Raw genomic sequence first — 114549 nt, forward strand, 5'->3', positions numbered from 1 at the left:
CCGGGTCGTCGTGCACGACAGCGACCAGGGCCACACGGTCACCGCGGAGCTGTACGCGGACACCCATCTGGGAGGCCACCCATGCTGAAGCCGCCCCAGTGGGGCTACTGGTGCGAGTGCTGGACCGAGGACCTGACCGAGGAGCGAGGGCCGGCGCTACTGGCATCGTTCGACGCGTACTCGGCACCCCAGGCGGACCGTTGGCTAGCGGTCGCACTCCGCACGATCTCACCAGCCCTGGACGCGGACGCCTCCGACGAGGCGTGGGAGTGGCTGTACGAGGGCCGCATCGAGACCCGGCGAGCCCTGCTGCGCGCCGAGCCGTGCACGGTGTCAGTGACCCACGCCAGGACCCGCATCACGTGGACGATCCGACCGGTGCTCTTCCTGCCCCTCGCGCAGCGTCAAGCGGCCGAACTCCCAGCGTGCGCGTACGACTTCAAGCCCCGCCCGCCAGAGTGAGTTACAACTTTCTCTACTGGTTCAAGGCGGCTCGCTCCGCTCACCGCGCGCGGCCCGGCCCCCGGCCGGGCCTGCGCTCCTGTCTCCGCCCCGCTCCAGCCCGGCCAGCGCCCGGGCCGCGCACTGAGCAGTCAGCCGCCTGATGTTAGAGAAGGGGTACGTCGTGGCTGGGGCGGTCGGCTCCGCGGCTTTAGGCAGCCACTTTGGCGCGAGCCTCGCAGATCATGGCCCCAACGTCGTGCTTTACCGGGCAGGTCCACAGACTGCCCGACGCGCCGGAAGCTTACGGGGCCATGATCACTCGCGCCAAAGCAGCTCCAGCCCAAAGCCGCTCCACCGACCCATGGGGCATCGTTCACGTAGCAACTTGGCTACAAGAACCGGAAGACGTCTCTTGCAAGTATCGCCCCAGGGTATGCCGGTGACATGAAGAAGCGCATGGGTGCGGCTGTTTCTGTGTCTCTCGGCTTTGCCCTCTTCTCTGTCCTGATTTGGAAGGGGCCGTGGTGGGCAGACGCGGGACACCTTGGACCAGGACTAACGCCAGGAACGGGAGCCGTTGTGACGGGCTTCCGCACTGCGGTAGTAGCGGTGGGGGCCGGAGCGGTAGCAGCCGTTGGCCTGTTTTACACAGATCGGAACTACCGTCATACGCTGAGATTGTTTGAGCATTCGCGAGAGATGGACCGACAACAAGCCGAGCTTACGCGAGAAGGGCAAATCTCTGACAGGTATTCCACTGCGATCTCTCTCCTTTCCTCAGAGGAAACAACAAAGCGACTCGGGGGAATTTTTGCGCTTGAGCGAATAATGCACGACTCGCCTCGGGACCACCTAATGGTGGTGGAGGTGTTAGCGGCATTCATTCGAGAGAATGCTCCAGAACCCGATCCCGCCAATCCCCTCTACTTGGAGGACGGACGCAAGTACCGTCCGCCAGAGTGCGTGCAAGCAGCCCTGACGGTCTTGGGGAGAAGACCTCAGAGGCCGGAACCCTTCCAGATTGATCTAAAGCGCACCGACTTGCGGGGAGCAGATCTTGCAGGAGCCCGTCTAGACGGCGCGTGCCTCGTCAAAGCCTCGCTGCGGACAGCTGACCTCAAAGGAGCGAGCCTTGTCGGAGCCGAGCTTCGTCGGGCGCGGCTGGAAGGCGCGGATCTGACAGGTGCGGATCTCACCGAGGCGGACGTAGGTCGAGCACACTTTCGTTCAGCTCACCTAACGAACGCCACGCTCAGCACCACGCGCGGCCTTACCGTGGATCAGTTGCTACAGGTCTACAAACTACCCGGCGTCCGACTTCCGGATGAATTGGCTTCCGATGCCCGCATCGTGGCCAAGATGACCAAGTAAGACCTTGCTACCACACCGAGCCAGAAGGGCTCCGTGCAAGCAGCCGCGACACGCCGCCGTCCACTTCAACGGCGGTACGGATCGCTCACCGCCAGGAGGAGGCCACAAGGGGGCCATGAGGCATGGGCCACCGCCCCTTCCGGACCGCTACGTCTACCGGCTACCAGTGCGCCACGGTTCCACGGTCGATCAGCGGAGGAGTCCACCGCCGGGGAGAAGCGCCAAAACGTTCTCCAGGACGGCTCTCCCAAGCGTCCTCGCTCGTACGCTGGGCGGTTCCGTCACCTCCGCCACGTCGACCAACGGGAAGCTGGTGCATTGAGTGGGCCGGCGATCACCGTCGACCAGAACCGTGATTGTCACAGTCTGCCCTTTGCGCAGCAGGGTCGGCTTAAGCTCAATGCCGCCGACCAGAGGTCCAGTGGGCATCGCGCCGTTGTCGACATAAGTGTTGATCAACTGACTCAAATCCGCAGCCGGCGTGGAACCGTATTCCAAGGTTACGAGAACGGGAGCCCCAAACGAGAACCGCAACGGGGCACCCTCGTGAAACATGGCTGCCGTGATGTCGTGCTTGCCAAGATTGGCGATTACGAGGTCGATGATGCGGGGCTTCTCCAACTGCGTGTTGCCGAGCCGCACCGTGAGCGGGCCGTTTTCTCCCGCATAACGGGACTCAGCGAACAACGGGGTATTGGACTGCTCCCACCAGCCGACCTTGCGCTTGGGGTTACTGGCCCTGAGCGTGGCCCACGCACTCAGCCAACCGAGCAGTACAGCAACGATGGCAGAGACGATGATCGCCCACACATCTACGTTCTGCCACCAACGGCCCGCGAGTATCTCCATGCCCCGAAAATACCTGAACCGTGTGGCTTGCAAGTCCTGTACAGCAGCCTCTGCTTGACCAGGTCGAAGTGCCGTCAGCCAGGAAGCCACCCGCGCTCAGCCGCATAGTCCGCACCAGAGCACGTAGGAACCACCGCAGCGGAGCGCAGCTAGAGTGGCCACGGACGCCTCGTCGGTGCTGACCAGCAGCCCTTCGAGTAGTTCCCGCTCCGTGCCTCCACCCCCACCGGAATCCTGCTGTACAGCAGCCGGATACAGCAACACCGCAGCCGGCTCCATCTCGCAGCGTCTCCCAGAGGCCGATGCACGACCGGTATGACCGTCCTCAACTGTTCTCTAGAGTTACGGATCAGAAGGTGCTGCCATGGTGTGCGCACCAGCCGCACCACAGGCGCACCAGATCGAGCGGGGAACAGCGGGGAATCACGGTAAAAGTGGCTAGGTCTGACGATGCCGCACCGGCCGTCCGCCCAGGTCAGCGCCCGCACCGATCTCGAATGATCGCAGCTTCCCGAGCTGAGAGCTCAGGCGCCGCCGTCGCGCGCCTGCCTCCATGGCTTGCTCTGGTCGACGGCTTTCGCAGCGTGGCTAAGGCCGGTGGAAGTACAACGGGCACACGCGTGCGTGGTCGGCCGACGAGCCTCGCCGTCGTGGCTGACTGTCGTCGGTTGAGGTTTAGACGGGCCGCGTCGAGGCGCCGGCCGCCGACTGAGCGCGCCAAAGCTGGGCTGTCCCTGGGCTGCCCGAGGTCGCTGGACACTGACCGACGACGACCACCAGGTGAGCTGGGCCACTGCCTCTGACCGGCAAATGCCCAGCTCACCAAGGTCCTCGACAAGACCCAGGGGATGAAGGAACAGGGCTTAGCTCACCCATTTAGGCTCCACCCACCTCGTCCATGAGCAATACTCCTTGTGCCGTCAAACGCTAGGGGGAGCCGTGGCAATCAACGTAGTGGCACGAAAGCTGCTTTGGGGTAGAGCAGGCGACCAGTGCGCTATGCCCGACTGTTTCCAGTCGCTCACGATCGATCTCGCCCACGAGGAGTCGGAGATTTTGGCTGCCGCTGGAGCCGTCATTGGCGAAGAGGCTCACATCAGATCGAGTCAGCCGGATGGGCCCCGCCATGACCCCACATATCCCACCGAGAAGCTGGATACATACGAGAACCTGCTACTACTTTGCCCAACTCATCATGCCATAGTCGACAAAAATGGCGGCTCCGAATTTTCCGTCGGTAACCTCGAAACCATTAAACGGCAACATGAGGCGCGTATAACTCAAAGCATCGGACCGAACGCAATGCAGCGCAGAGTGATCGAGGAACGCATGACCGCAAGGGTCTTGCTATGGGAGCAGAAAGTTGACCTCGACAATTGGGCCGCAACGTCAGGACAGCTTAATATGCCCGTCCCGGTTCTCACGCACGAACGGTACAACCTCCTTCACTCTGCATCAATCTGGCTCTTCGAAAAGAAATGGCCGCGAGCATTCCCTAAGACTGTCGGAGCATTCCACAATCTCGACACGGCATTTGGTGACCTCACATCACACGTGTCACAGACCATGGCACCTCGCACTGAAGACCTCTGGGAGTTTGATCGAATCTACAAGCACCTCCATCGATGGGATCCTGCTGAATATGATCGACTCTTCAGAATCACACAGGAAGAAAAGTTCACGCTGTACGGCCTAGTGATTGAAACAACCAAGGCGCTGAACTACTTGATTGACTGCATCATCGAGGAGCTGGACCCTTTCTACAGATTTGATACCGGAGTCGTCCTGATGAGGCAGGGTGACGGGCTGATGCAAGCAGACCTACATCGCATCGAATACAGTGAGGGGGATGTCGAGTCCGGGCGCCTATTTCCAGGAATTGACGCCATTCGCAGACAAGTGACTGAGATGATCAAGGACAATGTTCATAATTACGAAGCCAAAGTCATGTTCCATCTAAACTCTGATGCGCCCGCCAAACAAGAGGTTGATGAGCCGTAGAGATCGTTTTGCATACGCACGCCTGGTCGGCCGACGTACCCACCGTCATGGCTGGCTGTCGTACGGCTGAGGTTCGTGCCACAACCGTGCCAGATGCGGCGGTCAGCCACGGGCAACCCTGGTGCCTCGCGGTCGAGTAGCCGCTCGCTTGCTCGGCTAGCGAAGCCGCAGCTCAGGCGGGAGATCACCCAGCCTCTCTCCTAAAGCGGGTGTGGCCTGGTTCTGATCGTGTGGTCGCGTGCCGGCGGCAACGAGCGAGGCCACTCCAACGACCCGACCTGTCAGTACGCTGGAGGATCAATGGAGTGCCGGTGAGCTAGGCACCCCCGCGCAGGGGGAGCAGCGAGTGTCAAGCTGGGGGGACAACGCCGACGCACAACGGCGGACAAGCGTGGGCGCCTGCGGACCATCGCAACAGCTGAGTGACAGTTCCACCCTTGGCCGAGTGCCGACCCGAGTTGCTTCGGGACGAAGAGGAGCCAAACACTTGCCAGGTTGCGTGGGGAACACCGGGTCTGACTCTTTTCCTTATTAATCGGTGGGAACCCACAGATCGATGGCAGAATGTGGCAGGTGCTCACAAGTCTTCTACCGGGCTTCCGCCACCTCCGCACACCGCTTGCGACTGGCTACGTTTGGTGCGTCGCCGCCTGGTTCGCCTTGCATAGCGAAATACCCCCCGCGCAGGCCGCAACAGGCCCCGTCAAGACAACCTACGATCTGGCGGAGCACTTGGGGAGACCTGCCACTCTGGCAGCGGTGTCCTTCGCAGCGTTCTTGTGGGGAAGTCTTGTACAGGTTCACCCTTCCTCAATCACGAGTCTCGTCAGAAAGTACGAAAGGAGGTTCGATCGTCGTATCACAAGAGGTCCGCTGAATAGGTCAACCGAAGATGCCCTAGAAGACTGGATTCGAGATTTCGAACAGGCTAACGTCTCTACTGAAATGGCTCGCTTCCTGGAGGAAGACAAAGGAGATCGAATTGGAGCCTACTTCAACGTAATCTCAGAGCTCAAGCAGCTGGCCGTACGCCTACAGGTCGCAAATATGGATTTGTTTACCGAGTATGACCGGCGGGCATCAGAGGCAGATTTTCGGATCAACGTAGGCCTGGCCGTTGGGGCCCTCTCTTCTTCTCTGGCATACGATTCAGGGAATTGGTGGACATTGGCAGGCCTGGGCGTCACCTTTATCATGCTGTTGAACGGCATGGCATGTGAGCGCGATAGCAATGATGTATTGATTCAGTCGCTCGTCGCGAATGTCATCGAGTCGACCAGCTTGACCCGTTATAAGGAGTCCATTCAAGTTCTTGACAGCGTCGCTGCCTCGTTGAGCGGGAGATCGCCAGAATCGGATTCCATACGAACAGAGCACGCAACAAATCAGCCTGGCGATCCGCAGACAGAGTTGTGACTGCCCCATAAGGTCTAGGTCGACACCTGTCGCCCTACCCTAAGCGCGCGTGAGTTGCGCGCCCTCGTGTGTGCCCTCGGCAAGAAGATCCTGGCAAGGGCCAAGGTAATCCCGAGTGACAGTCGACCTATGAGGGTGGACATGGAGGGTCGGTCCCCGGCACCTTCTCCGCTGTGGTGCGCTCCAAGTCACCACGAGACCATCGTGCTGGCGGACGCACGCGGTTGCGCCGGTCTGACATCCACGAGTGACATCAACGGCTCCGAACGTCAGCACTTCTAGGTGGTGTTGCATGGCCAACATGGCCGGGCAACACCGCAGCCGCACTGGGGAGTGATCGAACTCCTAAAGCGGGTGTCGCAGGTTCGAATCCTGCCGGGGGCACCAGTTCAGAGGGCCCTCACCTCCCAACGTTGGGAGGTGAGGGCCCCTCTGACATTTACAGCTGCCATCAACGGGCAAGGTCACTGACGACCGGGGCGCCTCCTGAGCAGCCGGTCCATGTGGCTCATGGCCCCCCGCCGGGTGTCCTGCACGACGTGCGTGTACACGTCCATGGTGATGCTGATCTGCAAGTGGCCCAAGATCCCATCACCAGGCGGGGCGCGACTCCGGCCACCGCCGTGAGGAGAGTCGCGGTGCCGTGCCTGGCGTCGTGCAGCCGGATCACGCGGAGGCCGGCGGACTGGGCGACGCGGGTGGAGGAGCGGTAGACGTTGCGCGGCTCGACGGGTCGCCTGGTCCGGGTGGCGAAGACGCAGCCGGACTCGTGCGGTTGCCTGCCGCATCCGGTGCCAGCGCAGGCGCGTCAACGAGGGCCCGCACCACAACCGCACCAGGTCGAGCGGGGAGCAGCGGGGAAGCACGGTGAAAGCCGTAGAGCCGGCGGGCCCCCGGTTCGACCTGTTCGCCCAGGTCAGTGCCTCCGCCAGTCCTCAATGATCTCAGCTTCCCAAGCTGAGAGCGCGAGTTCGAGAGCGACCTGGGACTTTGTTGTTGGGCTGGGCCGAGTCAGCGGGCTCCAAGATCCCATCAAACCAGTGCCCGGAGCGGCGGCCCCTAAGCCCGTGGCTTCACACACCGCGCTCGGCCGGCACACGAAACACCGGGCCTCGGGCACCCAGCAGCCCGGGCACGGTCTGCCACAGGTCCGCCCCGTTCACCCGCTCCCATTTCGCGGTCGCCCGGGACTGCGCCCACTGGGCCACCGCCACCGGAACCAGCAGGAGCGGCGGCGTCAGCTGATGCGAGGCCAGGCCGATGAGCATCATCCAGCAGACCGCTCCACCCACGAATCCGGCCGTGCGCCGCAACGACAGCCGCTGCGCCGCGTTCTGGCCGGTGTGCGGTTGTTCTTCGGCGCTGTCGATCCGCACGGCATGCTCGTACGTGCGGCGAAGCCGGGCGCGGAGACGGAAGCGCAGCGGCAGTAGCACCAGGGACACAAGAGCCACCGCGACTGCTCCCACCAGGAGGGTGTCCAGCCGGTGAGCCGTACCGATCAAGACCAGGAGCAGCCCTTCGGACAGTACCGCGCCGCCGACCATCATCAATGCGCACGTCTGCTGGAAGTGCACCACCCTTATCAGCCCGGGTCCGGCGTCTGCGGTCATCGTCCCAGCTCTCTACCCGTACACCCGCACGGGCAGGGAAGATCCAACGCCGTATGGAGTACGGCGTCAACAATCCGCGCGCCAGGACATCACCAAGACTGTCGGGCCCAGCTCCTAGGCGCAGGGCAATGACGGCAACGCTGACGGCGACGGCCGCCGGCAGGCGTCGATGAAGGCCGTGGTGCCCCGAAGCAGTGAGCAGGGCCCGCCGCTACTGGTTCGAGGCGGCTCGCTCCGCTCACCGCGCGCGGCACGCACTGCGGCCAGGGTTATCCGCTGCGGGTGCGGCCTCCCGCAGAGGTCTTCTCGGAGGGGTCCGCTCGACGAGGGCCTTTTCCAGGACTCGGCGCGGTCGGGAACCGCGGCACCCGGCCGGACACCTGTAGGGCCGGCCGGGAGTCAATGCGGGCTCCCCCGGCTGGTCCCGGCCGACGTCATACCGGGCCGAGTTGGCAGTCGATGCGTGTGATCAGCTCGGTGCGGCGGTCGCGCAGCTCGGTCGGGGCGCAGGTGACGGCGATGCGGTGGGCTTCGACCAAGGGGCCGAGCTCGGGTGGGGGTTCGACCACGCCGGAGAAGAGGGGCGCCAGCCACGCGGCTGTCGGCGCCTGCGCCTCCACTCCGCCCGGCGAGGCGGCCGGGGCGGGCGGGAGGTGGCCGGCCTGTCCGTGGAACATGCGGGCGGTGAGGATGGCCGCCTCCCAAACGCGCATGCTCTCCAGGCGTACGTGCGAGGCCAGTTCATCGCGCAGCGCGCACAGGTCGCTCCATGCCCGCTCATGCTCGCGCAGGGCGTCGCCGACTCGCCGTACCAGCCAGGCATACGTCAGCCTGGCCCGCAGCAGGCCACGGCGGGCCTCGGCTGCGCTGTCCGCGTAGGGGTTGTGAGCGACGACCTTCATCGCCACCGCGGTGATCGCGAGCACCAGCATCAGTACGGCGACCCAGCCGGGCGCGTAGCGGGCGCCCTCCACCTCCTCCGTTCCCGTGTCCCGGGCCCTCAGTGCCGCCCACACGGTGACCGTGGACAACACGGCGGCCAGGTAGAGGACGGGCAGGGCGAGCGAACCGAGCAAGGACAGTCCCGGGCGGCGGTCGCGGAGAGCGTGCAGCCACTCGCGTACGCGGTGCAGCGGCGCCGCGATCGCGTGGCCGGACAGCATCAAGGCCAGGGCCAGGACGACACCGGGCAGGAAGGAGACGGTCTGCTCAGCCAGTGAGACCGTCTCCTCGCTGGTGGTGAGGTACTGGAAGACCCGGGTGAAGTACCACGCGTCGAACAGGGCCATGGCGGCGACGACCGGCCAGCGGAGGACCCGTATCCACATCTCTCGGCGGCGCCGGTCGTGGGCGCCGTCCTCCGCGTGACGGGATTCGACTGCCTGGTGGGCCACCCGGCTCGTCCGGAGAGAGGCCGCGGCCTCGAAACGAGCCAGCGACTGGACCGCCTCCTCGGTCCGTGCGTGGGCGTCGATCGTACGGCCCCGGGCAGCGGCGAGCTGTTCGCGATTGCGGCCGACGATCTCGGCGACCTCGCGGGCCGCGCGCAGCAGCATCCGCATCTCACCGTTGTCCAGGTGTTCCGGGTCCCGTTCGGGACCGCGTTCCGCGCTTTTCACCAGGTGTCGGATGTCGCATCCGCAGCCGTGGTGGCAGGGGATGCCTCGATGGGTCTGGGACATGGACGACGTCCTTTCTGCGATCTGCTTCTGGGGCGGCTGCGGGCGGAGCCGGGTCGGTCAGCGGCGCACGGTCACGGTGATTTCCACTCGGCGGTTGCACGCCATGGCCGCGTAGTCCGGTACGCCGTGGTGGTACTCAGGGGTGCAGCTGGGCCTGTCGTCGGAGTAGCCGCGGACGGATGCCACCGTGATCCCGCGCTCGGCGAGGGCGGACCGGACGGCCCGCGCGCGGGCCAGTGAGAGCTGCCTGCCGTGCTGTTCGCTGCCGCGCGAGTCGGTGTGGCCGGAGACGGCGACCGAGAGGGGATGGAGGTCGTTGATTCGCCGGGCCGCGTCGTCCAGTGCGCTCTGTGCCGACCGGGACAGCTCCGCGCTGTCGGTCGCGAACAGTACGGAGCCGGGCAGGATGATCGTGGTGGTCCGCCCGGACCGCTGCTCCGCGACGGCCGGGAAGGTCACCTCCGGTTCCGTGCCGCCGGCCCCGGTGTTCCTTCCCGCTTGGCGGATCCGGGCGGTGGCGGCCACCTCGCACGAGGAGGCGCCGGTCGCGTCGCACATTCTGGTCCAGAAGGTGGTCAGCCAGGAGGTCTGCGGAGAGGACGGCACAGCGCCCCGGGCAGCGTGGCCTATCCCTACGAGGGTCACCTCCGCGCCCGTCAGGTCGGGCAGTTCGCCTGCCGTGCGGCAGCGCTCCACCGCCGCCTTGATCTCCGCCGTGCCGTCGAACCCGGCGGAGCGCAGGTCGGCGCAGCCGGTGTTCGTCAGCCCGTCGGTCGCCACGACGATCCGGCGGCGGCCACCCTTCGAGCCGAGTTGGTCGTCGGCCGCGGCCAGCGCGCCGAGCACATCGGTCCGACCGGTGCTCGGCGCTTCGGCGGCCAGCTGCCGCAGCCGTTGCCTCAGACAGGCGCGCCGGCCGTCGCGCCGGTCCTTTTTCCGCGTGTCAGTGCCCTTCACGGGCGTGACGTACGCACGGTTCACCGCCCAGCTGACGGTGGCCCTGGTGCCGTCGAAGCCTGCGGCGGACAGGGTGCCGCCCTCCAACTCCGAGGGCGCGAGTTCCCGGGCGTCCAGCACCGTGGTCGCCCAGTCCGGCACCCGGTCCCCCGGCGGGGTGGTCCGGTCCGGCCGGACGGACGCGCTGCGGTCCACGAGCACGATGGTCCGCTCATGGGTGTCGTTCGCGCCGTCGGAGCTTCGGTCCAGCCAGGCGCAGGGCCGGGCTTGGGGCGTGTCGAACGCACCGCAACCGCTGCCCGCCAGGACGGCGGTCAGCGCCAGTGCGGCGGCGAGGAGCCGGCTGGGGCGTGCTGGGGTCAAGAGGCTCACTAGGGTCTCCAATGCAGGGAAATACACATTTGTGACTGTTCTCCGGCGGAAACAGGGGAGTTACTGGAATTCCTCGACCATTCGGTGCCAGGAGGTCCTCCGTGCCCAGTTCCAATTCGTCTGTCGGAAACGCCACTGCGGGAGAGGAGGAAGGGGGTGGTCTCCGGTCGGGGCTGACCGTTTACACGTCACTCCAGGCGTCGGCCCAGTTCGCCGACACCAAGGCCGGCATCCTCGGTGCCGTCCAAGCAGGGCTGATGGCCACGGCCGTACCGCAGGGCGGCGTGCTGCGTGAGGCCTGGGAGCGGGGCGGGCCCGGCGCCTGGGCCACGCTCGTCCTGCTGCTGCTCCATGTGGCGACGTTCCTGCCCGCCGTGTACTACGTGGTTCAGGCCCTCCGCCCCCGCCTGGGGCCGCCGCCCACCCCCAACAGGTTCAGCCTGCCGTTGCTGGCCGTCGCCGACGGCACCGCTCCGCCGGCGGACGAGGCCGGCGAACGCAAGGAGATCTGGCAGTTGATCCCGGTGCTCGCCCAGGTGGTGATGGCCAAGCACCGGCACATCGCCCGGGGTGTCGTCTGGACGGGGCTGATGGCGGTGACGGCCGGGCTGTCCTTCCTGACCGGTCCGCTGCTGGCCTGATCCCCGGGCGCCGTCGTCTCAGTCCCGGGCCTGCCGGGCCCGGGGCAGCGGCTCAGCCGGCTCTTGACCCGGTTCCAGCTCACCCGGCAGTGGCAGGCCGAACAGTCGCATGGCATGTCCGAGTTGACGCTCGTTGGTGGCGACGAACTCGAAGAGGTCCTGCGCCTGGTAGGCCTTCGACTGCTTCTCCAGGAGCTTGACGAATCCGTCGACCTGGCTCTGTCGCTGCCGGAACATGTCACCGACCTCGGTGGCCGCCTTGTCCGGCTGTTCGGCCAACAGCACCGCCCATGGCGTCAGCCAGGCGAGTGCGTCGTCGTTCTGGCGCGCCCCGGCCAACCCGCCGGCGAGAAACTCCCGCCACTTCTCGGCGACCTCGCTCAGCAGCCGGACCTGGAGCGCGGACTTCGCGTACCGGTGCTCGATGTCCTGGAGTTCCAGGGCCGCCTTGCGCTGCTGTTCCAGTACCTCCGGCGCGGGCTGGAGGTAGGCGACGGTACGGCAGCTCACCAGCCCGTTCTCGAAGCATTCCCCTTCCTGCAGGTGGTCGTTGACGGCACGCTCGGCCTCCTCGGCACGGAACGGCTCGTAGCGGCGGGCTATGTCGCGGATCCGTTCGGTGAGCCGCTGGGGCATGACCGCCTGGTAGCCGTCGAGGGCACGGCCGAGCGTCTGCGGGTCGAGGCGTCCCTCGGCACACCAGTCGCAGCGGATCTCGACTTGGAAGCCGAACCCGTCTCCCTTGGCGGGGGTTTCGAACCTGACGATCGAATCGCGATGCACCGATACGGTCTCCGGCACCTCGACCATCACGGCTTCGACGGCCGTCTGTCGCTCCGGCCGGCCGCCGAACAGACCTCGCAGCCAGGCGAACGGGCCACGACGCGACGTACTGGTCACATCGACCACCTCTCCTCCAGAAGGGACTTGATATGCGAAGCCGTTTCACCGTCGGGGAGTTGATGACCCCACAGCCGGAGGTGGAACAGCAGCCGCTCACGCAGCCGGTCACCCTCGGCGTCCGGCTCGGGCAACTCGGCGAAAAACTCGGCCACCAGCTCGTCGAGGCCCGGCTCGTCCCCGGCCCGTTCCACCCACAGCCGCATGCAGGTCCAGCCGCACTGGCGGTGGGTACGGCTGCTGCTGAGCAGGGTCCGCCGGCTCAGCAGCAGCAGGTGTTCACGGGGACCCGACTCCTTGAGAAAGGCGGTGATCGCTCGCTCGCCGCGGAATCTGCTGAGCCCCTGGAGACACTTCGCGGCGTCGTCGCGCAGCCAGTGCCGTGAGGAGGCCGACCACTGGGCCAGCCGTTCCAGCACCTGGGCTCGTGATCCGGCCGCGTAGATCTCCCGTACCGCGGCCCACACGCTCCTCGTCCCCGCCCCGGCGATCCGCTCCAGACTGTTGAGCGCCTCCGCGGGGAACTTCGCACCGATCCGAGTGCCGTACGCGGCCTGGGCGCATGCCTGGAAGTCACGGCGCTGGGACCAGCGCGACAGCAGGCGCTGGACCCGGGGGGCGAGCAACGGATCGGTCACTGCCCGTTCCAGCGCCCAGGCCGCCGCGAACCGCCGCCGGTCGGAGTGTTCCCCTCGTGCGGATGCCCAGCGTACGAGCAGCTCCTCGTGTACGTAGGCCCAGTCGAAGGTCGCCAGCAGACCGACCGTCTGAGCGGCGGACACCCGGATGTCCTCCTCGCCCCGGACGACGAGGCTGTCCAGCCACTCCAGCAGGGGGCCGCGGGCCCCGCTGTGGTCATGCCACAGCACTTCAAGGACCGCCTCACCGAGACCGGGCTGGCTGACCCGCACCAGACACTCCGGGTGCCGCGGCCCGACCGGTTGCCCGGTCCGGTCGGCGAACTCCACGTCCGAATGGTCGAGCCAGTCCCGCACGCTCTCCTCGAACAGCGGCATCTCCGGGACCGAGGAAGGCGAGCGCACCCCGTGCAGCAGTTCCGCGAGCCGGTGGGACTCCCGGCTGACCCGGCTCAGCGTCGTCCCGTCGAGCACCACACAAGCCAACAGGAACGCGTGCGACCACAGAGAGGGCTGCTGCCTTCCGGCGGCGTCGGCCGCGTTCTTCCGCGGCGGTCTGAGGAGCCTGACCGCCTTGGCCCGCAGCTCGGCTCCCAGTCCCTGCACGATCCGGTCGACGTCGTCGCCGTCGCGGACCTGCCGCGCCAGCTGACCGGCCAGGCTGGCGATCTCGGCCATGGACCTGCGCCCGCGCAGGTCTTCCCGCAGGCCCTCGTGCTCCAGGAGTTTGCGGCAGTCCAGCGGGCGGTCGGCGAGCAGCACCTTCAGATGTCGCTCCAGCACCTGGAACGGCATCCCGTCCGCCACCTCGTGCTCGACCACGTGCCCGGTCAGACCTCCGACCGGCACGTGATCGTCGACGATGATCACCAGTGGGGAACGGCCGTACGTCGCCGCCCGCAGCCGTATGAGCAGTTGCGGGCGCAGTTCGTTCGCCCATTCCGTGCCGTCGCCCTCGATGACGTGGCCCCGGCTCGGCCGAAGGCCCGTTTCGTCCGTCACCAGCCGACGGACGCCCGCCTCCGAGTCCAGGACGACGACGCCGGTGTCCATCGCCTGCCGCACGGCGAGCAGCGCCATGGTGTAACGCCCCGAGCCGGGGGCTCCACGCAGCACCGCGACCCCGTGCCGGGTCAGGTGGTCGACCAGGGCGGTGTGCGTGGCCGGTGCCACGTAAAGCTCGCGCAGCAGGTCCAGGTCGTCCTCCGGGACCCGGCCGTCGACAGGATCGACGGCCGGGGTGCCGAAGTAGTTCTTGTAGATCGTCCCGGCCGCGTCTCCGCTGCCGAAGCCGACGGCTCTCGCCTTGACTCCCCCGTCGACGACGGTCTGCGCCAGGCCCCGTTCCCGCAACTGCCGGATGTGATCGTCCTGCTCGTCGGTCGTCTCCGTGCCGGCGGGTATGGACGCGGCCTCGTCCTCATCGGCGGACGGCTCAGCCGGAAGCGGGTCCAGGGGATCATTCACGGGTGCGGTCTTGTCGTCCATGTCTCACGCGCCGTCACCGGTAGTACTTCTTGTGCATGGTCTTGGCCGCGTCACCGCTGCCGAAGTGGAAGACACCGCCCTTGTTCTTCTTCACCACGTTGGTGGGCGCGGGGGCCGCGGTCTCCTCCGGCTCCGGGTCGGCCACCAGCGGTTCCAGCTCCTCCCGGCCGTGCTCCGGCACGTGGATCCAGCCGTAGTCGCTGAACTCCTTCTGGCGCACGTGCACCCTGACGTACCGGCTCGGATCCAGGCCCTGGCCCTCGCCCCGGAGCCGGACCACGTCCTGGTAGATCCGATCGGAGACGATCAACGCGAGGTCGGTCGAGTCGAGAGCCTCCAGTACCCGCTTCAGTTGGGGTGCGTTGAGATAGCGGGCCACGGAGACAGGGGCGGGCCCGCTGTAGCCGAGAGCGGCCGTGCGGGCCACGCCGAAGTCGATGGCGAGCCGGAGCCGCATCCGCTCCTCTTCGGCGCGGTTGGCGTTGCGCTCGCCGAGGCGGACGGCCAAGTTCCGTACGAAGCCACCCAGTACCACCGGTTCCTCGGTTCCGAGTGGCAGGACGGCGAATTCCTGATCGCCTTGCGGCTGACGCTCCCAGGTCGTGCGGTCCAGGCCGCTGAGCACCGCCGCCTCTTCCAGCACCCGCACCAGGTCGGCTTGGAAGGCCTCCTGGCTCGGGGTGTCGAGGCGGCTGTACTTTTCCACGTCGGCGGCCATGCACAGATGCCGCGTGATGATCTCCCGCGCATGTGATTGCGATGTCATGAACTCGGTCACCCGTCTGTCTTGGTCGAACGAGGTCGGGCGTCAACTGTGCGCCCGGAGGCGGGGAACACCGAGTGGGTCGTAGAAATACGGTTTTCGGCAGGCGGTGCGGGCGGCACCCCTGTTACGGAACGACTGCGGGCAGGCGGGCGATCTCCCGCAGCCCTTTCAGGTCGAGGACGGTGGTACGGCGGTACCCCGTGGTGATGAGTTCGTCCCTGCGCAGTTCGGCGAGCGCCTTGTGGATGGTGACCTCCGCCGAACCGCTGAGCGCGGCCAGTTCCGGCTGGGTCAGGTCGACCCCTATGACCAGCCCACGCGGCACCGGATGCCCGTACGAGGTCGCCAGCTCGGCGAGCACGCGGGCAAGCCGCACCTTGACCGGATAGCCCCCGAACTCCACTCGCCGTTGGTTCGACCAGCGCAGCCGCTGCACGACGATCCTGTTGACCGCGCGCGCCGCCTCGGGGTGGCTTTCGAGGAAGGACCGGAGGTCGGACTCGCGGACGATGCTGGCGACGATCTCTCCGCAGGCGGTGACCGTGGCCGACCTCGGCGCACCGTCGTCCATGGCGGCCATCTCGCCGACTATGTCCCCTCCGACCCGGATGGCGAGCAACGCCTCGTGGCCGTTGTCCAGGCGAGCGGTGACCTTGACGAATCCGGAGCGCAAGAGCACCACATGATTGGAAGAGTCGCCCTCACGTATCAGGATGTCTTCGGGTAGATAACGGCAGCGGGTACCGATCCCCAGCAGCTTGGTGCGGACGGGTTCCGACAGGCCACCGAGGAAGCTGCGGGCGGGCCACCCCTCCAGGCCCTGGGATGGGGACTGCGGCGACAAGGGCGCTCCTCTCCTTCTCGGCACCTCTTTGATCTGTTTCCGATCCGTGCGAATCAGCCGTTCCAGAGAAGCAGTTGTCAAGGATCCAGGGCAGAGTGCGCGGAGGTCCACTTGATGCGCTGGGCGCGCGCCAGGGGCGCACACCGTCGCTGAGCGCCCGTGCAGCAGCCTCGGTTATGGGCAGCGCTGATCAGCCGTAGTAGCCGCTGATCGCCTCCCCTCTCAGCGGCACACCCAGGTGTTGTCGCGGGACTACGCAGTGAGGGCAGCCTGTCCGCGCCCCGGCGTCAGGACGGTGACCCTTCCCCCGCAGGCTCGGCGGCGCGGCGGGACGGGGTTCGGTGGGCGGCCGCGGCCAGGGCCAGCGTCACGCAGAGCGAGGCCGTCGCCATCACGGTCATCGCCGTCGCCGGCGACGTGAACTGGGCCACCGCGCCCGCCAGCGCCGCGCTCACGCCCTGGAAGGTCAGCATGCCGGCCGAGTGCAGTCCCAGCGCCTGGCCGGCCAGGTCGCCGGGGGTCAGGCTCATCAGCCGCTCCTGCTGGACCAGGCTCGCGCCGAAACCGGCGGAGGCCACGGTCACGCAGGCCACCGCCACCGGCACCGGCGGGTGCGCGGAGAAGACCAGGTACGGCGCCGCCAGCAGGATCAGGAGCGGGGTGGCCAGCCGACGCCGGGTCGCGGGCCGCAGCAGACGGCCCACCGTCGCGTCCCCGGCGAGCATGCCGAGCGCGGCACACGCGAACAGGGTGCCGGCCGCGTGTGGGTCGTACGACACGTAGAGGGACTCGCAGCCGACGACCAGGCCGTTGGGCAGCCACAGGCCCAGGTAGGTGAGGCGGCGCGGGCGGGACGACCACAGCTCGGCGTTGGCGCGCCAGGTCGCCGACGGCGAGGGGCGGCCCGTGGTCCGGGGCGGGCGGGCGGTCAGGCCGAGGCGCAGGACGAGCGCGGCCGTCAGGTACAGGGCCACGGCCAGCAGCAGACAGGCCCGCGGGGAGAGGGCGGCGAGCAGGGCGCCGCCCGTGGCGAAACCGGCGATCTGCATGAGCCCGCTCATCATGTTGAACAGCGAACGCCCGGGCAGATAGCCGTCCTCGGCGAGGATCTCGTTCAGCAGGCCCCAGCGGACCCCGCCGCCGAGGGAGGCGACCAGACCCAGGACCAGGACGACGGTGAACAGCGCGCCGAGCGGCAGACCGGGCAGCGCCTGTACCGCCGTGCCCGCGGCGAAGGCCAGCGAGATGGCGGCGAGGGTCGTACGCGGGGGCAGCCGGTCGGCGCCGGAGAGCAGCAGGGTCGCGCCGAGCACCTGGGCGAGGGACGGGCCGAACATGCTCAGCGCCGACAGCAGGGGCGAGCCGGTCGTCCGGTACACGAGCGTGCCGAGGGCGAGGCCGCCGGCGGTCCCGGCGGCGGTCTGGGCGGCGGCGCCGAGGAAGAGAGGGGTGAACTCGGGGGTGCGGAACAAGGATCGGTAGCTGGGCATGTTCCGGAGTCTCGGGCGGGCCGCGGCGGAGTCGTTATTGTTTCGCCGTCGTGCGAAAGGTCCGTGCGAGGAGGCGCTCGTGGGTTGGTGGCAGCTCAACGCCGACACCCTGGCACGCAGCCGCTTCGTCATCTCGCCGCTCGCCGAGACGTTCGCCGGGCTGAAGCTGCTGCACGCCGGGCAGGGGGCGCATCCCGGTGAGCACTCCTGGCTGGGCACCCACCTGCCCGCCTACCGGGACAGGCTCGCGGCCGACCCGGTGACGGCCCACCTGGTGCGGGCGGGGCTGGGGCGGGAGTGGATCGCCGACTTCCTCACGCCCACGCCCCGCGACGGCGAGAGCTTCCGGGACGGGATCGCCCGGGTCCGCGCCACCCGGCCGGCGGACGCCCGCGCGCACCTGCGGCTCTCGCTCGCCGGGCCGCTGCCCGCCGGGCTGGACCGGGACGACCTGCCCGAGCGGGCGGCCTCACTGCTGGAGTGGGTGTGGGAGGAGACGGTACGACCGTACTGGGGGCGGCGCCGGCGGGTGCTGGAGGCGGACGTGGTGGCACGGACCGCGCAGGCGGGCCGGGGCGGCTGGGCCGGCGTGCTGGACTCCCTGCGGCCGGGCGGCACACGGTGGCTCGGGGACAACCGGTTCCAGATCAATCTCCACGAGTACCCGCCGCGCGAGATCTCCGGCGCCGAGCTGCTGTTCGTGCCGGTGACGGCGCAGCGCACGGGCTGGGTCGCCTGGGAGGACGACGAGCGGTACGCCGTGGTCTACCCCTGTGCCGGTGTCCTGGCCGGGGACGCCGACCGGGTGGTGCCCGCCGGGCTGAGCGCGCTGCTCGGGGCGGGCCGGGCCGCGGTGCTGGTGCTCCTCGGCTCCCCTCTGAGCACCACCCAGCTGACCGCCGTGACCGGGCAGGGGCTGGGCTCGGTGGGCCGGCACCTGAAGGTGCTCCGGGAGGCGGGGCTGGTGACGCGGCGCCGGGCCGGGCGGTCGGTGCTGTACGTACGGACGGCGGCGGGCGACGTCCTGGCCGAGGCGGGGGACGATGACACGGGGGCCGGTGACGTCCTGGGCGAGGCCGGGCAGGGAGACGGGTCCCGGCGGGGCTAGCATCCGGGCATGACGACTACTGAGCACAACGGCTCCCCGCTGGACGTCGAGATCGGGGCCCTCCAGGGCGGCTCCGCCGATCTGTCACGGTTCGCGGGCAAGGCCGTCCTCATCGTGAACGTGGCCTCCAAGTGCGGGCTGACCCCGCAGTACACCGGGCTGGAGAAGCTCCAGGAGCGGTACGCCGGGCAGGGCTTCACCGTGCTGGGCGTGCCCTGCAACCAGTTCCTCGGGCAGGAGCCCGGCACCGCCGAGGAGATCGCGGAGTTCTGCTCGGCGACCTACGGCGTGACCTTCCCGCTGACGGAGAAGGTGGAGGTGAACGGTGCGGGCCGGCATCCGCTGTACGAGCGGCTGGTGGGCTTCGCCGACGCGGAGGGGCACAGCGGGGACATCCGCTGGAACTTCGAGAAGTTCCTGATCGGCCGGGACGGTCGGGTCGTCGCGCGGTTCTCGCCGCAGACGGAGCCGGAGTCGGCCGAGGTCGTCTCGGCGATCGAGGCCCAGCTCGGCTGAGCACGGCCCGGGCCTCCCGGGCGGCCCGGTGGAACGCGGTGAGCCCTCTCGGCAAGGACGGCGACTGGTCGAGAGGGCTCTCCTGGTGGTGCGTGTGCAGTTGTCGTCCGGACCAGGGTCAGGGAGAACCCCTCACGCCTTGACCGAGGACACGAAGGCGTTCCAGGCGTCGGCGGGGAAGGCCAGGATCGGCCCCTCGGGCGTCTTGGAGTCGCGTACGGCGAGTTCGGCGGCGGTGGGCGACTTGACCTCGACGCAGGCGCCGTTGCCCGCGGAATAGGAGGACTTCATCCACGTCTCCGAAGCGCCCTGAATCAGTGCCATGTCCACTCCTGTTGCGAGTTGCGGTGGTGCGGTTCACGCCAACCATGTCGTCTGACTGGCGTGATCGACGCTACCGGGCAACTGCGCACCGCGGAGGAGCCGTTCACTCGACCGGATGGCATATTCCAGGTGAGCCTTCCATGGGAGCGGACCGGCGGTGTACGATCCCGCGCCCGAGTGGTCCCGCGTCAGTCGGCGTACTCTTTCGCCACGTCCGCGATGAATTTCCGGGACGCCTCCACATTGAGGGACTGTGCCCGCAGATGCTCGTACATCACGGCGTACTTCTGCACGTCCTGCGCCTTCTCCAGGTACAGGTCGCTGGTCACGCCCTCCAGGTACACCACGCTGGAGTCGGCCGCGTCGGCGAACTCCAGGATCGCGTACTGGCCGTTGAGCCCCGGGTGCGCGCCCACGTCGAACGGCAGCACCTGCACGGTGACGTGCGGCAGCTGCGACATCTCGATCAGGTGCTCCAGCTGTTCCCGCATCACCAGGCGGCTGCCCACGACCCGTTTCAGCGCGGCCTCGTCCAGCACCACCCACAGCCGGAGGGGGTTGGCCTGGTCGGTGATACGTTCCTGTCGGCGCATCCGCACCTGGACACGCTTCTCGATCTCCGCGGTCGACGTCTCCGGCAACGCGCCCTGCACCAGCGCCTCGGCGTAGGCCCGGGTCTGCAACAGCCCGGTCACCAGCTGGGGTTCGTAGACCCGCAGCGACTCGGCGTCCGTCTCCAGACCGATGTACACGCTGTACGGGATGTCACCGAAGGTGTGCCACCAGCCCTGCTGCCTGGAGTCCCGGGCCATCTCCATCAGCGAGTCGACGATCCGCTGGTCCTCGACCTCGTACACCCCGCACAGATCGCGCACGTCGCGCTGGCTGATGCTCCTCCGGCCGTTCTCCAGCCGGCTGATCTTCGACTGCGACACCAGCAGCCGCTCCGCCACCTCTTCGGCCGTCATGCCCTTGAGCTCACGGAGCCTGCGCAGCTCCTGGCCCAGCCGGCGCCGCCTGACGGTGGGATTGACATTGGACGCCACGGGACGCGCACCTCCGGCTGCCTGCCTGTTGCTTCACACTTTGCGTATCTGCTGTTGAGCAGACTGCCACCAAGGCGCTTTCCACCGCTGGGAAACCCTGGATATGCGGCCGGGGACGCGGTCGAGCGGGGCGGCGAGACCAGAGATCTCACCGCCCCGCTCGGACCTGCGGCTCCCGAACCGGGTCTGTGGGGACCGGGGTTACGGCTCAGTGGGCCACGGCGCGCGCCATGGACCCGCGACGCGGCTGCATCGGCACCCCGCGCGCGGGTTCCGGCGCGGGCCTGGCGCCGGGCGCGGGCTGCCGGCCGGCCGGGGCCTGACCGCGGCGCGGCTGTGCGACCGCGCCGTTCTGCACGTCCATGACGGCGTGGGCGACGAGCCCGCCCATGGGGTCGTGCCGGATCAGGTCCCGCAACCGGGACCGGGACGAGCGGCCCTCGTTCCCCGGGTACAGGTGCTTGCCGAGCCCGACGGCGTGCGCCAGGGCGGCGAGCGCCGCGGTCCGCGGGTCCGGCGGCACGCCGGTGCGGATCGCGGAATCCAGCCGGGAACGGATCTCCCGGCTGATGGCGGTGTCCGTCGCCTGGTAACGCGTCGTCGGCAGCACCCCGCACATCTGGCCGGGCACGGCGGCGACCATGCCGCACCGCTCCAGATGCGAGAGGTAGATCTGCCTGAGCCCCAGCCGGGGCCCTCCGATCCAGTGGACGGCACGCACGGGAGCGCCACGCCTTCGCAGCAACTCCAACGCGCAGTCCAGAGTCGGATCTCCTGTCGGCCGTGGCACCACCACGGCGATACGATCCCCGTCTGGGGCTATCCGTCCGGCCAGCGCCAGCTCCACTAGCTGTGCACCGGCCAGACCGAGGTCGAGCGACTGCGGCTGCGCAGTGGTACCCGTGGCCGGGTCCAGTGCGAGCAACAGAAGCTCCTCCGGAAGTGTTCTGCGGCTCCTGCCCATCCATGCCTCCCCGCGTGGATGAATGACAGGGTGACCCCTCTCACATTGGTCTGTCGAGAGCGCGTGACCGGTTCGTGAGGGAACCGGTAGGTATGTCGTTCTCGTCTACCGCAGGGGCCAAGCCCTCACACAGGACACTGGTACATGGTTCGGACAGGGCGCGCGCCTAGGCGTGCGGCGCATGGAGGAGGCATCGGTGGCGGGCGAGTCCCCCGACAGGTCGAAGCAGCGCGAGTCGTCGGCGGAACCGACGTCGGGGAGCGCGGGTTCGGTTCCCGAGGCGCGTGATCCGCGTCTCGCGGTGTCCCGCGAACGGAAGTCCTCGGGCGGCGACACGGCGACGAAGGTCCTGACGGTACGGCCCGAAACCCCGGCCGCGCGGGAGGAGTCGGCCGACCCCGAGGACACCGCCCTCCAGGCGGCGGTGTCGGCCTGGGTACGGGAGCCGAGCCCGGAGACACCCGCGAACGCCGACGACACCGCCGAGAAGGCCCCGAAGACGGAGGCCGACGCCTCGTCCCGCACGGAGGCCGAGCCCGAGGAGCCGTCCGACGCGGACAGGGACGCGGACGGGGACGGGGACGGGGACAGGGAGACCGAGGCGGAGGATGCCGACGCCGCGAAGGCCGAGGCTGACACTCCGTCCGAGACCCGCACGAAGGCGGAGACGAAGGACACCACCGACGCCGAGCCGGCGGAGGACCAGGAGGCCGACGCGAAGGCCGACGCCGAGCCGGCGGAGGACGAGGACGCCGACGCGGAGGCCGACGCCGACGCGGAGGACAAGGCGAGCGGCGAAGGCGAAGCCCCGGCGGCTGCGGACGGGGACGGGAACGAGCCGGAAGCCGCCGATGGCGAGGACGCCCCACAGGGGCCACCCGCAGCCGACGACGAGACCCGCACGGGTGGTGCGGGTGGGAACGAGGACGGCGAAGGCGAAGCCGAGGCGGACCCGCGCCCGCAGCCGCCGCAGGCACCCCGTGCGGACGGGGACGAGGACGCCGAAGGCGAAGCCGAGCCGGCGGACGCTGACGGGCCCCGCAGGGACCCCGCTGACAAGGACACCGGCGTCGACCAGCCCACCACCGTCTTCAAGGCCGTCCGCCCCAAGACACCCCCCGTCGACCAGCCGACGACCATGCTCAAGCTCGGCGGCAAGCCGCAGGGCAAGCCGGAAGCCAAGCCCGAGGACAAGCCGGAAGCCAAGCCCAAGACCCCCGAGTCCGATCCCGAACGCACCAGCAAGTTCGTCGCGCTGAAGGACGACCTGCGCAAGCCGGCCGCCCAGGCCAAGGCGCCGGACGCCACCACACCCGTCCCCCAGGTCGGCCCCGAGCGCACCACCCAGCAGCCGCTGCCGCCCAAGCCCCCGCTGGACCTGCTGGCGGAGCTGACGAACACGCCGCCGCCCCCGGAGACCCCGGTCCGCACGCTGGTGCGCCGGATCAAGATCTGGACTCCCCTGGTCCTGCTCCTGGCGATCATCTTTGCGGTCGTACAGGCCGTGCGCCCGCTGCCGGCGCCCACCCTCGCGCTCACCGGCAAGGACAGCTACACCTTCGCCGGCGACCGTACGCAGCTGCCCTGGCCCGGCGAGGGCCAGGGCTGGATGGACGTGGACGGCGTCGGCACGATGGGGCACTTCGGCAAGCAGACCCCCGTGGCCATCGGCTCGGTCGCCAAGACCATGACGGCGTACATCATCCTCAAGGACCACCCGCTGAAGCCGGGCCAGGAGGGCCCGAAGATCAAGGTCGACCCGACGGCGGAGAAGGAGGGCGGCTACAACAAGGCCGGCGAGTCGACGCTCGACACCGTCAAGGCCGGTGAAAGCCTCACCGAGAAGCAGGCCCTGTCGGCCGTCCTGATCCCCTCCGCCAACAACATCGCCCGGCTGCTCGCGCGCTGGGACGCGGGCTCGGAGGCGGCGTTCGTGAAGAAGATGAACGCCACCGCCAGGGAACTGGGGATGACCCGTACGACGTACACCGACCCCTCGGGGCTGAAGGAGACCACCGTCTCCACGGCCGAGGACCAGGTGAAGCTGGGCCGCGCGTTCGTGAAGGTCCCGGCCCTGGTCGCGATCAGCAGCGCGGCCAGCTGGACGGACCCCTCCGGGAAGTTCTGGCCCAACTACAACGAGCTGCCGTACCGCATCGGCGCGATCGGCATCAAGACCGGCAGCACCACCGCGGCCGGCGGCAACCTGCTGTTCGCCTCCCGCAAGCAGGTCGGCGGGCAGACGGTGACGCTCGTCGGGGCGATCCTCGGCCAGCACAAGCGGGAGATCCTCCAGACGGTCAACACGGTCAGCAAGACGGCGCTGCTCGCCGCCCAGTCCGCGCTGACCTCGGCGAAGATCGTGAAGAAGGGGGACGTCGTCGGGTACGTGGACGACCGGCTCGGCGGCCGTACCCCGGTGGTGGTGACCAAGGACGTCACAGCGGCCGGCTGGGCCGGGATGAAGGTGAAGCTGTCCTTCGCGTCCGGCACCGTGCCGCACACCGCGAAGGCCGGCACCCGGGTCGGGACGCTCACCGTGGGTGACGGTTCGGCCGGTGCGGTGAAGGTCCCGGTGGCCCTGCGGGAGGACCTGGCCGAGCCCGGTATGGGCGCCAGACTGACCCGGCTGGGCTGACCGGCGGACGGGCCGTACGGCCACCGGCCCGTCCCGCGCCCGGCCCCGCTCACCCCGTCCCCGTCCCCCCGCGCACCCCGTCATGGAGCCCCCACCCGGGAGCCCTGTGGCGGGGTGCGTGCTAGCGTCACGAAACGGGGCAGGTCGCCGGTCCCGGGACAGGGCCGCGAACTGGACGGAACGCGGCCGGGTACTCCGAGGGAAGCGGCCGGGAACGGAAGACGGGACACGGGGAGTGCCTTCAGGTGGCCACAGCGGAGCCGACACACGCCGACGACGCGGATCCGGGCCCGGGATCCGGCCCGCGAATACGTCCGTCCGCGACTGAACCGGACCGGCGCGCAGCCGAACCCGGCGCCGGGGTGCGCCCCGGCGCGCGCGCCCGTCTGCTCGCGGCCCTGGAACCGCTGCGGCAGCGGCTGCTCCGGCACCCCGTGCTGTCGATGACGGCGCTCTCGGGTGTGCTGCACATCATCTGGTTCTTCACGTTCGCGAACAGCGGTGGCGATCTCGCGGCGCAGGACGCGTGGGCGGAGTTCGTCGGCCGGCACCCGGACTCGGCGTACAACCTCGCCTGGTACGGCGGTATGCACCCGGTGTCGTACAGCGTGGTGTCGCCGTATCTGATGTCGGTCCTCGGTGTGCGGACGACGATGATGATCGCCGGGACCGTCTCGGCCGGTCTGCTGACGTTGGTGCTGATCCGCAGCCGGGCGGTGAGGAACCCGCTGTGGGCCTCGCTCGCCGGGGTCTTCGCGTTCCTGTGCAACGCGATCTCCGGCCGGGTCACCTTCGGGCTCGGCACGGCGTTCGCGCTGGGCTCGGTCGCGGCGGTGTTCTGCTGGCCGTACCGGTGGCGGTTCAAACGCTGGGCGAAGGCCCTGGTCGCCGCCCCGCTGGCGGCGCTCGCCACGATGGCCTCGCCGGTCGCGGGGCTGTTCGTGGGCCTGGTCGCGGTCGCCCTGTTCCTGCAGAAGCGGCGGCCGGGCGCGTGGGCGCTGGGGCTCGCGCCGGCGGCGGTGGTCGCGGTGTCGGCCTGGCTGTTCCCGTTCTCCGGCACCCAGCCCATGGGGTTCGGCTCGGTGATCATGCCGCTGTCGTACGGCCTGCTGTGCCTGTTCCTGGTGCCGAAGGAGTGGGTGACGGTCCGGCTGACGGCCGCCGTCTACAGCGTCGCCGTCGTCCTGGTGTGGCTGATCAGTTCGCAGATCGGGTCCAACATCTCACGGCTGCCGATGCTGTTCGCGGGCGCGACCCTGATCGCGGCCCTGCCGTACACCGTGCCGAAGTCCCGCAAGTGGTACGTGACCGTGCTGGCCTTCCTCGGCTTCGCCGGCTGGATCGGCTTCAAGTCGGTGGACGACATCCTCCACACCACCCCGGCCGCCTCCTGGGCGCGGGAACTCGCCCCGCTGGTCAACGAGCTGCAGAAGGCCGGCGCCGAGAAGGGCCGGGTCGAGGTGGTCCCGGCCCGCTCGCACCGCGAGGCCTCCGCGCTCGCGCCGTACGTCAACCTGGCCCGCGGCTGGAACCGGCAGGCCGACATGGAGCGCAACCCGCTCTTCTACGACGACACGCTCAACTCGGCGAACTACCACGAGTGGCTCCAGCGGTGGGCCGTGCACTACGTGGTGCTGCCCAAGGACAACCCGGACGGTGACGGGGGCGAGCGCGAGCGGCAGTTGCTGCGGCGCGGGATGCCGTACCTGAAGCAGGTCTGGGGCGACGCGAACTGGCAGCTGTTCAAGGTGACCGATCCGGCGCCGCTCGCCGAGCCGAACGCGGTGGTGGACCGGGCCGAGCAGGGCGAGATGACGCTGCGGGTGAGCAAGGCCGGGCGGATCCTGATCCGGATCCCGTACTCGCCGTGGCTGAGCATCGTCGACGAGCACGGCAAGAGCCAGCCCTACGAGAAGGCCAAGGCGTGCCTGATGGCCACGCCGGAGGACGTCGACGGGGACAAGTGGACCACGCTGGTCGCGCCGAAGCCGGGCACGTACCGGCTGGCCGCGCCGTACCAGCTGCCGCGTGGTACGCCGTGCCCCGACGCGCTGCGGAAGCCCTGACGGCCGGCGGAGCCGGCCGGCGTACGCGCCCGAGCCCGGCACCGCCGGACTGAACGGCGCCGCCGGCTCCGCCCCGCCCGGTCCCGCCGCGGCCACCGGCCTCGCTCGGGGCCGCGGCGCGCGGGGCGATGCCCGACTGTGGCGGATGCGGCGGTGTTCCCTGTCCCGGCCCCGGCGCGGGCGATCACGGGACAGTCGTCGCTGGTCAACCCCGGCGGTCCGATGAGGACGGCCCAACTTCCGACGGCACAAGGCTGTTCATACTGATGAACACAGATCAGCAAGCCGAACAATTTTACTCCGACTTGACCTTACGCTTGCTTGTCGTGTTCATGTGAGCGGACCCACGATCGGGCACATGAACAGTCTCGACTGGGCCGTGCTCATCGGCTACTTCGGTGTGATGGTCGCGATCGGCGTCTGGTCGCACAAGCGCGTGGACAACGTTTCCGACTTCTTCACGGCCGGCGGCAAGATGCCCTGGTGGCTCTCCGGCATCTCGCACCACATGTCGGGCTACAGCGCCGTGATGTTCACCGGATACGCGGGCATCGCCTACACCTACGGCGTCACCTCCTTCATCACCTGGTCCTTCCCCATCGCGCTCGGCATCGCCATCGGGTCGAAGCTGTTCGCGCCCCGCATCAACCGACTGCGTTCCCGGCTCCACGTGGCCTCCCCGCTGGAGTACCTGAAGAACCGCTACAACCTGCACACGCAACAGGCACTCGCCTGGTCCGGCATGCTGCTGAAGATCGTGGACGTGGGCGCCAAGTGGGCGGCCATCGCCACCCTGCTGTCCGTCTTCACCGGCGTCTCGCTGAACCAGGGCATCCTCATCACCGGTGCGATCACCGCGGTGTACTGCACGATCGGCGGCCTGTGGGCGGACGCGCTGACCGAACTCGGCCAGTTCGTCATCCAGTTGCTCGCAGGCATCGCGATGTTCGTGGCGGTCGTGCTGAAGCTGAACGACAAGCACATCGGCTTCTTCGGCGCCTGGGACGAGCCGGCCCTGCACGGCCACGGCAAGCCCCTGGTCGGCCCCTACGGCACGGTGTTCCTCCTGGCGTTCCTCTTCATCAAGCTCTTCGAGTACAACGGCGGCATGCTCAACCAGGCCCAGCGCTACATGGCCACCGGCAGCGCCTACGAGGCCGAGCGCTCGGCCCGGTTGTCGGCGGTGCTGTGGCTGGTCTGGCCGGTGGTGCTGTTCTTCCCGATGTGGATGTCCCCGCTGCTGGTCCACGCGCAGAAGCCGGACGGCTCCGACTCCTACGCCCTGATGACCGAACAGCTCCTGCCGCACGGCCTGCTGGGCCTCGTCATCGTCGGCTTCTTCTCGCACACCATGGCGATGTGCTCCTCCGACGCCAACGCCATCTCCGCCGTGTTCACCCGGGACGTGGCGCCGGTGCTGTCGGCCAGGGCACGGGGCTGGGGCGAGCGGTCGGGACTGATCGCGGCCCGTGTCACGACGGTCGTCTTCCTCGGCCTGTCCATGGCGGTCGCGACCCAGGTCAACTCCCCCACCTTCAAGGACATCATCACCGTCGTCATCAAGTGGGTGGCCGGTCTGATGGGCCCGATCGCGATCCCGATGATGCTCGGCCTGCTCCGCGCGTTCCGCCGCTCCGGCCCGACGGCGGCGCTCACCAGCTGGGCGGCGGGCCTGCTGGCCTTCTGGCTGGTCAACTACCCCATCAACTGGAACGTCGACGGCGGCGTCCCGCTCCAGTACCAGGTCTCGATCCCGCTCGCGGTCTCCCTGGTCCTCTACATCCTCATCGGCTACCTCAAGCCGGAGGACACCCCGGCCCGGCTGGCCGTCATCGAGAAGGTCAACACGGACGGCGACGCGGTGGCGGCGGTACCGGTACCGGCGACGGCGGGCGACGACGTGGTCGGGGCGCCGTAGGGCCCGCTGCCCGAAACCGCGCTCACGCCCGCGGGTACCGGGCCAGCCACCCCGGTGACGAACCGGCCGGGCCGTGCAACGCCGGGCCCTGGGTCATCTCCATCGCGAAGTCGTCGGCCAGTTCCAGGATCGTGGGACGGCCCTCCAGCTCGGCCAGCCAGGCCGGCGGGAGGGCCGTCTCGCCGTGCAGGGCGCCGAGGAGGCCGCCGGTGAGGGCGCCCGCGGCGGCGGAGGGCCCGCTCTGGTTCACCGCAAGGCACAGCCCGTGCCGTACGTCCTCCCCCACCAGCGCGCAGTACACGGAGGCGGCCAGCAACCCGTCCGCCGTGCCGTCGCCGGCCAGTTCCTCCACCCGCGCCGGGGTCGGCATGCCCTGCCGTACCGCCCCGAGGGCGTGCTGGAGGGCGTCGGAGACCGGCTGGTGGCCGGGGCGGACGGCGAGCAGGGCGAGCGCCCGCTGCACGGCGCCGTCCAGGCTGTCGCCGCGGGCGAGCGCGTGCACGATCACGGCGTACGCGCCCGCCGACAGGTAGGCGATGGGGTGGCCGTGGGTCTGGGCCGCGCACTCCACGGCCAGCTGGACGACCAGTTGGGGTTCCCAGCCGACGAGCAGGCCGAAGGGCGCCGAGCGGGCGACCGCCTCCGGCCCCAGCTCCCCCGGGTTCTTCGGGGACTCCAGCGTGCCCATGGTGTCGTCGCCGAAGCCGATCAGCAGCGCGCGGGTGGGGTCCCGGCGGGCGTACAGCCACTCCTCGCGGGCCAGCCAGCCGTCGTCCTTGCGGCGCTCGTCGGGCCCCCAGTCCCGCTGGGTGGCCGCCCAGCGCAGATAGGCCCGGTGCAGATCGGTCGGCGGGTGCCAGGCGCCGGTGTCGCGGCGCACCTGGGCGCGTATCAGCCCGTCCACGGTGAACAGGGTGAGCTGGGTGTGGTGGGTGACCGTGCCGCGCCGGCCGTGCCCGAAGGCCAGGTCGAGCAGCCCCTCACCGCCGTACGCCGCCCGGATCTCGGCGAGGGACAGGGGATCGGCGGGCCCGCCCAGCGCGTCGCCCACCGCGGCACCGAGCAGCGTGCCCCGGACCCGGCTGCGGAAGTCCTGCTGTTCGGCACGCCCCCAGACGGCACCGGCTGTCGCCCCCACCAGACCTCCCCTGGCACCGTCCGCCTGTACGACGCCCAGCACTGTAATCGACCGGGGACGGTCCGTTGAGTGCCGCCCGGCCGGATTCTGGCGCAATGCGTACGGCGGACCGGGGCGGCCACCGGGAAGAATCCAGCCATGACCACCACCCCCACCCACCACACCGGCCTCAGACTCGCCGCCGGTGTGCTCACCGGCATACTCGCCCTCTACACCGCCCTGGTCGCCCTCGGGAACATCACCGACTTCGGGACCAACCAGCAGTTCGTGCGGCACGTACTGGCGATGGACACGACGTTCAGGGACGACGATCTGATGTGGCGGGCCGTCACCAGTACGGCACTTCAGGACACCGCGTACGTCCTCGTCATCGTGTGGGAGACCGTGGCGGCCCTGCTGCTGGTCTGGGGGACGTACCTGTGGGCGCGGCAAAGGGACGCCGTCGCCCGGCGCTGGTCCACCTACGGTCTGCTGATGCTCCTGCTGCTCTTCGGCGCCGGGTTCATCGCGATCGGCGGTGAGTGGTTCGCGATGTGGCAGTCGAAGACGTGGAACGGCCTGGACGCGGCGACGCGCGTGTTCCTGCTCGCCGGCGTCGCGCTGATCGTCAACCAGCTGCCCTCGGGCGGCCGGGACGCTACTTGACCACCGTGACCCGGGTGCCCTGGTCGCCGAAGGCCCACAGGGCGGCTCCGTCTTCCTTGTGCATGCGGATGCCGCCCAGTTTCTGGCCGTTCGCGGGCGGGGGCGAGGAGCCGTCGAGGGCGTTGGAGAAGGCTATGTTCACGCCGGAGACCTTGGTGAAGTACATGATGTGCTCGATCTGCACGCCGTCCGAGCCCTGGATGGACTGGGTGCGCTTGATGATCGAGTAGCGGCCGGGCTGCGGGCTCACCGTGCCCGGCCACACCGTGAACGTGCGGGACGCCTTGCCGGTCGCGTCGACCAGCCAGATGCGCTTCTCACCGAGCGAGTACACGATCCGGCGGCCCTCGCCGGACTCGTCCGGCAGGGCCGGGGCGGACGGCGTCCGCGGTGTCAGCGTCGCATGCGGGCTCGCCGTCGCCGACGCGCTGGGCCTGGTCACGGCGGCCGTGGGATGCGGCCCGTGGTCCGCCTGCACGGCGAGGGCGACGACGGCCGCGGTCGCCCCCGCCGTCAGACCGGTGACCCAGGCCCACGAGGGCAGTCGGGCAGCCACGGGACGCATCTCCTCCGCTACGGGTCCCCCTTCTCAGCACAGGGGTCGGATCATCGTACTCAGTCCGCGGAGGGGGATCGGCCGGGAGGCCGCTCAGTCCAGGACCGGGAGCAGCTCCGGCAGGTGGCCGTCGGACGCCTCGGCCGCCCGCCGGCGTTCCTCGGGCACCTCGCCGTAGAGGGTGGTGCGCGGCTTCGCGGGGCGGCCGGCCGCCTCCGCCACCGCGACCAGGTCGCGGACGGACTTGTACGAGCCGTACGAGGAGCCCGCCATGCGGGAGATCGTCTCCTCCATCAGCGTCCCGCCGAGGTCGTTCGCGCCGGAGCGGAGCATCTCCGCCGCCCCCTCGATGCCCAGTTTGACCCAGCTTGTCTGGATGTTGGGGATCCAGGGGTGCAGCAGGAGACGGGCCATCGCCGTCACCGCCCGGTTGTCCCGCAGCGTCGGGCCGGGGCGGGCGATGCCGGCCAGGTACACCGGCGCGTTGGTGTGGATGAACGGGAGCGTGACGAACTCCGTGAAGCCGCCGGTCTCGCGCTGGATCCCGGCCAGCGTGCGCAGGTGGCCGAGCCAGTGCCGGGGCTGGTCCACGTGCCCGTACATCATCGTGGACGACGAGCGGATGCCCAGCTCGTGCGCGGTGCGGACCACCTCGATCCAGGTGGCCGTGGGCAGCTTGCCCTTGGTCAGCACCCAGCGGACCTCGTCGTCCAGGATCTCCGCCGCCGTGCCCGGGATGGAGTCCAGACCCGCCTCCTTGGCGGCGGAGAGCCACTCGCGGATGGACAGGCCCGTCCGGGTCGCGCCGTTGACCACCTCCATCGGGGAGAAGGCGTGCACGTGCATGCCCGGGACGCGCTCCTTCACCGCCTTCGCGATGTCGAAGTACGCGGTGCCCGGCAGGTCCGGGTGGATGCCGCCCTGCATGCACACCTCGACCGCGCCCACCTCCCACGCCTGCTGGGCGCGGTCGGCGACCTGCTCCAGCGACAGCGTGTACGCGTCCGCGTCGGTGCGGCGCTGCGCGAAGGCGCAGAACCGGCAGCCGGTGTAGCAGACGTTGGTGAAGTTGATGTTCCGGGTGACGATGTAGGTGACGTCGTCGCCGACCGCCGACCTGCGCACGTCGTCCGCGACCCGGCACAGCGCGTCCAGTGCCGGTCCGTCCGCGTGCAGCAGGGCGAGGGCCTCGGCGTCGGTCAGCCGGGTGGGGTCGTCGGCCGCCGTGCGCAGCGCCTCGCGCACGTCGGCGTCGATGCGTTCGGGTGCCATGCCGGGGGCGGCCGCCTCCCGCAGGGCCTCCCAGTCGCCGTACACCTCGTCGAAGTCGGCACGCCGGTCGCCGGTACGCCCCTCGGTGTCGATGGAGGAGTGCAGGTCGGTGCGGCCGGTGGCGGTGAACACCTCCTCCGGCTCCTGCCAGGGCCGGCCCGTGACCGGCGCGTCCGGCAGGGCGAGGCCCGTGACCGGGTCGGCGAGGGCGGACACGTGCGGGCGCAGCCGCGGGTCCAGCCAGGGTTCGCCGCGGCGGACGAACTCCGGGTAGACGCAGAGGCGTTCGCGCAGTTCAAAGCCGGCCGCGCGGGAGCGCTCGGTGAGTTCCTCGATCTGCGGCCAGGGGCGTTCGGGGTTGACGTGGTCGATGGTCAGCGGGGAGACCCCGCCCCAGTCGTCGATACCGGCGCCGATCAGCCGCTCGTACTCGGCGTCGACCAGGTTCGGCGGGGCCTGGAGGCAGGCGGAGGGGCCCATGATGTGCCGGGCGACGGCCACCGTGGCGAGAAGGTCGTCCAGTTCGGCGTCCGGCATGCCGCGCATGGCCGTGTCCGGCTTGGCGCGGAAGTTCTGGATGATGAGTTCCTGGATGCCGTGGTAGGCCCGGGAGACCTTCCGGAGCGCGAACAGGGACTCCGCGCGCTCCTCGTAGGTCTCGCCGATGCCGATGAGCAGGCCGGAGGTGAAGGGGACGGAGGAGCGGCCGGCGTCCTCCAGCACGCGGAGGCGGACGGCCGGTTCCTTGTCCGGGGAGCCGTGGTGCGGGCCGCCCGGCTCGGACCACAGGCGGGTCGCGGTGGTCTCCAGCATCATGCCCATGCTGGGCGCGACGGGCTTCAGCCGCTGGAAGTCGGTCCACGTCAGCACGCCCGGGTTGAGGTGGGGAAGCAGTCCCGTCTCCTCCAGGATGCGGATGGAGACGGCGCGGACGTAGGCGATGGTGTCGTCGTAGCCGTGCGCGTCGAGCCACTCGCGCGCTTCCGGCCAGCGGTCCTCCGGCTTGTCGCCGAGGGTGATCAGGGCTTCCTTGCAGCCGAGGGCGGCACCCTTGCGGGCGATGTCCAGCACCTCGTCGGGGGACATGAACATGCCGTGCCCGGCGCGGCGCAGCTTGCCGGGTACGGTGACGAACGTGCAGTAGTGGCACTTGTCCCGGCACAGCCGGGTGAGGGGGATGAAGACGCTCTTCGAGTACGTGATGACGCCGGGCCTGCCCGCCGCCTCCAGGCCCGCGTCCCGCACCCGGGCGGCGGAGGCGGTGAGGGCGGTCAGGTCCTCACCCCGCGCCTGGAGCAGCACCGCCGCCTCGGCGACGTCGAGGGCGACGCCGTCCCGGGCGCGTTTGAGGGCGCGACGCATGGAGTTCTCGGTGGGGCCGGTTCCGGAGGTCGCGGAAGTCGTCATCCCTTGAGCATACGTTCGCGTTTGATCACTGTTGCGGGACACTGTCCGGCAGCAGCGAGCCGTACGCGTCCAGCGCCCGCAGCACCTCCGCCTCCCGGGCCGGCGGCAGCTGCACCACGACCTCCTCGATGCCCAGTTCGGCGTAGTGGGCGAGTTTGCCGGGGGTGGGCCGGACGGCGTACGGGACGACCTGGAGGGCGTCCGGGTCGCGGCCCGCGTCCGCCCACACCGAGCGCAGCACGGGCAGCGACTCGGAGAGCCCGCGCCCGCCGATCGGCAGCCAGCCGTCGGCGTACTCGGCGATGTGCGCGAACAGCCTGGGCCCGGCGGACCCGCCGACGAGCGTGCGGGGGCCGACGACCGGGCCGCGCGGCTTCCGCACGGGCTTGGGGTGGGCGAAGCTGGCCCGTACCGCGCCGAACTCCCCCTCGTACGCGGTCGGCTCCTCGCTCCACAGGGCGCGCATCAGCGCCATCCGGTCCCGGACGAGTTCCCGGCGGGTCCGCCAGGTCACGCCGTGGTCGGCAGCCTCCTCCACGTTCCAGCCGTAGCCGAGGCCGAGGGTGAAACGGCCGCCGGACAGGTGGTCGAGCGAGGCGATCTGCTTGGCGAGGTCGATGGGGTCGTGCTGGGCGACGAGCGTGATGCCGGTACCGAGCGCCAGCCGCCGGGTCACGGCCGCGGCCTGGGCCAGGGCGACGAAGGGGTCGAGGGTGCGGCCGTACTCGCGCGGGAGGTCGCCGCCGGCCGGGTAGGGGGTGGTGCGGTCGACCGGGATGTGGGTGTGTTCCGGGAGGTAGAGGCCGGAGAACCGGCGCGCTTCCAGCTCCTGCGCCAGCCGGACGGGGGTGATGGTCTCGTCGGTGAGGAAGATCGTGACGGAGATGCGCATGAGGCATCGTACCGACCGGTCGGTCGCCCGTCAGGAGGTGCGCGCGGACCGTTCGCGGTCACCGAGGTCCGATCGTGGGTACCGTGGGCTCCGTGACGACCTTGCGCGGCACGTTGGCAGCGGGTTCGCCGGACTATGTGTACCTGCCGTTCGAAGTGCCGCCCGGCATGCGCGAGGTGAAGGTCTCCTACACCTACGACAGACCCCGCGTCCCGCCCGGCACCCCCGGCAACGCCCTCGACATCGGGCTGTTCGACCCAGGCGGTACCGAGCTGGGCGGGCGGGGGTTCCGGGGGTGGTCGGGGGGTGCGCGGAGCGAGTTCTCCGTACGGGCCGACGGGGCCACGCCGGGGTATCTTCCGGGGCCGCTGACGCCCGGCACCTGGCACATCGCGCTCGGACCGTACACCGTGGCGCCGCAGGGACTGTCGTACGAGGTGACCGTCACGCTGACGGAAGGGGCGGCCGGGGAGGCGCCCGAGGCGGTGTACCCGCCGGACCGGGCCCGGGGGCGGGGGCGGGACTGGTACCGGGGCGACTGCCACCTGCACTCCTGGCACTCCGACGGGCGCCGCACCCCGGACGGGATCGCGGACCTGGCCCGCGCGGCCGGGCTGGACTTCGTCAACAGCTCCGACCACAACACGCACGCCTCGCACGCTCACTGGGCCGACGCGGCCGGCGACGACCTCCTGGTGCTGCTCGGCGAGGAGGTCACTACCAGGAACGGGCACGTGCTGGCGATCGGCACCGAGCCGGGCACCTTCGTCGACTGGCGCTACCGGGCCGGGGACGGCCACTGGGCGCGGTTCGCGCGGGAGATCCGGCGGGCCGGCGGTCTGGTCGTCCCGGCCCATCCGTACGCCGGCTGCGTGGGCTGCGCCTGGAAGTTCGGGTTCGCGCACGCGGACGCCGTGGAGGTGTGGAACGGGCCCTGGACACCCGACGACGAGTCGGCGCTGGCGGCCTGGGACGCGGCGCTGGTCGCGTCGGCGCGGGGCGGCCGGGCGTGGCTGCCGGCGATGGGAAACAGCGACGCCCACCGCGCCCCGGACGTCGTCGGGCTGCCCCAGACGGTCGTCCTCGCCGACGGCCTGACCCGGGAGGCGATCCAGGAGGGGCTGCGTGCGGGGCGGTCGTACGTGGCCGAGTCGCGGCACGTCTCGCTGGCGTTCTCCGCGACGGCCGAGGGGGGCGAACGGGCCGGGATCGGGGAGCGGCTGGCGGTCGGGCACGACACCCCGGTGACCGTGCGGCTGGAGGTGTCCGGGGCGCCGCGCTGCTCGATGCGGTTCGTCACCGACCAGGGCGTGCTGTGCACCGGCGGACCGCTGCCGGTGTCCGGCACGGGCACCCTGGAGTGGCGCACGACGCCGGACCGCGCGGCCTACGTGCGGGCCGAGCTACGCCACGAGACGGCGTTCGGCCCGGTACCGGGAGCGATGGCCGCGCTCACCAACCCGGTGTTCCTGGGGCACTGAGGAGGCACGTCCGCCCCCTGTTGCGTTCCGGCGCACCCCGGTGGAGCCTGGCATCCTCGTGCCGGGAGCAAGCAGGGGAGCCGGAACCGTGTCAGGCCGCGCAGACCGCAAGCACCGCGTCGTCACCCGCCTCCAGCGGTACGTCGCCAACCCGCTCAACCGGCGCCTGCCGTTCCAGACCCTGCTGGAGACCACCGGCCGGACGTCCGGCCTGCCCCGGCGCACCCCGGTCGGCGGGCGCCGGGCCGGCGACTCCTTCTGGCTGGTCTCCGAGTTCGGCCTGAAGTCGCAGTACGTGCGCAACATCCAGGCCGACCCCCGGGTCCGGGTCCGCATCGCCGGCCGCTGGCACCACGGCACCGCCCACCTGCTCCCCGACGACGACCCGGTGGCCCGGCTGCGCACCCTGCCCCGTCTCAACAGCACGGCGGTACGGGCGTTCGGCACGGACCTGCTGACCGTACGGGTGGACCTGACCGACTGAGCCCTGCCGCCGGCCGGATGTCCGTACATCACGGCATATGTGACGCTCCCTCAGCTCCCGACGCCCGGAGGCCGTCGTGCGGAGAGGTTGTGAGGGCTTCGTGCACCCGGATACGGCCCGCTGTGATCGGCGTCTCCCACGGCTGACGCAACCGCCCGGAACAAGGCAAACTGACGGGGTTGTTCGTGATGCCGAGGGGGACGAACGCATGGACGGTGGGCCGCGAGTACCCGAGCAGCGGCGTGCCGGCTCCGCGCCCGTCGCGGAGCCCGGCCCGCTGCGCTTCGGCGTGCTCGGTCCGGTGCGGGCCTGGCACGGCGAGGAGGCGCTCAGCACGGGCTCCCCCCAGCAGCGCGCCCTGCTGGCCGCCCTGCTGCTGCGCGAGGGCCGTACGGCCACGGCGGCGGAGCTGATCGACGCGCTGTGGGGGCCCGAGCCGCCGTCCCAGGCGCTGGCGGCGGTCCGTACGTACGCCTCCCGGCTGCGCAAGGTGCTGAGCCCCGGCGTCCTGATCAGCGAATCGGGCGGTTACGCGATCCGGGGCCTGCGCGAGGGCGCCCTGGACCTCGCGGTCGCGCAGGACCTGGCGGCGGAGGCGGAGAAGGCGCGGGGGACGGGCGACCTCGGCCGGGCCCGGTCACTGCTGAACCAGGCCCTGTCGCTCTGGGACGGCGAAGTCCTGGCCGGCGTCCCCGGCCCGTACGCCGAGGCCCAGCGGGCCCGCCTGGAGGAGTGGCGGCTCGGCCTGCTGGAGACCCGGCTGGACCTGGACCTGGACCAGGGCTGCCATGCGGAGGCGGTCTCGGAACTGACGGCCCTGACGGCCGCGCACCCGCTGCGTGAACGCCTGCGCGAACTGCTGATGCTCGCGCTGTACCGCAGCGGCCGCCAGGCGGAGGCCCTCGCGGTGTACGCCGACACCCGCCGCCTGCTGTCGGAGGAGCTGGGGGTCGACCCCCGGCCTGGCCTGAGCGAACTCCAGCAGCGCATCCTCCAGGCGGACCCGGCCCTCGCGGAGCCGTCCGCCCCCGTGACCGAGCCGACGGCGACCCTGGTCCGCCCGGCCCAGCTCCCCGCTTCCGTCCCCGACTTCACCGGCCGCTCGTCCTTCGTCTCGGATCTGACGGACGTCCTGTCCTCGGCGTCGGAGGCGGAGGGCCGGGTGATGGCGGTCTCGGCCCTGGCCGGCATCGGCGGCGTGGGCAAGACGACCCTCGCGGTCCACGTCGCCCACCGGGCGCGCCCGGCCTTCCCCGACGGCCAGCTGTACGTCGACCTCCAGGGCGCGGGCCCCCGCGCGGCGGAACCGGAGACGGTCCTGGGCTCCTTCCTGCGGGCCCTGGGCACGCCGGACACCGCGATCCCCGACTCCCTGGAGGAACGCTCGGCGCTGTACCGCTCGGTCCTGGACGGCCGCCGGGTCCTGGTGCTGCTGGACAACGCCAAGGACGCGGCGCAGGTGCGGCCGCTGCTGCCGGGGACGGAGGGCTGCGCGGCCCTGGTCACCTCCCGCGTCCGCATGCTCGACCTCGCCGGCGCCCACCTGGTCGACCTGGACGTCATGTCCCCCGACGAGGCGCTGGCCCTCTTCACGAAGATCGTGGGCGAGGAGCGGGTGGCGGCGGAGCGCGAGGCCGCGCTGGACGTGGTCGCGGCCTGCGGCTTCCTCCCGCTGGCGATCCGCATCGCGGCCTCCCGCCTGGCGGCCCGCCGCACCTGGACGGTCTCCGTCCTGGCGGCCAAGCTGGCGGACGAACGCCGCCGCCTGGACGAGCTCCAGGCCGGGGACCTCGCGGTGAAGGCCACCTTCGAACTCGGCTACGGCCAGCTGGAACCGCCCCAGGCCCGGGCCTTCCGGCTCCTGGGCCTGGCCGACGGCCCGGACATCTCGCTCGCCGCTGCCGCCGCGGTCCTGGACCTGCCCCCGGAGGACACCGAGGACTTGCTGGAGTCCCTGGTGGACACGTCGCTGCTGGAGTCGGCGGCGCCCGGCCGCTACCGCTTCCACGACCTGGTCCGCCTGTACGCGCGAGCCTGCGCGGAGAGGGACGAGTTGCCGCCGCGGGAGCGGGAGGCGGCGATGTCGCGGGTGCTGGACTTTTATCTGGCCACGGCGGCTCGGGTGTACGCCATAGAGCGGCCGGGTGACCGGACGGTTGACCATTTGACGCCGACGTCCTACAAGGGCCTCTTCTTCACCGCACGGTCCGAGGCGCTCGACTGGCTCTTCGCAGAGGCACAGTGCCTGTTGGCCTGTGCCAGTCAGCAAACCACCGGAAGCGGGCTCAGCCGAGCCGTCGACCTCTTGTGGGCCGCCAAGGACCTGGCGGAATCGGGAGCGAACGCCAAGCAGTACGAAACAGCAGCGAGGGCTCTGCGGGACGCCGCACAGAAGGACGCCGACGTCCGAGCCGAAAGCCGGGCCAGAACCGCCCTCTCCAACGTCCACCTGGCAGCCGGACGGTACTCCGAGGCTGACGAGGAAGCTCGGCGCGCCGTTGCCCTCGCCTCCGCGGCGGGAGATGCCGCTCCCATCAGCTGGGCCTCCACCGACCGGGGGATCATCGCTCTCAGCCAGGGCCGATACGAAGAAGCGGAAGAATTCCTCACCACCGCCAAGAACGGTTACCGAGCCGACGGCAACCGGCCCGGTGAGGCCAACTCGCTGTGCAATCTGTCCCGGCTCTACGAGCGTATGAACCGCACCTCCGAAGCTGTGAGTCTGGCCCAGCAGGGCGTCGACATCTTCCAGCAACTCGGTATGACCCTGCGCCTTGCCAACGGCCGCTACGCCTTGGGGGTCGCGCTGGTACGAGCCGGGCGATATGCCGAAGGCCTGAGCCAACTCTCCGAAGCCCTGACCATGTTCGGCACCAACCGACAGCGGCTGTGGGAGGGGACGACACACTTCCGTATCGCCCAACTCCACTTGACAACCGAACGCCCGGCGCAGGCCGCGCAGCACGCCGAGCAGGCCCTGGCCATCGGCTTCATCGGCGGCGACCTGATCCGCGGAAGCGTACTCAGCACGCTCGGCAAGAGCCTTCACGCTCTGGGCCAGTCGGACAGGGCACGAACCTGTTGGCAGGAGGCCCTCCTCCTGCTGGAACAATCGGGAGCACCCGAAGCCGCCGAGGTGCGAGCACTGCTGGCACCGCTGGAGGCGTCCTGAGCCGGCCGTCGTCGACGTTCATCAAACGTTTATGACCACCTGGCACTGTCGAAGCAACGGCCCGTCGCGTCGGGGGACGTCCGGGTCGCACCGAGCCCACGGGGGGGCTCCGGCCATGTGCCTCTGTCCGGCGATACTCGGGGGAGATCACCGGACAGAGGCGCCTGACTCACTTGATCACCACTCCCAGGGGGAGCCTGAACATGAGCAACACCGAGAAGCAGACGACGGACGTCACCACGATGGAGAACCACGCTCCCGTTCCGCCGGCCCTCCAAGAGAACCCGGCACAGAGCACCCAGAAGTCCGAGCCGTCGACCGACGAGCAGATCACCACCCTGGAGAACCACGCGCCCGTCCCGCCGGCCCTGGACCTGGGCAACAAGTAAGCCACCACCCCGACGGGGATCGGCCGCGGCGGCGCGGAGGGGAGCCGCCGCGGCCGAGGTGTGTGGGAGGGCAAGATCCAGCCAGATGCCGTGACACGGCAGCACGTCTCCAGGGCCGGGCGAATGCTCGGTCCCTCGTCGTGTGCGCCGCCGGGCGGGCCGGTCAGGCCCCCTCCGCCAGTTCGCACCACACGGTCTTCTCCACCCCCTGCTCGACACCCCACCGGAGGGTCACCGCGTCGATCAGGGCGAGACCGCGGCCCGCCTCGTCGTCGTCTCCGGCAGGCAGGAGCACCGGCACGGCTTTCGGCTCCGGGTCGGTGACCTCGATGCGGATGCGTCCATCGCCCGTCCGGGCCACCCGTACGCGGACACAGGCCCCCTCCCCCACATGCCGGATGACGTTCCCGACGAGTTCGGTGACGCAGAGCTGGACGTCGGCGCAGGGCGCGTCCAGGTAGCGGCGAACGGTACGGCGCAGCCCTTGTAGTGCCTTCGGTACGGCGACCACCTCGACGTCCAGCGGCGGCCGGTCCGGCGCGCGTTCCTCACCCCGCAGCGCCCTGGCCAGTTCGCGTGCCGTCGCCGCGTTGCAGTTGCCGAGCGCGACCAGGCCGGCCGGGGGCTGGTACGTGCCCGCGAAGCTCGGCAGGTCCACCCGCAGCGAGGGCAGGGTGATGCCGCGTGCGGACAGCGCCTCGCGCAGGTCGTCCACGCAGAGGGTGGTGTCGTAGACGGAGTTGACGCGCGGGACGGAGGGGGGATTCGAGGGCGACACGGTTGCGCGGACCTTCCTGTGCGGACTGTGATGAACCAGTCACAGAGTGATGCCCACGCCGGTACCTTTTGAAGAGGTTTCGGCTGCGCAAGCACATCTGGCAAACGGCGGTGACGAGTTATGCCCCCACGCAAAGACCCGGACGCCTCGGCGAACGTCCCCTCCTTCTACGGCGCCGAGTTGCGTTATCAGCGTGAGCTGGCGGGGCTCACCTTGGAGCAGTTGGCGGAGGGAAGCTTCCGGGGCGTGCCGTTCCTGAGCCAGATCGAGCGGGGGGAGCGGCGGATGCCGGTGGATCTGGCCCGGCACGTCGACAAGGTGCTGGGGACGGACGGGTTTTTCGAGCGGCGGTGTGAAGACGCGCGCCGGGCACGGCAGTCGGGGCACGCGGAGTACTTCGCGGATGTGGCGGAGATGGAGCGGCACGCGGAGACGATCGAGGACTGGGCTCCGATGCTCGTACCGGGCCTGCTGCAGACGCAGGCCTACGCGGAGGCCGTCGTCCACACGTCGCTGCCCTGGCTGCCGCCCGCGACCGTCGACAAGCAGGTCCGGGCCCGGCTGGAGCGCGCGAAGATCTGGGACCGGGAGGAGCGGCCCTCGTTCTGGGCGGTGCTGCACGAGTCCCTCGTCCGCAAGCCCCTGCTGCCCCCGACGGAGATGGCGGAGCAGTTGGAGCACATCGCTCAGGTGATCCGCTCCACGCAGGGCGTTCTGCAGATCCTCCCGGAAACGGCGCACGCCCACCCGTTCATGATGGGCATGATGAGGGTGATGACCTTTCCGGACGCCCCGCCGGTGGCCTACACCGAAGGGCTCCACAACGGCCAACTCATCGACTATCCGGCGCTCGTGAAGGGCTACCGCAGGTCGTACGATCTGCTCAGGGCCGCGGCACTACCGCCAGAGGCGTCCCTGGCCATGGTCGAACGAGCGGCGGAGGACTATCGAGATGGCAAGCACCGGGACTGACCTGAGCACCGCCGTGTGGCGCAAGAGCAGCTACAGCAACGGCAGCGGCGGCGAGTGCGTCGAAGTGGCCGACGCACACCCCGGCCTCGTGCCCGTCCGCGACTCCAAGAGGCCCGAGGACGGACCCGTGCTCCTCTTCCGTCCCCTCGCCTGGAGTGCCTTCCTGGACTCCCTGAAGGGCTGAACCCGCTCGGTTATCCACAGGGCAAGCGGCAGGTCACGGTTTCTGCGATCTTGCCCGTGTGGAGCGGATCGACTTGAGGGCGCTGGCGGACAGAGGCGTCCTCCTCACCTCCCGTGCCGTGAAGGCCGGTTGGCCCAGGCGTAGCCTGTCGCGCGCGCTACGGGCGGAGGGCTGGACGCAGCTCCGGCACGGTGCCTGGGCCGAGCCGGGATGCGAGCCGGACCTGTTCACCCACCTCCGGGCCGTCCAGCTCGGCGTACCGAGGTTAGTCGTGAGCCACGGTTCCGCGGCTGCCCTCTGGAGGATCGAGTTGCTCGGCGGTGACCGCAGGGCGCCGCTGGACTTCATCGATCCGCAGCTCGGCGTGCACCGCCTGGGCAAAGGCGTGCGTGTGCACCGGATGCCACTCGGCGGAGGCGACGTGGTGGAAAGGCGGGGGCTACGGCTCACCACCCCGACCCGCACCTGTGCCGATCTCCTTCGCCGCGGCCCACGTGACTCTGCGATCGTCGCCGTGGACTCGGCCCTGGCGTACCGCAGGGTCGGGCGAGTCCGACGCGCTCCCCTGGTTCGCCAGGTGAAGATCGCCCGCGCGCTGGGGAGGGGCTCGCGGGGGTCGGTCCGGGCCCTGGACTGGCTCCGGCTGACCGATCCGCTCGCCGGCTCTCCCGCCGAGACGGTCGCCCGCCTGCGCATGTACGACGCAGGGCTGCACCCCGAGAGCCAGGCCGAGCTGCGCACCCCGGACGGCAGTCGCCGCGTCGTCGACTTCCTCTTCCGGGCGGCGGGGCTCGCCGTGGAGATCGAAGGGTACGCCTACCACGGCACCCGTGAAGCCCACCGCAGGGACATCGACCGGTTCAACCAGCTCCTGCGCTGCCCCGAGATCCGCAGCCTCCTCCGCTTCAGCGCCGAGGACGTTTTCCGGCGGCCTGCGTACATGGTCACGGAGATCAGGGCCACGCTGGTTTCCCTGACCGGCGATTCCACGTGACCGTTGGGCCGCTCGCTTCCCGGCCAGTGTCGGGCTTCCGCGGTCCGCGTCAAGGGCGCGTTCCGCGTCGCCTTCGGCGATGGGCCTCCGGCCCACCCTTGACCCGGCCCGCTCCAGCCCGGGGAAGAAGCGAGCGAGCGGCCCGGAGAGGCGGTGGCCCCGGCCGGTACCGGGCCCTCGGGTCGGCTGGGTCCGCATCGTCGGCAAGGGTGCGCGAACGCGCCTCGCCTGCACGCCAGGTGGGCTAAGCGGCGAACGGTGAGTGGGTGGGGCGCGGCAGCGCCTCTCATGCACGCCGGGTGAGATCGGCGACTGCGGCTCATGCCGGGAACCCGGGGAGTCCCGGGTTCCCCGGCGGCCTCACCTCGCCCCTCCAGGCGGTGATTGGTGCAATCGGGCCAAGCGGCGGGGTAGGTCTGGTGGCGGGAGGTCCGCTAGAGGTGGCCCGAATCCGCCAATCACCGATTTCCTGTGACCCGAGGGGCTCATGGGACGCCAGCCCGTCCCTCGCTCCCCCACCGCCGGGACGGTGGCCGCCGAAGCGGCCCGGCGTGCAGGCGAGGCGCCGACGCGTACCCCTGGCGCCGGGTGAGTGCCCGGCTGGGTTGCGGGCCCGGTACCGGTAGGCGCCCACTTTCCCCCGGCCGCCCGCTCGCTTCTCCCCCGTGCTGGAGTGAGCCGAGTCAAGGGTGGCCCGGAGGGCCATCGCCGAAGGCGACGCGCAGCGCCCTTTACTCGGGTCGCGGAAGCACGACACTGGCAAGGAAGCGGGCGGCCGGGTTCAGCCCACAGCGACCCTTTCAGCACCGGCCCGGGTCACCCCCTTCCGTACCTTTCCGCTCGTTGCGTGGGAGAGCCGGCACGAACTCCACCGACCTCGGGCGTCGACCGGGACGCCGTCATCGCGGGGTATCCGGCCGAGGCGGTGCAGGGGTCCGTGCGGGCGCTGTGGGCGGCCCGGGAGGCCTCGCTCGCCCAGGTGTTCGCGCAGGCGCCGCACCTGATCGCGCTGGGCAACCTGCCGGCCGGGCGGCAGGCGGAGCTGTTCGCCGCCCGCCGCCGGGAGTTCCGGGTGCGCTGACGGTCAGGACGCCAGGAGCGCCGTCCTGTCCACCTCGCAGTGGTCGAGCAGGTCCAGGTGGGCGTTCTGCCCGAACGGGAGCCGGACCGTCCTGGTGCCGTGGGCGGGTACGGAGACCTTCGTGCGGGCCGAGTCGATGGCGGGCGGGGTCTGAGGCAGGAAGAGCACCTCGACCCTGAAGGTCGCCTTGCGGCCGTTCGGGTTGGTGACCTCGACCGTCGCGTACGGCTTACCCGCCCTCGCGCAGGCGACCAGCCTGGCCGTCCCGTCCTTCAGCGGGGTGCTGCTGCCGTTGCCGGACGGCGTGGAGGTGGGGCGGTGGGTGCGCCGGTAGGAGCCGCCGCCCGTGCTGCCGTAGCCGTCGTCGTCCGAGCCGTAGGAGGAGCCGCCCGAGGAGCCGTACGAGCCGCCGCCCGAGGTGGAGGACGAACTGTCGTGGTCCTGGTGCGAGCTGCTGCACCCGCCCCCGCCGCCTCCGTGCCCCCGGCTGCCGTGGTGCCGGCCGGACGAGAAACCGGTCAGGCTGAGCACCACCAGGGTCAGTACGGCCGTGAACCTCAGTGCGCGCGTCCGTGAAGGCATGTACATGCCAGCAGACTAACCGCCGGGCGCGCATGGCGGCCGCCGGGCGCCGGAGGTAGCGTCGGCGTGGACGGCCGCCGTCCGGAGCCCTTCCGTGCAGAGCCGGTACGACGGCCGTCGCGCGGCTCACGCGGTCCGCGCGGTGCCCGTGCCCTTCTCCGCGTCCAGCGCGTACACGCACCGGTCCTTGCTGCACGCGTACACCACGCCGTCCTTGACCACCGGGGAGCCGGTGATCTCGCCGCCGGTCGCGAGCTTCCAGCGCAGGCGTCCGTCGTCGGCCTTCAGGGTGTAGAGAAGGTGGTCGGTGGAGCCGAAATGGATGCGGCCCTCCGCCACCGCGGGCGCGCCCACGACGTCGCCGCCCGCCTGGAAGCGCCACTTGGGGGTGCCGGTGACCGCGTCCAGGGTGTACAGGCCCTTGCCGCTGCCGACGTGCACGTGCCCGGCGGCCACCAGGACCGGCTCGACGGAGGAGCGGGCCTCGGTGGCGATGCGCCAGCGGTCGCGGCCGTCGGCGGCGTCGAGGGCGTAGACCGTGCCGAGGTAGTCGGCGAGGTAGATGCCGCCGCCGGTGACGGCCGGGCCCGGGGCGAAGGCCGGCGGGCTCAGGAAGACCGCCGGGGCCTCGAAGTGCCAGCGGACCCGGCCGCTCACCGCCTCGACGGCGAGCACGCGGGTGCCGGCGGAGACGTAGACGCAGCCGTCGGGGGCGGGGGTCAGGCGGACCGGGACGCCGCCGCAGGAGGCCGCGTCACCGATCGGGTACGACCAGCGCTCCTCGCCGGTGCGGGCCTCCAGGGCGCGCAGCCGGGCGTCCTGCCAGACGTAGACCGTGCCGTCGTGCACGACCGCGCCCGCCTCCGGGGACTCGAAGTCGGTCTGGCAGCCGGTGATCTCCCACAGCTTCTGTCCGCTAGCCGCCTCCCACGCCTGGACACCGCCGCCGCGGGTGCCGGTGACGACGGTGCCGCGGTCGGCCTTGAGGGAGTACACCCAAGCGTCCGTGGACAGCCGCCACAGGTCGGTGCCCTCGCGGGCGTCCAAGGCGAACAGGGTGGGGCCGTCGGAGGCGTGGATACGGCCGTCCGCGACCGCCATAGACCAGGCGACGTCCCGGGTCTTGAAGCGGCGGCGGCCGGTGGCCACGTCCAGGGCGTGCACCTCGAAGGAGGTGACGTAGACGAGGTCTCCGTCGACGGAGGGGGTGCCCCACACGTCGTTGGACATGCGGAACCGCCAGGGGCGCCAGCCCGCCGCCGTCTCCGGGGGCTGCGGCGGCACGGGCGGTACGGCGGGGTCGGCGCCGGCCACGCCGGGGCGGGGCCGCGACCAGCTGGCCACCAGGCCGGCCTCGGGCGGCGGCGCCTTGACGGCGGCGGCGCGGGCGTCGGCGACCCGCGGGCCGGGGCCGATGGGCACCTGGGCGCCGGCCAGCCGGACCGGGCCGGTGTCGGGGGCGCCGGCCGGGACGGAGACCGCGGCGCTCACGGGCGCCGGGACCGGCGGGTCGTACGGCGGGGGCGGGGGCACGGCCTGCCGGCCGCCGCTGCGCGGGCCGCCGGTCGGGGCCGGGGCGGGCTTGGCGGCGGGGCGTCCGCCGCGGCGGGCCTCGATGAGGGCGACCGCCTTCTCCGGCAGCCAGGCGGAGGCGGTGCCGCTGTCGTCGGACCCGGAGCCGAAGAGGTGCGGGGCGAGCTGGGCCTGGAGATCGGCCGGGGTGGGGCGGGCGGTGGCCTCCATCTGCATGCAGACCTCGATCAGCGGACGCAGCTCGTCCGGCAGGCCGGTGAGGTCCGGGCCCTCGCGGAGCAGCATGAACACGGTCTCGACCGGGTTGGCGCCGTGGAAGGGCGGGTGACCGGTGGCCGCGAAGACCAGCATGGAGCCGAGGGAGAAGACGTCGCTGGCGCCGGTGACGCTGCGGGAGTCCTTGGCCTGCTCCGGGGACATGTAGGCGGGGGTGCCGACGGCGACGTTCGTCATCGTCAGACGGGTGTTCGAGACGCCGGAGGCGATACCGAAGTCGATCACCCGGGGACCGTCCTCGACCACGAGCACGTTGGACGGCTTGAGGTCGCGGTGGACCAGCCCGGCGCCGTGGATGGACTGGAGGGCCTCCGCCACCCCGGCCGCGAGCCAGCGCACGGCCTGGGCCGGGAGCGGCCCGCACTCGTTCACTATCTCCTCGAGCGAGGGCGCGGGGACGTAGGCGGTGGCCAGCCAGGGCACCGCGGCACGGGGGTCGGCGTCGACCACGGCGGCGGTGTAGAAACCGGAGACCGCGCGGGCCGCCTCCACCTCGCGGGTGAAGCGGACGCGGAAGAGCTGGTCCTCGGCCAGCTCGGTGCGCACCGTCTTGATCGCCACGCGCCGGCCGGACGCCGAGCGCGCGAGATAGACCAGCCCCATGCCGCCGGCGCCCAGCCGGCCCAGCACCTCGAACGGCCCGATCCGCCGCGGATCGTGCTGCGTCAGCTGATCCACCACTGCCTGCCACCTCCCCGTACGAGCCGCGCCACTCTCCATATGCACGCGGCCGAAGTGCAGCGTCTCACCACCGCACCGCCATGGCGGCACGCACCCTGATTCTTCCTGGCCGGGCGGCTGGTTGCGAACCCGGCGACAATCAGGGTGTCTCACGCTGAAGCATCCCAAAGCGGATGCGTCAGCGCTGGAGCAGTGCGAACGACGCCCCTTGATTGTCGGTGACGACGGCCACCACTCCGTACGACGTCCCGAAGGGCGGCGCCTGCACCCGTCCGCCGAGCCGGTGCACCGCCCCGAGGGCGTCCGCCAGCTCCGCGACCCGGAAGTGGACGAGGAAGTGCGGGGGCATCTCGGCCGGGAAGACGTCGGTGACCTCCGCGCGGCCGAAGTCGGGCTCGGCGTCGGTGCCGAACAGGGCGTCGTGGAAGAGACCGCCGTAGAAGGTGTTGGCCGCGGCGGTGTCCCGGGTGTACAGCTCGGCCCAGACGAAGGTGTTCGGCTCGCGCCGCCGCCCGAAGCCGCGATGGGTGCCGGGCTGCCACAGGCCGAAGACCGCGCCCTCGGGGTCGGCGGCCAGGGCGGCGACGCCCAGGTCGCCCACCGGGAACGGGGCCATGACCACCTGCCCGCCGGCCGCCGTGATCCGCCGGCCGAGGGCCCCGGCGTCCGAGGTGGCGAAGGAGACGGTCCAGACCGTGGGCATGCGGCCGTCCGTCTTGGGGGCCAGCGAGGCGACGGGGTCGCCGTCCAGCAGGGCCCACACGGAGGAGCCGTGCGCCTCCTCGAAGGTCCACCCGAAAAGATCACCGTAGAACCGCTTGCCCGCCTCGACGTCGGGCAGCTGGGCGTCGACCCAGCAGGGGACGCCCTCCCCGTAGGTGTCTTCGTTCGCGGATGCCCTGTTTTCGGCCATGTCGTCAAAGTAACCGGGCCGCGCGCACCGCGCAGACCAGGCACACCATCCCCATTTCCCCCCTGCACCCCATTTGCAGTCGGCCGAATCGCGCTCCCATCACCCCTCGGTAAGCTGACGACATGACAGGACAAGTGCGTACCGTCGACGGCCGCGTGGCCGGCCGGCGTGGGCAGGCGACCCGGCAGAAGCTGCTCGACTGCCTCAGCGAGATGCTCAGCTCCTCCCCGTACCGGGACGTCAAGGTCATCGATGTCGCCCGGAAGGCGGGCACTTCGCCCGCGACCTTCTACCAGTACTTCCCGGACGTCGAAGGTGCCGTCCTGGAGATCGCCGAGCAGATGGCGGCCGAGGGCGCGGGACTGACCGAACTGCTCGAGGGGCGCACCTGGACCGGCAAGTCGGGCTGGCTGACGGCGCAGGAACTCGTGGACGGGTTCCTGGAGTTCTGGCGCAAGCACGACGCGATCCTGCGGGTGGTCGACCTCGGTGCGGCCGAGGGGGACAAACGGTTCTACAAGATCCGCATGAAGATCCTGAACTCGGTCAACAACTCCCTCGCGGACTCCATCGCGGAGCTCCAGTCCAAGGGCCGGGTCGACAAGGACGTGAACCCGGCCGCGGTGGCCGGTTCGCTGGTCGCGATGCTCGCGGCGGTGGCGTCCCACCAGAAGGGCTTCTCCTCCTGGGGCGTGAAGCCGGCCGAACTCAAGCCCAACGTCGCGCTGCTGGTGCACCTGGGCGTGACGGGCAGGAAGCCTTCCAAATAACTCTCGCACCCGTTGTCGGGGTCCAAGTCCTGTCTGGCAGGCGGTGGTTCACACGGTGAACCACCGCCTGCCGTCTATGCCGGCAACGGCCGGTCCCGCACCACGTGCTTCATCACGAGCGTCGACGTCAGCCGCTGCACCCCCGGCAGCGTCGCCAGCCGCTCGTCGTACAGCCGCTGGAAGGCGGCGAGGTCGGCGGTGGCCACCCGGAGCAGGTAGTCCGGTTCGCCGAACAGCCGCTGGGCGTCCAGCACATGCTCCAGCTCACCGACCGCCCGCTCGAACTCGGCGACCGTGTCCCGGTCCTCCTGGCGCATGGAGACGAAGACCAGCGCCTCGAAGTTCAGGCCGAGCGAGGCCGGGTCCACCATCGCCCGGTATCCCTGGATGGCACCGGACCGCTCCAGCTCGCGCAGCCGCCGGTGGCAGGGCGAGACGCTGAGCCGCACCCGGGCCGCCAGCTCGGTCACGGTCAGCCGCCCGTCCTGTTGCAGCTCGGCAAGTATTTTCCGGTCCACGTCGTCCATGAAGAAGATATTTGCGCAGAGTGCGCGATCATGGGCAAACTTCGGGAACACTTTCGGGACTTTCGCGCCTAATGTCCCCGGTATGGACTCAGGGCTGCTCTTCTCCTTCCTCGTCGTGGACCTGCTGCTGGTGTGCGTACCGGGCGCCGACTGGGCGTACGTCATCGCGACCGCCCTGCGCGGCGGCCCGGTGACGCGCGCGGTGGCGGGCCTGGTCTGCGGTTACGCCCTGCACACCGCCCTGGCGGCGGCGGGCCTGGCGGTGCTGGTGGCGGGCTCGCCACGGCTGCTGACGGCCCTGACGGTGGCCGGCGCGGGCTACCTGCTGTGGCTGGGGTGGGGCGTCCTGCGCCGCCCGTCGGTGCCGGACGCCGACACCACGGCGACGCCCGACGGCCGCCTCTTCCTGCGCGGCGCGACGATCAGCGGCCTGAACCCCAAGGGCCTGCTGCTCTACCTCTCCGTGCTCCCCCAGTTCCTCGCCCTCCGGGGCGCCCACCTCCCCGTGCCCGCGCAGACGGCGGTCCTCGGCCTCCTCCACATGGCCTGCTGCGCGGCCGTCTACCTCGCCGTCGGCGCCCTCGCCCGCACCCTCCTCAGGGCCCGCCCGGCGGCGGCCCGGGCCGTGACGCGCACGTCCGGCGCGGCGATGCTGGGCATCGGCGCGCTGCTGCTGGTGGAACGGCTGGCGACGCTCTAGTCGTGCTGTCCCGGGACGGGGGGGGACACGCGTGCCGGCTGCCCGAACAGGTGAGGCCCTTCGGCAGGTGCGGCGCCGGGACGGCGGCCTGCCCCGGCCGGGCGCGGCCTACGGGGCCGGGGGTGCCGGTCCCCGGGGACCGTGGTGCCGGGACGGGAGTGGGGCCACCGGCCCGCGCCGTCCGGGGCCGCGGGCCGGCCCGGGTGATACTCGCCCCATGGCACAGCACGATCTACACGAGCTGCTCCGGTCGCTGCGGGTCTGGGACGCCCAGGTGACCGAGCTGCGGCCCTTCGACCCGGACACCGCCCCGCCCACCCCGCTGACCCTGTTCACGAACTGGTTCGCGGAGGCCGTCGCGGCGGGGCAGCCGGAGCCGCACACCATGTCGCTGGCGACCGTGGACGAGGAGGGCAGGCCGGACGTGCGGATCGTGATGCTGCACGGCGCCGACGCGGACGGCTGGTCCTTCGCCACCCATGCCACGAGCCGCAAGGGCCGCGCGCTGAGCGCCCGGCCGTACGCCGCCCTCGCCTTCTACTGGCCGGCGCTCGGCCGCCAGGTGCGGGTGCGCGGGCCGGTGACGCCGGCGCCGGCCGAGGAGGGCCAGGCCGATCTGCACGCGCGGTCCACCGGCGCGCTGGCCGCCGCACTGACCGGCCGGCAGAGCGAGGAGCTGTCCTCCGTGGAGGAGCTGCGGCGGGCCTCGGACGCGGCCTGGCAGCGGGCCCGGGAGAACCCCGCCGAGCCGTCGCCGACCTGGACCCTGTACCGGCTGCGCCCGGAGACGGTGGAGTTCTTCCAGGGGGACGCGGAACGGCGGCACGTGCGCCTGGAGTACCGCAGCACCGGGTTCGGCTGGAGCAGGGCGCTGCTGTGGCCGTAGGGGCGGCCGAGCCGGCGAGGCAGTGGAGAAGGCCGTCCCCAGGGAGCTGCCGTCCCGGTCCGCCGCGTACCGGGCGTCCCCGCGCCCGGGGGCCCGAACGAACCCGATGTGCTCGAAGCGCCGGTGGATCCGGCGGCCGGCCTCGACGACCACCTCTCCTGCCGGGACACCCGTGATCAATCCGCAACCAATTCCGGTCTTGACCGAGACCCATCAACCGGGTGTGTGATTACGCTCCCGCTCATGGCCGTCTCCCGTCCCTCCCCCGTCCCCCCGTCGCCGACCCCCGCCGACCGCCCGGTCTATGTGATCGGCGCCGGTCCCGGGGGTCTCGCCGCCGCGTACGCGCTGCGGGCACGGGGCGTGCGGGCCGTGGTCCTGGAGAAGTCCGACCGCGTGGGCGCCTCCTGGCGCCGGCACTACGACCGGCTGCACCTGCACACCACCCGGCGGCTGTCCTCGCTGCCCGGTCTCGTCATCCCCCGCAGGTTCGGCCGCTGGGTCGCCCGGGACGACGTGGTCCGCTACCTGGAGAAGTACGCCGAGCACCACCGGCTGGAGATCGTCACCGGTGTGGAGGTGCACCGCGTCGAACGGAGCGGGGACGGCACCGGATGGCTGCTGCACGCCTCCGGCGGCCGGGAGCTGACCGGCAGCGCGGTGGTCGTCGCCACCGGCTTCAACCACACCCCGCGCATCCCCGACTGGCCGGGCCGTGAGTCGTACGGCGGCGAGTTCCTGCACGCGGGCGAGTACCGCGACGCCGGGCCGTACCGGGGCCGTGACGTGCTCGTCGTCGGCATCGGCAACACGGGCGCGGAGATCGCCGTGGACCTGGTGGAGGGCGGGGCCGCGCGGGTACGGCTGGCGGTGCGCACGGCGCCGCACATCCTGCGCCGGTCGACGCTCGGCTGGGCCTCCCAGTACTCGGGCGTGCTGGTCCGGCGGCTGCCGGTGTGGCTCGTGGACCGGCTCGCCCGGCCGGTGGGGCGGCTCAGCACCCCGGACCTGTCCGCGCACGGGCTGCCGCGCCCGGACACCGGCCTGTACAGCAGGGTGAAGCAGGGCGCGATCCCGGTCCAGGACGTCGGCCTGATCGACGCCGTGCGCACGGGCAAGGTGGAGATCGTGGCGGCCGTGGAGGCGTTCGAGGACGGCAAGGTGATCCTGGCCGACGGCAGCCGGATCTCGCCCGACGCGGTGATCGCGGCGACCGGGTACGCGCGGGCGCTGGAGGGGCTGGTGGGGCACCTCGGGGTACTGGACGGGCGCGGCAGACCGGTGGTGCACGGCGGCCGTACGCCCGCGCAGGCGCCCGGCCTGTACTTCACCGGGTTCACCAACCCCCTCAGCGGGATGCTCCGTGAACTGGCGATCGACGCGGGGCGGATCGCGAAGGCGATCGCGAAGGGGCCGGCCCGGGTCCGGCGAACGTCGCGGTAGCGGGCTTTTTCTGACGGCAACTCAGTTCGGCGGACGGCGGCCGGGCCCGGCCGTCGGCGGCTCAGGACAGGGCGAGCGTGCGGGCCGCCGGTGTGGTGCGCCGGATGACCAGCGCCATCAGGGCCGCCGCCGCGCACAGCGTGCCGGAGGCGTACCAGACGACGTCGTAGGAGCCGAAGACGTCCCGGGCGACTCCGCCGAGGTAGGCGACGACGGCCGCGCCGACCTGGTGGGAGGCGAGCACCCAGCCGAAGACGATGGCGCTGTCCTCGCCGAACTGCTCGCGGCACAGGGCCAGGGTGGGCGGGACGGTGGCGACCCAGTCGAGGCCGTAGAAGACGATGAAGAAGAGCATCGGCGGGTGGACGGCCGGGCCCAGCAGCATCGGCAGGAAGAGCAGGGACAGGCCGCGCAGGGCGTAGTAGACGGCGAGCAGGCGGCGCGGTTCGAAGCGGTCGGTGAACCAGCCGGAGGCGATGGTGCCGACGACGTCGAACACACCGATCACCGCGAGCAGCGAGGCCGCCGTCGTCACGGGCATGCCGTGGTCGTGCTCGGCGGGCACGAAGTGCGTCTGGACCAGGCCGTTGGTGGAGGCGCCGCAGATCGCGAAGGTGCCGGCGAGCAGCCAGAAGGTGCCCGTGCGGACGGAGGAGGACAGCACGCCGATCGTGCGGCGGGCGGCGCCGGTGACGGGTGCCGGCTTGGGCACGAACTCCCGTGCCCCGTACGGCGCCACGCCCGCGTCGGCCGGGTGGTCGCGCAGCAGGAGCCAGACGAAGGGGACGACGGCGGACGCGGCCAGGGCGACCGTGACCGCGGCGGGCCGCCAGTCGTGGCGCTCGACTATCCAGGACAGCAGCGGCAGGAAGACCAGCTGGCCGGAGGCCGAGGCGGCGGTGAGGATGCCGGTGACCAGACCGCGCCGCTCGGTGAACCAGCGGTTGGTGACCGTCGCCGCGAAGGCCAGCGCCATGGAGCCGGTGCCGAGCCCCACCAGCAGGCCCCAGCACAGCAGCAGTTGCCAGGCCGCCGTCATCCACACGGTCAGGCCGGAGCCGAGGGCGATCACGGTCAGCGCCGCGGCCACCACCCGGCGGATGCCGAAACGGTCCATCAGCGCGGCGGCGAAGGGCGCGGTGAGGCCGTAGAGCGCGAGGTTGACGGAGACTGCGGCGCCGATCGTGCCGCGCGACCAGCCGAACTCCTGGTGCAGCGGGTCGATGAGCAGGCCGGGCAGGGATCGGAAGGCCGCCGCACCGGTGATCGTGACGAACGTGACGGCGGCGACGAACCAGGCACGGTGCACGCGGCCGCGCCGGACCGGCGGGACCTGGACGGGAGCGGCGGCTGGGGTTGTCTGAGTCACGTCCCCCACCCTCCCGTGCGCGCGCCCGTCCATCGAGTGGCCCGATGGACAGCCTTCGCTATCATCGGGCCATGACGAGCGCAGTCGCAGAGGACTTCCGGCCGCACCGGGTCGCCGTCCTCGCCCTGGACGGCCTGCTGCCCTTCGAACTGGGCATCCCGCACCGGATCTTCGGCCGCCCCCGGGACGCCCGGGGCCGGCACCTGTACGAGGTCGTGACCTGCTCCGCCCGGCCGCCCGGCCCGGTCGAGACGGACGCCGACTTCGCCGTGCAGGTCGCGCACGGCCCGGAGGCGCTGGCGACGGCCGACACGGTGATCGTCCCGGCGTCGTACGAACTCGGCCCGCTCTACGACGAGGGACGGCTCACCGGCGAACTGGCCGCCGCCCTCGCCCGCATCCGCCCCGGCACCCGGCTGGCCTCCATCTGCACCGGCGTCTACGTCCTCGCCGCCGCCGGTTACCTCGACGGACGTCCGGCGACCACGCACTGGGCCGACGCCGAACGCTTCCAGCGCATGTTCCCGAAGGTCAAGGTGGACGCGGACGTGCTGTTCGTGGACGACGGGGACGTGCTGACCTCCGCCGGGGTCGCCGCCGGGATCGACCTGTGCCTGCACATGGTCCGCCGGGACTTCGGCACGGCCGTCGCCAACGACGTGGCCCGCCGCACGGTCGTACCGCCCCACCGCGACGGCGGCCAGGCCCAGTACATCCACCGCCCGCTCCCCGACCCGCAGGTCGCCACGACGACCGCGGCCCGCGCCTGGGCCCTGGGCCGGCTGCACGAGCCGATCCAGCTGCGGGACCTGGCCGAGCAGGAGGCCATGTCGGTACGCACCTTCACCCGCCGCTTCCGCGAGGAGGTCGGCATCAGCCCCGGCCAGTGGCTCACCCAGCAGCGCGTGGAGCGCGCCCGGCACCTGCTGGAGTCCACGGATCTGCCGATGGACCAGGTGGCCCGGGAGTCGGGGTTCAACACGGCCCAGTCGATGCGCCAGCACCTACAGGCCACCCTCGGGGTCACGCCCACCGCCTACCGGCGCGCCTTCCGCACCGGCGGCGCCGAGCGGCAGGGGGCCGCCGGCACCCGGCGCTGACCGGCCGGCCCGTCTCTCCCCCCACCAGCCGACCGCCGTCAGCAGCAGGGTGAGGACCACCCCGGCCAGGATCGCCGTGGAGGGCGCGGTGTGCGGCAACAGGGCGCCCGCGAGCGAGCCCGTCGCCGCGTAACCGGCGCCCACGGCCGCGTACATGACCGAGTACCCGGCGGCCAGGACCTCCGGCGGGAGCACCTCGCGCAGGGACAGGTTCCGGGTGAGCATCGCGCCGGACTGGAACAGCCCGGCCACGGCCAGCGCCACCGCGATGCCCGGGGTGCCGGGTATCAGGGCGACCATGGCGACCGCGGCCGACATCCCGGTCATCAGGACCGCGCTGCGGGTGCGCAGCAGTCCCGGCCAGGACCGCAGGCCGTACAGGAAGGCGCCGACGGCTGAGGCCACCGCCATCACCGTGAGCAGCGGGCCCGCCCAGCCGACGCCGATGCCGCGCTGTTCGAGCAGGGCGGGCAGGACGAGTTCGGCGAGGGCCAGCAGGGACAGACTGGCCGCGCCCGTGACGTACACCGGCCAGGCGCGGGCCAGCAGGCGCGGCTTCGACGCGCCCGCGCCCTCCCGGGCGCCCCGTTCGGCGGGGCCGTCGGGTCCGTCCGCCGCCCAGCCGGCCGGGAGCGACCACAGGCCCGCCGCGGACGACGCCATCAGGGCGGCGGCGAGCAGCGGCGGGAGGCGGGGGTCGGCACCGAGGGCGAGCCCCGTGACGGTGGCCGGGGAGACGGCCCAGATGCCGAACGTGAGCACGGACTCGGCGGACAGCGCCTGGGCCGCCGCGTGCGCCGGCACCAGGGAGGTCAGCAGGGTGCGCAGGCCGCCGGGCGCGGCGGCGGGCCCGGCCCCGGCGAGGAAGGCGAAGGCCATGAGTATCGCGGCGGGCGCGCCGGGGAACGCGCCGAGGCCCGCGAATCCGGCGGCACCCGCGAGGAGCCCGGCGGCCAGGTGCGGGCGGGCCCGCCGGGGGTCCAGGCGCATGCCGAGCACGGGGGCGCCGGTGATCTCGCCGATGACGTAGGCGGCGGCGAGGGCCGCGCCCAGGGAGTAGCCGCCCGGACGCTCGCGGACCAGGAAGACCAGGGCCAGTGGGGCCATGGCCACCGGCATGCGGGCGCCGACGGCCACCAGGGCCCAGGTCAGGACCCGCCGGGAGACGACATCGCGGTAGCTCATGTCTCGACGGTAGGGGCGGCCGCCGACAACCGCCGCCCCCTTTTCCCGAGCCTGTGGACAACTTCGGCCGACCTCCCCTGACAGGGGCTCAGTGAAACCGGACCGTCAGCACCGCTCGGCGTGGGCACGATGCGCCGCCGGGACTCGAGGCGCCGTACCGGCGGCCGGGGGCCGGGGGCCGGCGGCCGGGGGCCGGGGGCCGGGGGGCCGGCAGTTCGGCGGGATCGACAAGGTGCGGCATGTCCGCCCCTCGTCCGCTTCATCCGCCGGCGCCGCCGCCCGGATCGACCGTGCCGTGCCGTGCCGGTGGGGCGGCGGCCGGTGTGTCGGGACCGGAACCGGAATCCCGAAGAGTTGTCCACAGCCTGTGGAGAAACCGGCCGGCGCGCGTTCGGTGCGACCGCGGTCGGCGGCGCGTGCCTTCCCCCCACCGTCACGCACACGCGCCGCCGTCCGATGCGACCCGCACTCGGCGAGGACCGCGCCTCGGGCCCTCGCCGTCCCCTCGCGGCGGATCGACGCACCCCAGCCTGATCAGGCACCCGGGGAACGTCAACGCCGGTACGGGGCCGTGTTGCGGCAGCCCGCTCACAGCACCCGCGCACGGGTGCACCGCCCCGGCGCACCGCCGCTCCGGGCCCGTTACACCGCCTCGAAGGCGAGATCCTCGTACGCGGACAGTCCGCCCCCGCACGCCACCGCGGCGCTCTGCCGCGACTGGGAACAGCGGTCCAGTTCGCACCAGACGCTCTTGCCGGCGTCCTCGGGGCTCCAGCCCCAGCGGTCGGCAAGACAGTCCACGAGGGCCAGGCCCCGGCCGCCGGTGGCGTCGTCGTCGGCGCAGCGGGGCACGGGCGCGCGCGAACTGCGGTCGGTCACCTCGACCCGCACCGGGGCCGACGCGCCCTTCTCGTCCGCCGCACCCGGCAGGCAGAGCCGCAGCACGGCCGGCCGGCCGGTGTGCACCACGGCGTTGGTCACCAGCTCGGAGACGAGCAGGATCAGGGTCTCGGCCAGCGGCTCGTCGGCCGTTATCCCCGATCCCGCGAGCCGCGAGCGGGCCCACCTCCTCGCCCGCCCCACCTCCGCGGGGTCGGGCCGGATCTCCAGCTGCACTTGAAGCACCTGCACCGCTCACACCATCCGAACCGGCGGATCCATGACCCCACGCCGACCACGCTCCGCGGTCCCAGCCGCGGCGGCGATCACGAGGGCCACGATCCTAGCCATTTTCTGCATGGCCAGAACAACGGCCAGAGCAAGGGTCACGGACCGTGACTCCCTTGCGAGACAGCATGGTTGACGTACAGTCACCCCAACAAGCGCTTCGGGCATATTCCCGCGCGAAGGAGTACGCCTGGGGCATACTGTGCGACGCTCGTGCCGGGGAGTCGAACAGACGGGGGCGACGGGCCTGACCGCCCCGTGAGCTGCGGCGCACACCGCGCGACCCGGCATCGCCCCAGGGGCACCGCCGGCCCGGCTCGTCCGCGCAGCCACTCGCATCCCACACAAGGTACCCGAGCGGACACCCGACTCCGGGCCGTGACGAGTCGCGTGAAGGACACAACCCGATATCGACGCTCCGTGACGCCGACAGGCCACGATCCGCGACATCGTTGGCCATGGCTTTCCGGGTGCGGCGGCCCGCAACGCCGCCGGCGGCTCAGGGGTCCGGCGCTGCGGCGAGCAGCTCCTCGCACCGGGCGCTCCCCCCGGCGCGCCGCGCCCGCACCCAGGCCCGTTCCAGGCGCAGGCGCGCGTCGGTCTCCGAGGTGAACACCGTGCCGTCGTGCGCCCGGAGGCAGTCGGCGGTCCCGCGTACGGCGGCCTCGTCGGCGGGCAGCCGGGCGGCGGCGATGCCGGCGGGACCGGCCGTGACGGCGGCGCCGCAGACGGCGCCGCGTGCGGTCTCGGCCCGCACCAGCCGGTCCGCGCACAGGTATTGGGGGGCCCTGGAAGGCACCGGCGGACCGTCCGCATGGTTCTCGCGTCCGGGCGTGTCGCACGGCCGGCTCGCACACCGACGCTCACCGCAAGGCTGCGCGGCGGCCGAACGGCGGCCGGGCACCCCCGGACCGGCGCCGGCGGAGGCCGTGTCCTTCCCGCGCGCGGGAGGGCGGTCCGGTCGACCGCGCCCGGACCGTGCCGTGGGTCCCCGCTACTCGGGGACCGTGAAGTAGCGTGCGAACGCCGGGACGACCTCCGCCTCGCCGATCCTGCCGTCGCCGGCGGCGTCGAGAGCGGCGGCGGCCTGGCGGGCGGCCTCCTGCGGGACGCGGAACACGCGCAGCACGCGCGCGGCGTCGGCCGCGCCGATCCGGCCGTCGCCGTCCGTGTCGGCCACCGCGAGGGCCGCGTGCAGGAAGGGGCGGGCGATCTCGGCGAAGCGGTCGGGGTTGTCGCGCAGCCGCTTGACCGCGCCGCCCACGAACTCCTCACGGCTGACGCGCTGGTCGCCGTCGCGGTCGGCGATGCCGGCCATGCCCTGCCAGAACGCCTCCGCGCCGGCGTACAGCGCCTGCCCCTTGTCGGAGCGGGCGGGTACGGCGAACTCGGCGAGCAGCGCCTTGGCCGCCGCGTTGAAGTCCTCCCGGTCGATGTAGCCGTTGCCGTCCTGGTCGAAGGTGGCGAACCGGGCGGCGATCCTGCGCTCGTACTCGGTGCTGACCATGTCTGTTCGGGCCGCCTTAGGTGGGGGTCGTACGGGTGGTCCTGCCCGTGGGCGGGGGTGACCTGGCAGGGAGCGTACGACGCGGACGGCCGGCGGACGGCGGGAAACCGGCGGTTGTGCCAAGACCGGGGGAATTCCGCGACAACGGTGTGGCCCTGTCGCGATGCCGTGACGGCCGTTCAGGCGGAGAGCGGCCCGGCCTCGTCCGTGGTCGCGGAGTCGACGTCGGCGTGGACGTCGAAGAGGCGGCGCACGCCGAGCGCGCCGAGCACACGGTTGACGTGCGAGCCGTCCTCGGCCCCCCGGTCCGGCAGGATCAGCCGCAGCCGGCCCTGGCAGGAGCGGATCAGCCGGCGGGCGGCGACGAGGACGCCGACCCCGCTGGAGTCGCAGAAGAACACGTCGGAGAGGTCCACGACGAGGCTGTGGTGTCCGTCGGCGACGATGTCGTGCACCCGCTGGCGCAGCACCGGCGAGGTCATCAGGTCCAGTTCCCCGGACACCCGGAGGACGGCCCACTCGCCCTGTTCGACGCCGGTCACGCTGAATGCCACGGCCCTGCCCTCCGCTCGCCGGATCCCCCGGAACCGCCCGGAAACGGAAGCAGTTCCTACGTTTCTTGTCGCGCAGCTGCCCAGCGGCCGTTCCCTGAAACGTGATGCGGCAAACGGCAGTCGATCGGCTAGGGACTTGTTTCGGTCACTATCGATCCTGTTCGATCAAAGGCGCACGCATCTTGTGTGAAGGATGTGTGAAGGGGGCACTATCACCTGCGGCCCTCCCAGGGGCGCACATTGACACAAAGGGGCGTGCGCCGTCAGGCGTGCCGACTACATTCGAGAGGGCAGGACCGACAGGCTGGACGGGCCGGACAGGGCGAGGGGAGGGGACCGCATGGCCAGGAAGGACGTACCGCCCCGCTGGGACCGCAAGATGCAGCAGCGGCTCGCGCGCGGTGAGGCGGCCGCCCTCGGCGAGGTGTACGACCGCTTCGCCTCCCTCGTGCACAGCCTCGCCCACCGCGTCCTCTCCGACGAGCAGGACGCCGACGCCGTCACCCGCGAGGTCTTCGCCCACGTCTGGGAACACCCCGAGACCTACGACCCCCAGCAGGGCCCCCTGCGCTCCTGGATCGCCGCCGTCACCCAGCGGGTCGCCGTGCAGCGGCTGCGCGACCGGGAGGAGCCGGAGCAGCCCCGGCGCGAGGAACTGGAGAGCGAGGTCCGCCGCGCCTCGGTCGCCGCCCGCGCCGACTACATCGCGCACTCCATGCCGGCCCCGCTGCGCGCCGCCCTCGACCTGGCCTACTTCCAGCGCCGCGACTACCGCCAGACCGCGGCCGACCTCGGCGTCACCGAGGACGAGGCCCGGCGCCGGCTCCGCCTCGGCCTCCAGCTCCTGTCCACCGCCCACGACACCGGCACACCGCCGGGATACCGGGGTGCGGTGTGACGGGGACGGGCGGCTCCGGGGCGCACGACGGGTACGGCGAGTACGGCGAGCATGCGGGCCGCGGGGGAGAAGAGGCAGCCCACGGCGGTGACGCACGCGGGCAACGGCCGCGGGGGGAGGGCGACTTGGGCGGGCACGACTTCGGGGACGACGGGCGTGGTACCGGAACCGAGGGTTCCCGTACCGGGAGTTCCGGCGGGCGCGGCGGCTCGGGGGACGTGCCGCGCGGTGCCGGCGGGTCCGGGCCCGCCCGGGCGCCCCGGATACCCACGCCCCGCGCGTCCGTGGAGGACAGCGGGCTCCCGCTGCCCGACCTCGCCGATCCGAAAGACCGCGAACCCGTGCCGCTCGACCTGTCGCACGACGTCCTGAAGTCGCTGCTCGGCGCCTGGGCGCTGGCCGCCTGCTCGGCCGCGGAGACGGCGGCCGTCGAGGAGCACCTGGGCGGCTGCGGTCCCTGCGCCGACGAGGCCCGCCGGCTGCGCGAGGCCGTCGGCCTGCTGCACCAGCCGGAGAGCCTGGACCTGAACCCGGCGCTGCGCACCCGCGTCCTGGCCGCCTGCCTGAACCGCCGACCGCCGCGCATCCCGGTGCCCGACTGGGCGGCGGCGTACGACGCCGAGACCGCGCGGCTGGACGCGCTGCTCCAGGACTTCGGGGACGCCGAGTGGCACGCGCCGGTGCGACTGCGCTGGTTCGAGGCCGACGCACCGACGAGCCGTCGTACGACCGTCGCCGGGGTGATCGCGCACCTGCTGTCGGTGGACGGGCTGATCGCGACGGCGCTCGGCCTGGAGGACCCGCTGGCCGAGGTCGCCGACGCCGGCAAGGACGCCGTGGGCCCGGCGGGCCGTACGGAGGCGTTCTGGCGGGCCTCGCACTTCCCGCCGACGCGCTCCGTGCGGGGGCCGTGGCGGGAGCAGAGCCACAGCCTGGTGCGGACCGTGTCGTTCACCGGCGGCCACGCGGGCGGGCTCACGGTGCCGTACGGCGACTTCGCGCTGCCGTTGCACGACGCGATGCTGGACCGCGCCTTCGAGTGCTGGGTGCACGCCGAGGACATCGCCGAGGCGGTGGACTATCCGTACGCGCCACCCGCGCCGCGCCACCTCAACCGGATGATCGACCTCGCGGCCCGTCTGCTGCCGACGGTGCTCGCGGCGCGCCGCCGGGCGGGACTGTCCGCGCCGGGCCGCCGGACCCCGCACCTGGTCCCGGCCGGCGCGCCCGGCCGCAGCCTGCGCCTGGAAATCGAGGGTGCGGCCGGCGGCGAGTGGCTGATCCCCCTCGACTCACCGGCGGCGGTGGGCTCCGCCGACTTCGAGGTGGCCCACGTGGCGCTGGACGGCGTCGAGTTCTGCAAGCTGGCGGCGGGGCACGTGCCTCCGGCGGAAGCCGCGGCCGGTCAGGTCGGCGACCGGGAGGCGATCAAGGACGTCCTGTTCGCGGTCGCGTCGCTGAGCCGGATGTAGGGGCCGGGACCGGGCGCGGCTGCGGCTGCGCGGCTGCGGCTAGGCGAACACCACCGTCCGGCGCCCGTTGAGCAGGATCCTCCGCTCCGCGTGCCACTTCACGGCCCGCGCCAGCGCCTGGCACTCCACGTCCCGGCCGATGGCGACCAGCTGGTCCGGCGTCACGCCGTGACCGACCCGCTCGACCTCCTGCTCGATGATCGGCCCCTCGTCCAGGTCCGCGGTGACGTAGTGCGCCGTCGCGCCGATCAGCTTCACACCCCGCGCGTGCGCCTGGTGGTACGGCTTCGCGCCCTTGAAGCTCGGCAGGAAGGAGTGGTGGATGTTGATGATCCGGCCGCTGAGCTGCTTGCACAGGTCGTCGGAGAGGACCTGCATGTAGCGGGCGAGGACGACCAGCTCGACCTTCTCCTCGCGGACGATCTCCAGCAGCCTGGCCTCGGCATCCGACTTGGTGTCCTTGGTCACCGGGATGTGGTGGAAGGGGATGTTGTAGGACCCCACCAGCTCTTCGAAGTCGGTGTGATTGGACACCACCCCCACGATCTCCACCGGCAGCGCGCCGATCCGGGCCCGGAACAGCAGGTCGTTCAGGCAGTGCCCGAACTTGCTGACCATCAGCAGGATGCGCATCTTCTGGTCGGCCCGGTGGATCTGCCAGTCCATGTGGAAGGAGTCACCGATCGCGGCGAAGCTCGCCCGCAGCTTGTCCACCGTCACCGGAGCCTCGGCCGAGAAGTGGACCCGCATGAAGAACAGTCCCGTGTCGTGGTCGCCGAACTGCTGGCTGTCCTCGATGTTGCAGCCGGTCATGAACAGGTAACTGGACACGGCGTGCACGATGCCCTTTTTGTCCGGGCAGGAGAGCGTGAGGACGTACTGGTCGGCCGGCGCGGCGGCGGAAGGGGTGGACTGATCGGTCATGCACCACAGGGTCCCACACCGGCCGTCCGCCAGGGGGCGGCCGTCCGCCACGCGGACCCCGTCAGGACCTCGTCAGGATCCGCAGCACGTCCAGGCTCTTCGGCGGTGTGTCCGGGTCCTCCCCGTCGCTCACCGACATCCGCACGTGCGCGTCCCGGGCCGCCCGCACCGCGTCCGGCCAGCCGGAGTGCTCCACATAGGCGGCGACCGGCGCGTCCGGGCCGACCTGGTGCATGATCCGCAGCACCCGCAGCACGGCGGTGTCGACGAGCGCCGCCTCCTGCGAGTCCCGGAATATGGTGCCGACGTACTTCTCGGCCGACCAGCTGTCCAGCCAGGTGTCCTCCACCAGCCGGTACACGGCGTCCGTGACGTCACCGTAGCCGTCCACGCCGGCCAGCCAGACGTCCCGCTGGAACACCGGGTCGGAGAGCATGTGCAGCGCCGAACGGACATTGCTGCGCCAGCGCCACCACGGCATGTCGTTCAAGGGCATGCCGCCCATGGTGGAGGAGCGACGGCCGCGACGGGAAGAGTTCTCCGAACCTTGCACGGTCATCGATCGTACGTTCCCCGCCGCGCAGGCCCGACCGGCCCCCGTAATTCACCTCCCTGTCACCCTTCGTTGACCAAGGGTCACTCCCGGGTTAGTACTGTGAGGGAATCGTGCGGGTGCATGACCGGCAGGCGACGCACGCGCAGTACTCCCCCCGTCCTTCCCCGCCCCGTCAGAGCCACCGCCCTCGCGGCGGGCGCGGTGGCCCTCTGTGCGTCGCTCACCGCCGCGTGCGGGGTCATCCCCGGTGCCACGGGGGGCTCCGGGGACGACCCCGTGAAGGTGATGACCTGGGCGCCGCAGGACACCGACGCGACCAACAAGCCCGGCATGCCCGCGATGGCCCGCGCCTACGCCAAGTGGATCAACTCCCACGGTGGCATCAACGGCCGCAGGCTCGAGGTGCTGACCTGCAACGACCACAACGACGGCGTGGGCGCCGCGAAGTGCGCCCGGCGCGCGGCGACCGAGGACGTGGTCGCGGTCGTCGGCTCCTACAGCCAGTTCGGCGACTCCTACCTCGCCCCGCTGGAGGGCGCAGGCATCCCCTACATCGGCGGCTACGGCGTCACCAACGACGAGTTCACCGGCGGCATGTCCTACCCGGTCAACGGCGGCCAGCCCGCCCTCCTGGCCGGGCTCGGCAGGGCGCTCGCGGAGAGCTGCGGCAACGTCGCCCTGGTCCGCCCGGACAGCATCGCCGGCGACCAGCTGCCCGCGATGCTCGACGCCGGCCTCAAGGCGGGCGGCCACGCGGAGGCCGGCGACCAGCTCGCCGCCGACGACGCCACCGAGTACGGCGGCCAGGCCGAGCAGGCGCTGCGCTACGCGACCAAGGGCGCCACGAGGAAGGGCTGTGTGGTGCCCGCGCTCGGGGACCGCACGGACACCTTCATGGACTCCTTCCGGCGGGCCCGCGAGAACTTCCCGGCCGTGCGCACGGCGACCGTGCTGGGCAGCGTCGACCAGACCGTGATCAACGCGAGCGGCGGGGCGTCGGGCCCGTACGAGGGGGCGTACATCACCGGCTGGTACCCGGTCGCCTCCGACCCCCGCTGGGACCCGATGAAGAAGGTGATCAACGAGGAGGCCTTCGGCGACAACCGCATCGACCCCGCGGACGCCGGTGTGCAGACCACGTGGATCGCCTACACCGTCCTCAAGGCCGTCCTGGAGAGGATCGGCGACGGCGAGGTGAGCGCCGACACCGTGCGGCGCACCCTCAACGACGGCCTGCGGGTCTCCACCGGCGGCCTCACCCCGACCCTGCACTGGCCCTACGAGAGCAAGCTGGCCGCGGTCGGCTTCCCGCGGCTGGTCAACGCCGACGTCACCCTCCAGGTCGTGCAGGGCGGCAAGCTGGTCGCGGCCCGCAAGGGCATCGGCGGCGCCCACGGGGTCGCCGACATGACCGCGACCCTGGAGCACGCCGACGTGCCGTGACGGCCCGCGGTCACAGCTGGGTCGGCTGGCGCTGGGTCAGGCCGTACTTGCCCGCGATCGCGTTCCACAGCGCCGCCGCCTTCGTCTTCTGCGCGCTGGCGGTACCGCTCTCCCGGTTGCCGGCCTGCGTCTCGCCGGTGGTGCGCGCGTGTCCCTTGCGGCAGACCTTGTGCCCCTTGGCCTGCTCCGCCCAGGCCGCGTAGTGGTTGTCGGCAGCGGCGGACGCCTGCCACGCCTTCGTCAGCGCGGCCGTCAGATCGGCGTTGCCGGGCAGCTTGTCCACGGACAGCCTGCCGAGCCGCGTGACCAGTTGGCCACGCTGCCGGGCCGCGTCCCGCAGGCTGGAGGCGGCCTGGTCGAGGTTGTCGCACTGCTTGACGTCCGCCACCGCCTGGATCACCGAGGCCCGGCTGCTGCCGCTGTCCGCGAGCAGCTTGTCCAGCTCGACGGCCTGCTGCCGGGCGGGGTCGGCGGCGGGCGAGGCGGAGTCCTGGGCGGCCGGGGAGGTGGCGGCGACCGTCTTGCCGTCCCCGCCCTGGTCCTTGTCGTCACCCCCGCCGCTGAGCAGCGCGCCGGCGCCGACGCCGAGCACGACGATGCCGACGCCGACCGCGGCGATCAGCGGCACCCGCGACCGGCCCCGGCGCCGCCCGCCGTCGTCGTGACCCGCGTCGTACGACGGCTGCGCCGGGCGGTACGACGACTGCGCCGGGCCGGGATAGGCGTCCGGCTGCTGCACCCGGGGCAGCTGCTGGGTGGACCCGGCCGGGCTGTCGCCGCCCCCGGGGCCGCGGAAGAGGTTGTCGAACTCGGCGGGCGGCTGCCGGTCCGCCCCCTGCGCCTGAGCCTGGGCGGCGTACGGCGGGATGTACTGCGTGGCCTCCGCGTCCGAGGGCGCGGGTGCCGCCTGCCGGGGCGCCTGGCCGGGGTAGCGGGTGTCCTCACCGGCCGACTCCGGCGGCAGCGCGCCGGGCGTGACCGGCGGCATGTACTGGGTGGCCGCCTCGTGAACGCCGCCCCCGGCGGGGACCGGCGGTATGTACTGGGTGGCGCCGTCCGCCTGCACGGGCGGTATGTACTGGGTGGCGCCCTCGTCGCCGGGCGCGGCGGGGCCGGCGGGCACCGGCGGCAGGTACTGGGTCGCGCCGTCCGCGCTCGGGGGCAGCGGGGCACCCGCGGCCGGGTACGCGGACGGCTGCGGCGCCGCGGGGGCCTGTCCCGGCACGGACTGCGCCGGGTACGGCTGCTGCTGCGCGTGCTGCTGGTACGGGTCGGGCGCGCCGTAGGCGGGCTGCTGGGGCGCGCCGTAGGCACCGGTGCCGGACTGACCGCCGCCGTACCCGGGCTCCTGACCGCCGTAGGAAGCCGTCGGGCCGCCGTAGCCCGGGGCCTGGCCGCCGTACGACGGGGCCGGGGCGCCCTCCGGGGGCAGCGGGCCGGGGTTCGCGGCCGCCGGGGGCCGCCGGCCGGCGTCGGCGGGGGTGTCCCACTGCGAGGCCGCCGGGGGCCAGCCCTGGTCCGACTGGGGCGTCTGCTGCCCGGGGCCCCAGGAACCGTTCCAGGCCTGTCCGCCGGCCGGGTGGGCGGGGGCGGGGGCGGGCGTCCCGGTCATCCCCGGCAGCAGGGGCTCTCCTCCGTCGGAGGGCAGCACGATGCCTTCGCGCGCGGTCCGCGCCGCGGGCTCCTCGCCCTGTCCACTCTGCGTCACCGGGACTCCTACTAATGGGGGACCTTGTGAATCGTCGGCTCACGCTACCGGCTCCCCCGAGCCCCGTGCCACGCAGCGCCGTTCGCGACCTCCTCCCTGTGACGGCGGTAACACCACCGCACCGCGATGCGCCGTTCACGGCACCCGGCGCACACCCGGGTGCCGTTTCCCGCTCGTTCACGCGCCGGCGGGTCCGGTGTTCACGCGGCCTGCTGGAGGTCGAGGCGCGCCCCGAACTCCCGTACCACCGCCTCCTCCCGGAAGGGCTCCAGCCGCTGCTGGAGGTCGTCCAGGTACTCGGCGCCCCGGTTGGAGCGGAGCGTCTCCAGCAGCTCCACCGCCTTCATGCCCGTGGCGCAGGCCTGCTCGATCTCGCGCTGCTGCACCTGGGCCGTGGCGAGCAGCACATAGCCGATGGCGCGCCGGCGGGCCCGGGACTCCGGGTGCCCGGCCAGCGACTGCTCGGCGTACCGCGCGGCCTGGTCGGCCTGCCCGAGGTCGCGGTGGCAGTGAGCCAACTCGTCGGCCAGGTAGGCCTCGTCGAAGTGCGCGATCCACACCGGGTCGTCCCCGGCGGCGCCGTCCGCCCCCTCCATCGCCGTGACCGCCCGCCCGCCGGCCGCCTGTGCCGCGCGCGCGTCTCCCAGCAGGGCGTGCCCGCGCGCCTCGGCGGCGTGGAACATCGCCTCCACACGCGGGGTGACCTGCCCGCGCGTCCCCTCCTGCGCCGCCCGCGCCAACTGGGCGATCTCCCGCGGGTTCCCGAGCTGCGCGGCGAGGTGGCTCATGGACGCGGCGAGCACGTAGCCGCCGTACCCGCGGTCCCCGGCGGCCTGCGCGAGCCGCAGCGCCTGGATGTAGTACCGCTGGGCGAGGCCCGGTTGCCCGGTGTCGACGGCCATGTACCCGGCCAGCTCCGTCAACCGGGCCACGGCGGCGAAGAGTTCCCGGCCGACCGCCTCCCGGTAGGAGCCCGCGAGCAGCCCGGAGACGACGCTGTTGAGGTAGTGCACGACGACCGGGCGCACGTGTCCGCTGCCGTACTGGTGGTCGAGGTCCACCAGCGCCCGGGTCATGGACCGTACGGCCGCCACGTCGGACTGGCCCACGCGCGGGCCCGCCTGCCGGGCCACCTGCGGGTCCGGCGCCGAGATCAGCCAGTCGCGGCTCGGCTCGACCAGCGCGGAGGCGGCGACGGAGGAGCCGGACAGGAAGTCCCGGCGCCCCACGTCGCTGCGCCACAGCTCGCAGACCTGCTCGATGGCCCCCAGTACCGTCGGCGAGAACTGGAGACCGACCCCCGAGGCGAGGTTCTTGCCGTTGGCCATGCCGATCTCGTCGATCGTGACCGTACGGCCGAGCTTGCGCCCGAGCGCCTCGGCGATGATCGCCGGCGCCCTGCCGCGCGGCTGCTGGCCGCGCAGCCAGCGGGCCACGGACGTCTTGTCGTAGCGCAGGTCGAGGCCGTGCTCGGCGCCGCACATGTTGACCCGCCGGGCCAGCCCGGCGTTCGAGCACCCCGCTTCCTGGATGAGTGCCTGCAGCCGTTCGTTCGGCTGCCTGGCCACGAGAGGCCTTGCGGCCATGTGCTACCCCCTGTGTCGCGATCCCCTGGAGCGTGTTGCGATCCTCCGGAGCACAAAGTTCCGGCCGGAAGATCACTGCCCAGCTGACATACCGTCAATGCGTGACATGTGCGGTTTGCCGGGGTAAAAGCGGTTGCCCCCCTCCCTGGCTACCCATCTCACGCCCCGCCCCCTCCCGCGCGCCCCCGGCCATGCACCCATGCGCCCCGACTGCCGGACCGGTGCTCCTCCCCCGCGCGCGTCACGGCCGTAACTCCAGGTGGGCGCGGGAGTTGAGTGGAACGTGGAAAAGACGATCGCGGGCGCCCAAGACACTCAGACGGCCGGTCACATCCCGAAGCAGCGAGGGGAATCGCTGCTGGAGACCGCCGTACGCTACGCCGAGGAGCGGCACTGGGACGTGTTCCCGGGCACCTGGCTGGAAGCCGTCGACGGCCGGCAGCGCTGCTCGTGCGGCGACGCCTCCTGCCCTGCGCCGGGTGCGCACCCCGCGCGCCCCGACTGGGCGACCCAGGCGTCCGGCAGTGCGACCGTCGTGCACCGGATGTGGCAGCAGCAGCCGGCCGCGGCGATCCTGCTGCCGACGGGACGGACCTTCGACGCGCTGTCCGTCCCGGAGAGCGCGGGATTCCTGGCGCTCGCCCGTATGGAGCGCATGGAGCTGACGCTCGGTCCGGTCACGCTGACTCCGGACCGGCGCATGCAGTTCTTCGTCCTGCCCGGTGCGACCGCGAAGGTGCCGGAGCTGGTACGGAAGCTCGGCTGGGCGCCGGCGTCACTGGACCTGGTGAGCCTGGGCGAGGGCGCGTACGTGGTGGCGCCGCCCACGCGGTTCGGGTCCCGGGGGGCCGTGCAGTGGGCCTGCCGGCCGACGCCGGCGAACCGTTGGCTGCCGGACGCGGAGGAGTTGGTCTCGCCGTTGGCCTACGCGTGCGGGAGGGATCGTTAGGCGGATCGCCCACTCGTCTGCCGGGTCGTTCTCTCGCCGGCGAGTGCGGGTGAGTGGTGCGTACTCGCGCAGTTCCCCGCGCCCCTGAAGGGGCGCGGGGAACTGCGCGATCGGCCGGTGACGGCCCGCAGCCGCCGGTGAGAGAACGACCCGGCAGACGCTCAGCCGCTCAGCCGTTCAGCCCCGGGCAAGCCGTCGAGGAACGGCGAGACGGCCGCCCGCCAAGCCACCGGCTGGTCGTAGTGGGCCAGGTGTCCCGCGTCCGGGACCTCCGCGTACTGCCCGCGCGGCAGCACCCGCACCATCTCCTGGGCCTCCGCCCGCCCCAGCTCGCCGTCCACGCCGCGCACCACCAGCGTCGGGCACCGCACCTGGGCCAGCTCCTCCCAGTGGGCGTCGTGGACCCACGTCTCGCGGGAGCTGAGCATCTGTTCGGGGTCGAAGACGGGCCGCCAGCCGTCCTCGCACTCGTGCATCACCTCGGCGTAGAAGGAGCCGCGGGCGGGGTTCGGGCGCTCCACCCAGGGGTCGTCCTCGCCGAACCACTTGCGGACGTCGGCCAGGCTGGCGAAGGGGACGGGCCAGGACCGGAACCAGTCGGCCCACTCGCGCTGCGAGGCCCCGCCGAGGGCGGAGGCGCGCATGTCGCAGATGATCAGGCCGCGCACCAGATCGGGGCGCTTCGCGGCGAGCTGCCAGGCGGTCAGCGCGCCCATGGCGTGGCCGATGAGCAGGACGGGGGCGAGACCGAGCTGCTCCACGGCGGCCTCCGCGTCCTCGACGTAGGCCTCGCGGGTGTACGCGGCGCGCGGGGGCTTCTCACTCTGGCCGTGGCCTCGCTGGTCGAGCGCCACGGCGCGGTGGCGGCCGGCGAGCCAGCGGGCGGTGGGCGCCCAGTGGGAGGCGCGGCCCATCAGACCGTGGAGTAAGAGGACGCCCGGAACGCCCGGGTTCGCCTCGCCCTCGGCATCCTGATCCGCCGCCGGTTTCGGAGGGTCGGCGAACTCCCAGGCGGCCAGGCGCACCCCGCCCGCTCCCGTCACATCGATACGCCGTGCCATCTGACCTGGCCCCCCAGCTCCGCCGTCCTCGTCGTCCAGCTGTTTCAGGCTATCGAATACCTATTCGAAAATTGCTTCTCCGCGGACAACACCCCTCATTTGAGTGACACCCCTCAGGGAATGATCGCCTCAGCCGAGGGGATGTTCTCTGGCGGGAGGCGGACCGCTCGGGGAAAAGCCGGTCCGAGGGGATGACCCTGAGAGCTCGGGGCTCCGGGTCAGCACAGGGGAGGACAGGCCCCGGCGCGCAAGCGCCGGGGCCCTCTCCGTCTCAGCGCTTGGCGACGAACACGTGGGAGGCGGTGTCCGCCTCCAGTTCGGCCGCCTCGCCGCCGCTGCCCACCAGCACGCCGCCGGGCGACTCCGTCACGCTCACCACCGAACCGGGCTGCACACCCGCGCGCCGCAGCGTGTACATCAGCTGCGCGTCCGTCTGGATCGGCTCACCGATACGACGGACCACGACCGTCTTGCCGTCCGAGCCCGGGTCCAGATCGGCCAGCGACACCATGCTCTCGTCCAGGAACGGGTCCGCGCCGTCCTTCTCGCCCAGCTCCTCCAGGCCCGGGATGGGGTTGCCGTACGGCGACTCGGTGGGGTGCCGCAGCAGCTCCAGCACACGGCGCTCGACGGCCTCGCTCATCACGTGCTCCCAGCGGCACGCCTCCGCGTGCACCTGCTCCCACTCCAGGCCGATCACGTCGACGAGCAGGCACTCGGCCAGACGGTGCTTGCGCATCACGCGGGTCGCCAGCCGGCGGCCCTCGTCCGTCAGCTCCAGATGCCGGTCGCTGGCCACGGAGACCAGGCCGTCGCGCTCCATCCGCGCGACCGTCTGGCTCACCGTCGGTCCACTCTGGTCCAGCCGCTCCGCGATGCGGGCGCGCATGGGCACGACGCCTTCCTCTTCGAGTTCGAGGATGGTGCGGAGATACATCTCCGTGGTGTCGATCAGTCCGGACATACGTGCCCCTCGATTACCTCTGCCGGCAGCCGGCCGCGTGCGCTGGCCCTGGCACCAATTCTGCCGGATCCCACTGACAAGCGGGCGGCACCGGGAAAACGGGGCCGGGTCGCGGGTGCCGGGGCGGTCCCGGGGGCGGACGCGGGTGGAGTCCGCGCCGCCTTCACGGTGGTCCGCCCGGCCGTATTGACACCGCACTGGTCCAGACCGCACGGTGATCCGCGACACAGACGCTGCGAAGGGGCACCGCATGAGCGACGGCACGCCTGCCGACCTGTTCTTCGACGCCGCCATCGGCCTGCTGCACCGGGTCCGCGACGAGGAGGCCGGGGCGATCACCGCGGCCGGCACCCTGCTCGCCGACACCGTCGCGGCTGGTGGCCGCCTGTTCGCCTTCGGCGCCGGGCACTCCTCCCTGGCCGCCCAGGACGTCGTCTACCGCGCGGGCGGCCTGGCCCTGATGAACCTGCTCGCCGTCCCCGGCGTCGTCGGCGTCGACGTCACCCCGGCCACCCTCGGCTCCGCCCTCGAACGCGTCGACGGCCTCGCGAGCGCCGTCCTCGGGACCTCGCCGCTGCGCGCCGGTGACGCCCTTGTGATCGTCTCCCTGTCCGGCCGCAACGCGCTGCCCGTGGAGATGGCCCTCACCGCCCGCTCCCTCGGCGTGAGGGTCATCGGCGTCACCTCGGTGGCGTACGCCTCGCAGACGACGTCCCGGCACTCCTCCGGCACCTTCCTCAAGGACCACTGCGACGTCGTCCTCGACTCGAAGATCGCCGTCGGGGACGCGGAACTCACCCTGGACACCATCCCGGCCCCCTTCGCCCCCGCGTCCACGGTCGTCACCAGCGCCCTGATGCAGGCCGTCATGGCGACCGCCGCCGCCACCCTCGCCGACCGTGGCGTCGAACCCCCGCTGCTGCGCTCCGGCAACGTCGACGGCGGACACGACTGGAACGCCCGGGTGATGACGGAGTACGGCGACCGGATCTTCTACCGGCACTGACAGCGCCCCGCGGCCGTCAGCCGGTGCGTTCCTCCGGCCGGCCGCGCAGTGTGTCCGCCAGGTCCAGTGCCGTCGCGATCCGCACGGCCACGTCCTCCGCGTACGCCGTGTCGGAGCGCTCGAAGCGGCTGCGGCCGGACCCGCGCAGGAACGTCACGACGCCCAGCGTCCGGCCCCGGCTGCGCAGCACCGCGCACAGGGCGTGCACCGCGTCGCCGGGCCACTGGCGCTGCGACGCCCACTCCCGCGCCCGCTGCGCGGAGACCGGTCCGGCGTCCGCGCGCACGGTGCCGCCCCGCTCCACACACCTCAGCGCCGGGTGGCCCTCCGGGTAGCGCAGCGGAAGCCCGGCCGCGCCCGTGAACAGACTCGGGCCCGGCGCCCCGGCGGGCGTGGCCGCGAGCCGTACCAGCCGTACCGGACCCGGGCCGCCGGCGTCCTGCGCGCGCGGGTCCGCCACCCGGTCGACGAGGGCATGGTCGGCGAAGCCGGCGAGGGCGAAGTCCAGGTGGACGGTGGCCGCCTCCGCCGGGTCCTCGCACTCGGCCGCGGCCCGCGCCGCCCGGTGCAGCTGATTCGTCCGGAACCGCAGCAGGGCCGCCTCCTGCTCCCCCTGCTTGGCCTCGGTGACGTCCTCGAACAGCCACCCCACGCCGAGCGGCACCGGCTCCTCGGCGAGCGGCGAGGACAGCCGCAGGAACCCGCTGCGCCAGCAGCGCCGCTTCTCGCCCTCCGGGGCGCGGACGGTCACCCACATCTCGGCCGGGGCCGGCGGCGCGCCCTCGGCGAGGACGTGGGTCAGCGCGGCCTCCAGCTCCTCCACGCCCTGGGCGAGCAGCTCGCCCAGCGGACGTCCCAGCACGGACGTGCGCCCCACTCCCAGCGCCCGCGCCGCGTGCGCGTTCACCAAGGCGGGCCGCAGGTCGGCGTCGACCAGGACGACCCCCCAGGACGCGTCCTCGAACAGCGCCTCGCTCAGCGCGATCGACCGCTCCAGGTCGATCTGGGCGTGCACCTCGCTGAACGCGCAGTACACCCCCGCGGGGGTGCCGTCGGGTCCGCGCACGGCGGCCGACTGCGTGCGCACGAGCACCCGTCCGCCGCCCTTGGTGACCAGGGCGAACTCGTGCACCTGGCGGCCCGGCGCCCGCATCGCCGACATCAGCCGGGCCTGCACCTCCTCGGCGTCGGCGCTGCGCACGGCCCAGCCGGCGAAGCCGCGCCGTCCGACGGCCTCGCCGGCCGTCCAGCCGAGGATCCGCTCGGCCTCCCGGTTCCAGTGGGTCACGACCCCGTCGGCGTCGAAGGCGCACAGCGCCGCGTCCATGCCGTCGAGCAGCGCGGCGAGCAGGTCGGAGCCGCCGGACTCACCGGGCTCGTCCGGCCCCAGCTCGTCAGTGGTCCCACTCCGCCGCGAAGCACTCACCTGGACCCCCTGGAGACCGCGTCCGCACACGCACGCTCGGTTCGCTCACTTCCCCTCATTCAACTGGAACGTGACACACCCCACACCCTGTTCCCGCAAGATTGCGGGGATCAATGCCGAGGGCCGCCCGGTGAGAGCCGCAGGTCCACCCACTCGTCGCGCTCGCCGTCGAGCACATACCGGTCGATCTCCGCATACCCGTGCCGCTCGGCGAACCGCAGCCCGTCCTCGTTGACCGCCAGCACGCACGTCTCGACGCTCTCCGCCCCCAGCAGGCGCGCGTGGGCCAGCGCCTCGTCGTGGATCGCCGTGCCGAAGCCCCGCCGCCGGAACCCGGGCAGCACGCGCGCGATGACGGTCGCCACCTTCCGCTCCCCCGCCGGCGGACGCACGGTCGAACACCCGACGAGCACCTCGCCGAGATACGCGTTCGCCAGCCGGTACCGCCCCTGCCGCTCGCGCGCCTCCTGCGCGGACATCGCGGCGGGCGGCACGACCGCGTTGTGGACGTGCCGCCACTGTTCGAGCATCCCGTCGCCGTCGACGCCCGCTATTCGAAGATCCGTCACGCGAGCACCTATACCAGCCGCCGCGCCGGCCGGCGGGCGGCGCGGGAAAAAAACAGTTGAGCCCGTCGCGGCGGTTTCCTAGGGTGTCGGTTACACGAGAAGGGAGGTGGTTCGGCAGATGTATGAGAACCGGACGCGTGAGGTGGCTGCGGGCTAGCGGCCCGTCCCCACACCATGTGCGGTGCCGGACCAGCACGCGAACAGTGCGTGCAGCCGGCCCAATCCCAAGCAGTCACCCGACCCGCGGGCTGCCGGTACGTCCGGCCGGCTCCTCCTTGAGGAACCCAGCCCGCGGGTCGTCTGCGTTCCCGCCCGTGTCCGCCGGGCCCCCGGCTCAGGGGCTGAGGCGTTCGACCTTCCAGGTGCCGTCCGGCCGGGCGACGTAGCGCAGGCGGTCGTGGAGGCGGTTCTCGCGGCCCTGCCAGAACTCGATCGTCTCCGGGGTGACGCGGAAACCGCCCCAGTGCGGGGGGACCGGGACCTGTTCGTCCTCCGGGTAGCGGGCCTCCAGCGCGGCGTAGGCCGTGTCCAGCTCCGTGCGCGAGCCGATCACCGAGGACTGGGCGCTGGCCCAGGCGCCGAGCTGGGAGCCGTGCGGGCGGGTGCGGAAGTAGGCGGCGGTCTCGTCGCGGCCGGTGCGCCGGGCGGTGCCGGTGACGATGACCTGGCGGGCCAGCGGGTGCCAGGGGAAGAGCAGCGCGACGTGCGGGTTCTGCGTCAGGTCACGGCCCTTGCGGGAGTCGTAGTTGGTGAAGAAGACGAAGCCGTCGGTGTCGTACTGCTTCATCAGCACCGTGCGTGAGCTGGGGCGGCCCTCGGCGTCGGCCGTGGAGACGACCATCGCGTTGGGCTCGTACAGCGTGCCGTGCAGGGCCGCGCGGGCGGCGTCCTCGAACCACCGGGTGAACTGGTCCATCGGGTGGGTGGCGAGGTCCTGTTCGGCGAGGCCGTCGGCCCGGTACTGCTTGCGCATGGCGGCGGGATCGAGGACGGGATCCAGGAGCGGGTCACGGTCGGTCACGCGGTCATCCTGCCGTATCGAACGGGTATGGCACTCAGTGTCGCGTGGTCTCCCCATCTATGGCACCGGGGGTTATCGTGCTGCTCCCTTTGCGGTTGGGTTGACCACGGGTGACCGCCGGCAGATCGGGGCATCACCGGGGTGACCGCCGCCCGCACATCACGAGGAGCCGCCTGATGTCCGACTTCGTACCCGGGCTCGAAGGAGTCGTCGCGTTCGAGACGGAGATCGCCGAACCGGACAAGGAGGGCGGCGCCCTGCGCTACCGGGGCGTCGACATCGAGGACCTGGTCGGCCACGTCTCCTTCGGCAACGTGTGGGGGCTGCTGGTCGACGGCGCCTTCAACCCCGGTCTGCCGCCCGCCGAGCCGTTCCCGATCCCCGTGCACTCCGGCGACATCCGCGTGGACGTCCAGTCGGCGCTCGCCATGCTCGCCCCCGTGTGGGGGCTGCGGCCCCTGCTCGACATCGACGAGGGGCAGGCCCGGGAGGACCTGGCGCGGGCCGCGGTCATGGCCCTGTCGTACGTCGCCCAGTCCGCGCGCGGCCAGGGGCTGCCGATGGTGCCGCAGCGGGAGATCGACAAGGCGAACTCGGTCGTGGAGCGGTTCATGATCCGGTGGCGGGGCGAGCCGGACCCCAAGCACGTGGCGGCCGTGGACGCCTACTGGACCTCCGCCGCCGAGCACGGCATGAACGCGTCCACCTTCACCGCCCGGGTCATCGCCTCCACCGGCGCGGACGTCGCCGCGGCGCTGTCCGGGGCGGTGGGCGCCATGTCCGGGCCGCTGCACGGCGGCGCGCCCTCGCGCGTGCTCGGGATGATCGAGGAGATCGAGCGCACGGGGGACGCGGAGGCGTACGTCAAGCAGGCGCTCGACCGGGGCGAGCGCCTGATGGGGTTCGGGCACCGGGTGTACCGGGCCGAGGACCCCCGGGCCCGGGTGCTGCGGCGTACGGCGAGGGAACTGGGGGCGCCGCGGTTCGAGATCGCCGAGGCGCTGGAGAAGGCCGCGCTGGAGGAGCTGCACAACCGGCGGCCGGACCGGGTGCTCGCCACCAACGTGGAGTTCTGGGCTGCGATCATGCTGGACTTCGCCGAGGTTCCGGCGCACATGTTCACGTCGATGTTCACGTGCGCCCGTACGGCCGGGTGGTCGGCGCACATCCTCGAGCAGAAGCGGACGGGGCGGCTCGTGCGGCCTTCTGCCCGGTACGTGGGGCCGGGGCCGCGTCGGCCCCAGGACATCGAGGGGTACGCGGACATCGCCCACTGAGAGGGGTGGCCGGGGCGCGTGGGCACAGCCCCGCGCCCCAGGGGGTCGATCACGCCGGGGTCAACAGGTTGCCGTGGTGTCGCCGCGCCACCAGCGGGTGGGCCCTCAGCTTGCCCTTGAGTTCGTTGTAGCCGTACTCGGCGTACAGCGGGTTCGCCGGATCCGTCGTGACGCCGGGGGCCTTCGCCGCGTGCGGGAAGGGGAGCGGCTCGATCCGCGCGTCCAGGCGGGGGTTGTAGAAGAACGGGACCGAGAACCGCTCGGTGGCGCCGGGCGGGCTGACGACCCGGTGGTTGGTGGCCAGCAGGTAGCCGTTGGTGGCGACCTCCAGGAGTTCGCCGAGGTTGACCACGAACGCGCCCTCGATGGGCGGGACGTCGTGGAAGCGGCCGTCCTCGCGCTGCACCTGGAGACCGCCGACCGCGTCCTGGAGGAGCAGGGTCAGGAAACCGTAGTCCTTGTGGGCGCCGACGCCCTGGCCGGTGCCGTCGTCCGCGCTGCCGGGGTAGCGGACGAGCTTGAGGTGCGGGTGGGCGTGGTCGCCGAAGACCGGGTCGTAGAAGCCGGCCGGGGCGCCGATGGCGGTCAGCAGTTCCCGCAGGAGCCGGTGGGCGACCCCGCTCAGCTTGTCGATCCAGGCGAGGGCGGCCGTGCGGAGTCCCGGCAGGGCGTCCGGCCACTGGTTGGGACCCTGGAGCCACCAGTACGGCGGCTCGCCGGGGCCGGGGACACGGGCGGGGCGTTCGGCGCCGATGTCGAGCTGGTCGCGCCAGTCGCGGGCGCCGCCGGTGCGCTCGTCGCCGGTGCGGGTGTAGCCCCGGAAGTGCGGGGAGCCGACGTTGTCCAGGGCGAGCCGGTCGGCCTCGGGGAGGGCGAAGAAGGCGCGCATGGCGGTGAGCAGCGCGTCGGTCTCCGCGCGGGTCACTCCGTGGCCGACGAGCTGGAAGAAGCCGACGTCGTGGGCGGCGCTGTGCAGCTGGGCGTGGAGCAGGGCGCGGGCCTGCGGGTCGCCGTCGGCGGCCGACAGGTCGATGATCGGAAGCTGGTCGTACGACGTCACTGTGTGCGTGGTCATGATGCGTCCGCGGGGTGTACGGGGCACGGGTGACCGCCGAGGGATGGTGGCGGCCCCCGGGGTGCCGGAAAAAGGGAGGAAGAGAAGAAGGGGGCTGGTCAGGCGGACAGGCGCCGACAGCCCATGCTCGTGACGCGCACGTAGTCCACGTGGCGGCGGCGAACGAGCATCGGAAGCATGGGCCAAGGGTAACGCGCCCCCCTGGCGGCGCCGTCGGCATGATCCCGGGCCGGGCCTCGGCCCAGCCCGGCCTCAGCCCAGTGCCTCCTCCAGCAGCGCCGCCCACTGGGCGACGACCCGTTCGCGGCGGGCGGTGTCGTCGGTCAGGAGGTTGGCGAGGCCCAGGCCCCGGGCCATGTCCAGCAGGCCTTGGACGGTCTCGCGGACGCCGGGGCGGGACTCGTCGGCACGCAGGAGGTCGACGGCGATGCGGTGGGTCTCGCGGCCGACGCGGGCCTCCAGCTCGGTCACGCGCGGACGCAGCGGTTCCTCGTCGGAGGCGGCGACCCACAGGTGCAGGGCGGCCCGGAACAGGGGGCCGGTGTAGAGGTCGACCAGGGCGGACACGACGGCACGTCGGTCGGCGGCGCCGTCCGGGAACAGGGCCCGCAGGGCGAGGGAGCGTTCCTCGGAGACGTACTCGACGGCGGCGGTGAAGAGGTCTTCCCTGGTCGGGAAGTGGTGCTGGGCGGCGCCCCGGGAGACACCGGCCCGCTCGGCCACGACGGCGACCGTGGAGCCCGCCCAGCCGCGCTCGGCGAGGCAGGCCACGGCGGCTTCCAGGAGCCGCTGCCGGGTGGCGCGGCTGCGGTCCTGCTTGGGCACGCGCTCCCGTTCCGTCGTCCTCACACCACCCATGCCGCATCACGTCTTTCCAGGAAGGCCGTCATCCCCTCCCGGGCCTGGGAGGAGGAGAACAGCCGGGCCGAGAGCGCGGTCAGCTCGGCCGCGTCCCGGTCGAATGTCTCCAGCACCCTAGCCGTGAGCAGCCGTTTCGTCTCGGCCAGGGCCTGCGGACAGGAGCGGCGCAGGCCGTCCAGGACGGGGGCAAGGGCGTCGTCGACGTCGTCCGCCGCCACCGTCAGCAGGCCCAGGCGCACGGCCTCGGCCGGGCCGAGGCGTTCGCCGGTGAGGTAGTAGCGGGCCAGGGCGCGGGGGTCGGTGCGCGGGATCACCGGCAGGGAGATCACGGCGGGGGCCACGCCGATGCGCACCTCGGTGAAGGCGAAGGTGGCGCCGGCGGAGGCGACGGCGATGTCGCAGGCGGCGAGCAGGCCGAGGCCGCCTGCGCGGACATGGCCGGTGACCCGGGCGACGACGGGTTTGGGCAGTTCCACGATCTGCCGGAGCAGGGCCACCAGGGCGTCGGGGTCGGGCGGGTCGCGCAGGTCGGCGCCGGCGCAGAACGTCGTACCGGTGTGGGTGAGGACCACGGCCCGTACGTCCGGGTCCTCGCCGCAGTCGGTCAGGGCCTCGGCGAGTTCCGTGACGAGTGCGGCGGACAGGGCGTTGCGGGTGCCCGTGGAGTCCAGGCTGAGGGTGTCGACGGCACGCGCGCGCGTGCGGCCGATCCGTGCGGTCGGGTGCGTCACGTGTGCTCCCTGAGCTGTCGGCGCAGGATCTTGCCGGAGGCGGCGCGGGGGACGGTGTCGATGAAGGTGATCCGGCGGACGCGTTTGTACGGGGCGACGCGTTCGGCGACGTACCGCAGGACGTCGTCGTCGGTCAGGCCGTCGGCGGTGGGGGCGCGGACGACGAAGGCGTGCGGGACCTCGTTGCCGTCGGCGTCGTACGTGCCGATGACGGCCGCGTCGGCGATCTCCGGGTGGGTGAGCAGGAGCGCCTCCAGTTCGGCGGGGGCCACCTGGAAGCCCTTGTACTTGATCAGTTCCTTCACCCGGTCGACCACGAACAGCCAGCCGCCGGCGTCGACGTGGCCGACGTCCCCGGTGTGCAGCCAGCCGTCATCGTCGATCAGCGCGGCGGTGGCGTCGGGGCGGCCGAGGTAGCCCTTCATCACCTGGGGGCCCCGGATCAGGATCTCGCCGGACTCGCCGGTGCCCAGGTCCCTGCCGGGGTCGTCCAGGGAGACGATCCGCATCTCGGTGCCGGCGATGAGCCTGCCGACCGTGCCGGCGGGGGCCTCGCGCAGCCGGTCCAGGGGGACGACATGGGTGCCGGGGGACAGTTCCGTCATGCCGTACGCCTGGCCGATCGGGGGCAGGCCGAGGCGCTCGGCGCACGCGACGGCGAGCCGGGCGTCCAGCGGGGCGGCGGCGCTGATCACGTACCGCAGCGAGGAGAGGTCGTAGCGGCTGACCGCCGGGTGCTTGGCGAGGGCGAGGACGATCGGCGGGGCCACGTACAGGCCGGTGATGCGGTGCTTCTCGATCGCGGCGAGGAACGTCTCCAGCTCGAAGCGCGGCAGCACGACGACCGTGGCGCCCTTGCGCAGGGGCGCGTTCATCAGGGCGGTGAGGCCGTAGATGTGGAAGAACGGCAGGACGGCGAGGATGCGGTCGCCGGGTCCGGCCGGGACGGCGGGCTCCAGCTGGGCGAGGTTGGTGGCGATCTGCCGGTGGGTGAGCATGACCCCCTTGGGGGTGCCGGTGGTGCCGGAGGAGTACGGCAGCGCGGCGATGTCCTCGGCCGGGTCGATCCCGGTCTCCGGCTCGGGGGCGGTGGTCGCGAGCAGGTCGGCCAGCGAGCGGTGGCCGGGCGCGCTGTCGCAGACGAGGATCTCCCGTATGCCGCCCGCGAGTTCGGCGGCCCGGCGGGCGGTCTCCAGCAGCGGGGAGACGGTGACGATCCAGCGGGCCGCGCTGTCGCCGAGCTGCCGGGCGAACTCCTCGGCGGTGGCCAGCGGGTGCACGGTGGTGACGGCGGCGCCCGCGCGTGTCGCGGCGTAGAAGGCGGTCGGGAACGCGATCGTGTTGGGGCTGTGCAGGGCGAGGACGTCGCCCTTGCGGACACCCGTCTCGGCGAGGGCGGCGGCCAGGCGCCGGTGGAACCGGTCCACCTGCTCGTACGTGAGGGTGGTGCCGTCCGTGCCGTCGATGAGGGCCGGCTGGTCGCCGAAGTCGGCGGCCCGGCCCAGGACGGCGTCGTGGATGGGGAGTTCTACGGGCGGAACGTCTGCGTACTCGCTGCGGAACACGGTTCCTCCTCGCACAGGGCGCCTAGGGTCTTCCGTCTGGATCAGGCCGGATCAGGCCGGATCAGGGAGCGGTGCCGGGGCTCGCGAGCCCGGGGTGATCCGAACGGAAGGTCCTAGTACGACTTGGGCAGGCCCAGGGTCTGGTGGGAGACGTAGTTGAGAATCATCTCCCGGCTCACCGGGGCGATACGAGACACGCGCGCGGCCGTTATCAGCGAGGCGAGCCCGAACTCGCGCGTGAGCCCGTTGCCGCCGAGGGTGTGCACGGCCTGGTCCACGGCCCGCACGCAGGCCTCGCCCGCCGCGTACTTGGCCATGTTCGCGGCCTCGCCCGCGCCGATGTCGTCACCGGCGTCGTAGAGACGGGCCGCCTTCTGCATCATCAGCCGGGCCAGCTCCAGGTCGATGTGCGCCTGCGCCAGGGGGTGCGCGATGGCCTGGTGGGCGCCGATGGGGGTTTTCCACACCGTGCGGTCGCGGGCGTACGCGACGGCCTTGGCGAGCGCGTACCGGCCCATACCGATGGCGAACGCGGCGGTCATGATCCGCTCGGGGTTGAGCCCCGCGAAGAGCTGGAGGAGCCCCGCGTCCTCTCCCTCGCCGACGAGCGCCCCGGCGGGCAGCCGTACGTCGTCCAGGACCAGCTCGAACTGCTTCTCGGCGGCGTTGAGTTCCATGTCGATCGGGCGTTTGCGGAAGCCCTCCGCGTCCGTCGGGACGATGAACAGGCAGGGCTTGAGGCGTCCGGTGCGGGCGTCCTCGGTACGGCCGACGATCAGCACGGCGTCGGCCATGTCGACCCCGGAGATGAACACCTTGCGGCCGGTGAGCAGCCAGTCGGCGCCGTCCCTGCGGGCCGTGGTGGTGATGCGGTGGCTGTTGGAGCCGGCGTCGGGCTCGGTGATGCCGAAGGCCATGAGGCGGCTCCCCTCGGCGAGTCCGGGGAGCCAGGCCCGCTTCTGCTCCTCCGTGCCGAAGCGGGCGATCACCGTGCCGCAGATCGCCGGTGAGACGACCAGCATCAGCAGGGGGGAGCCCGCGGCGCCCAGCTCTTCGAGCACGATGGAGAGTTCCGCTATGCCGGCGCCCCCGCCGCCGTACTCCTGCGGGAGGTTGACGCCGAGGTAGCCGAGCTTCCCCGCCTCGCTCCACAGCTCGGTGGGCGGCTTGCCCTCGGCGACGGTGCGGGTGAGGTAGTCGCGGCCGTAGCGCTTGCCGAGCGCGGCCACCGCCGCGCGCAGGGCCTTGTGTTCTTCGGATTCGACGAGGGTGGTCATGCGGTTCCTCCGCGTGCGGGTCGTGGGTGGCTGGTCGCGCGGTCCCCCGCGCCCCTCAGGTCGGCTGCACCACCGCCAGCACCGTGCCGGGCTCCACCTGCTGCCCGGGCCTGGCGTTCAGCGTGCTGAGCGTGCCCGCCGCCGGGGCCGAGATCTGGTGCTGCATCTTCATCGCCTCCAACCAGATGAGGCCCTGGCCCGCCTGAACCGTTGCCCCTTCGGTCAGGCCCTCGGCGATCCTGACCACCGTGCCCGGCATCGGGGCCACCAGGGACCCCGGCGCGAGCTGGGTCGTCGGGTCGGGGAAGCGGGGCAGGGCGGTGAGGCGGACGGTGTTGACGTGGACCTGGTCGCCGTACCGGGACACCTCGAACCTGCGGCGAACGCCGTCCGCTTCGAGCACCACCAGGCCCGCGTCGGCGTGCACGACCCGGACCCCGTCGGCGGCCAGGCCCTCCCGGGTGTGCCGGTACCGGACCTCGTGCTCCTCGCCGTCCGTCTCGTACCGCTTCACCTGCGGCTGCGAGGGGACGTTGCGCCAGCCGCCGAAGCGCGAGCGGCCGTGGGCGTCGGCGAGGGCGGCGGCCAGGGGGGCGTGGGGGTCGCGGGCGGGTTCGGTGAGGGCGCCGAGGTGGCGGTCGTAGAAGCCGGTGTCCATGCGCCCGCTCGTGAACTCCGGGTGGCGCAGGGAGCGTACGAGCAGGTCGCGGTTGGTGACCGGGCCGTGGACCACGGCGGACTCCAGCGCGCCCGCGAGCCTGCGGACCGCCTCCGCGCGCGTGGGGGCGTGGGCGACGACCTTGGCGAGCATCGGATCGTAGTGGACGCCGATGGTGTCGCCGTCGGTGTACCCCGTGTCCAGGCGGACGCCTTCCGGTACGGCCAGGCGGTGCAGGGTGCCGGTCTGGGGGGCCCAGTCACGGGCGGGGTCCTCGGCGTAGAGGCGGGCCTCGACGGCGTGGCCCCGCGCGTGCGGGGGCTCGGTGCCGAGGGCGTGGCCCTCGGCGATCCGGATCTGTTCCGCGACCAGGTCGAGGCCGAAGACCGCCTCGGTGACGGGGTGTTCGACCTGGAGGCGGGTGTTCATCTCCAGGAAGTGGGCGCGGCCGTCGGCGACCAGGAACTCGACGGTGCCCGCGCCGGTGTAGGAGACGGCGCGGGCAGCGCGTACGGCCAGCGTGCGCAGCTCCTGCCTGAGCGCCGTGGGGAGCCCGGGCGCCGGGGCCTCCTCGACGACCTTCTGGTGGCGGCGCTGGAGGGAGCAGTCACGGGTGCCGAGCGCCCAGACGGTGCCGTGGGTGTCGGCGAGGATCTGCACCTCCACGTGGCGGCCGTGCTCGAGGTACGGCTCCACGAACACCTCGCCGTCGCCGAAGGCGCTCGCGGCCTCGGCGCGCGCGCCCTCCAGCGCGGCCGGCAGCTCGTCCAGGCGGCGTACGATCCGCATGCCGCGCCCTCCGCCGCCGGCCGCCGCCTTCACCAGGACGGGCAGGTCGGCCTCGGTCACCTCCCGCAGGGGTTCGATGCCGAGCAGCCGCTTGGCGCGGGTCTTGGACGCCATGGCCTCGATGGCCTCCGGGGGCGGGCCGATCCAGACCAGGCCGGCGTCGAGGACGGCGCGGGCGAAGCCGGCGTTCTCGGAGAGGAAGCCGTAGCCGGGGTGCACGGCGTCGGCGCCGGACGCCAGGGCCGCCTTCACGATCAGGTCGCCGCGCAGGTACGTCTCGGCGGGCGCCGCGCCCGGCAGCCGTACCGCCGTGTCGGCCACGCGCGCGTGGAGCGCGTTCTCGTCGGCGTCGGAGTGCACCGCGACCGTCCGGATTCCCGACGCGCGGCAGGTGCGGAAGACACGGCAGGCGATCTCGCCCCGGTTGGCGACGAGCACACTGGAAATCACGGGATCCCTCACATCCGGAAGACGCCGAAGCCACCGCGCGCGCCCTCGTAGGGGGCGGTGTGCAGGGCGGAGAGGCACAGGCCGAGGACGGTGCGGGTGTCGCGCGGGTCGATGACGCCGTCGTCGTACAGCCGCCCGGACAGGAACAGGGGCAGCGACTCGGACTCGATCTGCTGCTCCACCATGGCGCGCAGGGCCGCGTCCGCGTCCTCGTCGTACGGCTGTCCCTTGGCCGCCGCCGACTGCCGGGCGACGATCGAGAGCACGCCGGCGAGCTGCTGCGGGCCCATGACGGCGGACTTGGCGCTGGGCCAGGCGAACAGGAAGCGGGGGTCGTAGGCCCGGCCGCACATGCCGTAGTGCCCGGCGCCGTACGACGCGCCCATGAGGACCGACAGGTGCGGGACCCTGCTGTTGCTGACCGCGTTGATCATCATCGCGCCGTGCTTGATGATCCCGCCCTGCTCGTACTCCTTGCCGACCATGTAGCCGGTGGTGTTGTGCAGGAACAGCAGCGGGATGTCGCGCTGGTTGGCGAGCTGGATGAACTGGGCGGCCTTCTGCGACTCGGCGCTGAAGAGGACGCCCCGGGCGTTGGCCAGGATGCCGACCGGATAGCCGTGCAGGGCCGCCCAGCCCGTGACCAGGCTGGTGCCGTACAGCGGCTTGAACTCGTCGAAGTCGGAGCCGTCCACGACGCGGGCGATCACCTCGCGCGGGTCGAACGGGATCCTCAGGTCCCCGGGGACGATGCCCAGCAGTTCCTCCGGGTCGTACGCGGGCGGCTCGGCCGGGCCGGGGTCCGGGTACGCCTTGCGGTGGTTGAGGCGGGCCACCACCCGGCGGGCCTGGCGCAGCGCGTCCGGCTCGTCCAGGGCGAAGTGGTCGGCGAGGCCGGACACGCGCGCGTGCATCTCGGCGCCGCCCAGCGACTCGTCGTCGCTCTCCTCGCCGGTCGCCATCTTCACCAGCGGCGGCCCGCCGAGGAACACCTTCGCACGCTCCTTGACCATGATCACGTGATCGGACATGCCGGGGATGTAGGCGCCGCCGGCGGTGGAGTTGCCGAAGACGACGGCGATGGTCGGGATGCCGGCGGCCGACAGCCGGGTCAGGTCGCGGAAGACGGCGCCGCCGGGGATGAAGATCTCCTTCTGGGACGGCAGGTCGGCGCCGCCCGACTCCACCAGGCTGATGCAGGGCAGCCGGTTGGCGAGCGCGATGTCGTTCGCGCGCAGGGCCTTCCTCAGGCTCCACGGGTTGCTGGCGCCGCCGCGCACGGTCGGGTCGTTGGCGGTGATCAGGCACTCCACGCCCTCGACCACGCCGATCCCGGTGACGAGGGAGGCGCCGACGGGGTACTCGCTGCCCCAGGCGGCCAGCGGGGACAGCTCCAGGAACGGGGTGTCGGGGTCCAGCAGCAGCTCGATGCGCTCGCGGGGCAGCAGCTTGCCGCGCGCCCGGTGCCGCTGGACGTACTTCTCACCGCCCCCCGCGAGCGCCTTGGCGTGCTCGGTCTCCAGCTCGGCGAGCTTGGCGAGCATGGCCGCGCGGTGGGCCTGGTGGTCGGGGCCGGTGGGGTCGACAGCGGTCCGCAGAACCGTCACAGCAGAGTCTCCGGGATGTCCAGGTGGCGGGAGCGCAGCCATTCGCCGAGGGCCTTGGCCTGCGGGTCGAAGCGGGCCTGCGCGGCGACTCCGGCGCCGAGGATGCCCTCGACGACGAAGTTGAGCGCGCGCAGGTTCGGCAGCACGTGCCGGGTGACGGGCAGGTCGCGGGTCTCGGGCAGCAACTGCCGGAAGGCGTCGGTGGTCAGGGTGTGGGCGAGCCACCGCCAGGCCTCGTCCGACCGCGCCCACACCCCCACGTTGGCGTTCCCGCCCTTGTCCCCGCTGCGCGCCCCGGCGACCAGTCCGAGGGGTGCCCGGCGGGCCGGGCCGGGCGGGAGGGGTGCCGGAAGGGGCGGGGGCGGTACGGCGTCGAGGGGCCGGGTGTCCTGGGGCGGCGGCACGGGGACACGGCGTCCGTCGTGGAGGACGGCCATATGGTCTACGTCCCCATGGGGTACGTACACATCCTCGAACACCCCATAGGGGGCGCCCTTTCCGGGTGGGGCGAGCACATGGAAGCCGGGGTAACTGGCGAGGGCCAGCTCCACGGCGGCCCCGCTGAGCGCCCGCCCCACGACCCGCTGGTCCGGGTCGCGGACGACGAGCCGCAGCAGCGCGCTGGCCGTCTCCTCGGTGTCCGCGTCGGCCCGGTCGGTGCGCACCAGTTCCCAGCGCACCTCCCGCGGCGGCGACTTGGCGAGCGCGTCGGCGAGCTGCTCCCGCACCAGGGCCGCCTTGGCCTCGATGTCCAGTCCGGTCAGGACGAAGACGACCTCGTTGCGGAAGCCGCCGAGCCGGTTGACCCCGGCCTTGAGCGTGGGCGGCGGCGCCTCCCCGCGCACCCCCTCGATCCGCACCCGGTCCGGTCCGTCCTGGCTCAGCCGTACGGTGTCCAGCCGGGCGGTGACGTCGGGCCCGGCGTAGCGGGCGCCGCCGGTCTCGTACAGCAGTTGCGCGGTGACCGTGCCCACGTCCACGAAGCCGCCGGTGCCCGGGTGCTTGGTGATCACGCTGGTGCCGTCGGCGTGGACCTCGGCGAGCGGGAAGCCGGGACGCCGTACGTCCCCCTCGCCGAAGAACGCGTAGTTGCCGCCCGTGGCCTGGGTCCCGCACTCCAGCACGTGACCGGCGACGACGGCGCCGGCGAGGCGGTCGTGGTCCGCCGGCCCCCAGCCGAAGTGGGCGGCGGCGGGGCCGGTGACGAGCGCGGCGTCGGTCACCCGCCCGGTGACCACCACGTCGGCGCCGGCCCGCAGGCACGCGGCGATGCCGAAGCCGCCGAGGTAGGCGTGGGCGGCGAGGGCGCCCGGGTGGGCGGCGGTCAGGTCGTCGCCCTCGACGTGCGCGACCCGCGCCGGGATGCCGAGCCGGTCCGCCAGCTCCCGTATCCGGCCGGCGAGTCCGGCGGGGTTGAGGCCGCCGGCGTTGGTGACGATCCGCACGCCGCGTTCGTGGGCGAGCCCCAGGCAGTCCTCCAGCCGGCGCAGGAAGGTGCGGGCGTAGCCGGCGGCCGGGTCCTTCAGCCGGTCGCGGCCCAGGATGAGCATGGTGAGTTCGGCGAGGTAGTCACCGGTGAGGACGTCGGCCTCGCCGCCGGTGAGCATCTCGCGCAGGGCGTCCGCGCGGTCGCCGTAGAAGCCGGAGAAGTTGCCGATGCGCAGCGGGTTCACCGGCCGGCCCCCTTCGGCGGGCGGCCGGTGCCGGGCGGGCCCGCGAACGCCTGGGCGATGTCGAGCCAGCGGCCGGCGTCCGGGCCCTCGGCCGTCAGCGCGAGGTCGTCCCGGTGGGCGCGCTGGGTGACCAGGAGGCAGAAGTCGAGGGCGGGGCCGGTGACGCGCTGGGCGGCGTGCTCGTCGCCGTACGCCCACACCTGGCCTGAGGGTGCGGTCAGTTCCACCCGGAACTCCTCGGCCGGCGGGGTCAGTCCGTGCACTCCGAAAGCGAAGTCACGGGTCCGCACCCCGAGCCGGGCCACATGCCGGAGCCGGTCGGTGGGTGGGCGCACCACACCCAGCGCGTCGGCGATGTCCAGCCCGTGGGCCCAGGTCTCCATCAGTCGGGCCGTGGCCATGGAGGCGGCCGACATGGGCGGGCCGTACCAGGGGAAACGGGCGCCGGCCGGTGCGTCGCGCAGGGCCCGGTCGAGGGCGGCGCGTCCGGCGCGCCAGGCCGCCAGCAGGTCGGCGGGCGGGAGTACGGCGCCCTCCTCCGCTCCCTCGCCCACGAACGCGTCGGGTGCGGCGAGCGCCTTCTCGACCAGCGCCTGGAAGGCGTCGGCGTCGGTGACGGCCAGCAGGGCCGAGTGGTCGGTCCAGGCGAGGTGCGCGATCTGGTGGGCGACGGTCCAGCCGGGTGCCGGGGTGGGCAGGGCCCACTGGTCGGGACTCAACTCGGCCACGAGCCGGTCGAGTTCACCGCTCTCGGCACGCAGGTCGTCGATGACGGGCGTCGGGTCGGCCATGAGGGGGAGCATGGCAGCGAGGGGAGAAACAATCAAGCGTGCTTGCATGAATTGGCGGCCGACAGGATCCCGGTGCGCGCGGGGGGCCGGTCCGGACGACTCGGCCCGCTCCGCCCGGACCCGGGGTCACACCGCTTCCACCGGCGGGTACACCGGCTCCCACCGGGCCGCCCGTACCGCCGCCTCGCAGTCGTCGAGACCGGTCCGGGCGACCCCTTCCTCCACCGCCACGCGGGCCACGGCCACGGCGACCGCCTCGGAGGTGGCGCGCAGGTCCCGGATCGGCGGCAGGACCGGCGCGCCGGACCGGGCGACCTCCGTGTCACCGGTCCGGCGGGCCACCGCGTCGGCCGCCGCGCGGAGCATGCCGTCGGTGACGCGGGAGGCGCGGGCGACGATCACACCGAGACCGAGGCCTGGGAAGACCAGCGCGTTGTTGGCCTGGCCGATCTCGTACGTCGTGCCGTCCCGCTCCACCGGGGCGAAGGGGCTGCCGGTGGCCACCAGGGCCTTGCCGTCGGTCCAGTCGAGCAGGTCGGCGGGGGTGGCCTCGGCGAGGTCGGTCGGGTTGGACATGGGCAGGATGATCGGGCGCTCGGTGTGCCGGGCCATCTCGCGGACGATCTGCTCCGTGAAGGAGCCGCCCTGGCCGGAGGTGCCGATCAGGATGGTCGGGCGGGCCCGTCGGACCACCTCGTCCAGCGGGATGCCGGGCAGGTCCTCGTCCCGGCGCCAGTCGCCGACCTCGTCGGCGGCGCGGGCGTACGGCCTCTGGAAGTCCCGCAGCCGGTCGCCCTGGTCGGTGGTGAGCAGGCCGTACCGGTCCACGCACCAGAAGCGGGCGGTGGCCTGCCCGGCGGACAGGCCCTCGGCGATCAGGGCGTCGCGCAACTGGTCGGCGACGCCGATGCCGGCGGTACCGGCGCCGAAGACGACGATCCGGTGCTCGGGCAGGGGCGTGCCGGTGGCGCGGACACCGGACAGGACGGCGGCGAGGTTGACGGCGCCGGTGCCCTGGATGTCGTCGTTGAAGGTGCAGACCCGGTCGCGGTAGCGGTCGAGGATGCGGCGGGCGTTGGCGGTGCCGAAGTCCTCCCAGTGCAGCAGGGCGTGCGGGAAGAGCCGGGTCGCGGTGGTGACGTAGGCGTCGATGAAGGCGTCGTAGGTGTCGCGGTCGGCGCGCGGGTGGCGGTTGCCGAGGTAGAGGGGGTTGTCGAGGAGTTCCTGGCGGTTGGTGCCGACGTCCAGCATGACGGGCAGGGTGCGGCGCGGATCGACGCCGGCGGCGGCCGTGTAGACGGCGAGCTTGCCGACGGCGATGTCGATGCCGCCGACGCCCCAGTCGCCGATGCCGAGGATGCCCTCGCCGTCGGTGGCCACGATCAGGTCGACGTCGTCGGCGCCGAGGCCGTGCGCGCGCAGCGAGCGTTCGATGTCCTCGGGGGCGTCCACGGAGAGGTAGACGCCGCGCGGGCGCCGGTACTCCGTGCTGTAGCGGCGGATCGCCGTGCCCACCGTGGGGGTGTAGACGATGGGCAGCATCTCTTCGAGGTGGTCGCCGACGAGCCGGTAGAACAGCACCTCGTTGCGGTCGTGCAGCGCCGTCAGGTTGACGCTCCGGGCCAGGTCGCCCGCCTGGTCCCGGAACTGGCCGTAGGCGCGTTCGGCCTGCTCGTCCTGGGTGAGCACACGGGGTGGGACCAGCCCGACGAGGTCGAGGGCGCGGCGCTCCTCCTCGGTGAAGGCGGTGCCGCGGTTGATCCGGGGATCGGCGAGAACGGCCCGGCCCCGGGCGGTGACCTTCAGCGGGCCGGGGTGGGTGTCACGAGCGTCGGTCACGAGATCCGCCTTCCGTCCGGCTGCGCCCCTTTCAGGCCACACTCAGGAGTGTGCGGGAGAGGGGCGGGAAGCGCAGGGTGAGCGGGGAGGGGGTCCCGTGAGCCCGGCGTGATCCGGGCGGAAGACCCTACGCTTCCGGTGCCCGCAGGCCGGGCTTCGTCCGGGAGGTCTGGGTGCGTACCGCGCCGATCGTCGCCGCGATGACCAGGGCGATCGCGGCGGCCTCGGTGGGGGTGAGGGACTGGCCGAGGATCAGGAAGCCGGCCGTGGCCGCGATGGCCGGTTCCAGGCTCATGAGGATGGCGAAGGTGGGGGCCGGCAGCCGGCGCAGGGCCAGCAGTTCGAGGGTGTAGGGCAGGACCGAGGAGAGCAGGGCCACCGCCGAGCCGAGGGCGACGGTGGTGGGGTTCAGGAGCCGGCTGCCCGCGTCGGCGATGCCCAGGGGGAGGAAGAGGAGGGCCGCGACCGCCATGGCCAGCGCCAGACCGTCCGCCTGCGGGAAACGTCGTCCCGTACGGGCGCTGAAGACTATGTAGGCAGCCCACATGGTGCCCGCGCCCAGGGCGAAGCCGACACCTGTGGGGTCCAGATTGCCGAAGCCTCCGCCGCCGAGCAGGAAGACGCCGGCGAGGGCCAGGCCGGCCCACAGGGCGTTGATCGCGCGGCGGGAGGCCACGACGGACAGGGCCAGGGGGCCGAGGACTTCGAGGGTGACCGCCGGGCCCAGCGGGATACGGGCGACCGCTTCGTAGAACAGGCCGTTCATCGCGCCCATGGTGACGCCGAAGACGACGACCGTGCCCCAGTCGGCCCGGGAGTGCCCGCGCAGCCGGGGCCGGCAGACCAGCAGGAGGACGACGGCCGCCGCGAGCAGACGCAGGGTGACGACGCCCAGGGCACCGGCCCTGGGCATCAGCGTGACGGCCAGCGCGCCGCCGAACTGGACCGAGATACCGCCGGCCAGCACCAGCCCCACGGGTCCGAGTGAGCCGAGCGGGCCGCGCGGGGCGGAGGGATGCGTGCCGTCGCCCGAGGTGGTCGGGGTCGGCGTGGTGGTGCTGAGCGGGGCGGTCACGAGCGGTCCTGGGCTAGATCGGATTCGTGCATCTCGATGTACTACCAGGTCCAGGGTAGTGGACTTCGTCAGGTGCGTGAACCCTTGACGGGACTGTCCCGGATGCTGGGATCAACCGCCCGGCCACCGCCCGGCCACGCTTCCCCCTTACGGAACGCCGGGGCCGTCGGGGCGGATGCCCGCGGGGCGTGGCCGCGGGGGGTGGCCGCGGGGGGTGCCTGGCCGTACGCCTCATGCCCGTGGGCATCCCCGTAGGCGCGTCCGGTCCCGTGGGCGTATCCGGTCCCGTGGGCGTATCCGGCCCCCGTCGGCGTATCCGGTCCCGTGGGCGTACCCCGGCCGGGCGTGGGCGCCGCCCCGCGCCAGGAGTTCGAGCGGCCTCAGCGGCAGGCCAGATAGATGTCGAACGCCTTGTGCAGCAGACGGTTCAGCGGGAAGTCCCACTCCCCCGCGTACTCGACGGCCTCACCGCCCGCGCCCACCTTGAAGCGGAGCAGGCCGAGCAGGTGGTCGGACTCCTCCAGGGTGTCCGTGATGCCCCGGAAGTCGTAGACGCGGGCGCCGAGTTCATGGGCGTCGCACATCATCCGCCACTGCATGGCGTTGTTGGGCTGCACCTCGCGCTTGCGGCTGGTGGAGGCGCCGTAGGAGTACCAGACGTGCCCGCCGACGATCAGCATGGTGGCCGCGGTTCCCCGTCCTGGGTGAAGGAAGGCCGCCCGCTAGTGCTGATCGGTGACTCCGGCACCGGAAAATCCATCTGCTGATCGGGATCGGCACGGCGACTGCCGAGGCCGGGCTCAGCGTCCGCTACACCACCACATCCGCGATGTTCAACGAGCTTGCCGAGGCGGACGCGGCCCGTCGGCTGTCCTCAGTCATCACCCGCTACAGCAAAGTCGACCTTCTCTGTCTGGATGAATTCAGATATCTCAACCTGGACAAGAAGGGGGCGAAGCTGTTGTTCCAGATTTTCACCGAGCGTGAGGAATGCAAGCCACCGCAGTGGCGACCAACTCACCGTTCGTCGAGTGGGACTCGATTTTCAACGAGCCCAGGCTCTGCGCGGCCATCGCCGACCGGATCACCTTCCGCTGCACACTCATCCAGACCGGCACCGAGGCTGATCGGCGTGCCAAAGCAGTTCCGTGACCGACGCCCTCGGCTGTGGCCGGCAGCGGGGGTACATCCGTCAGTAGTCGGTGAGATCCACGATCACGTCACAGTGCGGATCGTCGGAAGGCTGATGCAGATACTCGTTCGCCAGGAACGCCGGGGAAACCAGAGAGCCGAGCAGGCCGGGGCCCGTATGGCTGATCAGCACGTCCACACCATAGGTACGGTCCCGCTCAGGTGAACGGAAATAGAGGCGCATGCGGTCGTCGCCCGTGATGACCGCGCCGATGAACAGCGGTTTCCACGACACGTGCGTGGTGACGAAGGAACGAACGAGATCGAGCAGACGGTCGGCGGCCGCCTGCTCGATCTCTGGTCAGGAGAATTCACAGCTTGGCCCATGCCGGACACTTGTTCCTCGGTTGGTTGTGGCAGTACGCCGTAATGACGCCGATCTTGGCCGATGGGGTCCGGGATCTCCGCGCGCTCGCCCCGCCGGTACTCCACCAGTTCCCGGTCCGCGTTGCCGCCGATCCACAGCACCCGGTCGCCCTGCTCGCGCAGCAGGTCCAGTACCTCGGCCGGCTGCGGGCCCGCCGTGATGTCCCCGGTGAGGACGATCCGCTCGGCGGCGGCCACCTCGGGCTCCGCCAGGACCGCCTCCAGAGCGGGCAGCACGCCGTGGACGTCGGAGAGGACCGCCAGGCGGGTGTACTCCTCGTCCTCGTTCACCCGGCACCCCCCGCCGGGGAGTCCAGCGCGTCCGCCAGCACCACTGCCAGGTGCCGGCCCCGGACCCCGGCGAGCTGTTCCAGCTGGGTGCGGCAGGAGAAGCCGTCCGCCAGGAAGGCCGTGCCGGGCGGGGCCTGCCGGACCGAGGGCAGGAGCTGTTCCTCCGCGCAGGCCCGGGAGACCTCGAAGTGGCCTTTTTCGAAACCGAAGTTGCCCGCCAGTCCGCAGCAGCCTCCGCTCAGCTCGCCGGTGAGGCCCGCGGCGGCGCGCAGCCTGCGGTCGGAGGTGTCGCCGAGCACCGCGTGCTGGTGGCAGTGGGTCTGGCCGGCGACCGGGCGGCCGACGGCGGGCGGGGTCCAGTGCGGGGCGTGCCGTTCCAGCGTCTCGGCGAAGGTGCGGACGGCGGCGGAGAGCCGGGCGGCGCGCGGATCGTCGGACAGCAGCTCCGGGAGGTCGGTGCGCAGGGCGGCGGCGCAGCTCGGTTCCAGGACGACGACCGGGAGCCCGGCCTCCAGCACCGGTTCCATCAGGTCCAGCGTGCGGCGCAGGACGCCGCGGGCGCGGTCCAGCTGGCCGGTGGTGAGGTAGGTCAGTCCGCAGCAGACCCTGGCCCGGCGGGCCGCGAGCAGCGCGGTCGCCGCTCTGGTCCTGCCGTCGGCGATCGCTCCCCGGCGCAGCAGCAGCGTCGGCGGCAGGGTCACGCGCAGCCCGGCGGCCTCCAGCACCCGCACGGCGGCCCGGCCCACGGACGGCGCGAGGTACTCCGTGAAGGTGTCCGGCCAGAGGACGACCAGGTTTCCGCCGCCCGGCACGGGCAGGTCGACGGCACCGGGCGCGGGCGGACCCCCTGCACCCGGCTCGGGGACATCCTCGGCGCCCGGCGAAGACGCACGCTCGACACCCGGCACGGGCAGGTCGACGGCACCGGGCGCGGGCGGACCCCCTGCACCCGGCTCGGGGACATCCTCGGCGCCCGGCGAAGACGCACGCTCGACACCCGGCACGGGCAGGCCGGCGACACCGGGCGCGGGCGGACCCCCCACCCCCGGCTCGGGGACATCCTCGGCGCCCGGCGAAGGCGCACGCTCGGCACCCGGCACGGCCAAATCCTCGGCACCCGGTGCGAGGGCGTCTTCAGCGCCCGGCGCAAGCGGTTCCCCCGCCCCTGGCACAGACGGCCCGTCAGCTCCCGGCGCCGGCAGGCCCACCGCCCCTTGCCCTGGCGAGCCACCGGCACCCGGTGCGGGCAACTCTTCAGCACCCGGCGCGGGCCAGCCCCCCACCCCCGGCTCAGGCAGCGCACAGGTACCCGGCGCGGGCAGGTCCCCGACCGGCACCCCTCCGGCCGCCCTCGCAGGGGCCCGGTCGTGCCACCACGCCGTGAACGTCCGTGTCGCCAGGCGCGGGATCTGCCGTTCCGGGGTGATCCCGGCCAGCCGTTTGCCGAGGGCGGCCAGGGGGCCCACCCGGGCCAGGGCGTTGACCAGGGGGGCCGTCCGTGTGCGGGCGGTCCAGCTCAGCCACTGCGGGAGCCGGCCCAGGGTGTGGTGGGCGGCGGGGCGGCGGCGGCCGGCGTAGTGGTGGTGCAGGAACTCCGCCTTGTAGGTGGCCATGTCGACGCCGACCGGACAGTCCGAGCGGCAGCCCTTGCACGACAGGCACAGGTCCAGGGCGTCCCGGACCTCCGCGGACCGCCAGCCGTCGGTGATCAGCTCGCCCGCGAGCATCTCGTGCAGCAGCCGGGCCCGGCCGCGTGTGGAGTGTTCCTCCTCGCCGGTGGCCCGGAAGGAGGGGCACATGACGGCGGGGCCGGCCGCCGTGGCCGTACGGCACTTGGCGACGCCGACGCAGCGGCGGACGGCCGCGGCGAAGTCGCCGCCGTCCGCCGGGTAGCCGAAGGCGACGTCGACCGGGCGGCCGGGCAGGACGGAGAAGCGGAGGTTGGCGTCGAGCGGGGCCGGACGGACCAGCATGCCGGGGTTGAGCAGGTCGTCCGGGTCCCAGAGGGCCTTGGTCCGCTCGAAGAGCCGGACCGTCTCCTCGCCGTACATGCGGGGCAGCAGTTCCGCGCGGGCCTGGCCGTCGCCGTGCTCCCCGGAGAGGGAGCCGCCGTGGGAGACCACCAGGTCGGCCAGCTCCTCGGAGAAGCGGCGGAAGCGGCCGACACCGGCCTCGGTGAGCAGGTCGAAGTCGACGCGGACGTGGATGCAGCCGTCGCCGAAGTGGCCGTACGGCGTGCCCCGCAGTCCGTGGGCGGCGAGGAGGGCGCGGAAGTCGCGCAGGTAGGCGCCGAGCCGGGCAGGCGGCACCGCGCAGTCCTCCCAGCCGGGCCAGGCCTCCGTGCCGTCCGGCATCCGGGTGGCCGTGCCGGACGCGTCCTCGCGGATGCGCCACAGGGTCCGCTGGTCCGCCGGGTCGGTGACGACCAGCGCGGACACGACGTCGGCGGCGCGCACGATCTCCTCCGCACGCGCGCGTGCCTCCGCCGCCGTCCGCCCGCCGGTCTCCACGAACAGCCAGGCGCCTCCCGCCGGCAGGCCCGCGCCGGCCGGTACCAGGTCGGCGGCCATGCCCTCCACCGTGAGCGGCCGCAGCGGCAACAGGCCGGCGGCGGCCTCGGCGGCGGCGCTCTCGTCGGCGTACGCCATCACGGCCAGGGCACGCGCGCGCGGAGCCTCGACCAAGCCGACCACGGCCTCGGTGAGGATGCCCAGGGTGCCCTCGGAGCCGCAGAAGGAGCGGGCGACGTCCGCGCCCTTCTCGGGCAGCAGCGCGTCCAGCGCGTACCCGGAGATGCGGCGGGGCAGGTCCGGGAAACCCGTGCGCAGCCGGGCCAGTTCCCCCTCGGCCAGCTCCCGCAGCCCGTCCGGGGCGCCCGCCCAGCCCGGCCCGAGCCGCAGCCGCCGCCCGCGCGCGGTGAGCACGGACAGCTCCCGCACGCTGTCCGCGGTCGTGCCCCAGGCGACCGAGTGGGAACCGCAGGAGTTGTTGCCGATCATCCCGCCGAGCGTGCACCTGCTGTGCGTGGACGGGTCGGGGCCGAAGCGCAGCCCGTGCGGTGCGGCGGCCTCCTGAAGCCGGTCGAGCACGAGCCCCGGCTGCACGACGGCCGTGCGGCTGACCGGGTCCAGCTCCAGCAGGCCGGCCATGTGCCGGGTGAAGTCCAGGACCACGCCGGTGCCGGTCGCCTGCCCGGCGATCGACGTGCCCCCGCCCCGCGCCACCACCGGCACCCCGCGGGCCCGGCACACCTCCAGCACGGCGGCCACGTCGTCCGCGTCCCTGGGGGCCACGACCCCGAGGGGCACCCGCCGGTAGTTGGACGCGTCCATGGTGGCCAGGGCCCGGGCGGTGGCGTCGAACCCGACCTCGCCGCGCACGGCCCCGCGCAGCGCACGGGCCAGCCCGGCGACGCCGTCGCCCCCGGCCCCGCCCCCGGCTCCCCGCGCACCCCGGGGCCCGCTCCCCGCTCCCCCGGCCGCCCCCGCACCACCCGCTCGATCCGTCATGCGTCCAGGATGCATCCGCTCACGCACCGTCACCGCGTGTTTTCCACAGGCCCGCACGTATCGTCGTACAACCTCACAAGTCCACGTCCCGGTGATCTCGTCTCATCCGACGGACACCTCTCCACCTCGCTCTCCGCCACGGGCTAACCTCGTGCCGTGGCCGACATCCAGATTCCCGCAGACATCAAGCCCGCCGACGGACGTTTCGGCGCCGGCCCCTCCAAGGTGCGCACCGAGGCGCTGGACGCCCTCGCCGCCACCGGAACCTCCCTGCTGGGCACCTCCCACCGGCAGGCGCCGGTGAAGAACCTGGTCGGCAAGGTCCGCGAGGGCATCTCCGAGCTGTTCTCCCTCCCCGAGGGCTACGAGGTCGTCCTCGGCAACGGCGGCTCCACCGCCTTCTGGGACATCGCCACCCACGGCCTGATCGAGAACAGGTCGCAGCACCTGAACTTCGGCGAGTTCTCCTCGAAGTTCGCCAAGGCGGCCAAGCTCGCGCCCTGGCTGGCCGAGCCCACCGTCATCGCCTCCGACCCGGGCACCCACCCGGAGCCGCGGGCCGAGGCCGGCGTCGACGTCTACGCCTTCACCCACAACGAGACCTCCACCGGTGTAGCCATGCCGATCAGGCGCGTGGCCGGCGCCGACGAGGGCGCGCTCGTCCTGGTGGACGCCACCTCCGGCGCGGGCGGCCTCCCGGTCGACATCGCCGAGACCGACGTCTACTACTTCGCCCCGCAGAAGTCCTTCGCCTCCGACGGCGGCCTGTGGATCGGCGTCTTCTCCCCGGCCGCGATCGAGCGCGCCGAGCGGATCCACGCGTCCGGGCGGCACGTCCCGGAGTTCTTCAGCCTGCCGACCGCGATCGACAACTCGCGCAAGAACCAGACGTACAACACCCCGGCCCTCGCCACCCTCTTCCTGCTCAACGAGCAGCTGGAGTGGCTCAACGGCCAGGGCGGCCTCTCCTGGTCCACGGCCCGGACGAAGGACTCCTCGACCCGGCTGTACTCCTGGGCGGAGGAGGCCAAGTACGCCACCCCGTTCGTCTCGGACCCGGCCAAGCGCTCGCAGGTCATCGGCACGATCGACTTCTCCGACGAGATCGACGCCGCCGCCGTCGCCAAGGTGCTGCGCGCGAACGGCATCGTGGACACCGAGCCGTACCGCAAGCTCGGCCGCAACCAGCTGCGCGTCGCGATGTTCCCGGCGATCGACCCGGCGGACGTCGAGGCGCTGACGAAGTGCGTCGACTACGTGATCGAGAAGCTCTGACCGTCCCCGGACACGGATCACCGAAGGGGCGCCCGGCACCACCGGGCGCCCCTTCGTCGCCTCCGGGCGCCCCTTCGTCGCCTCCGGGCGCCCCTTCGTCGCGGCTCGCGGATGCCGCCCCGGTCAGCCGCGCCGCAGCCGCCGCAGGCCGAACAGGGCCGCCGCACCGACCAGGACGATCACGGCACCGACCTTCAGGCCGCCCCCGCCGCCCTCGTCCGACGACGCGCCGGAGCCGCCCTTGGCCGACGGTGACCCGGCGCCGGGCCGGCCGGGCGCGTCCACGGCCTGTACGGCGCTCTCGGCGCCCTCGCTGCCGTACATCAGCTTGGTGCCGTCGGCGGAGTACGACACGGACTCCCCCTGGCCCTGCAACGGGACGTCCAGGCGCCCCTCGCGCTGGATGCGGCCGCCGTTCCAGCGGTAGCGGATGCCGCCGAAGTAGCCGCGCACGGCGAGGTCCCGGCCGTCCGGGGAGAAGGCGGCGTCGGTGGCCCACAGGTCGACGGCGGCGATGGGCCTGAAGACGTTCGCGCCCGAGGTGGACAGGGTGGCGGGGCCCTCGTACAGGTGCCCGCCGTCCTCCTTCTTGTCGATGATGTAGACGCGCCCCGTCTTCGGGTGGACGAGCAGCGACTCGGCGTCGCGCGGCCCGTCGGAGTACTTCACGACGTACTGCGTGGCCGTGACCGTCTGGTCCGTGAGGTTCTTCGGCTCGGGCAGCCGGTAGATCCACACGTAGGGCCACTTGCCGCCGAAGTTGTCGCCGATGTCACCGACGTAGATCTCGTTGTGCGGCCCGATGGAGATGGCCTCGACGTCGCGCGGGGAACCGATCCCGCGCAGGGTGATCCGGGCGACGGTCTTCCCGGTCGCGCTGTCCACCGCGTAGAGGTACGGCCCGTCGTCGCTGTCGTTGTGCGTCCAGTAGACGCCGGGGTGCAGCCGGGAGGCGGCGAGCCCGCTGGACTCGGTGATCCGCGGGTCCTTGAGGGTGAACCCCCGGTCACCCGCCCCGTCGGCGGTTCCGTCGGCGGCGGAGGCGGGCAGCGCGCAGGCACCGGCGAGCAGCAACCCGGCGAGGACGGCGAACGATCGACGCATGCCCCAAGCCTGCCATTCCCGGCGGGGGTTCAGGACACACGGGCGCCGCGGACCGGGACGTGGTCCGCCTCACAGGCACCACCGGTGCCACGCATCAGGGAGATCGTCCATCATGACCGGATGCTTAGGTTCATGCCCGTGGGCGACTCCATGACGATCGGGAGCGCGGGCGAACACACATGGCGCTACCGGCTGTGGCGGCACCTGTGCGTGGCGTACGACGGACCGTTCACCTTCGTCGGACCGCGCGAGACGCTCTACGACAAGCAGGCCGACGCCCCGACCTCCCTCGCCTACGCCGACCCCGCCTTCCCGCGCGCCCACCTCGCGGGCTGGGGCGAGGGCTGGCTGCACATGGCCCCGCTGATCGGCGACGCGGTGCGCGCCCACCGCCCCGACGTCCTCCTGGTCTCCCTGGGCCTGATCGACCTCGGCTTCTACACGAACGCCGAGCAGACGGCGGAGAACGTACGGGCCTTCGTGGCGGGCGCGCGGGAGGCGGACCCGCGCATCCGGATGGTGCTGCTGCCGGTCATCCCGAACATCCGGGCGGCGGCCGACGCGCCGTTCGCCGAGCAGGTCGACCGGTTCAACGTGCTGCTCGCCAAGGCGGTGGCCGACCTGGACGAGCCGCGCTCGCCGCTCCTGCTCGCCTCGCCGCCCGAGGGGTACGACCTCGGCACCGACACCTACGACGGCACGCATCCCAACGCGCGCGGGGAGCACCTGATAGCGGAGGCGTTCGCGGGGGCGATGCGGGAGGCGTGGGGGGTCGGACAGACGTACGTGGCGGGAACAAGCTGACCGAAATCCAGCGCCTCCAGGGTGCGGTACCTATCGTTGTACTGCGCGGCTGCACCTGTGCGCGGGCAGCCGGGGAGGAGCGCCACGATGACCGTCCTCGAAGACAGGATCGAGATGGCCGAGGAGAGCGACGAGCTGACTCTGGACGCCCTGTTCGAGTCGCTTGAGCGGACCACCCCCGCGGGATACAAGGTCGACATCGTCGAGGGGGCCATCTTCATGACGCCGCAGCGGGACACCCACTGGGAGATCATCCTGGACATCGTCGAGCAACTGCGCACCAAGTACCCGCGCAAGCGCGTCAAGTCGGACGTCCGCATCGACTATCCGGGCCACCTCAACGGGTTCTGCTCCGACGTCACTCTCGTCGCCGAGGGCGCCGAGAAGACGCCTGGAGGGCTCTGGCGCTATGGCGACGTCGAGTTCGTCGCAGAGGTCATCTCGCAGGGCACGGCACACAACGACTACGGCCCCAAGCGAACGGCCTACGCCACCGCCGAGGTCCCCGTCTACCTCATCGCCGACCCCTACCAGCGGCGGTGCCACATCCACACCGACCCCAAGGACGGTGACTACGCCGTGAGCACCCGGGTGGACTTCGGTACCGACGTCGACCTGACCGGCACCGTCGTCGACCTCGTCCTGAAAACCACCGACTTCCCCCGCGACTGACCCGCTCCCACGGGGCCTTGCATAGAGCGCACTCCAAGCCGTTGGCTGGTGGACCATGGAGTACACGCAGCTCGGACGCACGGGACTCAAGGTCAGCCGGCTCGTCCTCGGGACGATGAACTTCGGTCCGCAGACCGACGAAGCCGACAGTCACGCGATCATGGACGCGGCACTGGACGCGGGCATCAACTTCTTCGACACGGCCAACGTGTACGGCTGGGGCGAGAACAAGGGCCGGACCGAGTCCATCATCGGCAACTGGTTCGCCAAGGGCGGCGGCCGGCGTGAGAAGACGGTCATCGCCACCAAGGTGTACGGCAACATGGACGCGGACGGCGCGACCGTCTGGCCCAACCACGACAAGCTCTCCGCGCTGAACATCCGGCGCGCGGTGGACGCCAGCCTGAAGCGGCTGCGGACCGACCACATCGACCTCTACCAGTTCCACCACATCGACCGCAGCACCCCGTTCGACGAGATCTGGCAGGCGATCGACGTCCTCGTCCAGCAGGGCAAGATCCTCTACGTCGGTTCCAGCAACTTCCCCGGCTACAAGATCGCCCAGGCCAACGAGACCGCCGCCCGGCGCGGCGGCACCATCGGCCTGGTCAGCGAGCAGTGCCTGTACAACCTGGCCGAGCGCCGCGCCGAGATGGAGGTCATCCCGGCCGCGCAGGACTACGGCCTCGGGGTGATCCCCTGGTCGCCGCTGCACGGCGGTCTGCTGGGCGGGGTCATCAAGAAGGAGGTGCGGGGCGGTCGCCGCTCCTCGGGTCGGACCGCGGACACCCTCAAGGACCCGGCGGCCCGCGCGCAGGTGCAGGCCTACGAGGACCTGCTCGACAAGCACGGCCTCGAGCCCGGCGAGGTGGCCCTGGCCTGGCTGCTCACCCGCCCCGGCGTGACGGGACCGATCGTCGGCCCGCGCACCGCCGAGCAGCTCCAGTCGGCCCTCCGGGCGGTCGAACTGGAACTCGGCGAGGACCTGCTGGCCGGCCTGGACGAGATCTTCCCGGGCCCGGGCCCGTCCCCGGAGGCGTTCGCCTGGTAAGCGCCCCCAAGGGGTGGCGGGGCCGCGTTCGACCTGCGGCTCCGCCACGTGGGCGGGCCCGGCCGGTGACGGCCCGCGGCCGCCGGAGGCAGCCGCTGCCCCGCGCCCTGGGCGCCCTGGGCGAACCGCTACCTGACGGCCGACGCCAAGGCCACCACCACGAACATCAACACAAGCGCACCGGCCATGATCCGGTTCCGGGTTTTCGGGTCCACGTATCCGAGACTAACCGGCCCCGCCCAGCGCCCATCGCTCGACCACCTCGTACCGGGGCTGCTCCCCCGGCACCCCGGACGCCGGCAGCCGGCTGCGCACCAGCGCCAGGTCGGCCACGGTCCAGGTCTCGCCGGCGAACTCCGCGAGGGCCGTCACGTACGGCCGCACGTCCACCGCGTCCCGGCTGCGGGCCAGCGTCAGGTGGGCCTTGTACCGCCGGTGTTCCCCCATCGGCACCCCGGCCTTGCGGGCCGCCGCCTCCGCCCGGTCGGCCAGCAGCCGCAGCCCCTCCACGTCCCCCCGGGCGCCCGTCCACAGCGCCCGGCCCCGGCCGAACTGGCCGCCGCCCGCGAGCGAGAGCGGGAAGGGGGCCGTGCGGTGGGCCGCGCGGGCCAGGCGGTCCGCCAGGGCGGGTACGACGTCGTCGGCGACCTCACCGTAGAACGCGAGGGTGAAGTGCCAGCCGGGGCGGGCGGTCCAGCGCAGCCGGCCGGCGTCCGGCAGCCGCCTCAGCCGGTCCACCTCCGCGGCGAGTTCCTCCACGACGTCCCCGGGCGGCAGTACGGCGGCGAAGAGTCTCATGGCTCTCACGATCGCAGACCCCGGCGGGCATGATGGGGCGATGACGATCACCATCCGAGAGGGCGGCCCGGACGACCTGCCCGCGGTACTGGGCATGCTCGACAGCTGCGTGGAGTGGCTGGTCTCACAGGGGCGGACCGGCCAGTGGGGCACCGAGCCGCTGTCGGGGCACACCAAGACCGTCGAGGCGGTCGTGCGCGCCCTGGACGCGGGCACCACGTACATCGCCGAGGTGGACGGCGTTCCGGCCGCCACGCTGACCCTGACCGACGGGCCCGGCGCCTACCTGTCCCACCTCCCGCCGCCCGGCGAGCCCGAGCGGTACATCCACTGGCTCGCCTCCGACCGCCGCTTCAAGGGGCGGGGCGTGGGCAGCGCGCTGCTCGCGCACGCCGCCGAGGTGACCCGGCGGGCCGGCGTGGGCCTGCTCCGGGTGGACTGCTACGCGGGCGGGGACCGCCGGCTCGTCGGCTACTACGAGGCCAACGGCTTCACCCCGACGCACACCTACACCCACGGCCCGGACGCCTGGCCGGGACAGGTGCTGGCCCGGAGGGTCGACCAGGACCCTCCGGGCGGGCACTGACGGGGGCGGCCGGCGGCTCACGCCGCCGGCCCGACGCCCGCACCCCGGAGGAACCCCACCGGCAACCGGCCGGCAGGCTCACGCGGCGGTCGCCAGCCGCTCCCGCTCGCGCGGCACGAACCGCACCCGCGGGTGACCGTGGTGCCAGCCCACCGACAGCCGCAGACCGCCGACGCGGGCCAGGACCAGGCCGATCGCCGCGGCCGCCGCCGCCGACACCACACCGCCGGCCGCGAAGCCGACGCGGGCGCCGTAGGTGTCGGTGATCCAGCCGACCACCGGCGCGCCCAGCGGCGTACCACCCATGAAGACCATCATGAACAGGGCCATCACCCGGCCGCGCATGGCCGGGTCGGTGCCCATCTGCACGGCGGTGTTCGCGGTGACGTTCACCGTCAGGCCGAAGACCCCGATCGGCACCATGAGCAGCGCGAACAGCCAGTACGACGGGGCCAGCGCGGCCACGGTCTCCAGCAGGCCGAAGGCCAGCGCGGCGGCGATGAGCACGCGCAGCCGGGCGGTGCCGCGCCGTGCGGCCAGCAGGGCGCCGACCAGGGAGCCGACGGCCATCAGGGTGTTGAAGAGGCTGTAGGCACCGGCTCCGGAGTCGAAGACGTGGTCCGCGTAGGCGGACAGCCACACCGGGAAGTTGAAGCCGAAGGTGCCGATGAAGCCGACCAGCACGATCGGCCAGATCAGCTCCGGCCGCTTGGCCACGTACCGCAGACCCTCGCGCAGCTGGCCCTTGCCGCGCGGGGCGCGCTCCACCACGTGCAGCTCGCGGGCGCGCATCAGCAGCAGGCCGGCGATCGGCGCGGCGAAGGACAGGCCGTTGGCGAGGAACGCCCAGCCGGTGCCCACACCGGTGATCATCAGGCCGGCGACGGCGGGGCCGACGAGCCGGGCGGACTGGAAGTTCGCCGAGTTCAGGCTGACCGCGTTCTGGAGCTGCTCGGGGCCGACCATCTCGGAGACGAAGGACTGCCGGGCGGGGTTGTCGACCACCGTGGCGAGGCCGACGGCGAAGGCGGCGACGTAGACGTGCCAGACCTGGACGTGACCGGAGAGGGTCAGCGCGGCGAGCGCGAGACCGGTGAGGGCCATCGCGCTCTGGGTGACCAGCAGAGCGGGGCGCTTGGGCAGGCGGTCCACGAGGACGCCGCCGTACAGGCCGAACAGCAGCATCGGCAGGAACTGAAGGGCCGTCGTGATGCCGACGGCCGCGGAGGAGCCGGTGAGGCTGAGCACCAGCCAGTCCTGGGCGATGCGCTGCATCCAGGTGCCGGTGTTGGAGACGACCTGGCCGATGAAGAAGAGGCGGTAGTTACGGATCCTCAGCGAGCTGAACATCGACGACTTGCGGGTGACACGGGGGGTAGGGGTGGTCGGTGCGGGGGCGGAAGGTGTTCCGGATCCCGTACTCAAAGGGTTCGCCTCCTCGGATGGCGCGCTTACAGGTGTGCGAGTTTCTCCAGCACGGGGGCGGCGGCGCGCAGGGTCGCCCACTCGTCGTCGTCGAGGCCGTCGGCCAGGCCGGCCAGGAAGGCGTTGCGCTTGCGGCGGCTCTCTTCGAGCATGGCCTCGGCCTGTTCGGTCTGGGTGACGACCTTCTGGCGCCGGTCCTCGGGGTGCGGCTCCAGCCTGACCAGGCCCTTGGCTTCGAGCAGCGCGACGATGCGGGTCATCGACGGCGGCTGGACGTGCTCCTTGCGGGCCAGTTCGCCCGGGGTGGCGGAGCCGCAGCGGGCGAGGGTGCCGAGCACCGACATCTCGGTGGGGCTCAGCGACTCGTCGACCCGCTGGTGCTTGAGCCGACGGGACAGCCGCATCACTGCGGAGCGGAGTGCGTTCACGGCGGCTGCGTCGTCGCCATGGGTAAGGTCCGGCATGTTCTTTAGCGTAACTCATTACTCTCGCTAAAGACCAATCGGGCGCGCCCAGGATGCCCGTGACACCCGCCACTGAACCCCGCGATCACCCGTACGGGTGAGCCGGGTCCGGAAAGTGACGCACCGGGCGGCCGGCTGTGGCGACCCTCGTAGGCATGGGGACCAGTGTGCTCAGCCTGCGGATGGACGGGGAGCTGCTCGAACGGCTCCGGCAGCACGCGGCGAAAAGAGGAATGAGCGTCCAGGACTATGTCGTCCGGACGCTCATTCGGGATGACTTCGACGAGCGGTTCCAGGCCGCCGTCGAGGAGACGGAGAGGTTCTACGGCGTCACCTGACGCCCGCCGGTCAGGTCAGGCCCAGGGCCGGCATCAGGTAGTAGAAGGCGAAGACCGCCGAGACGACGTACATCGCCGCCGGGATCTCCCGGGCCCGCCCGGCGACCAGGCGCAGCACCGTGAAGGTGATGAAGCCCATGCCGATGCCGTTCGTGATCGAGTAGGTGAACGGCATCATCAGCATGGTCACGAACGCCGGGATGGCGATGGTGTAGTCCGCCCAGTCGATCTCCTTGACGGAGTTCGACAGGATCAGGAAGCCGACCGCGACCAGCGCCGGGGTGGCCGCCTGGGACGGGACCATCGTGGCGACCGGGGTGAGGAACAGCGCGACGGCGAACAGGCCGCCCGTGACGACGTTCGCGAAGCCGGTGCGGGCGCCCTCGCCGACGCCGGCCGTGGACTCCACGAAGGCGGTGGTGGCCGAGGAGGAGCTGGCACCGCCCGCCGCGACCGCGAGGCCGTCCACGAAGAGGACCTTGTTGATGCCCGGCATGTAGCCCTCGGCGTCCGTCAGCTTGGCCTCGTCGCCGATGCCCATGATCGTGCCCATCGCGTCGAAGAAGCACGACAGCAGGACCGTGAAGACGAACAGGATGCCGGTCAGCACGCCGACCTTGGAGAAGCCGCCGAACAGACTGATCTGGCCCACCAGGCCGAAGTCGGGGGTGTCGACCGGGTTGCCCGGCCACTTCGGGACCGTCAGGCCCCAGGACGGGATCGTGGCGACCGCGTTGACGACCACCGCGAGGACGGTCATGCCGACGATGGAGATGAGGATCGCGCCCGGCACCTTGCGGACGATCAGCGCGAAGGTGAGCAGCGCGCCCAGGATGAAGATCAGTACGGGCCAGCCGTTGAGGTGGCCGCCGGTGCCGAGCTGCACCGGGACGGTGGTCTGGGCGGCGTCCGGCACCCGGGTGACGAAGCCGGAGTCGACCAGGCCGATCAGCATGATGAACAGGCCGATACCGATGGAGATCGCCTTGCGCAGGCCGAACGGCACGGCGTTCATCACGCGCTCGCGCAGCCCGGTGGCGACCAGCAGCATCACCACGAAACCGGCGAGGACGACCATGCCCATGGCGTCCGGCCAGGACATGCGCGGCGCGAGCTGGAGGGCGACGACGGAGTTCACGCCGAGGCCGGCGGCGAGCGCGATCGGCACGTTGCCGATGACGCCCATCAGCAGCGTGGAGAACGCGGCCGTCAGCGCGGTCGCCGTCACCAGCTGGCCGTTGTCCAGGTGGTGGCCGTACATGTCCTTCGCGCTGCTGAGGATGATCGGGTTCAGCACGATGATGTACGCCATGGCGAAGAAGGTGGCGAAACCGCCACGGACCTCACGGGCGAGGGTGCTGCCGCGCTCGGAGATCTTGAAGTAGCGGTCGAGGGCGCCGTAGGCGGGCGCGCCACCCGGCTTCTCGGGGGTGGGGACCTTGGCGGGTGCCGAGGTGGACATGCGGGACCTCATCACCAGCGGGGTTCCCCCGAGCCCCGTTGGAGTTTCCTACGATCAGAAGCGGTCAAAGGCAAACCGTTTCAGTATGAACGTATGAGGGACAGATCGCTATCTCCGCGCGTAGACAGCGGTGGCGCTTAAGCTGTGCGCATGGCTAAGTGGACCCCCAAGCACGAGGCGCCGGAGCCCCTGGAGGGGCCCGTGGTCGCCACGATCACCGGCGGCACCCTCGTCTGGTTCGTCCTCTTCCTGGTCCAGCTCCCCTTCTACGGCTGGTTCGAGGACCACGGGCACCTGTGGTGGCTGTGGACGTGCCTGGCCGGGGGCGGGCTGGGACTGATCGGGGTCTGGTACGTGCGCAGGAGGGACGCCGCGATCAAGCGGGCGGCGGATCTCGAGGCGGCGTCCGCCGAATAGCCGGCCGGGGGCTGCGCCCCCGGGCCCCGTTTGGTGGGCGGGCGGGCGGCATCGCACGTACCGTCGACTGCATGAGCCATATAGACGCGGGCGCCGAGATCGACCCCGTGCGTCCCATGGCGCTGCCGGGGCACGCCGCGACCGGGCTGACCGGTGCCGAGGTCGCGGACCGCGTCGGCCGGGGCCTCGTCAACGACGTACCGGTGCGCAGCAGCCGGTCGTTCGGGGAGATCGTCCGGGCGAACGTCTTCACCCGGTTCAACGCGATCATCGGCGTCCTGTGGCTGATCACGCTGTTCGTCGCGCCGATCCAGGACAGCCTCTTCGGCTTCGTGATCCTCGCCAACACCGGCATCGGCATCGTCCAGGAGTGGCGGGCCAAACAGACCCTGGACTCGCTCGCGGTGATCGGGGAGGCGCGGCCGACGGTACGGCGGGACGGGGTCGCGACCGGGGTCGCCACCCATGAGATCGTCCTGGACGACCTCATCGAGATCGGTCCCGGCGACAAGATCGTGGTCGACGGGGTGTGCGCGGAGGCGGACGGGCTGGAGATCGACGAGTCGCTGCTCACCGGCGAGGCCGATCCCGTCGTCAAACACCCCGGCGACCCGGTGCTGTCCGGGAGCTTCGTGGTCGCGGGCGGCGGCGCCTTCACGGCCACCAAGGTCGGCCGCGAGGCCTACGCCGCCCAGCTCGCCGAGGAGGCGTCCCGCTTCACGCTCGTCCACTCCGAGCTGCGCACCGGCATCTCCACGATCCTCAAGTACGTCACCTGGATGATGGTGCCGGCGGCGGTCGGACTCGTCATCACCCAGCTCGTCGTCAAGAACGACGACCTGAAGGACTCCGTCGCCCGCACGATCGGCGGGATCGTGCCGATGGTGCCCGAGGGGCTGGTGCTGCTCACCTCCGTGGCCTTCGCCATCGGCGTCATCCGGCTCGGCCGCAAGCAGTGCCTCGTGCAGGAGCTGCCGGCCATCGAGGGGCTTGCCCGTGTCGACACCGTCTGCCTGGACAAGACCGGCACGCTCACCGAGGGCGGCATGGACGTCACCGAGCTGCGGACGCTGGACGGGGCGGACGAGACGTACGTCCGCAAGGTGCTCGGCGCGCTCGGCGAGTCCGACCCGCGCCCCAACGCCTCCCTCCAGGCCATCATCGACGCCTACCCGGACAGCGACGACTGGCGCTGCGTCGAGTCGCTGCCCTTCTCCTCCGCCCGCAAGTACAGCGGGGCCGCGTTCAGCGAGGGCGACGGCGAGACCAGCACCTGGCTGCTGGGCGCCCCGGACGTGCTCCTGGGGGCCGACGACCCGGCGCTCGCCGAGACCGCGCGCCTGAACGAACAGGGCCTGCGCGTGCTGCTGCTGGCCCGCGCGCACCGGGACCTGGACGACGCCGAGCCGGCCCGGGGCGCCCGCCCCACCGCCCTGGTCGTCCTGGAGCAGCGGCTGCGCCCCGACGCCTCGGACACGCTGCGCTACTTCGCCGAGCAGGACGTCCGCGCCAAGGTCGTCTCCGGTGACAACGCGGTGTCGGTCGGCGCGGTCGCGGAGAAGCTGGGCCTGGAGGGTACGGCGGTGGACGCGCGGCGGCTGCCCGCGGACCGGCCGGCGATGGCACGGGCCCTGGAGGCGGGCACGGTCTTCGGGCGGGTGACCCCGCAGCAGAAGCGGGACATGGTGGGCGCCCTGCAGTCGCGCGGGCACACGGTCGCGATGACCGGGGACGGCGTGAACGACGTGCTGGCCCTGAAGGACGCGGACATCGGGGTCGCCATGGGCTCCGGTGCGGAGGCCACGCGGGCGGTGGCCCAGATCGTGCTGCTGGACAACAGCTTCGCGACCCTGCCGTCGGTGGTCGCCGAGGGCCGCCGGGTGATCGGCAACATCACGCGCGTGGCGACGCTGTTCCTGGTGAAGACGGTCTACTCGGTGCTGCTGGCGGTGCTGGTGGTGTGCTGGCGGGTGGAGTACCCGTTCCTGCCCCGGCACCTGACCCTGCTGTCCACGCTCACCATCGGCGTCCCGGCCTTCTTCCTGGCCCTCGCGCCGAACACGGAGCGGGCGAGACCGCACTTCGTGCGCCGGGTGATGCGGTACGCGATCCCCGGCGGGGTGCTGGCGGGCGTCGCGACCTTCGCCACGTACCTGCTGGCGCGGCACCACTACGGCGGCCCCGGCGCGCTGGCCGCGGAGACCAGCGCGGCCACCCTGACCCTGTTCCTGATCTCCATGTGGGTCCTGGCGATCATCGCCCGCCCCTACACCTGGTGGCGGGTGGCCCTGGTGGCCGCGATGGCCGTGGCCTTCCTGTTCGTCCTCGCCGTCCCCGCGCTCCAGGACTTCTTCGCGCTGAGGCTGGTCGGCATGGAGCTGCCGTGGACGGCGGTCGGCGTGGCCGCGGTGGCGGCGGCCGCCCTGGAGTACCTGTGGAGGTGGGTCGGCCGCCGCTTCCCGGACTGAGTCCGGCGGGGTACCGCTAGCGCACGTCGACGTAGTCGGACGTGGCGCTGACCGCCGGGGTGGTCGAGGTGCCCGCGAAGCTGTAGCGCCAGTAGCCGTCGTAGTTCGCGGTGGTGGTGGTCTTCAGGTTGCCGGACGAGTCGGTGTACACCGTCTTGAGCGTGGTCCAGGTGGTCGTGCCCGCCTTCTTGAACTGGAGCTTGACCGGCTGGCTGGTGTAGCCGTGGTACAGGTGGTCGTCCCAGTTCGCCCGGGTCAGCTTGCCCGTGACCGTGAGGGTCTTGCCCTTGGTGACGGGCTCGGGGCCCGCGTCGGTGGTGAGCTTGGAGTAGCGCTGCACCAGGGTGCTGCCGAGGCCGCTCTTGTCCTTGTAGCCGACCTTGCTCATGTCGGGGTTCTCCGGGTCCTGGCCGTTGAAGGCGACGGCCTCGGCGGCCACGCCCCAGGAACCGGCCCAGGTGCTCTTCAGGTCCCCGTCGGCCGGGTAGATGTCGACGGTGCCCTTGCAGGTGGCCGTCGTCGTCGTGACGGGGGTGCAGGTCGCCCCGTCGTCGTCGTAGAGCTCGGTGGTCGAGGTGTCGTACGAGCCCTTGTAGAGGAAGGCGTCGGTGGAGAAGTCCTTCGCCGCGATGTTCACGTCGGAGCCGTGCGTCAGCGTGTACGAGTAGGCGGCACTGACCTCGTTGGTGGTGCCGACCTTGATCGCCTTGGCGATGGTGACGTTGGAGAAGCTGACGTTCAGCGTGTACGGCGTGCCGGAGTCACCGGTGGCGTGTGCGGCCGGGACGGCGAGGGCGGACAGGGCCAGGGCGCCGGAGACGGCGGCCACGGTGGCACGTATGCGCATGTGCGTTTCCCCTGGAGGGAGGAGTGGATCGTGGAGTCGGTCGACTCAGGCGATCAGATCCACGAAGCAGGGGACGGGTTGTACGGCAAGACCGCTTTCCGGCCAGATTTGGGCCGGGGATTACCGGAACATGACACAACCGAGAAGGAACGTTCCGCCCCCGGGAGCGACGTCAGGCACTCCCGGGGCCGGAGCCGTGCCGCTTACTGCACGTCGACGAAGTCGGCGGCGGAGCTGACCGCCGAGGTGGTCGAGCCGCCCGCGAAGGAGAAGCGGTAGTAGCCGTCGGCCGTGGCGGTGGTCGTCGTCTTCAGGTTGCCCTTGGTGTCCGCCTTGATGGTCTTCAGCGTGGTGTAGGTGCTGGAGCTCTTCTTGCGGAACTGGAGCTTCACGGACTGCGAGCCGTAGCCGCCGTACTTCAGCGACTCCCAGTTGGCGCGGGTGAGGGCGCCCGTCACGGTGACGGTCTTGCCCTTCTTCACCGGCTCCGGGGAGGCGTTGGCGGTGAGCTTGGCGGCGCGCTGGAAGGAGAAGGAGCCGGCCTTCTCCTTCCAGAGGAAGTCGCCGTCCTTGGCGTCGATCCACGCGTCCACGTACCAGGTGCCGGCGCTCTTGTTGGTGAGGTCGTCCGTCTTCGGGTCGATCTTCACCGAGGCGGTGCAGGTGGAGGTGGTGGCGTTGACCTTGGTGCAGGTGGGCTTGCCGGTGTCCGCGTACCCGTTGTCGGGGCCGTAGAGGGTGAACTCGTCGGCACCCTTGATGCCCGAGTTGTCCGTGGCGGTCACGCTGACCTTCACGGTGACCGCGCTGGAGGTGCCGATCTGCACCTTGTTGTCACCGTCGACGACCACCTTGGTGATCTTCGTGTCGCCGTAGCCGCCATCGGCCTGGGCGGCCGGGACGGCGAGGGCGGACAGGGCCAGGGCGCCGCCGACGACGGCGACAGAGGCACGGATGCGCATGTGTGGTCCCCACGTTGAGATCTGGGGAGTCGGATGACTCCGCAGATGTGACGCGGGAACAAAGTGAAAGGTTGTACGAGTGGTGAAAGTTCTGTGCGGGCGGGTTTCAGCGGGGGCCGGCCCCGGGGGAACCGGCCGGGTTCAGTCGAACCACCGGTCCCGCGCCAGCTCCTGCGTCCGTGACGGGTCCTCCAGCAGCGCGGCCACCTCGAACCGCCGGGGCCACTGACCCGCCGCCCAGGCCAGCCCCGCCGCGACCCCCTCCAGGGTGGCCGCGTGCAGCACACCGTCGCCGGTGAGCCGCCAGTCGATCTCCACGCCGTCCACGACGAGTTCCTCGTGCTCGACGTAGGTGCCCGGCGTACGCGGCCCGAGCAGCACCCGCACCGCGTCCGGTACGTCGTGCTCGCTCCCCTCGGAGTGCACCTCACCGGTGACGGACTCGCTCAGCCGGCGCACCTGGAACAGTTCGGCCAGCTCGGCGGCGCGCGCCGGCCGGACCGGCAGCAGCGGCACGCCCGAGGTGAACGGCAGCAGGTCCGGGGAGTCGACCACGACGGCCGACCCGGCGTCCACCACCCGCACGCGCCCGTCGACCACGGCCCGCAGCTCGTCCGGCAGCGTCACCCGCTCGGGATCCAGCTCCGCCAGGGCGCTGTACAGGCCGTGCAGTTGGGCGGGGGTGACGGACCGCTCCGGGTCCGCGAGACGGTCCAGCAGTTCGGCGGCGCCGCCGGGCTCGTCCAGCAGCGCGCCGACGGAGGTGCGCACGCCGAGCGCCCGCAGCACCTGCTCGTCCTCGAACCCGGTGGCGTCGGCCTCGTCGTACAGCCCGCGCAGCAGCGGGTCGCCGCCCGCCGCGAGCAGCCCGGCCGGGCGCCGGCCGGCGAGCACCGGGTGCCCGCGCAGCCACCACGCGGTGTACGGCCGTACGGCCTCGTGGGTGCCGTCGGGCAGCAGGACGCGCACGGGCTGGGTCAGGGCGTCCCGCAGCGGCGGCCGGGCCAGCAGGGCGAGCGCCTCGGGCCAGTGGCCGTCGTCCACCAGGTCCAGGTCGCGGACGGCGACGAGTTCGGTGGCGACCGGCGGCACCGGGCTGTCCGGGAACCGGTCGAGGATGTCCTCGCACCACACGTCCACGGCGTCGAGCAGACCGGCGTCGTCGGGTTCGGCGTAGTCGCCGTCCCGGGGCTCCAGCTCGTCCGGGTCGAGGACGACGTCCGTGGCCCGGACGAGCGCGAAGCCGGTGAGCACCCCGCACGCGGCGAGCGGCTGCTCACCCCACTTCTCCGCCAGGTCGGCGTCCACGGCGGCCAGTTCACCCTCCCGGATGACCCGGGCGAAGGGGCTGCCGGGGAACACCAGCTCACCGGCGGGCGCGAGTTCGCCGTCCTCGTCGGGCAGCGCGAGGGCGCCCAGCCAGGGCTCGTCCCCCGGTTCGAGCGCCGCGTCCCGCACCAGGGCGAGCACCGTGTCGGCCAGCTCCTCGGCGTCCGGCGCCTCCTCCTCCCAGCTCAGCGCGCCGTCGTCCTCCAGCGAGCCCGCGACGGCGGCCCGCACCTGCGGGGTGGTCAGCACCGCGCGCGGGGTCGCGGGCAGTGCGCCGAGCTTCTCCAGCAGCGGGTGCGCGGCGTCCGCGTGCGCCACCTTCAGCCCGAGCCGCCCCAGCACGTCCGGGTCGATCCGGGCGGCGTCCGGCGTGGGCAGCAGCACCTGCCGGGGCCCGATGGTGGTCCGGCGGTCGGCCAGCGGCACCGGCAGTCCCGACAGCCGCTCGGGGTCGACCCCGGCGAGGCTGTCGTACAGCCGCCACCACCACCGCGGCTCCTTCTCCAGCCCGGCGAGCCGGTCCACGGCGTCGGCGAGCGGCAGCCGGGCGACCCCGAGGGTGCGCAGCTCGGCGCGCCGCTCCAGTCCCGCCGGGAGCAGGGTGGGCAGCACTTCGGCGAGCACCCGCACGGTGTCGGCGCCGGCGCCCTCCACGATCTCGGCGTCGCGGGGCCGCAGCGCCTCCGGCAGTTCGTCGTCGCCCTTCGCCTCGACGGCCGGGGGAAGGAAGGCGGTGCGCGGCAGCCGCTCCAGCACGGCCTGCCGCAGGGCCCCGTCCAGCGCGCCCTTGCCGAGCGGCCCCGGCACGAGGTCGATGATCCCGGCCAGCACGGGCCGCCAGGAGGCGAGCAGTTCGGCGTAGGCGTCGGCGGCGCGCTCCACCAGGAAGTCGGTGAGCGGACCGGGCGCCGCGTGCCGGCGGGTGGTGTCCAGCGGGAAGGAGGCGATGAGCAGGGCGGGCACGCCGAGGGGCTCGTCGCTCGGCGTCGGGGCGTGCACGACGGGGCTGGTACGGGGCCGGGCCGGGGCGCCGTAGGCATCGACGGGCACGGCCCAGGTCACCGACCAGTGCGGCCGCAGCCGCTCCTCGACCGGCCGGTCGGCGAGGAGGTCGGGTGTGAGCGGCCCGCCGGCCGAGACCGTGCGCCAGTTGGTGATGCCGTCCCGGGAGTCCTCCACGATGGTGAAGGGGCCGTCGGTACGCCGGGTGATCGTGCGGGGGGCCTCGTCGCCGACCTCCACGACGACCTCCGCCAGCCCCGGCAGCGCGAGGAGCAGGGCGTCGTCGACGCCGGCGAGCAGCCGCTCGGCGAGGTCGGCGGCGGCGGCGTCCCGCAGCGGCAGGATGACGGCGGTGTCGTAGGGCTCCGGAGCGGTGCCCTCGGCGGCGAAGGGCAGCCGCAGCAGGGGCACGTGCCCGTCGCGCCGCCGCACCTCGTCCCCGAGCCCGGGGCTGTGCCGGGCGGTGTCGGCGGCCAGCTCCCTGGCCTCGGCGAGGGACCAGCGCACCCCTCCGTGCCGCCCCACGATCGCCGGTTCGTCGGTGACGGCGAGCACGGCGGCGAACCCGACGCCGAACCGGCCGACGGCACCGTGCGTCGACTCGGCGTCCCGCTTCGCGGAGGCGCGCAGCGTGGACAGCGACTCGACACCGGTCGCGTCCAGCGGGGCACCGGTGTTGGCGGCCACGAGCACGCCGTCGCGGAGGGTGAGCCGCAGGCGGCCCGGGACGTGCGCCCGGGCGGCGGCGTCGGCGGCGTTCTGGGCCAGCTCGACGACGAGCCGGTCCCGGTAGCCCCCGAGGACCAGGTCCTCCTCGGCGTTGGCGTCCTCCCGGAACCGGGCGGGGCTGGTCGCCCAGGCGTCGAGGACACCGCGGCGCAGACGGGCGGTGCCGAAGGGGTCGGCGCCCTCGGCCGCCGGCCGCACGAACTTGCTCACGTTGACTCTCCTCTACGACGTGAGGACGAAGGTACAGCGCGGGGCGGGGAGGCCATCAACGCGGACGGTGAGGGTAGGCGGTAGGAACCATCCGTTGGCACGGTAGTGCCGGTACGTACGAAAGTGGTGCCCGTTCCATGGCCGAAACCCGGGATGTCGTCGAGCTGATCCTGAAGGACCACCGCCGCATGGAGGACCTGTTCCGCCTCATGCGCAGCGTGGAGGCCGACCGTGCGGCCGCGCTGGAGGAGTTCGCGCACCTGCTGGTCGCGCACGCGCTGGCCGAGGAGGCCGAGGTCTACCCCGCCCTGAAGCGGTACAAGAACATCGACGACGAAGAGGTCGAGCACGGCGAGCACGAGCACGACGAGGGCAACGAGGCCCTGCTGGAACTCCTGGAGGTCGAGGAGGTCGGCTCCGAGGAGTGGGACGAGAAGCTGGAGGCGCTGGTGGAGGCCGTCACCCACCACGCGGACGAGGAGGAGCGCACGATCCTCAACGGCGCGCGCGAGAACGTGGCGGCGGGGCGGCGCGAGGAGCTGGGCGCGGCGTTCTGGGAGGAGCGTGAGCGTCAGCTGAAGTCCGGGTGCGGCTCGGTCGACAACGTGCGCCGGATCGTGAAGTCGTCCTGACGCGCGCCCCCGGGGCCGGGGGCTCGGGGGTCGGGGGCTCGGGGCTCGGGGGTCGGGGGCTCGGGGGTCGGGGGCTCGGGGGCCGGGGGCTCAGGGGCCCGGCCCCGGGTCCGGCCTGACGGCACGGCCCAGGCCGGCGCGGGCCGCCTCCAGCTGGGCGGCGAACGCGATGCCGAGGAACAGGGCGATCCCGGTCAGGTTGGCCCACAGCAGCAGGGCCACAAAGGCCGTCAGCGGCCCGTACACGGCGCCGAAGGAACCGCTGCGGGAGACGTAGAGCGTCAGCAGCCAGGTCGCGGTGACCCACAGCACCAGGTGGACGGCGGACCCGAACGCCAGCCAGGTGTACCCGGGCTGGTCCCGGCGCGGCGACCAGCGGAAGATGACCGCGGAGGCGATCCACGCGAGGGCCGTCCCCACGGGCACCTCCAGGGCGCCCCACCACGCCGGGGGCCGGGAGGTGCCCAGCGCCTCGGCCGTCGCGGCAGTCACGGCCCGGCCGGCGACCAGGACCAGGAAGCCCAGGACCATGGGGACGCCGGCGGCGAAGGCGAGCAGCACGGCCCGGCCGTACTTCCGCGGGAAGGGCCGGTCCCGTTCGATGCCGTAGATCCGGTTGGCGCCCCGTTCCACCTGGCCCATGGCGGAGGCCAGGTTCAGGACGGAGAAGGCGAGC

98 protein-coding genes and 5 pseudogenes (2 of these 103 running past the window's edge) are annotated in these 114549 nt (G+C 72.1%); 42 read left to right on the plus strand and 61 right to left on the minus strand.

Features of this window, described 5'->3' with window-relative positions:
- From LG395_RS07945 to LG395_RS07955, 3 genes are all read left to right on the plus strand, one after another.
- Window positions 1-88: the 3' portion of an ATP-binding protein gene (locus LG395_RS07945; protein ID WP_225808908.1), read on the plus strand. The gene continues 341 nt to the left of window position 1, outside the view; 88 of the gene's 429 nt are visible here — the last part of the coding sequence; its start codon lies off the left edge, out of view; the stop codon is at window positions 86-88.
- Window positions 82-462, plus strand: coding sequence for a hypothetical protein (locus tag LG395_RS07950; protein ID WP_225808909.1), 381 nt, complete (start codon window positions 82-84; stop codon window positions 460-462). The genes LG395_RS07945 and LG395_RS07950 overlap by 7 nt, the downstream gene beginning before the upstream one ends.
- 837 nt (window positions 463-1299) lie before the next feature.
- Window positions 1300-1815 (plus strand): pentapeptide repeat-containing protein, encoded by a 516-nt coding sequence (locus LG395_RS07955; protein ID WP_225808910.1) that lies wholly within the window; start codon window positions 1300-1302, stop codon window positions 1813-1815.
- A 189-nt stretch (window positions 1816-2004) separates the two neighbouring features.
- Here LG395_RS07955 and LG395_RS07960 read toward each other — a convergent pair whose 3' ends face one another.
- Window positions 2005-2664 (minus strand): hypothetical protein, encoded by a 660-nt coding sequence (locus tag LG395_RS07960; protein ID WP_225808911.1) that lies wholly within the window; start codon window positions 2662-2664, stop codon window positions 2005-2007.
- A gap of 939 nt (window positions 2665-3603) precedes the next feature.
- Here LG395_RS07960 and LG395_RS07965 point away from each other — a divergent pair.
- Both LG395_RS07965 and LG395_RS07970 read left to right on the plus strand, forming a co-directional pair.
- Entirely contained in the window at window positions 3604-4665 is a 1062-nt protein-coding gene (locus LG395_RS07965; protein WP_225808912.1) for a hypothetical protein, read from the plus strand.
- A 759-nt stretch (window positions 4666-5424) separates the two neighbouring features.
- Window positions 5425-6081 (plus strand): hypothetical protein, encoded by a 657-nt coding sequence (locus LG395_RS07970; protein ID WP_225808913.1) that lies wholly within the window; start codon window positions 5425-5427, stop codon window positions 6079-6081.
- A gap of 464 nt (window positions 6082-6545) precedes the next feature.
- On the opposite strand, the pseudogene LG395_RS07975 reads toward LG395_RS07970, so the two are convergent.
- The 4 genes and pseudogenes from LG395_RS07975 to LG395_RS07990 form a co-directional block, all read right to left on the minus strand.
- Window positions 6546-6884 (minus strand): annotated as a pseudogene (locus LG395_RS07975) (tyrosine-type recombinase/integrase); the annotation flags it as partial.
- Window positions 6885-7154: 270 nt separating this feature from the next.
- Window positions 7155-7694: a hypothetical protein gene (locus tag LG395_RS07980; protein WP_225808914.1), complete on the minus strand. Its 540-nt coding sequence runs from the start codon at window positions 7692-7694 to the stop codon at window positions 7155-7157.
- 434 nt (window positions 7695-8128) lie between these two features.
- Window positions 8129-9376, minus strand: coding sequence for a hypothetical protein (locus LG395_RS07985; RefSeq protein WP_225808915.1), 1248 nt, complete (start codon window positions 9374-9376; stop codon window positions 8129-8131).
- 57 nt (window positions 9377-9433) lie between these two features.
- Window positions 9434-10696: an OmpA family protein gene (locus tag LG395_RS07990; RefSeq protein WP_225808916.1), complete on the minus strand. Its 1263-nt coding sequence runs from the start codon at window positions 10694-10696 to the stop codon at window positions 9434-9436.
- Between the two features lie 110 nt (window positions 10697-10806).
- Between LG395_RS07990 and LG395_RS07995 the strand changes: the two genes are divergently transcribed.
- Entirely contained in the window at window positions 10807-11346 is a 540-nt protein-coding gene (locus tag LG395_RS07995) for a Pycsar system effector family protein (RefSeq protein WP_225808917.1), read from the plus strand.
- Between the two features lie 18 nt (window positions 11347-11364).
- Here the strand turns inward: LG395_RS07995 and LG395_RS08000 are convergent, their stop codons facing one another.
- From LG395_RS08000 to LG395_RS08020, 5 genes are all read right to left on the minus strand, one after another.
- A complete protein-coding gene (locus LG395_RS08000) occupies window positions 11365-12246 on the minus strand; it encodes a hypothetical protein (RefSeq protein WP_225808918.1) in 882 nt (293 codons plus the stop codon).
- Entirely contained in the window at window positions 12243-14372 is a 2130-nt protein-coding gene (locus LG395_RS08005) for a hypothetical protein (protein WP_225808919.1), read from the minus strand. The genes LG395_RS08000 and LG395_RS08005 overlap by 4 nt, the downstream gene beginning before the upstream one ends.
- A 13-nt stretch (window positions 14373-14385) precedes the next feature.
- Complete coding sequence (locus LG395_RS08010; RefSeq protein ID WP_225808920.1) at window positions 14386-15138, minus strand: hypothetical protein; 753 nt, start codon at window positions 15136-15138, stop codon at window positions 14386-14388.
- 124 nt (window positions 15139-15262) lie between these two features.
- Window positions 15263-16126: a Crp/Fnr family transcriptional regulator gene (locus LG395_RS08015; protein WP_308071223.1), complete on the minus strand. Its 864-nt coding sequence runs from the start codon at window positions 16124-16126 to the stop codon at window positions 15263-15265.
- Between the two features lie 143 nt (window positions 16127-16269).
- Window positions 16270-17472 (minus strand): MFS transporter, encoded by a 1203-nt coding sequence (locus LG395_RS08020; RefSeq protein WP_225808921.1) that lies wholly within the window; start codon window positions 17470-17472, stop codon window positions 16270-16272.
- Window positions 17473-17551: 79 nt separating this feature from the next.
- Between LG395_RS08020 and LG395_RS08025 the strand changes: the two genes are divergently transcribed.
- Together LG395_RS08025 and LG395_RS08030 are read left to right on the plus strand one after the other, a co-directional pair.
- The gene (locus LG395_RS08025) at window positions 17552-18580 is read left to right on the plus strand and encodes an ArsR/SmtB family transcription factor (RefSeq protein ID WP_225808922.1); all 1029 of its coding nucleotides are present in this window, start codon (window positions 17552-17554) and stop codon (window positions 18578-18580) included.
- 9 nt (window positions 18581-18589) lie between these two features.
- The gene (locus tag LG395_RS08030) at window positions 18590-19096 is read left to right on the plus strand and encodes a glutathione peroxidase (protein WP_225808923.1); all 507 of its coding nucleotides are present in this window, start codon (window positions 18590-18592) and stop codon (window positions 19094-19096) included.
- 132 nt (window positions 19097-19228) lie between these two features.
- Here the strand turns inward: LG395_RS08030 and LG395_RS08035 are convergent, their stop codons facing one another.
- The 3 genes from LG395_RS08035 to LG395_RS08045 all read right to left on the minus strand — a co-directional run bounded on the left by LG395_RS08035 (window position 19229) and on the right by LG395_RS08045 (window position 21430).
- Window positions 19229-19420 carry a DUF397 domain-containing protein gene (locus LG395_RS08035; RefSeq protein WP_030642837.1) on the minus strand — a complete coding sequence of 64 codons (192 nt, stop codon included), beginning with the start codon at window positions 19418-19420 and terminating at the stop codon, window positions 19229-19231.
- Window positions 19421-19608: 188 nt separating this feature from the next.
- Window positions 19609-20466, minus strand: a complete 858-nt coding sequence (locus tag LG395_RS08040; RefSeq protein ID WP_171155351.1) for a helix-turn-helix domain-containing protein — start codon at window positions 20464-20466, stop codon at window positions 19609-19611.
- Window positions 20467-20674: 208 nt separating this feature from the next.
- Window positions 20675-21430 carry a GOLPH3/VPS74 family protein gene (locus LG395_RS08045; RefSeq protein WP_225808924.1) on the minus strand — a complete coding sequence of 252 codons (756 nt, stop codon included), beginning with the start codon at window positions 21428-21430 and terminating at the stop codon, window positions 20675-20677.
- A gap of 181 nt (window positions 21431-21611) precedes the next feature.
- On the opposite strand from LG395_RS08045, the gene LG395_RS08050 reads away from it, so the two are divergent.
- The 3 genes from LG395_RS08050 to LG395_RS08060 all read left to right on the plus strand — a co-directional run bounded on the left by LG395_RS08050 (window position 21612) and on the right by LG395_RS08060 (window position 28052).
- A complete protein-coding gene (locus LG395_RS08050) occupies window positions 21612-24068 on the plus strand; it encodes a D-alanyl-D-alanine carboxypeptidase (protein ID WP_225808925.1) in 2457 nt (818 codons plus the stop codon).
- 245 nt (window positions 24069-24313) lie between these two features.
- Window positions 24314-26134, plus strand: coding sequence for a DUF8823 domain-containing protein (locus LG395_RS08055; RefSeq protein WP_171155349.1), 1821 nt, complete (start codon window positions 24314-24316; stop codon window positions 26132-26134).
- 358 nt (window positions 26135-26492) lie between these two features.
- Complete coding sequence (locus LG395_RS08060) at window positions 26493-28052, plus strand: sodium:solute symporter family protein (protein ID WP_225808926.1); 1560 nt, start codon at window positions 26493-26495, stop codon at window positions 28050-28052.
- A 22-nt stretch (window positions 28053-28074) separates the two neighbouring features.
- On the opposite strand, the gene LG395_RS08065 is transcribed toward LG395_RS08060, so the two are convergent.
- Complete coding sequence (locus LG395_RS08065; protein ID WP_132785321.1) at window positions 28075-29190, minus strand: ADP-ribosylglycohydrolase family protein; 1116 nt, start codon at window positions 29188-29190, stop codon at window positions 28075-28077.
- 138 nt (window positions 29191-29328) lie between these two features.
- On the opposite strand from LG395_RS08065, the gene LG395_RS08070 reads away from it, so the two are divergent.
- On the plus strand, window positions 29329-29835 hold the full coding sequence (locus tag LG395_RS08070) for a DUF2165 domain-containing protein (RefSeq protein ID WP_225808927.1): 507 nt from the start codon (window positions 29329-29331) through the stop codon (window positions 29833-29835).
- Here the strand turns inward: LG395_RS08070 and LG395_RS08075 are convergent.
- The 3 genes from LG395_RS08075 to LG395_RS08085 all read right to left on the minus strand — a co-directional run bounded on the left by LG395_RS08075 (window position 29828) and on the right by LG395_RS08085 (window position 33962).
- Window positions 29828-30400, minus strand: a complete 573-nt coding sequence (locus tag LG395_RS08075; RefSeq protein ID WP_225808928.1) for a hypothetical protein — start codon at window positions 30398-30400, stop codon at window positions 29828-29830. The genes LG395_RS08070 and LG395_RS08075 overlap by 8 nt on opposite strands.
- An 84-nt stretch (window positions 30401-30484) precedes the next feature.
- Complete coding sequence (locus LG395_RS08080) at window positions 30485-33070, minus strand: bifunctional FO biosynthesis protein CofGH (RefSeq protein ID WP_225808929.1); 2586 nt, start codon at window positions 33068-33070, stop codon at window positions 30485-30487.
- Between the two features lie 25 nt (window positions 33071-33095).
- Window positions 33096-33962: an LLM class F420-dependent oxidoreductase gene (locus LG395_RS08085; protein ID WP_171155338.1), complete on the minus strand. Its 867-nt coding sequence runs from the start codon at window positions 33960-33962 to the stop codon at window positions 33096-33098.
- Window positions 33963-33967: 5 nt separating this feature from the next.
- Here LG395_RS08085 and LG395_RS08090 point away from each other — a divergent pair, with 5 nt between their 5' ends.
- From LG395_RS08090 to LG395_RS08105, 4 genes are all read left to right on the plus strand, one after another.
- Window positions 33968-35443, plus strand: a complete 1476-nt coding sequence (locus LG395_RS08090) for a CehA/McbA family metallohydrolase (RefSeq protein ID WP_372463218.1) — start codon at window positions 33968-33970, stop codon at window positions 35441-35443.
- An 88-nt stretch (window positions 35444-35531) separates the two neighbouring features.
- Window positions 35532-35927, plus strand: coding sequence for a nitroreductase/quinone reductase family protein (locus tag LG395_RS08095; RefSeq protein ID WP_225808931.1), 396 nt, complete (start codon window positions 35532-35534; stop codon window positions 35925-35927).
- A 208-nt stretch (window positions 35928-36135) separates the two neighbouring features.
- Entirely contained in the window at window positions 36136-39099 is a 2964-nt protein-coding gene (gene afsR, locus LG395_RS08100; protein WP_225808932.1) for an SARP-family global regulator AfsR, read from the plus strand.
- Window positions 39100-39302: 203 nt separating this feature from the next.
- Window positions 39303-39488 (plus strand): hypothetical protein, encoded by a 186-nt coding sequence (locus LG395_RS08105; protein WP_225808933.1) that lies wholly within the window; start codon window positions 39303-39305, stop codon window positions 39486-39488.
- Between the two features lie 163 nt (window positions 39489-39651).
- Here the strand turns inward: LG395_RS08105 and LG395_RS41425 are convergent, their stop codons facing one another.
- Window positions 39652-40266: an ATP-binding protein gene (locus LG395_RS41425; RefSeq protein WP_308071224.1), complete on the minus strand. Its 615-nt coding sequence runs from the start codon at window positions 40264-40266 to the stop codon at window positions 39652-39654.
- Window positions 40267-40386: 120 nt separating this feature from the next.
- Here LG395_RS41425 and LG395_RS08115 point away from each other — a divergent pair, with 120 nt between their 5' ends.
- The 4 genes and pseudogenes from LG395_RS08115 to LG395_RS08130 all read left to right on the plus strand — a co-directional run.
- Window positions 40387-41238, plus strand: coding sequence for a helix-turn-helix domain-containing protein (locus LG395_RS08115; RefSeq protein WP_225808934.1), 852 nt, complete (start codon window positions 40387-40389; stop codon window positions 41236-41238).
- Window positions 41219-41422: a DUF397 domain-containing protein gene (locus tag LG395_RS08120; RefSeq protein WP_225808935.1), complete on the plus strand. Its 204-nt coding sequence runs from the start codon at window positions 41219-41221 to the stop codon at window positions 41420-41422. The genes LG395_RS08115 and LG395_RS08120 overlap by 20 nt, the downstream gene beginning before the upstream one ends.
- Before the next feature lie 58 nt (window positions 41423-41480).
- Complete coding sequence (locus LG395_RS08125; protein WP_225808936.1) at window positions 41481-42416, plus strand: hypothetical protein; 936 nt, start codon at window positions 41481-41483, stop codon at window positions 42414-42416.
- A gap of 895 nt (window positions 42417-43311) precedes the next feature.
- Window positions 43312-43497: pseudogene (locus tag LG395_RS08130) on the plus strand (enoyl-CoA hydratase/isomerase family protein); the annotation flags it as partial.
- Window positions 43498-43500: 3 nt separating this feature from the next.
- On the opposite strand, the gene LG395_RS08135 reads toward LG395_RS08130, so the two are convergent.
- From LG395_RS08135 to kbpA, 3 genes are all read right to left on the minus strand, one after another.
- The gene (locus LG395_RS08135; protein ID WP_308071225.1) at window positions 43501-44085 is read right to left on the minus strand and encodes a hypothetical protein; all 585 of its coding nucleotides are present in this window, start codon (window positions 44083-44085) and stop codon (window positions 43501-43503) included.
- Window positions 44086-44205: 120 nt separating this feature from the next.
- A complete protein-coding gene (gene afsK, locus LG395_RS08140; protein ID WP_171155324.1) occupies window positions 44206-46569 on the minus strand; it encodes a protein serine/threonine kinase AfsK in 2364 nt (787 codons plus the stop codon).
- Between the two features lie 178 nt (window positions 46570-46747).
- On the minus strand, window positions 46748-47482 hold the full coding sequence (gene kbpA / locus LG395_RS08145; RefSeq protein WP_171155322.1) for an AfsK-binding protein KbpA: 735 nt from the start codon (window positions 47480-47482) through the stop codon (window positions 46748-46750).
- 122 nt (window positions 47483-47604) lie between these two features.
- On the opposite strand from kbpA, the gene LG395_RS08150 reads away from it, so the two are divergent.
- Complete coding sequence (locus tag LG395_RS08150) at window positions 47605-48252, plus strand: TetR family transcriptional regulator (RefSeq protein WP_171155321.1); 648 nt, start codon at window positions 47605-47607, stop codon at window positions 48250-48252.
- Between the two features lie 74 nt (window positions 48253-48326).
- On the opposite strand, the gene LG395_RS08155 is transcribed toward LG395_RS08150, so the two are convergent.
- Entirely contained in the window at window positions 48327-48779 is a 453-nt protein-coding gene (locus LG395_RS08155; protein ID WP_132785335.1) for an Lrp/AsnC family transcriptional regulator, read from the minus strand.
- A gap of 82 nt (window positions 48780-48861) precedes the next feature.
- Here LG395_RS08155 and LG395_RS08160 point away from each other — a divergent pair, with 82 nt between their 5' ends.
- From LG395_RS08160 to LG395_RS08170, 3 genes are all read left to right on the plus strand, one after another.
- Complete coding sequence (locus LG395_RS08160; RefSeq protein WP_225808937.1) at window positions 48862-49479, plus strand: LysE family translocator; 618 nt, start codon at window positions 48862-48864, stop codon at window positions 49477-49479.
- 217 nt (window positions 49480-49696) lie between these two features.
- Window positions 49697-50365, plus strand: coding sequence for a pyridoxine/pyridoxamine 5'-phosphate oxidase (locus LG395_RS08165; protein WP_171155317.1), 669 nt, complete (start codon window positions 49697-49699; stop codon window positions 50363-50365).
- Between the two features lie 243 nt (window positions 50366-50608).
- A complete protein-coding gene (locus LG395_RS08170; protein WP_225808938.1) occupies window positions 50609-51808 on the plus strand; it encodes a flavin-containing monooxygenase in 1200 nt (399 codons plus the stop codon).
- Between the two features lie 61 nt (window positions 51809-51869).
- On the opposite strand, the gene LG395_RS08175 is transcribed toward LG395_RS08170, so the two are convergent.
- Complete coding sequence (locus LG395_RS08175; protein ID WP_225808939.1) at window positions 51870-53177, minus strand: MFS transporter; 1308 nt, start codon at window positions 53175-53177, stop codon at window positions 51870-51872.
- A gap of 71 nt (window positions 53178-53248) precedes the next feature.
- Between LG395_RS08175 and LG395_RS08180 the strand changes: the two genes are divergently transcribed.
- Window positions 53249-54277, plus strand: a complete 1029-nt coding sequence (locus LG395_RS08180; protein WP_225808940.1) for a GlxA family transcriptional regulator — start codon at window positions 53249-53251, stop codon at window positions 54275-54277.
- Here the strand turns inward: LG395_RS08180 and LG395_RS08185 are convergent.
- From LG395_RS08185 to LG395_RS08205, 5 genes are all read right to left on the minus strand, one after another.
- Entirely contained in the window at window positions 54182-55462 is a 1281-nt protein-coding gene (locus LG395_RS08185) for an MFS transporter (RefSeq protein ID WP_225808941.1), read from the minus strand. The genes LG395_RS08180 and LG395_RS08185 overlap by 96 nt on opposite strands.
- Window positions 55463-56104: 642 nt before the next feature.
- Complete coding sequence (locus LG395_RS08190; protein ID WP_225809050.1) at window positions 56105-56578, minus strand: ATP-binding protein; 474 nt, start codon at window positions 56576-56578, stop codon at window positions 56105-56107.
- Window positions 56579-57128: 550 nt separating this feature from the next.
- Entirely contained in the window at window positions 57129-57428 is a 300-nt protein-coding gene (locus tag LG395_RS08195; RefSeq protein ID WP_225808942.1) for a hypothetical protein, read from the minus strand.
- 195 nt (window positions 57429-57623) lie between these two features.
- Window positions 57624-58136, minus strand: a complete 513-nt coding sequence (locus LG395_RS08200; protein ID WP_171155307.1) for an EF-hand domain-containing protein — start codon at window positions 58134-58136, stop codon at window positions 57624-57626.
- A 179-nt stretch (window positions 58137-58315) separates the two neighbouring features.
- Window positions 58316-58690 (minus strand): STAS domain-containing protein, encoded by a 375-nt coding sequence (locus tag LG395_RS08205; RefSeq protein WP_171155305.1) that lies wholly within the window; start codon window positions 58688-58690, stop codon window positions 58316-58318.
- A gap of 340 nt (window positions 58691-59030) precedes the next feature.
- Between LG395_RS08205 and LG395_RS08210 the strand changes: the two genes are divergently transcribed.
- Window positions 59031-59588, plus strand: coding sequence for a sigma-70 family RNA polymerase sigma factor (locus tag LG395_RS08210; protein ID WP_171155303.1), 558 nt, complete (start codon window positions 59031-59033; stop codon window positions 59586-59588).
- A gap of 284 nt (window positions 59589-59872) precedes the next feature.
- On the plus strand, window positions 59873-61060 hold the full coding sequence (locus LG395_RS08215; RefSeq protein ID WP_372463216.1) for a zf-HC2 domain-containing protein: 1188 nt from the start codon (window positions 59873-59875) through the stop codon (window positions 61058-61060).
- Between the two features lie 39 nt (window positions 61061-61099).
- Here LG395_RS08215 and purU read toward each other — a convergent pair whose 3' ends face one another.
- Together purU and LG395_RS08225 are read right to left on the minus strand one after the other, a co-directional pair.
- Entirely contained in the window at window positions 61100-61984 is an 885-nt protein-coding gene (gene purU, locus LG395_RS08220; protein WP_225808943.1) for a formyltetrahydrofolate deformylase, read from the minus strand.
- Between the two features lie 61 nt (window positions 61985-62045).
- Window positions 62046-62543 carry an SCO4402 family protein gene (locus LG395_RS08225; RefSeq protein WP_171155297.1) on the minus strand — a complete coding sequence of 166 codons (498 nt, stop codon included), beginning with the start codon at window positions 62541-62543 and terminating at the stop codon, window positions 62046-62048.
- A 117-nt stretch (window positions 62544-62660) separates the two neighbouring features.
- Between LG395_RS08225 and LG395_RS08230 the strand changes: the two genes are divergently transcribed.
- Window positions 62661-63983: an ABC transporter substrate-binding protein gene (locus LG395_RS08230; RefSeq protein ID WP_225808944.1), complete on the plus strand. Its 1323-nt coding sequence runs from the start codon at window positions 62661-62663 to the stop codon at window positions 63981-63983.
- 10 nt (window positions 63984-63993) lie between these two features.
- Here the strand turns inward: LG395_RS08230 and LG395_RS08235 are convergent, their stop codons facing one another.
- Together LG395_RS08235 and LG395_RS08240 are read right to left on the minus strand one after the other, a co-directional pair.
- On the minus strand, window positions 63994-65691 hold the full coding sequence (locus tag LG395_RS08235) for a hypothetical protein (RefSeq protein ID WP_171155293.1): 1698 nt from the start codon (window positions 65689-65691) through the stop codon (window positions 63994-63996).
- 200 nt (window positions 65692-65891) lie between these two features.
- On the minus strand, window positions 65892-67277 hold the full coding sequence (locus tag LG395_RS08240; protein WP_171155292.1) for an NsdA family TPR-like regulatory protein: 1386 nt from the start codon (window positions 67275-67277) through the stop codon (window positions 65892-65894).
- A 283-nt stretch (window positions 67278-67560) separates the two neighbouring features.
- Here LG395_RS08240 and LG395_RS08245 point away from each other — a divergent pair, with 283 nt between their 5' ends.
- Entirely contained in the window at window positions 67561-68226 is a 666-nt protein-coding gene (locus LG395_RS08245; protein WP_171155291.1) for a bifunctional DNA primase/polymerase, read from the plus strand.
- A 161-nt stretch (window positions 68227-68387) separates the two neighbouring features.
- Here the strand turns inward: LG395_RS08245 and LG395_RS08250 are convergent, their stop codons facing one another.
- A complete protein-coding gene (locus tag LG395_RS08250; RefSeq protein WP_171155289.1) occupies window positions 68388-69287 on the minus strand; it encodes an alpha/beta fold hydrolase in 900 nt (299 codons plus the stop codon).
- 271 nt (window positions 69288-69558) lie between these two features.
- A complete protein-coding gene (locus LG395_RS08255) occupies window positions 69559-70251 on the minus strand; it encodes an iron-dependent transcriptional repressor DtxR (protein WP_014673345.1) in 693 nt (230 codons plus the stop codon).
- A gap of 250 nt (window positions 70252-70501) precedes the next feature.
- On the opposite strand from LG395_RS08255, the gene LG395_RS08260 reads away from it, so the two are divergent.
- Entirely contained in the window at window positions 70502-71257 is a 756-nt protein-coding gene (locus LG395_RS08260) for an SIS domain-containing protein (protein WP_225808945.1), read from the plus strand.
- A gap of 16 nt (window positions 71258-71273) precedes the next feature.
- On the opposite strand, the gene LG395_RS08265 is transcribed toward LG395_RS08260, so the two are convergent.
- The 3 genes from LG395_RS08265 to pdxH all read right to left on the minus strand — a co-directional run bounded on the left by LG395_RS08265 (window position 71274) and on the right by pdxH (window position 74273).
- A complete protein-coding gene (locus LG395_RS08265; RefSeq protein ID WP_225808946.1) occupies window positions 71274-72683 on the minus strand; it encodes a PAS domain-containing protein in 1410 nt (469 codons plus the stop codon).
- Window positions 72684-72793: 110 nt separating this feature from the next.
- Window positions 72794-73252, minus strand: coding sequence for a GNAT family N-acetyltransferase (locus LG395_RS08270; protein WP_225808947.1), 459 nt, complete (start codon window positions 73250-73252; stop codon window positions 72794-72796).
- A 334-nt stretch (window positions 73253-73586) separates the two neighbouring features.
- On the minus strand, window positions 73587-74273 hold the full coding sequence (gene pdxH, locus LG395_RS08275) for a pyridoxamine 5'-phosphate oxidase (RefSeq protein WP_225808948.1): 687 nt from the start codon (window positions 74271-74273) through the stop codon (window positions 73587-73589).
- A gap of 176 nt (window positions 74274-74449) precedes the next feature.
- Between pdxH and LG395_RS08280 the strand changes: the two genes are divergently transcribed.
- Entirely contained in the window at window positions 74450-75550 is a 1101-nt protein-coding gene (locus tag LG395_RS08280) for a citrate synthase 2 (RefSeq protein WP_171155279.1), read from the plus strand.
- 49 nt (window positions 75551-75599) lie between these two features.
- On the opposite strand, the gene LG395_RS08285 is transcribed toward LG395_RS08280, so the two are convergent.
- The 12 genes and pseudogenes from LG395_RS08285 to LG395_RS08340 all read right to left on the minus strand — a co-directional run.
- A complete protein-coding gene (locus LG395_RS08285) occupies window positions 75600-76625 on the minus strand; it encodes an isopenicillin N synthase family dioxygenase (RefSeq protein WP_225808949.1) in 1026 nt (341 codons plus the stop codon).
- Window positions 76626-76877: 252 nt separating this feature from the next.
- Window positions 76878-77483: a TetR/AcrR family transcriptional regulator gene (locus tag LG395_RS08290; protein WP_171155276.1), complete on the minus strand. Its 606-nt coding sequence runs from the start codon at window positions 77481-77483 to the stop codon at window positions 76878-76880.
- On the minus strand, window positions 77471-78217 hold the full coding sequence (locus LG395_RS08295; protein ID WP_225808950.1) for an enoyl-CoA hydratase family protein: 747 nt from the start codon (window positions 78215-78217) through the stop codon (window positions 77471-77473). Before LG395_RS08295 ends, LG395_RS08290 begins: the two co-directional genes overlap by 13 nt.
- Entirely contained in the window at window positions 78214-79782 is a 1569-nt protein-coding gene (locus tag LG395_RS08300; RefSeq protein ID WP_225808951.1) for a 4-coumarate--CoA ligase family protein, read from the minus strand. Before LG395_RS08300 ends, LG395_RS08295 begins: the two co-directional genes overlap by 4 nt.
- 113 nt (window positions 79783-79895) lie before the next feature.
- Window positions 79896-81059 carry an acyl-CoA dehydrogenase family protein gene (locus LG395_RS08305; RefSeq protein WP_171155270.1) on the minus strand — a complete coding sequence of 388 codons (1164 nt, stop codon included), beginning with the start codon at window positions 81057-81059 and terminating at the stop codon, window positions 79896-79898.
- Between the two features lie 55 nt (window positions 81060-81114).
- Window positions 81115-82956: an acetyl/propionyl/methylcrotonyl-CoA carboxylase subunit alpha gene (locus LG395_RS08310; protein ID WP_225808952.1), complete on the minus strand. Its 1842-nt coding sequence runs from the start codon at window positions 82954-82956 to the stop codon at window positions 81115-81117.
- An 8-nt stretch (window positions 82957-82964) separates the two neighbouring features.
- Window positions 82965-84563 carry an acyl-CoA carboxylase subunit beta gene (locus tag LG395_RS08315; RefSeq protein ID WP_171155266.1) on the minus strand — a complete coding sequence of 533 codons (1599 nt, stop codon included), beginning with the start codon at window positions 84561-84563 and terminating at the stop codon, window positions 82965-82967.
- Complete coding sequence (locus tag LG395_RS08320; protein ID WP_225808953.1) at window positions 84560-86236, minus strand: acyclic terpene utilization AtuA family protein; 1677 nt, start codon at window positions 86234-86236, stop codon at window positions 84560-84562. The genes LG395_RS08315 and LG395_RS08320 overlap by 4 nt, the downstream gene beginning before the upstream one ends.
- The gene (locus LG395_RS08325) at window positions 86233-87027 is read right to left on the minus strand and encodes a TIGR03084 family metal-binding protein (protein ID WP_225808954.1); all 795 of its coding nucleotides are present in this window, start codon (window positions 87025-87027) and stop codon (window positions 86233-86235) included. The genes LG395_RS08320 and LG395_RS08325 overlap by 4 nt, the downstream gene beginning before the upstream one ends.
- Before the next feature lie 126 nt (window positions 87028-87153).
- Window positions 87154-88866: an NAD-dependent malic enzyme gene (locus tag LG395_RS08330; RefSeq protein ID WP_225808955.1), complete on the minus strand. Its 1713-nt coding sequence runs from the start codon at window positions 88864-88866 to the stop codon at window positions 87154-87156.
- A 127-nt stretch (window positions 88867-88993) separates the two neighbouring features.
- Window positions 88994-89941 carry an EamA family transporter gene (locus tag LG395_RS08335; RefSeq protein ID WP_225808956.1) on the minus strand — a complete coding sequence of 316 codons (948 nt, stop codon included), beginning with the start codon at window positions 89939-89941 and terminating at the stop codon, window positions 88994-88996.
- 380 nt (window positions 89942-90321) lie between these two features.
- Window positions 90322-90630 (minus strand): annotated as a pseudogene (locus tag LG395_RS08340) (lipid II:glycine glycyltransferase FemX); the annotation flags it as partial.
- 74 nt (window positions 90631-90704) lie between these two features.
- Between LG395_RS08340 and LG395_RS41625 the strand changes: the two are divergent.
- Together LG395_RS41625 and LG395_RS41115 are read left to right on the plus strand one after the other, a co-directional pair.
- Window positions 90705-90920 (plus strand): annotated as a pseudogene (locus LG395_RS41625) (ATP-binding protein); the annotation flags it as partial.
- 26 nt (window positions 90921-90946) lie between these two features.
- Window positions 90947-91093, plus strand: coding sequence for an ATP-binding protein (locus tag LG395_RS41115; RefSeq protein WP_308071227.1), 147 nt, complete (start codon window positions 90947-90949; stop codon window positions 91091-91093).
- Between the two features lie 40 nt (window positions 91094-91133).
- Here LG395_RS41115 and LG395_RS41120 read toward each other — a convergent pair whose 3' ends face one another.
- The 3 genes and pseudogenes from LG395_RS41120 to LG395_RS08355 all read right to left on the minus strand — a co-directional run bounded on the left by LG395_RS41120 (window position 91134) and on the right by LG395_RS08355 (window position 95121).
- Window positions 91134-91265 (minus strand): hypothetical protein, encoded by a 132-nt coding sequence (locus LG395_RS41120; protein ID WP_263982269.1) that lies wholly within the window; start codon window positions 91263-91265, stop codon window positions 91134-91136.
- Window positions 91266-91519: 254 nt separating this feature from the next.
- Window positions 91520-91789, minus strand: a pseudogene (locus LG395_RS08350) (metallophosphoesterase family protein); the annotation flags it as partial.
- Complete coding sequence (locus LG395_RS08355; RefSeq protein ID WP_225809052.1) at window positions 91786-95121, minus strand: FAD-linked oxidase C-terminal domain-containing protein; 3336 nt, start codon at window positions 95119-95121, stop codon at window positions 91786-91788. The gene LG395_RS08355 and the pseudogene LG395_RS08350, both read right to left, overlap by 4 nt.
- A gap of 333 nt (window positions 95122-95454) precedes the next feature.
- Between LG395_RS08355 and serC the strand changes: the two genes are divergently transcribed.
- Window positions 95455-96573 (plus strand): phosphoserine transaminase, encoded by a 1119-nt coding sequence (gene serC, locus LG395_RS08360; RefSeq protein ID WP_171155253.1) that lies wholly within the window; start codon window positions 95455-95457, stop codon window positions 96571-96573.
- 123 nt (window positions 96574-96696) lie between these two features.
- On the opposite strand, the gene LG395_RS08365 is transcribed toward serC, so the two are convergent.
- Window positions 96697-97677: a TolB-like translocation protein gene (locus LG395_RS08365; protein WP_171155252.1), complete on the minus strand. Its 981-nt coding sequence runs from the start codon at window positions 97675-97677 to the stop codon at window positions 96697-96699.
- Window positions 97678-97797: 120 nt separating this feature from the next.
- Between LG395_RS08365 and LG395_RS08370 the strand changes: the two genes are divergently transcribed.
- The 3 genes from LG395_RS08370 to LG395_RS08380 all read left to right on the plus strand — a co-directional run bounded on the left by LG395_RS08370 (window position 97798) and on the right by LG395_RS08380 (window position 100204).
- A complete protein-coding gene (locus LG395_RS08370; protein WP_171155250.1) occupies window positions 97798-98481 on the plus strand; it encodes an SGNH/GDSL hydrolase family protein in 684 nt (227 codons plus the stop codon).
- Between the two features lie 87 nt (window positions 98482-98568).
- Window positions 98569-99153, plus strand: coding sequence for a Uma2 family endonuclease (locus LG395_RS08375; protein WP_225808957.1), 585 nt, complete (start codon window positions 98569-98571; stop codon window positions 99151-99153).
- A gap of 55 nt (window positions 99154-99208) precedes the next feature.
- Window positions 99209-100204 (plus strand): aldo/keto reductase, encoded by a 996-nt coding sequence (locus LG395_RS08380; RefSeq protein WP_225808958.1) that lies wholly within the window; start codon window positions 99209-99211, stop codon window positions 100202-100204.
- 225 nt (window positions 100205-100429) lie between these two features.
- On the opposite strand, the gene thpR is transcribed toward LG395_RS08380, so the two are convergent.
- Window positions 100430-101002, minus strand: coding sequence for an RNA 2',3'-cyclic phosphodiesterase (gene thpR / locus LG395_RS08385; RefSeq protein WP_225808959.1), 573 nt, complete (start codon window positions 101000-101002; stop codon window positions 100430-100432).
- A gap of 40 nt (window positions 101003-101042) precedes the next feature.
- Between thpR and LG395_RS08390 the strand changes: the two genes are divergently transcribed.
- Window positions 101043-101588 (plus strand): GNAT family N-acetyltransferase, encoded by a 546-nt coding sequence (locus LG395_RS08390; RefSeq protein ID WP_225808960.1) that lies wholly within the window; start codon window positions 101043-101045, stop codon window positions 101586-101588.
- A gap of 78 nt (window positions 101589-101666) precedes the next feature.
- Here LG395_RS08390 and LG395_RS08395 read toward each other — a convergent pair whose 3' ends face one another.
- Both LG395_RS08395 and LG395_RS08400 read right to left on the minus strand, forming a co-directional pair.
- Window positions 101667-102938, minus strand: coding sequence for an MFS transporter (locus LG395_RS08395; RefSeq protein WP_171155240.1), 1272 nt, complete (start codon window positions 102936-102938; stop codon window positions 101667-101669).
- A gap of 101 nt (window positions 102939-103039) precedes the next feature.
- A complete protein-coding gene (locus LG395_RS08400) occupies window positions 103040-103477 on the minus strand; it encodes a MarR family winged helix-turn-helix transcriptional regulator (protein ID WP_171155238.1) in 438 nt (145 codons plus the stop codon).
- A 155-nt stretch (window positions 103478-103632) separates the two neighbouring features.
- On the opposite strand from LG395_RS08400, the gene LG395_RS08405 reads away from it, so the two are divergent.
- A complete protein-coding gene (locus tag LG395_RS08405; protein WP_171155236.1) occupies window positions 103633-103815 on the plus strand; it encodes a ribbon-helix-helix protein, CopG family in 183 nt (60 codons plus the stop codon).
- Between the two features lie 10 nt (window positions 103816-103825).
- Here the strand turns inward: LG395_RS08405 and LG395_RS08410 are convergent, their stop codons facing one another.
- Window positions 103826-105277, minus strand: a complete 1452-nt coding sequence (locus tag LG395_RS08410; RefSeq protein ID WP_171155234.1) for an NCS2 family permease — start codon at window positions 105275-105277, stop codon at window positions 103826-103828.
- A gap of 150 nt (window positions 105278-105427) precedes the next feature.
- Between LG395_RS08410 and LG395_RS08415 the strand changes: the two genes are divergently transcribed.
- Window positions 105428-105694, plus strand: coding sequence for a DUF2530 domain-containing protein (locus tag LG395_RS08415; protein ID WP_171155232.1), 267 nt, complete (start codon window positions 105428-105430; stop codon window positions 105692-105694).
- 71 nt (window positions 105695-105765) lie between these two features.
- Window positions 105766-108162 (plus strand): HAD-IC family P-type ATPase, encoded by a 2397-nt coding sequence (locus LG395_RS08420; RefSeq protein WP_225808962.1) that lies wholly within the window; start codon window positions 105766-105768, stop codon window positions 108160-108162.
- Between the two features lie 16 nt (window positions 108163-108178).
- Here the strand turns inward: LG395_RS08420 and LG395_RS08425 are convergent, their stop codons facing one another.
- From LG395_RS08425 to LG395_RS08435, 3 genes are all read right to left on the minus strand, one after another.
- Window positions 108179-109009: a hypothetical protein gene (locus LG395_RS08425; RefSeq protein ID WP_225808963.1), complete on the minus strand. Its 831-nt coding sequence runs from the start codon at window positions 109007-109009 to the stop codon at window positions 108179-108181.
- A 203-nt stretch (window positions 109010-109212) separates the two neighbouring features.
- The gene (locus LG395_RS08430; protein ID WP_225808964.1) at window positions 109213-109971 is read right to left on the minus strand and encodes a calcium-binding protein; all 759 of its coding nucleotides are present in this window, start codon (window positions 109969-109971) and stop codon (window positions 109213-109215) included.
- 141 nt (window positions 109972-110112) lie between these two features.
- Window positions 110113-113241 (minus strand): sacsin N-terminal ATP-binding-like domain-containing protein, encoded by a 3129-nt coding sequence (locus LG395_RS08435; protein ID WP_171155224.1) that lies wholly within the window; start codon window positions 113239-113241, stop codon window positions 110113-110115.
- Window positions 113242-113378: 137 nt separating this feature from the next.
- Here LG395_RS08435 and LG395_RS08440 point away from each other — a divergent pair, with 137 nt between their 5' ends.
- A complete protein-coding gene (locus LG395_RS08440; RefSeq protein WP_171155222.1) occupies window positions 113379-113873 on the plus strand; it encodes a hemerythrin domain-containing protein in 495 nt (164 codons plus the stop codon).
- A gap of 90 nt (window positions 113874-113963) precedes the next feature.
- Here LG395_RS08440 and LG395_RS08445 read toward each other — a convergent pair whose 3' ends face one another.
- Window positions 113964-114549, minus strand: the 3' portion of a protein-coding gene (locus LG395_RS08445) for a YihY/virulence factor BrkB family protein (protein ID WP_171155220.1). It continues 374 nt past the right edge of the window; the window shows 586 of its 960 coding nt (coding positions 375-960); its start codon lies off the right edge, out of view; it ends in the stop codon at window positions 113964-113966.

This window comes from Streptomyces spinosus (assembly GCF_020400655.1).
Classification (GTDB): domain Bacteria; phylum Actinomycetota; class Actinomycetes; order Streptomycetales; family Streptomycetaceae; genus Streptomyces; species Streptomyces argyrophylli.

Excerpts from the sequence above, each read along its gene's own strand:
- LG395_RS08370 (WP_171155250.1), top strand. The coding sequence starts at position 97,798 with ATGCTTAGGTTCATGCCCGTGGGCGACTCCATGACGATCGGGAGCGCG.
- LG395_RS08120 (WP_225808935.1), top strand. The coding sequence starts at position 41,219 with ATGGCAAGCACCGGGACTGACCTGAGCACCGCCGTGTGGCGCAAGAGC.
- LG395_RS08415 (WP_171155232.1), top strand. The coding sequence starts at position 105,428 with ATGGCTAAGTGGACCCCCAAGCACGAGGCGCCGGAGCCCCTGGAGGGG.
- LG395_RS08085 (WP_171155338.1), bottom strand. The coding sequence starts at position 33,962 with ATGCGCATCTCCGTCACGATCTTCCTCACCGACGAGACCATCACCCCC.
- LG395_RS08355 (WP_225809052.1), bottom strand. The coding sequence starts at position 95,121 with ATGGACGCGTCCAACTACCGGCGGGTGCCCCTCGGGGTCGTGGCCCCC.
- LG395_RS08060 (WP_225808926.1), top strand. The coding sequence starts at position 26,493 with ATGAACAGTCTCGACTGGGCCGTGCTCATCGGCTACTTCGGTGTGATG.
- LG395_RS08135 (WP_308071225.1), bottom strand. The coding sequence starts at position 44,085 with ATGTACATGCCTTCACGGACGCGCGCACTGAGGTTCACGGCCGTACTG.
- purU (WP_225808943.1), bottom strand. The coding sequence starts at position 61,984 with ATGACCGATCAGTCCACCCCTTCCGCCGCCGCGCCGGCCGACCAGTAC.
- LG395_RS08395 (WP_171155240.1), bottom strand. The coding sequence starts at position 102,938 with ATGTTCAGCTCGCTGAGGATCCGTAACTACCGCCTCTTCTTCATCGGC.
- LG395_RS08250 (WP_171155289.1), bottom strand. The coding sequence starts at position 69,287 with ATGGCACGGCGTATCGATGTGACGGGAGCGGGCGGGGTGCGCCTGGCC.
- LG395_RS08305 (WP_171155270.1), bottom strand. The coding sequence starts at position 81,059 with ATGACCACCCTCGTCGAATCCGAAGAACACAAGGCCCTGCGCGCGGCG.
- LG395_RS08325 (WP_225808954.1), bottom strand. The coding sequence starts at position 87,027 with ATGGCCGACCCGACGCCCGTCATCGACGACCTGCGTGCCGAGAGCGGT.
- LG395_RS08255 (WP_014673345.1), bottom strand. The coding sequence starts at position 70,251 with ATGTCCGGACTGATCGACACCACGGAGATGTATCTCCGCACCATCCTC.
- afsR (WP_225808932.1), top strand. The coding sequence starts at position 36,136 with ATGGACGGTGGGCCGCGAGTACCCGAGCAGCGGCGTGCCGGCTCCGCG.
- LG395_RS08045 (WP_225808924.1), bottom strand. The coding sequence starts at position 21,430 with ATGGGCAGGAGCCGCAGAACACTTCCGGAGGAGCTTCTGTTGCTCGCA.
- LG395_RS08260 (WP_225808945.1), top strand. The coding sequence starts at position 70,502 with ATGAGCGACGGCACGCCTGCCGACCTGTTCTTCGACGCCGCCATCGGC.
- LG395_RS08070 (WP_225808927.1), top strand. The coding sequence starts at position 29,329 with ATGACCACCACCCCCACCCACCACACCGGCCTCAGACTCGCCGCCGGT.
- LG395_RS07960 (WP_225808911.1), bottom strand. The coding sequence starts at position 2,664 with ATGGAGATACTCGCGGGCCGTTGGTGGCAGAACGTAGATGTGTGGGCG.
- LG395_RS07955 (WP_225808910.1), top strand. The coding sequence starts at position 1,300 with ATGGTGGTGGAGGTGTTAGCGGCATTCATTCGAGAGAATGCTCCAGAA.
- LG395_RS07980 (WP_225808914.1), bottom strand. The coding sequence starts at position 7,694 with ATGACCGCAGACGCCGGACCCGGGCTGATAAGGGTGGTGCACTTCCAG.
- LG395_RS08160 (WP_225808937.1), top strand. The coding sequence starts at position 48,862 with ATGGACTCAGGGCTGCTCTTCTCCTTCCTCGTCGTGGACCTGCTGCTG.
- LG395_RS08050 (WP_225808925.1), top strand. The coding sequence starts at position 21,612 with ATGGAGGAGGCATCGGTGGCGGGCGAGTCCCCCGACAGGTCGAAGCAG.
- LG395_RS08080 (WP_225808929.1), bottom strand. The coding sequence starts at position 33,070 with ATGACGACTTCCGCGACCTCCGGAACCGGCCCCACCGAGAACTCCATG.
- LG395_RS08170 (WP_225808938.1), top strand. The coding sequence starts at position 50,609 with ATGGCCGTCTCCCGTCCCTCCCCCGTCCCCCCGTCGCCGACCCCCGCC.
- LG395_RS08225 (WP_171155297.1), bottom strand. The coding sequence starts at position 62,543 with ATGACCGTGCAAGGTTCGGAGAACTCTTCCCGTCGCGGCCGTCGCTCC.
- LG395_RS08200 (WP_171155307.1), bottom strand. The coding sequence starts at position 58,136 with ATGGTCAGCACCGAGTACGAGCGCAGGATCGCCGCCCGGTTCGCCACC.
- LG395_RS08400 (WP_171155238.1), bottom strand. The coding sequence starts at position 103,477 with ATGCCGGACCTTACCCATGGCGACGACGCAGCCGCCGTGAACGCACTC.
- LG395_RS08290 (WP_171155276.1), bottom strand. The coding sequence starts at position 77,483 with ATGGGTGGTGTGAGGACGACGGAACGGGAGCGCGTGCCCAAGCAGGAC.
- LG395_RS08440 (WP_171155222.1), top strand. The coding sequence starts at position 113,379 with ATGGCCGAAACCCGGGATGTCGTCGAGCTGATCCTGAAGGACCACCGC.
- LG395_RS08390 (WP_225808960.1), top strand. The coding sequence starts at position 101,043 with ATGACGATCACCATCCGAGAGGGCGGCCCGGACGACCTGCCCGCGGTA.
- LG395_RS08105 (WP_225808933.1), top strand. The coding sequence starts at position 39,303 with ATGAGCAACACCGAGAAGCAGACGACGGACGTCACCACGATGGAGAAC.
- LG395_RS08180 (WP_225808940.1), top strand. The coding sequence starts at position 53,249 with ATGACGAGCGCAGTCGCAGAGGACTTCCGGCCGCACCGGGTCGCCGTC.
- LG395_RS07950 (WP_225808909.1), top strand. The coding sequence starts at position 82 with ATGCTGAAGCCGCCCCAGTGGGGCTACTGGTGCGAGTGCTGGACCGAG.
- LG395_RS08285 (WP_225808949.1), bottom strand. The coding sequence starts at position 76,625 with ATGACCACGCACACAGTGACGTCGTACGACCAGCTTCCGATCATCGAC.
- LG395_RS08405 (WP_171155236.1), top strand. The coding sequence starts at position 103,633 with ATGGGGACCAGTGTGCTCAGCCTGCGGATGGACGGGGAGCTGCTCGAA.
- LG395_RS08380 (WP_225808958.1), top strand. The coding sequence starts at position 99,209 with ATGGAGTACACGCAGCTCGGACGCACGGGACTCAAGGTCAGCCGGCTC.
- LG395_RS08075 (WP_225808928.1), bottom strand. The coding sequence starts at position 30,400 with ATGCGTCCCGTGGCTGCCCGACTGCCCTCGTGGGCCTGGGTCACCGGT.
- LG395_RS08115 (WP_225808934.1), top strand. The coding sequence starts at position 40,387 with ATGCCCCCACGCAAAGACCCGGACGCCTCGGCGAACGTCCCCTCCTTC.
- LG395_RS07985 (WP_225808915.1), bottom strand. The coding sequence starts at position 9,376 with ATGTCCCAGACCCATCGAGGCATCCCCTGCCACCACGGCTGCGGATGC.
- LG395_RS08365 (WP_171155252.1), bottom strand. The coding sequence starts at position 97,677 with ATGCGTCGATCGTTCGCCGTCCTCGCCGGGTTGCTGCTCGCCGGTGCC.
- LG395_RS08010 (WP_225808920.1), bottom strand. The coding sequence starts at position 15,138 with ATGACATCGCAATCACATGCGCGGGAGATCATCACGCGGCATCTGTGC.
- LG395_RS08005 (WP_225808919.1), bottom strand. The coding sequence starts at position 14,372 with ATGGACGACAAGACCGCACCCGTGAATGATCCCCTGGACCCGCTTCCG.
- kbpA (WP_171155322.1), bottom strand. The coding sequence starts at position 47,482 with ATGGCCGAAAACAGGGCATCCGCGAACGAAGACACCTACGGGGAGGGC.
- LG395_RS08030 (WP_225808923.1), top strand. The coding sequence starts at position 18,590 with ATGACGACTACTGAGCACAACGGCTCCCCGCTGGACGTCGAGATCGGG.
- LG395_RS08430 (WP_225808964.1), bottom strand. The coding sequence starts at position 109,971 with ATGCGCATCCGTGCCTCTGTCGCCGTCGTCGGCGGCGCCCTGGCCCTG.
- LG395_RS08150 (WP_171155321.1), top strand. The coding sequence starts at position 47,605 with ATGACAGGACAAGTGCGTACCGTCGACGGCCGCGTGGCCGGCCGGCGT.
- LG395_RS08375 (WP_225808957.1), top strand. The coding sequence starts at position 98,569 with ATGACCGTCCTCGAAGACAGGATCGAGATGGCCGAGGAGAGCGACGAG.
- LG395_RS08210 (WP_171155303.1), top strand. The coding sequence starts at position 59,031 with ATGGCCAGGAAGGACGTACCGCCCCGCTGGGACCGCAAGATGCAGCAG.
- LG395_RS08165 (WP_171155317.1), top strand. The coding sequence starts at position 49,697 with ATGGCACAGCACGATCTACACGAGCTGCTCCGGTCGCTGCGGGTCTGG.
- LG395_RS08020 (WP_225808921.1), bottom strand. The coding sequence starts at position 17,472 with ATGCCCAGCTACCGATCCTTGTTCCGCACCCCCGAGTTCACCCCTCTC.
- LG395_RS08280 (WP_171155279.1), top strand. The coding sequence starts at position 74,450 with ATGTCCGACTTCGTACCCGGGCTCGAAGGAGTCGTCGCGTTCGAGACG.
- LG395_RS08240 (WP_171155292.1), bottom strand. The coding sequence starts at position 67,277 with ATGGCCGCAAGGCCTCTCGTGGCCAGGCAGCCGAACGAACGGCTGCAG.
- LG395_RS08420 (WP_225808962.1), top strand. The coding sequence starts at position 105,766 with ATGAGCCATATAGACGCGGGCGCCGAGATCGACCCCGTGCGTCCCATG.
- LG395_RS08230 (WP_225808944.1), top strand. The coding sequence starts at position 62,661 with ATGACCGGCAGGCGACGCACGCGCAGTACTCCCCCCGTCCTTCCCCGC.
- LG395_RS08410 (WP_171155234.1), bottom strand. The coding sequence starts at position 105,277 with ATGTCCACCTCGGCACCCGCCAAGGTCCCCACCCCCGAGAAGCCGGGT.
- LG395_RS08425 (WP_225808963.1), bottom strand. The coding sequence starts at position 109,009 with ATGCGCATACGTGCCACCGTGGCCGCCGTCTCCGGCGCCCTGGCCCTG.
- LG395_RS08155 (WP_132785335.1), bottom strand. The coding sequence starts at position 48,779 with ATGGACGACGTGGACCGGAAAATACTTGCCGAGCTGCAACAGGACGGG.
- LG395_RS08035 (WP_030642837.1), bottom strand. The coding sequence starts at position 19,420 with ATGGCACTGATTCAGGGCGCTTCGGAGACGTGGATGAAGTCCTCCTAT.
- thpR (WP_225808959.1), bottom strand. The coding sequence starts at position 101,002 with ATGAGACTCTTCGCCGCCGTACTGCCGCCCGGGGACGTCGTGGAGGAA.
- LG395_RS08185 (WP_225808941.1), bottom strand. The coding sequence starts at position 55,462 with ATGAGCTACCGCGATGTCGTCTCCCGGCGGGTCCTGACCTGGGCCCTG.